Source organism: Rhodococcus sp. NPDC060084, assembly GCF_042730335.1.
Lineage (GTDB): Bacteria > Actinomycetota > Actinomycetes > Mycobacteriales > Mycobacteriaceae > Rhodococcus.
Genome location: NZ_JBHWWX010000002.1, coordinates 1 through 113,019 on the forward strand (window position 1 = coordinate 1; position 113,019 = coordinate 113,019).

At 67.5% G+C, this 113,019-nt stretch carries 104 protein-coding genes and 1 pseudogene (1 of these 105 only partly in view); 57 read left to right on the forward strand and 48 right to left on the reverse strand.

What is annotated here, in order from left to right; translation table 11 throughout:
• Positions 1-86 precede the first annotated feature (86 nt).
• The 4 genes from ACFWBU_RS01490 (at position 87) to ACFWBU_RS01505 (ending at position 6,160) form a co-directional block, all read left to right on the forward strand.
• Positions 87-1,472, forward strand: coding sequence for a cystathionine beta-synthase (locus tag ACFWBU_RS01490; protein WP_378527249.1), 1,386 nt, complete (start codon positions 87-89; stop codon positions 1,470-1,472).
• A gap of 14 nt (positions 1,473-1,486) precedes the next feature.
• Positions 1,487-2,638 carry a cystathionine gamma-synthase gene (locus ACFWBU_RS01495; RefSeq protein ID WP_169621534.1) on the forward strand — a complete coding sequence of 384 codons (1,152 nt, stop codon included), beginning with the start codon at positions 1,487-1,489 and terminating at the stop codon, positions 2,636-2,638.
• Positions 2,639-2,746: 108 nt separating this feature from the next.
• Positions 2,747-4,657 (forward strand): SEC-C domain-containing protein, encoded by a 1,911-nt coding sequence (locus ACFWBU_RS01500; RefSeq protein ID WP_378527250.1) that lies wholly within the window; start codon positions 2,747-2,749, stop codon positions 4,655-4,657.
• Positions 4,658-4,807: 150 nt separating this feature from the next.
• A complete protein-coding gene (locus tag ACFWBU_RS01505) occupies positions 4,808-6,160 on the forward strand; it encodes an NlpC/P60 family protein (protein WP_378527252.1) in 1,353 nt (450 codons plus the stop codon).
• Between the two features lie 75 nt (positions 6,161-6,235).
• On the opposite strand, the gene greA is transcribed toward ACFWBU_RS01505, so the two are convergent.
• Entirely contained in the window at positions 6,236-6,730 is a 495-nt protein-coding gene (greA, locus tag ACFWBU_RS01510; RefSeq protein WP_072700355.1) for a transcription elongation factor GreA, read from the reverse strand.
• Positions 6,731-6,956: 226 nt separating this feature from the next.
• Positions 6,957-7,385 (reverse strand): DUF4307 domain-containing protein, encoded by a 429-nt coding sequence (locus ACFWBU_RS01515; protein ID WP_169621536.1) that lies wholly within the window; start codon positions 7,383-7,385, stop codon positions 6,957-6,959.
• Positions 7,386-7,565: 180 nt separating this feature from the next.
• Here ACFWBU_RS01515 and mca point away from each other — a divergent pair, with 180 nt between their 5' ends.
• From mca to ACFWBU_RS01530, 3 genes are read left to right on the forward strand one after another with little or no spacing between them, the layout of a single operon-like run.
• The gene (gene mca / locus ACFWBU_RS01520; protein WP_169621707.1) at positions 7,566-8,426 is read left to right on the forward strand and encodes a mycothiol conjugate amidase Mca; all 861 of its coding nucleotides are present in this window, start codon (positions 7,566-7,568) and stop codon (positions 8,424-8,426) included.
• Positions 8,423-8,764: a hypothetical protein gene (locus tag ACFWBU_RS01525; protein WP_240955116.1), complete on the forward strand. Its 342-nt coding sequence runs from the start codon at positions 8,423-8,425 to the stop codon at positions 8,762-8,764. The genes mca and ACFWBU_RS01525 overlap by 4 nt, the downstream gene beginning before the upstream one ends.
• 34 nt (positions 8,765-8,798) lie before the next feature.
• Positions 8,799-10,793, forward strand: coding sequence for a thioredoxin domain-containing protein (locus ACFWBU_RS01530; RefSeq protein WP_378527254.1), 1,995 nt, complete (start codon positions 8,799-8,801; stop codon positions 10,791-10,793).
• A gap of 19 nt (positions 10,794-10,812) precedes the next feature.
• Here ACFWBU_RS01530 and ACFWBU_RS01535 read toward each other — a convergent pair whose 3' ends face one another.
• The gene (locus ACFWBU_RS01535; RefSeq protein WP_378527255.1) at positions 10,813-11,508 is read right to left on the reverse strand and encodes a TetR/AcrR family transcriptional regulator; all 696 of its coding nucleotides are present in this window, start codon (positions 11,506-11,508) and stop codon (positions 10,813-10,815) included.
• Between the two features lie 145 nt (positions 11,509-11,653).
• Between ACFWBU_RS01535 and ACFWBU_RS01540 the strand changes: the two genes are divergently transcribed.
• Positions 11,654-13,738 carry an ABC transporter permease gene (locus tag ACFWBU_RS01540; protein ID WP_378527256.1) on the forward strand — a complete coding sequence of 695 codons (2,085 nt, stop codon included), beginning with the start codon at positions 11,654-11,656 and terminating at the stop codon, positions 13,736-13,738.
• 48 nt (positions 13,739-13,786) lie between these two features.
• On the opposite strand, the gene ACFWBU_RS01545 is transcribed toward ACFWBU_RS01540, so the two are convergent.
• Together ACFWBU_RS01545 and ACFWBU_RS01550 are read right to left on the reverse strand one after the other, a co-directional pair.
• Complete coding sequence (locus tag ACFWBU_RS01545; protein WP_169652507.1) at positions 13,787-14,716, reverse strand: mechanosensitive ion channel family protein; 930 nt, start codon at positions 14,714-14,716, stop codon at positions 13,787-13,789.
• Positions 14,717-14,791: 75 nt separating this feature from the next.
• Complete coding sequence (locus ACFWBU_RS01550) at positions 14,792-15,463, reverse strand: hemolysin III family protein (protein WP_378527257.1); 672 nt, start codon at positions 15,461-15,463, stop codon at positions 14,792-14,794.
• A 159-nt stretch (positions 15,464-15,622) separates the two neighbouring features.
• Between ACFWBU_RS01550 and ACFWBU_RS01555 the strand changes: the two genes are divergently transcribed.
• On the forward strand, positions 15,623-16,390 hold the full coding sequence (locus ACFWBU_RS01555; protein WP_378527258.1) for an isoprenyl transferase: 768 nt from the start codon (positions 15,623-15,625) through the stop codon (positions 16,388-16,390).
• Between the two features lie 18 nt (positions 16,391-16,408).
• Here ACFWBU_RS01555 and coaA read toward each other — a convergent pair whose 3' ends face one another.
• On the reverse strand, positions 16,409-17,341 hold the full coding sequence (gene coaA / locus ACFWBU_RS01560; RefSeq protein WP_169621542.1) for a type I pantothenate kinase: 933 nt from the start codon (positions 17,339-17,341) through the stop codon (positions 16,409-16,411).
• A 174-nt stretch (positions 17,342-17,515) separates the two neighbouring features.
• Here coaA and ACFWBU_RS01565 point away from each other — a divergent pair, with 174 nt between their 5' ends.
• The 3 genes from ACFWBU_RS01565 (at position 17,516) to ACFWBU_RS01575 (ending at position 21,706) form a co-directional block, all read left to right on the forward strand.
• Complete coding sequence (locus tag ACFWBU_RS01565; protein ID WP_378527259.1) at positions 17,516-18,706, forward strand: DUF885 domain-containing protein; 1,191 nt, start codon at positions 17,516-17,518, stop codon at positions 18,704-18,706.
• 94 nt (positions 18,707-18,800) lie between these two features.
• Complete coding sequence (gene glyA / locus ACFWBU_RS01570; protein WP_378527260.1) at positions 18,801-20,096, forward strand: serine hydroxymethyltransferase; 1,296 nt, start codon at positions 18,801-18,803, stop codon at positions 20,094-20,096.
• A 248-nt stretch (positions 20,097-20,344) separates the two neighbouring features.
• Positions 20,345-21,706, forward strand: a complete 1,362-nt coding sequence (locus tag ACFWBU_RS01575) for a PhoH family protein (protein ID WP_378527261.1) — start codon at positions 20,345-20,347, stop codon at positions 21,704-21,706.
• 88 nt (positions 21,707-21,794) lie between these two features.
• On the opposite strand, the gene ACFWBU_RS01580 is transcribed toward ACFWBU_RS01575, so the two are convergent.
• Genes ACFWBU_RS01580 through ACFWBU_RS01590 form a run of 3 tightly spaced genes read right to left on the reverse strand, consistent with a single transcriptional unit; the run spans position 21,795 to position 24,356 of the window.
• Positions 21,795-22,232 (reverse strand): carboxymuconolactone decarboxylase family protein, encoded by a 438-nt coding sequence (locus ACFWBU_RS01580; RefSeq protein WP_378527262.1) that lies wholly within the window; start codon positions 22,230-22,232, stop codon positions 21,795-21,797.
• A gap of 52 nt (positions 22,233-22,284) precedes the next feature.
• A complete protein-coding gene (locus ACFWBU_RS01585) occupies positions 22,285-22,728 on the reverse strand; it encodes a limonene-1,2-epoxide hydrolase family protein (RefSeq protein ID WP_378527263.1) in 444 nt (147 codons plus the stop codon).
• Entirely contained in the window at positions 22,725-24,356 is a 1,632-nt protein-coding gene (locus ACFWBU_RS01590; protein WP_169652502.1) for a serine hydrolase, read from the reverse strand. Before ACFWBU_RS01590 ends, ACFWBU_RS01585 begins: the two co-directional genes overlap by 4 nt.
• A 188-nt stretch (positions 24,357-24,544) precedes the next feature.
• Here ACFWBU_RS01590 and ACFWBU_RS01595 point away from each other — a divergent pair, with 188 nt between their 5' ends.
• Positions 24,545-25,144 (forward strand): LGFP repeat-containing protein, encoded by a 600-nt coding sequence (locus ACFWBU_RS01595; RefSeq protein WP_169621547.1) that lies wholly within the window; start codon positions 24,545-24,547, stop codon positions 25,142-25,144.
• Positions 25,145-25,165: 21 nt separating this feature from the next.
• Here the strand turns inward: ACFWBU_RS01595 and ACFWBU_RS01600 are convergent, their stop codons facing one another.
• Positions 25,166-26,584, reverse strand: coding sequence for a class II fumarate hydratase (locus ACFWBU_RS01600; RefSeq protein WP_296549466.1), 1,419 nt, complete (start codon positions 26,582-26,584; stop codon positions 25,166-25,168).
• A gap of 84 nt (positions 26,585-26,668) precedes the next feature.
• Positions 26,669-27,706, reverse strand: coding sequence for a class II fructose-bisphosphatase (gene glpX, locus ACFWBU_RS01605; protein ID WP_169621549.1), 1,038 nt, complete (start codon positions 27,704-27,706; stop codon positions 26,669-26,671).
• Between the two features lie 183 nt (positions 27,707-27,889).
• Between glpX and ACFWBU_RS01610 the strand changes: the two genes are divergently transcribed.
• Positions 27,890-28,459, forward strand: coding sequence for a DUF4245 domain-containing protein (locus tag ACFWBU_RS01610; RefSeq protein WP_169621550.1), 570 nt, complete (start codon positions 27,890-27,892; stop codon positions 28,457-28,459).
• A gap of 6 nt (positions 28,460-28,465) precedes the next feature.
• Here the strand turns inward: ACFWBU_RS01610 and ACFWBU_RS01615 are convergent, their stop codons facing one another.
• Genes ACFWBU_RS01615 through ACFWBU_RS01625 form a run of 3 tightly spaced genes read right to left on the reverse strand, consistent with a single transcriptional unit; the run spans position 28,466 to position 30,674 of the window.
• Positions 28,466-28,750 (reverse strand): exodeoxyribonuclease VII small subunit, encoded by a 285-nt coding sequence (locus ACFWBU_RS01615; RefSeq protein ID WP_169621551.1) that lies wholly within the window; start codon positions 28,748-28,750, stop codon positions 28,466-28,468.
• Positions 28,747-29,994, reverse strand: a complete 1,248-nt coding sequence (xseA, locus tag ACFWBU_RS01620; protein WP_169621552.1) for an exodeoxyribonuclease VII large subunit — start codon at positions 29,992-29,994, stop codon at positions 28,747-28,749. Before xseA ends, ACFWBU_RS01615 begins: the two co-directional genes overlap by 4 nt.
• Positions 29,991-30,674 carry a lipid droplet-associated protein gene (locus ACFWBU_RS01625; RefSeq protein WP_169652499.1) on the reverse strand — a complete coding sequence of 228 codons (684 nt, stop codon included), beginning with the start codon at positions 30,672-30,674 and terminating at the stop codon, positions 29,991-29,993. The genes xseA and ACFWBU_RS01625 overlap by 4 nt, the downstream gene beginning before the upstream one ends.
• Before the next feature lie 78 nt (positions 30,675-30,752).
• On the opposite strand from ACFWBU_RS01625, the gene ACFWBU_RS01630 reads away from it, so the two are divergent.
• Positions 30,753-31,751 (forward strand): 4-hydroxy-3-methylbut-2-enyl diphosphate reductase, encoded by a 999-nt coding sequence (locus ACFWBU_RS01630; protein ID WP_169621554.1) that lies wholly within the window; start codon positions 30,753-30,755, stop codon positions 31,749-31,751.
• A 33-nt stretch (positions 31,752-31,784) separates the two neighbouring features.
• On the opposite strand, the gene ACFWBU_RS01635 is transcribed toward ACFWBU_RS01630, so the two are convergent.
• Positions 31,785-32,708: a DUF6542 domain-containing protein gene (locus ACFWBU_RS01635; protein ID WP_169652498.1), complete on the reverse strand. Its 924-nt coding sequence runs from the start codon at positions 32,706-32,708 to the stop codon at positions 31,785-31,787.
• Positions 32,709-32,732: 24 nt separating this feature from the next.
• Positions 32,733-33,896, reverse strand: coding sequence for a DNA recombination protein RmuC (locus tag ACFWBU_RS01640; protein ID WP_169652497.1), 1,164 nt, complete (start codon positions 33,894-33,896; stop codon positions 32,733-32,735).
• Between the two features lie 78 nt (positions 33,897-33,974).
• On the opposite strand from ACFWBU_RS01640, the gene ACFWBU_RS01645 reads away from it, so the two are divergent.
• Positions 33,975-35,159 (forward strand): exonuclease SbcCD subunit D, encoded by a 1,185-nt coding sequence (locus ACFWBU_RS01645; protein ID WP_378527264.1) that lies wholly within the window; start codon positions 33,975-33,977, stop codon positions 35,157-35,159.
• On the forward strand, positions 35,156-38,134 hold the full coding sequence (locus tag ACFWBU_RS01650; protein ID WP_378527265.1) for an AAA family ATPase: 2,979 nt from the start codon (positions 35,156-35,158) through the stop codon (positions 38,132-38,134). The genes ACFWBU_RS01645 and ACFWBU_RS01650 overlap by 4 nt, the downstream gene beginning before the upstream one ends.
• A 16-nt stretch (positions 38,135-38,150) precedes the next feature.
• Here the strand turns inward: ACFWBU_RS01650 and ACFWBU_RS01655 are convergent, their stop codons facing one another.
• Positions 38,151-39,395, reverse strand: coding sequence for an AI-2E family transporter (locus ACFWBU_RS01655; RefSeq protein WP_169621559.1), 1,245 nt, complete (start codon positions 39,393-39,395; stop codon positions 38,151-38,153).
• Positions 39,396-39,534: 139 nt separating this feature from the next.
• Here ACFWBU_RS01655 and ACFWBU_RS01660 point away from each other — a divergent pair, with 139 nt between their 5' ends.
• Positions 39,535-39,990: a hypothetical protein gene (locus tag ACFWBU_RS01660; RefSeq protein ID WP_378527266.1), complete on the forward strand. Its 456-nt coding sequence runs from the start codon at positions 39,535-39,537 to the stop codon at positions 39,988-39,990.
• A 36-nt stretch (positions 39,991-40,026) separates the two neighbouring features.
• Positions 40,027-41,106, forward strand: a complete 1,080-nt coding sequence (gene ychF, locus ACFWBU_RS01665; RefSeq protein WP_296549473.1) for a redox-regulated ATPase YchF — start codon at positions 40,027-40,029, stop codon at positions 41,104-41,106.
• Between the two features lie 6 nt (positions 41,107-41,112).
• On the opposite strand, the gene ACFWBU_RS01670 is transcribed toward ychF, so the two are convergent.
• The 3 genes from ACFWBU_RS01670 to ACFWBU_RS01680 form a co-directional block, all read right to left on the reverse strand.
• Positions 41,113-41,715, reverse strand: a complete 603-nt coding sequence (locus tag ACFWBU_RS01670; protein ID WP_378527267.1) for a YdhK family protein — start codon at positions 41,713-41,715, stop codon at positions 41,113-41,115.
• Between the two features lie 271 nt (positions 41,716-41,986).
• Positions 41,987-42,937, reverse strand: a complete 951-nt coding sequence (locus ACFWBU_RS01675) for a pseudouridine synthase (protein WP_378527268.1) — start codon at positions 42,935-42,937, stop codon at positions 41,987-41,989.
• A 62-nt stretch (positions 42,938-42,999) separates the two neighbouring features.
• The gene (locus ACFWBU_RS01680) at positions 43,000-43,788 is read right to left on the reverse strand and encodes an alpha/beta fold hydrolase (protein ID WP_378527269.1); all 789 of its coding nucleotides are present in this window, start codon (positions 43,786-43,788) and stop codon (positions 43,000-43,002) included.
• Between the two features lie 197 nt (positions 43,789-43,985).
• Between ACFWBU_RS01680 and ACFWBU_RS01685 the strand changes: the two genes are divergently transcribed.
• Positions 43,986-45,251, forward strand: a complete 1,266-nt coding sequence (locus ACFWBU_RS01685) for an alpha/beta fold hydrolase (protein ID WP_378527270.1) — start codon at positions 43,986-43,988, stop codon at positions 45,249-45,251.
• 137 nt (positions 45,252-45,388) lie between these two features.
• Here the strand turns inward: ACFWBU_RS01685 and ACFWBU_RS01690 are convergent, their stop codons facing one another.
• The 3 genes from ACFWBU_RS01690 to ACFWBU_RS01700 all read right to left on the reverse strand — a co-directional run bounded on the left by ACFWBU_RS01690 (position 45,389) and on the right by ACFWBU_RS01700 (position 47,654).
• Positions 45,389-45,661, reverse strand: coding sequence for a hypothetical protein (locus ACFWBU_RS01690; protein WP_169621565.1), 273 nt, complete (start codon positions 45,659-45,661; stop codon positions 45,389-45,391).
• 94 nt (positions 45,662-45,755) lie between these two features.
• Complete coding sequence (locus ACFWBU_RS01695; RefSeq protein WP_378527271.1) at positions 45,756-46,547, reverse strand: hypothetical protein; 792 nt, start codon at positions 46,545-46,547, stop codon at positions 45,756-45,758.
• A 201-nt stretch (positions 46,548-46,748) separates the two neighbouring features.
• Positions 46,749-47,654 carry a LysR substrate-binding domain-containing protein gene (locus ACFWBU_RS01700; protein WP_378527272.1) on the reverse strand — a complete coding sequence of 302 codons (906 nt, stop codon included), beginning with the start codon at positions 47,652-47,654 and terminating at the stop codon, positions 46,749-46,751.
• Positions 47,655-47,748: 94 nt separating this feature from the next.
• On the opposite strand from ACFWBU_RS01700, the gene mqo reads away from it, so the two are divergent.
• Positions 47,749-49,203, forward strand: coding sequence for a malate dehydrogenase (quinone) (gene mqo, locus ACFWBU_RS01705; RefSeq protein ID WP_378527274.1), 1,455 nt, complete (start codon positions 47,749-47,751; stop codon positions 49,201-49,203).
• Positions 49,204-49,256: 53 nt separating this feature from the next.
• Here mqo and ACFWBU_RS01710 read toward each other — a convergent pair whose 3' ends face one another.
• The gene (locus ACFWBU_RS01710; RefSeq protein WP_169621569.1) at positions 49,257-49,781 is read right to left on the reverse strand and encodes a CarD family transcriptional regulator; all 525 of its coding nucleotides are present in this window, start codon (positions 49,779-49,781) and stop codon (positions 49,257-49,259) included.
• 221 nt (positions 49,782-50,002) lie between these two features.
• Positions 50,003-50,557: a TetR/AcrR family transcriptional regulator gene (locus ACFWBU_RS01715; RefSeq protein WP_378527276.1), complete on the reverse strand. Its 555-nt coding sequence runs from the start codon at positions 50,555-50,557 to the stop codon at positions 50,003-50,005.
• A 150-nt stretch (positions 50,558-50,707) separates the two neighbouring features.
• Between ACFWBU_RS01715 and ACFWBU_RS01720 the strand changes: the two genes are divergently transcribed.
• From ACFWBU_RS01720 to ACFWBU_RS01730, 3 genes are all read left to right on the forward strand, one after another.
• Entirely contained in the window at positions 50,708-51,757 is a 1,050-nt protein-coding gene (locus tag ACFWBU_RS01720; RefSeq protein WP_378527278.1) for an ABC transporter permease, read from the forward strand.
• Positions 51,758-51,842: 85 nt separating this feature from the next.
• A complete protein-coding gene (locus ACFWBU_RS01725) occupies positions 51,843-52,331 on the forward strand; it encodes an FBP domain-containing protein (protein WP_169652484.1) in 489 nt (162 codons plus the stop codon).
• A gap of 174 nt (positions 52,332-52,505) precedes the next feature.
• On the forward strand, positions 52,506-53,477 hold the full coding sequence (locus ACFWBU_RS01730) for an alpha/beta hydrolase (protein WP_378527280.1): 972 nt from the start codon (positions 52,506-52,508) through the stop codon (positions 53,475-53,477).
• 27 nt (positions 53,478-53,504) lie between these two features.
• On the opposite strand, the gene ACFWBU_RS01735 is transcribed toward ACFWBU_RS01730, so the two are convergent.
• Together ACFWBU_RS01735 and ACFWBU_RS01740 are read right to left on the reverse strand one after the other, a co-directional pair.
• Complete coding sequence (locus ACFWBU_RS01735) at positions 53,505-54,209, reverse strand: type 1 glutamine amidotransferase domain-containing protein (RefSeq protein WP_169621572.1); 705 nt, start codon at positions 54,207-54,209, stop codon at positions 53,505-53,507.
• 141 nt (positions 54,210-54,350) lie between these two features.
• Positions 54,351-55,307: a ferritin-like domain-containing protein gene (locus ACFWBU_RS01740; RefSeq protein ID WP_378527282.1), complete on the reverse strand. Its 957-nt coding sequence runs from the start codon at positions 55,305-55,307 to the stop codon at positions 54,351-54,353.
• A 304-nt stretch (positions 55,308-55,611) separates the two neighbouring features.
• On the opposite strand from ACFWBU_RS01740, the gene ACFWBU_RS01745 reads away from it, so the two are divergent.
• The 6 genes from ACFWBU_RS01745 (at position 55,612) to ACFWBU_RS01770 (ending at position 66,394) form a co-directional block, all read left to right on the forward strand.
• Complete coding sequence (locus tag ACFWBU_RS01745) at positions 55,612-55,890, forward strand: hypothetical protein (RefSeq protein WP_169621574.1); 279 nt, start codon at positions 55,612-55,614, stop codon at positions 55,888-55,890.
• Positions 55,891-56,007: 117 nt separating this feature from the next.
• Positions 56,008-56,199 (forward strand): hypothetical protein, encoded by a 192-nt coding sequence (locus tag ACFWBU_RS01750; protein WP_169621575.1) that lies wholly within the window; start codon positions 56,008-56,010, stop codon positions 56,197-56,199.
• Positions 56,200-56,358: 159 nt separating this feature from the next.
• Complete coding sequence (gene recC / locus ACFWBU_RS01755) at positions 56,359-59,649, forward strand: exodeoxyribonuclease V subunit gamma (RefSeq protein ID WP_378527284.1); 3,291 nt, start codon at positions 56,359-56,361, stop codon at positions 59,647-59,649.
• Positions 59,650-59,663: 14 nt separating this feature from the next.
• Positions 59,664-62,993: a UvrD-helicase domain-containing protein gene (locus ACFWBU_RS01760; RefSeq protein WP_378527285.1), complete on the forward strand. Its 3,330-nt coding sequence runs from the start codon at positions 59,664-59,666 to the stop codon at positions 62,991-62,993.
• Positions 62,990-64,885, forward strand: a complete 1,896-nt coding sequence (gene recD / locus ACFWBU_RS01765) for an exodeoxyribonuclease V subunit alpha (RefSeq protein WP_378527286.1) — start codon at positions 62,990-62,992, stop codon at positions 64,883-64,885. The genes ACFWBU_RS01760 and recD overlap by 4 nt, the downstream gene beginning before the upstream one ends.
• 75 nt (positions 64,886-64,960) lie before the next feature.
• On the forward strand, positions 64,961-66,394 hold the full coding sequence (locus ACFWBU_RS01770) for a lipase maturation factor family protein (protein WP_378527366.1): 1,434 nt from the start codon (positions 64,961-64,963) through the stop codon (positions 66,392-66,394).
• A gap of 46 nt (positions 66,395-66,440) precedes the next feature.
• Here the strand turns inward: ACFWBU_RS01770 and ACFWBU_RS01775 are convergent, their stop codons facing one another.
• A complete protein-coding gene (locus ACFWBU_RS01775; RefSeq protein WP_378527287.1) occupies positions 66,441-66,941 on the reverse strand; it encodes a hemerythrin domain-containing protein in 501 nt (166 codons plus the stop codon).
• 129 nt (positions 66,942-67,070) lie between these two features.
• Positions 67,071-67,496 (reverse strand): ATP-binding protein, encoded by a 426-nt coding sequence (locus ACFWBU_RS01780; protein WP_169621580.1) that lies wholly within the window; start codon positions 67,494-67,496, stop codon positions 67,071-67,073.
• A 282-nt stretch (positions 67,497-67,778) separates the two neighbouring features.
• Here ACFWBU_RS01780 and ACFWBU_RS01785 point away from each other — a divergent pair, with 282 nt between their 5' ends.
• The 4 genes from ACFWBU_RS01785 (at position 67,779) to ACFWBU_RS01800 (ending at position 70,921) form a co-directional block, all read left to right on the forward strand.
• Positions 67,779-68,252, forward strand: a complete 474-nt coding sequence (locus ACFWBU_RS01785) for a VOC family protein (RefSeq protein ID WP_169621581.1) — start codon at positions 67,779-67,781, stop codon at positions 68,250-68,252.
• A gap of 58 nt (positions 68,253-68,310) precedes the next feature.
• Positions 68,311-69,642, forward strand: coding sequence for an MFS transporter (locus ACFWBU_RS01790; protein WP_378527288.1), 1,332 nt, complete (start codon positions 68,311-68,313; stop codon positions 69,640-69,642).
• 74 nt (positions 69,643-69,716) lie between these two features.
• On the forward strand, positions 69,717-70,328 hold the full coding sequence (locus ACFWBU_RS01795) for a ClpP family protease (protein ID WP_169621583.1): 612 nt from the start codon (positions 69,717-69,719) through the stop codon (positions 70,326-70,328).
• Positions 70,325-70,921: an ATP-dependent Clp protease proteolytic subunit gene (locus ACFWBU_RS01800; RefSeq protein ID WP_296549483.1), complete on the forward strand. Its 597-nt coding sequence runs from the start codon at positions 70,325-70,327 to the stop codon at positions 70,919-70,921. Before ACFWBU_RS01795 ends, ACFWBU_RS01800 begins: the two co-directional genes overlap by 4 nt.
• A gap of 1 nt (position 70,922) precedes the next feature.
• Here the strand turns inward: ACFWBU_RS01800 and ACFWBU_RS01805 are convergent, their stop codons facing one another.
• On the reverse strand, positions 70,923-71,297 hold the full coding sequence (locus ACFWBU_RS01805) for a helix-turn-helix domain-containing protein (RefSeq protein WP_169652475.1): 375 nt from the start codon (positions 71,295-71,297) through the stop codon (positions 70,923-70,925).
• Positions 71,298-71,521: 224 nt separating this feature from the next.
• On the opposite strand from ACFWBU_RS01805, the gene ACFWBU_RS01810 reads away from it, so the two are divergent.
• The 6 genes from ACFWBU_RS01810 to ACFWBU_RS01835 all read left to right on the forward strand — a co-directional run bounded on the left by ACFWBU_RS01810 (position 71,522) and on the right by ACFWBU_RS01835 (position 77,122).
• The gene (locus tag ACFWBU_RS01810) at positions 71,522-72,919 is read left to right on the forward strand and encodes a uracil-xanthine permease family protein (RefSeq protein WP_378527289.1); all 1,398 of its coding nucleotides are present in this window, start codon (positions 71,522-71,524) and stop codon (positions 72,917-72,919) included.
• Entirely contained in the window at positions 72,900-73,955 is a 1,056-nt protein-coding gene (locus ACFWBU_RS01815) for an isopenicillin N synthase family dioxygenase (protein ID WP_378527291.1), read from the forward strand. Before ACFWBU_RS01810 ends, ACFWBU_RS01815 begins: the two co-directional genes overlap by 20 nt.
• Positions 73,952-74,713: an alpha/beta fold hydrolase gene (locus ACFWBU_RS01820; RefSeq protein WP_169621588.1), complete on the forward strand. Its 762-nt coding sequence runs from the start codon at positions 73,952-73,954 to the stop codon at positions 74,711-74,713. Before ACFWBU_RS01815 ends, ACFWBU_RS01820 begins: the two co-directional genes overlap by 4 nt.
• A 73-nt stretch (positions 74,714-74,786) precedes the next feature.
• Positions 74,787-75,722, forward strand: coding sequence for an ABC transporter ATP-binding protein (locus ACFWBU_RS01825; protein ID WP_169621589.1), 936 nt, complete (start codon positions 74,787-74,789; stop codon positions 75,720-75,722).
• 30 nt (positions 75,723-75,752) lie between these two features.
• Positions 75,753-76,553 (forward strand): ABC transporter permease, encoded by an 801-nt coding sequence (locus tag ACFWBU_RS01830; RefSeq protein WP_169621590.1) that lies wholly within the window; start codon positions 75,753-75,755, stop codon positions 76,551-76,553.
• The gene (locus ACFWBU_RS01835) at positions 76,550-77,122 is read left to right on the forward strand and encodes a TetR/AcrR family transcriptional regulator (protein WP_169652583.1); all 573 of its coding nucleotides are present in this window, start codon (positions 76,550-76,552) and stop codon (positions 77,120-77,122) included. The genes ACFWBU_RS01830 and ACFWBU_RS01835 overlap by 4 nt, the downstream gene beginning before the upstream one ends.
• Here ACFWBU_RS01835 and add read toward each other — a convergent pair.
• Genes add through ACFWBU_RS01860 form a run of 5 tightly spaced genes read right to left on the reverse strand, consistent with a single transcriptional unit; the run spans position 77,119 to position 82,815 of the window.
• Positions 77,119-78,135 carry an adenosine deaminase gene (gene add, locus ACFWBU_RS01840; RefSeq protein ID WP_378527293.1) on the reverse strand — a complete coding sequence of 339 codons (1,017 nt, stop codon included), beginning with the start codon at positions 78,133-78,135 and terminating at the stop codon, positions 77,119-77,121. The genes ACFWBU_RS01835 and add overlap by 4 nt on opposite strands.
• A 4-nt stretch (positions 78,136-78,139) precedes the next feature.
• Positions 78,140-79,165 (reverse strand): BMP family protein, encoded by a 1,026-nt coding sequence (locus ACFWBU_RS01845; protein ID WP_296551742.1) that lies wholly within the window; start codon positions 79,163-79,165, stop codon positions 78,140-78,142.
• Positions 79,166-79,223: 58 nt separating this feature from the next.
• Positions 79,224-80,186 (reverse strand): ABC transporter permease, encoded by a 963-nt coding sequence (locus tag ACFWBU_RS01850; protein ID WP_169621593.1) that lies wholly within the window; start codon positions 80,184-80,186, stop codon positions 79,224-79,226.
• Complete coding sequence (locus ACFWBU_RS01855) at positions 80,183-81,262, reverse strand: ABC transporter permease (RefSeq protein ID WP_296551741.1); 1,080 nt, start codon at positions 81,260-81,262, stop codon at positions 80,183-80,185. Before ACFWBU_RS01855 ends, ACFWBU_RS01850 begins: the two co-directional genes overlap by 4 nt.
• On the reverse strand, positions 81,259-82,815 hold the full coding sequence (locus ACFWBU_RS01860) for an ABC transporter ATP-binding protein (protein ID WP_378527295.1): 1,557 nt from the start codon (positions 82,813-82,815) through the stop codon (positions 81,259-81,261). The genes ACFWBU_RS01855 and ACFWBU_RS01860 overlap by 4 nt, the downstream gene beginning before the upstream one ends.
• Positions 82,816-82,963: 148 nt before the next feature.
• Here ACFWBU_RS01860 and ACFWBU_RS01865 point away from each other — a divergent pair, with 148 nt between their 5' ends.
• The 5 genes and pseudogenes from ACFWBU_RS01865 (at position 82,964) to ACFWBU_RS01885 (ending at position 87,723) form a co-directional block, all read left to right on the forward strand.
• Positions 82,964-83,563 (forward strand): helix-turn-helix domain-containing protein, encoded by a 600-nt coding sequence (locus tag ACFWBU_RS01865; RefSeq protein ID WP_378527296.1) that lies wholly within the window; start codon positions 82,964-82,966, stop codon positions 83,561-83,563.
• A gap of 67 nt (positions 83,564-83,630) precedes the next feature.
• Positions 83,631-83,948 (forward strand): annotated as a pseudogene (locus ACFWBU_RS01870) (2-oxoglutarate and iron-dependent oxygenase domain-containing protein); the annotation flags it as partial.
• 319 nt (positions 83,949-84,267) lie between these two features.
• The gene (locus ACFWBU_RS01875) at positions 84,268-84,588 is read left to right on the forward strand and encodes a 2OG-Fe(II) oxygenase family protein (protein WP_378527297.1); all 321 of its coding nucleotides are present in this window, start codon (positions 84,268-84,270) and stop codon (positions 84,586-84,588) included.
• A 167-nt stretch (positions 84,589-84,755) separates the two neighbouring features.
• Positions 84,756-87,062, forward strand: a complete 2,307-nt coding sequence (gene ppsA / locus ACFWBU_RS01880) for a phosphoenolpyruvate synthase (RefSeq protein WP_378527298.1) — start codon at positions 84,756-84,758, stop codon at positions 87,060-87,062.
• A 49-nt stretch (positions 87,063-87,111) separates the two neighbouring features.
• Entirely contained in the window at positions 87,112-87,723 is a 612-nt protein-coding gene (locus ACFWBU_RS01885) for a GNAT family N-acetyltransferase (protein ID WP_378527300.1), read from the forward strand.
• On the opposite strand, the gene ACFWBU_RS01890 is transcribed toward ACFWBU_RS01885, so the two are convergent.
• Together ACFWBU_RS01890 and ACFWBU_RS01895 are read right to left on the reverse strand one after the other, a co-directional pair.
• Positions 87,706-90,480, reverse strand: coding sequence for a cation-translocating P-type ATPase (locus ACFWBU_RS01890; RefSeq protein WP_378527301.1), 2,775 nt, complete (start codon positions 90,478-90,480; stop codon positions 87,706-87,708). The two genes, ACFWBU_RS01885 and ACFWBU_RS01890, sit on opposite strands and share 18 nt — an antisense overlap.
• A 181-nt stretch (positions 90,481-90,661) precedes the next feature.
• On the reverse strand, positions 90,662-91,201 hold the full coding sequence (locus tag ACFWBU_RS01895; RefSeq protein WP_378527302.1) for a flavodoxin domain-containing protein: 540 nt from the start codon (positions 91,199-91,201) through the stop codon (positions 90,662-90,664).
• 189 nt (positions 91,202-91,390) lie between these two features.
• Here ACFWBU_RS01895 and ACFWBU_RS01900 point away from each other — a divergent pair, with 189 nt between their 5' ends.
• Positions 91,391-91,783: a hypothetical protein gene (locus ACFWBU_RS01900; protein WP_378527303.1), complete on the forward strand. Its 393-nt coding sequence runs from the start codon at positions 91,391-91,393 to the stop codon at positions 91,781-91,783.
• A gap of 72 nt (positions 91,784-91,855) precedes the next feature.
• Here the strand turns inward: ACFWBU_RS01900 and ACFWBU_RS01905 are convergent, their stop codons facing one another.
• On the reverse strand, positions 91,856-93,553 hold the full coding sequence (locus ACFWBU_RS01905) for a fumarate hydratase (RefSeq protein WP_378527304.1): 1,698 nt from the start codon (positions 93,551-93,553) through the stop codon (positions 91,856-91,858).
• 245 nt (positions 93,554-93,798) lie between these two features.
• Between ACFWBU_RS01905 and ACFWBU_RS01910 the strand changes: the two genes are divergently transcribed.
• Positions 93,799-94,545, forward strand: coding sequence for a type II CAAX prenyl endopeptidase Rce1 family protein (locus ACFWBU_RS01910; protein ID WP_378527305.1), 747 nt, complete (start codon positions 93,799-93,801; stop codon positions 94,543-94,545).
• A 10-nt stretch (positions 94,546-94,555) separates the two neighbouring features.
• Here ACFWBU_RS01910 and ACFWBU_RS01915 read toward each other — a convergent pair whose 3' ends face one another.
• Together ACFWBU_RS01915 and ACFWBU_RS01920 are read right to left on the reverse strand one after the other, a co-directional pair.
• Complete coding sequence (locus ACFWBU_RS01915; RefSeq protein WP_378527306.1) at positions 94,556-94,771, reverse strand: maltose regulon activator MalT; 216 nt, start codon at positions 94,769-94,771, stop codon at positions 94,556-94,558.
• 96 nt (positions 94,772-94,867) lie between these two features.
• Complete coding sequence (locus tag ACFWBU_RS01920) at positions 94,868-95,647, reverse strand: helix-turn-helix domain-containing protein (RefSeq protein WP_378527307.1); 780 nt, start codon at positions 95,645-95,647, stop codon at positions 94,868-94,870.
• An 86-nt stretch (positions 95,648-95,733) separates the two neighbouring features.
• Here ACFWBU_RS01920 and ACFWBU_RS01925 point away from each other — a divergent pair, with 86 nt between their 5' ends.
• On the forward strand, positions 95,734-96,084 hold the full coding sequence (locus tag ACFWBU_RS01925) for a DUF1330 domain-containing protein (protein WP_169652593.1): 351 nt from the start codon (positions 95,734-95,736) through the stop codon (positions 96,082-96,084).
• On the opposite strand, the gene ACFWBU_RS01930 is transcribed toward ACFWBU_RS01925, so the two are convergent.
• Together ACFWBU_RS01930 and ACFWBU_RS01935 are read right to left on the reverse strand one after the other, a co-directional pair.
• Positions 96,056-96,643, reverse strand: coding sequence for a mismatch-specific DNA-glycosylase (locus ACFWBU_RS01930; RefSeq protein WP_378527308.1), 588 nt, complete (start codon positions 96,641-96,643; stop codon positions 96,056-96,058). The two genes, ACFWBU_RS01925 and ACFWBU_RS01930, sit on opposite strands and share 29 nt — an antisense overlap.
• Positions 96,644-96,669: 26 nt before the next feature.
• Positions 96,670-98,058, reverse strand: coding sequence for a carotenoid oxygenase family protein (locus ACFWBU_RS01935; protein WP_378527309.1), 1,389 nt, complete (start codon positions 98,056-98,058; stop codon positions 96,670-96,672).
• Between the two features lie 188 nt (positions 98,059-98,246).
• On the opposite strand from ACFWBU_RS01935, the gene ACFWBU_RS01940 reads away from it, so the two are divergent.
• Together ACFWBU_RS01940 and ACFWBU_RS01945 are read left to right on the forward strand one after the other, a co-directional pair.
• Positions 98,247-99,179: a winged helix-turn-helix domain-containing protein gene (locus tag ACFWBU_RS01940; protein ID WP_169621616.1), complete on the forward strand. Its 933-nt coding sequence runs from the start codon at positions 98,247-98,249 to the stop codon at positions 99,177-99,179.
• A 112-nt stretch (positions 99,180-99,291) separates the two neighbouring features.
• Positions 99,292-100,014, forward strand: coding sequence for a DUF1906 domain-containing protein (locus tag ACFWBU_RS01945; RefSeq protein ID WP_378527310.1), 723 nt, complete (start codon positions 99,292-99,294; stop codon positions 100,012-100,014).
• Here ACFWBU_RS01945 and ACFWBU_RS01950 read toward each other — a convergent pair.
• Both ACFWBU_RS01950 and ACFWBU_RS01955 read right to left on the reverse strand, forming a co-directional pair.
• Complete coding sequence (locus ACFWBU_RS01950; protein ID WP_169652595.1) at positions 100,001-101,440, reverse strand: MFS transporter; 1,440 nt, start codon at positions 101,438-101,440, stop codon at positions 100,001-100,003. The genes ACFWBU_RS01945 and ACFWBU_RS01950 overlap by 14 nt on opposite strands.
• A 207-nt stretch (positions 101,441-101,647) precedes the next feature.
• Positions 101,648-102,484, reverse strand: coding sequence for a hypothetical protein (locus tag ACFWBU_RS01955; RefSeq protein WP_169621717.1), 837 nt, complete (start codon positions 102,482-102,484; stop codon positions 101,648-101,650).
• A gap of 351 nt (positions 102,485-102,835) precedes the next feature.
• On the opposite strand from ACFWBU_RS01955, the gene ACFWBU_RS01960 reads away from it, so the two are divergent.
• The gene (locus ACFWBU_RS01960; protein ID WP_296551731.1) at positions 102,836-104,146 is read left to right on the forward strand and encodes a mannosyltransferase; all 1,311 of its coding nucleotides are present in this window, start codon (positions 102,836-102,838) and stop codon (positions 104,144-104,146) included.
• Here ACFWBU_RS01960 and ACFWBU_RS01965 read toward each other — a convergent pair.
• On the reverse strand, positions 104,082-104,378 hold the full coding sequence (locus ACFWBU_RS01965; RefSeq protein ID WP_169652596.1) for a 4a-hydroxytetrahydrobiopterin dehydratase: 297 nt from the start codon (positions 104,376-104,378) through the stop codon (positions 104,082-104,084). The genes ACFWBU_RS01960 and ACFWBU_RS01965 overlap by 65 nt on opposite strands.
• A gap of 25 nt (positions 104,379-104,403) precedes the next feature.
• Between ACFWBU_RS01965 and ACFWBU_RS01970 the strand changes: the two genes are divergently transcribed.
• On the forward strand, positions 104,404-104,808 hold the full coding sequence (locus tag ACFWBU_RS01970; protein ID WP_169621620.1) for a (deoxy)nucleoside triphosphate pyrophosphohydrolase: 405 nt from the start codon (positions 104,404-104,406) through the stop codon (positions 104,806-104,808).
• 2 nt (positions 104,809-104,810) lie between these two features.
• Here the strand turns inward: ACFWBU_RS01970 and ACFWBU_RS01975 are convergent, their stop codons facing one another.
• Positions 104,811-104,990, reverse strand: a complete 180-nt coding sequence (locus tag ACFWBU_RS01975; RefSeq protein WP_169621621.1) for a hypothetical protein — start codon at positions 104,988-104,990, stop codon at positions 104,811-104,813.
• 354 nt (positions 104,991-105,344) lie between these two features.
• Between ACFWBU_RS01975 and typA the strand changes: the two genes are divergently transcribed.
• The 5 genes from typA (at position 105,345) to ACFWBU_RS02000 (ending at position 110,905) form a co-directional block, all read left to right on the forward strand.
• On the forward strand, positions 105,345-107,243 hold the full coding sequence (gene typA / locus ACFWBU_RS01980) for a translational GTPase TypA (RefSeq protein ID WP_169652597.1): 1,899 nt from the start codon (positions 105,345-105,347) through the stop codon (positions 107,241-107,243).
• A 79-nt stretch (positions 107,244-107,322) separates the two neighbouring features.
• Positions 107,323-109,266: an ABC transporter family substrate-binding protein gene (locus ACFWBU_RS01985; protein ID WP_169652687.1), complete on the forward strand. Its 1,944-nt coding sequence runs from the start codon at positions 107,323-107,325 to the stop codon at positions 109,264-109,266.
• A complete protein-coding gene (gene mshB / locus ACFWBU_RS01990; RefSeq protein ID WP_169652598.1) occupies positions 109,263-110,168 on the forward strand; it encodes an N-acetyl-1-D-myo-inositol-2-amino-2-deoxy-alpha-D-glucopyranoside deacetylase in 906 nt (301 codons plus the stop codon). The genes ACFWBU_RS01985 and mshB overlap by 4 nt, the downstream gene beginning before the upstream one ends.
• 85 nt (positions 110,169-110,253) lie before the next feature.
• The gene (locus tag ACFWBU_RS01995; protein WP_169621624.1) at positions 110,254-110,412 is read left to right on the forward strand and encodes a hypothetical protein; all 159 of its coding nucleotides are present in this window, start codon (positions 110,254-110,256) and stop codon (positions 110,410-110,412) included.
• A gap of 52 nt (positions 110,413-110,464) precedes the next feature.
• Positions 110,465-110,905 carry a hypothetical protein gene (locus ACFWBU_RS02000; protein ID WP_169621625.1) on the forward strand — a complete coding sequence of 147 codons (441 nt, stop codon included), beginning with the start codon at positions 110,465-110,467 and terminating at the stop codon, positions 110,903-110,905.
• Here the strand turns inward: ACFWBU_RS02000 and ACFWBU_RS02005 are convergent.
• Positions 110,859-111,605 carry a uracil-DNA glycosylase gene (locus tag ACFWBU_RS02005; protein ID WP_296551730.1) on the reverse strand — a complete coding sequence of 249 codons (747 nt, stop codon included), beginning with the start codon at positions 111,603-111,605 and terminating at the stop codon, positions 110,859-110,861. The genes ACFWBU_RS02000 and ACFWBU_RS02005 overlap by 47 nt on opposite strands.
• Positions 111,602-113,019 carry the 3' portion of a PH domain-containing protein gene (locus ACFWBU_RS02010; RefSeq protein WP_378527367.1) on the reverse strand. The gene runs 49 nt beyond the window's last position, so the window shows 1,418 of its 1,467 coding nt (coding positions 50-1,467); the start codon falls outside the window, past its right edge — the gene reads right to left on this strand; it ends in the stop codon at positions 111,602-111,604. Before ACFWBU_RS02010 ends, ACFWBU_RS02005 begins: the two co-directional genes overlap by 4 nt.

The following is a 113,019-nucleotide window of genomic DNA, read 5'->3' on the forward strand; positions in this document are numbered from 1 at the left end:
GGCGATGCGCCCGGGGCCTTCGTTCGTATCGAGCATCCCCGCGACCGTCCCCGCAGCGCCGGAGGCGGTCGTGGGATCATGGGGACATGCGCATTGCGGATTCGGTCGTCGACCTCATCGGAAACACCCCACTCGTCAAACTCAACTCCGTGGTGAAACCGGGGTCCGGCCTGGTGGCAGCGAAAGTCGAATACCTCAACCCCGGCGGTAGCTCCAAGGACCGCATCGCGGTGAAGATGATCGACGCTGCCGAAGCCTCGGGCGAACTGAAGCCGGGCGGCACCATCGTCGAGCCCACCTCCGGTAACACCGGCATCGGCCTTGCCCTCGTCGCCCAGCAGCGCGGATACAAATGCGTGTTCGTGTGCCCCGACAAGGTAGGCGAGGAGAAGCGCAACGTGCTCCGCGCGTACGGCGCAGAAGTGGTCGTGTGCCCGACCGCTGTGCCGCCGGAGCATCCCGACAGCTACTACAACGTCTCCGACCGGCTCGCCGCCGAACTGCCGGGAGGCTGGAAGCCCAACCAGTACTCCAACCCCGCCGGCCCGGAAAGCCACTACGAGAGCACCGGCCCCGAGATCTGGGCCGACACCGCCGGCAAGATCACGCACTTCGTCGCGGGCGTCGGTACCGGTGGCACCATCTCCGGTGCGGGCCGCTACCTCAAAGAGGTCTCGGACGGCAAGGTCAAGGTCGTCGGCGTCGACCCCGAGGGCTCGGTGTACTCGGGCGGAACCGGCCGCCCCTACCTCGTCGAGGGCGTGGGCGAAGACTTCTGGCCCAGCGCGTACGACGCGTCCATCCCCGACGAGATCATCGCCGTCTCCGACGCGGACTCGTTCGAGATGACTCGCCGGCTCGCCCGGGAAGAGGGTCTGCTCGTCGGTGGCTCGTGCGGCATGGCCATGGTCGCCGCGCTGCAGGTCGCCGAGCGGGAAGGCCCCGACGCGGTGGTGGTCGTGCTGCTGCCCGACGGCGGTCGCGGTTACCTGGCGAAGATCTTCAACGACAAGTGGATGGCCAGCTACGGCTTCCTGCGCGCGCCGCTCGACGGCAAGCCCGACGCCTCCACCGTCGGCGACGTGCTGCGGGGCAAGTCCGGTGACCTGCCCGATCTCGTGCACACCCATCCCTCCGAGACGGTCCGCGACGCGATCGAGATCCTCCGTGAGTACGGCGTGTCCCAGATGCCCGTCGTCGGCGCGGAGCCGCCCGTCACCGCCGGTGAGGTCGCCGGGTCCGTCAGCGAGCGGGAATTGCTCAGCGCCGTCTTCGAAGGTCGTGCGAACCTCGCCGACCCGGTCGCGAAGCACATGAGTGCGCCGCTGCCCAACATCGGCGTCGGCGAGTCCGTTGCCGACGCGACGAAGGCGTTCGGCGACACCGATGCGCTCATGGTCATCGACGACGGCAAGCCCGTCGGCGTCATCACGCGGCACGACCTCCTCGGATTCATCTCCCAAGGCCGATAGGACACAGATACTTCATGACCGATCAGAATCAGCACGGTTTCGCCACCCGCGCCATCCATGCGGGCTTCGAACCCGACCCGCAGACCGGTGCCGTCAACGTCCCCATCTACGCGTCGTCGACCTTCGCGCAGGACGGCGTCGGCGAGATGCGGAACGGTTTCGAGTACGCGCGCACCGGTAACCCCACCCGCCGTCCCCTCGAAGCCAATCTGGCGGCGCTCGAAAGCGGCACGTACGGGCGGGCTTTCGGCTCGGGTATGGCCGCCACCGACTGCCTCCTGCGGTCGGTGCTGCGCCCCGGCGACCACCTCGTGATCCCGAACGACGCCTACGGTGGCACGTTCCGGCTCATCGACAAGGTGTTCACGCAGTGGGGCATCGAGTACACGCCGGTCTCCGTCAACGACGCGGACGGCGTCCGGGCCGCACTCCGTCCCGAGACGAAGCTGGTGTGGCTCGAGACCCCGACCAACCCGTTGCTCAACATCGGTGACATCGAGGCTCTCGCCGGCGTCGCACACGAGGGCGGCGCCAAGCTCGTCGTGGACAACACCTTCGCCTCGCCGTACCTGCAGCAGCCGCTCACGCTCGGTGCCGACGTCGTGCTCCACTCGACCACCAAGTACATCGGCGGTCACTCCGATGTGGTCGGCGGCGCCCTGGTCACGAACGACGAGGAACTCGACACCGCGTTCGCATTCCTGCAGAACGGTGCGGGCGCGGTGCCCGGTCCGTTCGACGCCTTCCTGACCCTGCGGGGCATCAAGACCCTTGCCGTCCGCATGGAGCGGCACTGCGACAACGCGGAGAAGATCGTCGAACTGCTGTCGGGTCACAAGTCCGTCACCAAGGTGCTCTACCCCGGTCTCGACGACCATCCGGGTCACGAGTACGCGGCCGCTCAGATGCGCCGTTTCGGCGGCATGATCTCCGTACGACTCGCCGGCGGCCGACAGGCGGCCCTGGACTTCTGCAAGCGCACCGAGATCTTCACGCTCGCCGAGTCGCTCGGCGGGGTGGAATCGCTCATCGAGCACCCGGGTGCGATGACGCATGCGTCGACCGCCGGTTCCGCGCTCGAGGTTCCGGACGATCTCGTCCGTCTCTCGGTCGGTATCGAAGACGCCGCCGACCTGCTGGCCGACGTCGAGCAGGCTCTCGGCTGATCCTGCTTCTCCCGGCATCACCACGACGAAAGGCGCCCTTCGGGGCGCCTTTCGCCGTCGATACCGACGTGGCGCCGACCAGGTGGCCGACCCCGTACGATCACGAACGTGACGGACAGTGCAGCCCCCGAAGACGCCCTGATGCACGCCGCTCTCGAGGTACTGAGGATGAACGGTCCCCTCGCTACCGAAGAGCTGGCCGAGCACCTCGAGGATGCGGGTCTGGGCCAGGCCGACGCCCTGGTTCAGGACCTCGAGGAGCTACCCCCGCATCCCCTCGTCCTGTCTCTGCCCGACGGCCGGTTCGCGGCTCTCGATGCGTTGTTCGAAGGACGTGTCTTCACTCATCGGCTCTCGGCCGACGAGATCACCCGTGACCTCATCGCTGTCGACGACGTCGAACCGTTGCTGCTGCTCGTCTCCGAGCACGACGACTTCGAACTCGTCGCGGTGGACGAGCAACGCGACCGCCTCGCCGAGCGCGGCGTGACCTACGACGATCCGCTGCCGCCGGAAGTCCTGCTGTTTCCGCGTGGGACGTTCGCGGGCCGGTCCCCGGGTGATCTCGTGGCGCTCACCGCCGGTGGTGGCAGGCTCTCGCTGGTGCCGGTTGTCGCCGATCCCACTCCCGTGCCCGCTCTGCTCGCCGTCCTCGGACGCCGGAGCGCCGACGGCGCCGCCGCGAGTCTCGACGACGAGCTTCTCCAGATACTGGCCGACACCCCGTCGGCGTTCACCGAACCGGCCCCGCCGTTGACCGAGGCGATCGAAGCGGCCGGTCTGGAGCGGTCGGGTGACCTCGTTGCTCCCGAAGGGTTCGATTTCGAGGGGTACATCAGCAGGACGATGTTCGACGAGTACGCCGACCAGCTCGGTATCCCCGTCGACGCGGTCCCGGGTGTCGCTCTGTTCGCATCGCTCGTCGACGCGATCGACTCCGGTGACGATGCCGATCTCGAAGAACGTTTCGCAGAGGGCAAATCCGGTTTGTTCGCGGTCCTGGCAGACCCCGAGATCGCCGAGACCGTACTGGACGAGTTGATCGGCGAGGAGTTCGCTCCCGCGTCCATCGAACAAGCCGCGTTGTGGCTGCTCGATCATGCGCCCCGCCGATCGGCCGCTGCCGCGTACTGGTTCGCCGCGCGTGCGGCCGAGGCCGACGGCCGGATCACGGACGCCGAGCGACTGTACGAGAAGTCCGCCGACGAGGGTGGCGAGTTCGACCTCGCGTTGTTCGATCTGGCTCGCTATGCGTCGGATCGGGGGGACGCGGTACGCGGCCTGTCGCTGCTCTCCCGGATTCCGGGCGGGGACGAGCATCCGCTCTACGACGTGCTCCAGCACTTTCAGCCTGTCGAGCGACCAGGCCTGGGGCGCAACGACCGGTGCTGGTGCGGGTCGGGCCGGAAGTACAAGGTGTGCCATCTCGGCAAGGCGGATCATCCGCTCTCGGAGCGGGCGGAATGGCTGTACGTCAAGGCGACCATGCACGCGCTCGATCCGTCGTGGGCCGACGAGCGGGTCGCGCTGGCGGAGGCGCGCGCCGGATACGGAGACGACGACGCGGTCGCCGATGCCGTCCACGACCCGTTGGTCGACGACGTACTCCTCCACGAGGCGGGAGCTTTCGCGGACTTCGTCGAGCGCCGGGGTGTGCTTCTTCCCGAGGACGAGGCGGAGCTGGCGCGGCGATGGACCGGTGTCGCGCGGTCGGTGTTCGAGGTGCTCGACGTCCGTCCAGGCGAGGGCATGGCCTTGCGAGATGCCCGGAGCGACACCGTAACCGAGGTCCACGTGCCGACGATCACGGGCGAACTCCCGGCCGGGACGCTGCTGTGCGCGCGGGTCCTTCCTGCCGGCGAGTTGCACGTGATGCCGGGCGGCGCGGAGGTGGTCACGGAAGAGCAGCGCGAGGTGCTGCTCGAGATGCTCGGCGACGATCCGGTGGACGCGGTGGACCTCGTCGAGGCCCTCACCGGGGCCGACGCGGCCGACTTTTTCGCCTCCGTGGACGAGTAACTTTCAGCGCTCCCGTCCCAGTGATCTCACCAGCCCCAAAACTGAAACCTGTTCTCGAATATATGTGATATGAAGTAGCAGTATTCGTACCGGTGACGGGCGTCACAAGTACGGTGAGGGTGTTCGGTCATCGGGATGTGGGGGTTGTGGATGTCAGTCGACCCGTCTGCGGTCATCGTGGCGGTGGCCACGGCAGCAAGCGCACTCGTGCAGGGAGCCGACATACCAGCGGAAGTAAAGGACCAGGCCACACAGGTAATCGAGTCTTTCGAAGCTGCGGCTCCGGCAACGGATACAGGTGTTCAGGACTTGGTGGCCGCGCTGCCCGAGCCGGTGCAGGAGAGTGCGCAACAGGCCGTCGCAGACGCAACGCAGTCGGTCGCGGAGGCCATCGAGCCGCACCTTCCCGCCGAGGCGGCAGCCGCACTGGAACCCGCGCCGCCACTCGTACCGGCACCGCCTGCCGCTCGGCCGACGCCGTTCGGAGTGACACCGTCCCTTCCGCCTCCGCCTCTCGCGCCGAATCCCGGTCCGGGCACGGGATCCGCGGCTCCCGGAGGTGGCGGCGGGGTCACCCTCCCGTCGATGCCGGCGACCCTCCCCGGCACGACGCTCGCCCCGATCGGCGCGGTCGCGGTATTCGCTCCGTGGCTGAAGAAGGCCGGGGCGCTCTGTGACGGTGTCACCGCACCGGTGCTGGCCGCGCTCTACTCTGCGGAGAACGGATTCCGGTACGGGTCCACCGCACCCGTCTCACCGGTGGGCGCCAAGGGGCCCGGGCAGTTCATGCCCGGAACCTGGGATCAATACGGCAAAGATGTCGACGGCGACGGCAGAGCCGACATTCTCGGCATCGCCGATCCCGTGATGGCCTCGGGCAACCTGCTCTGCGACAACTACAAGCTCATCGACGACTGGAAGCGGCGCGGACTCGTCCAGGGCGACACCCTCGACTTGACGCTCGCCGCCTACAACGCGGGAGTCGGCGCCGTGCGCCGATCCGGGGGTATGCCGTCCGGGCATCCCGACTACGAGAATCAGACCAAGCCCTACGTCGCGAAGATCCGCGCGTCGGAACCGGTCTTCGCGCGCATGCTCTCGCCGTTCCTGGGGCTGGGGATCGGTGGCTCGACCGACACCGGCAATCGCATCGTCGACCTCGCGTTCAAGTTCCTCGGCCTTCCGTACGTCTGGGGCGGCGGCAACATCCACGGCCCGTCGGGCGGCGGGTTCGACTGCTCGGGACTGACGTCGCACGCGGTGTTCGCGGCGACCGGAATGACGCTCCCGCGTACATCCGAGACGCAGTGGCGCGTCGGCACCGAGATTCCGCTCCAACTCGCGCAGCCGGGCGACCTGCTGTTCGGAAACTGGCAGGCAGGCGGTCCGGGACACGTGGCGATCTACATCGGTGGAGGACAGATGGTGCACGCACCCACCACCGGAGACGTCGTCCGCGTCGGCGCGGTCTTCCCGGATATGAAGGCACGCCGCATCATCTGAGAGTCGGCAGTTCGCCGGAAACGACAAGGACCAGGCCGGAAAATCCGGCCTGGTCCTTTTTGTGCGACTCAGGGATCAGCCCTGGTACGGCTCCGCGCTGACGAGCGTCACCTTCATGGTGTTGCCGTTGGGCAGCGTGTACTCGCGGGTCTCGCCGACCTTGGCCGAGATCAGCGCGCCACCGATGGGCGAACCGGGGGAGTAGGTCTCGAGGTCGCCGTTGCGGGCGCCTTCTTCGCGCGTCGCGATCAGGAACGTTTCCGTGTCGGTCTCGTCCCCGTCGTAGTAGACGGTGACGACCGAACCGGGGAGTGCGACACCGGACTGAGTCGGTGCCACTCCCACCTTGGCGGCGCTGAGCAACTCCTGGAGCTGACGGATGCGGGCTTCCTGCTGGCCTTGCTCTTCGCGCGCCGCGTGGTAGCCGCCGTTCTCCTTGAGGTCACCCTCTTCGCGACGCTCGTTGATCTCGGCCGCGATGACGGGACGATTGGCGATGAGCTGGTCAAGTTCGGCCTTGAGTCGGTCGTACGACTCCTGGGTCAGCCAGGTCACCTGGGTCTCGGTCATCTCGATCACTTCCTTCGGGTTGGAGCCCCCGGCTCCGTGGACAAGTCGTGCACGTGCAACGACTACGAGCACGACCCCCGCAATCCCCCCTGGTATGCAGGTGAGCAGGGCCGCACTGTGCTTCTATGCAGCAATACACGGCCCCAATGGGTGGAACCGTGTATCCCGATATTCTAGCACCATCGCGGTGAGGTGCCGGGAAAACCGCTGCTGAGAGCGATGAAACTCAGGGCGCGCGCAGGTAGTCCGGGGCGTCCGTGCTGCAGCCGTACTCGTCGGCCATTCCGGGGCGTTGCGTGGTGGTGATCCGCGACGTGAGGACGACGGTGGGGGAATCGGATGCGGGGATCAGAACCTCGCGCCGGCCCGTCTCGCTGCCGTCTTTCGACCGCGCGCGGATGACGCACACCGCGTCTTGCGTGGGATCGTCGCGGGTGACCTTGAGTTGCACGTCGATGGCGTGATCGTCGACGACATCGAACGCCACGATCTCCGACTCGATCGGCGCCGAGTTGTTCTGGAACAACACGAACGCGAGCAGCAGGCCCGCGACGAGACCCGCCGCGGTGAAGCCCCAGCGTCTGCCCCGCATCGACCCCTTCTTCGAGGGGTAGCGATCGGAGGGGTAACGGTCGGTCGTGGTGGTGTTGCTCATCACTTTGCCTTCGAGCCCGTGCAGGCGGGCGGGCGGTGCCGCGGGGTCACGGCTGACGGAGGGATTATCAGGTGGAACTATAGGGGAAGGACCCGAACGGCCCGCGAGGCGGTCGCCGGTGCGGTCACGACCATGCACAAGACGTGAGGTGGAGGAAAACACGTGAGCGGACTACGGCTCATGGCCGTGCATGCCCATCCCGATGACGAGTCGAGCAAGGGTGCGGCCACGATGGCGCGTTATGCGGCAGAGGGTCACGATGTTCTCGTCGTCACGCTCACTGGCGGCGAACGCGGTGACATCCTCAATCCGGCGATGGACGTCGCGGGCGTCCGCGACCGGATGAGCGAAGTGCGACGCGAGGAGATGGCCGAAGCCGCCCGCATCCTGGGCGTTCAGCAACTCTGGCTCGGCTTCGTCGACTCCGGGCTGCCCGAGGGAGACCCCAAGCCCCCGGTGCCCGAAGGCAGCTTCGCGGCGATCCCGCTCGACGAACCGGTACGCAGGCTCGTCAAGGTAATCCGCGAGTTCCGGCCCCACGTGATGACCACCTACGACGAGAACGGCGGCTACCCGCACCCGGACCACATCCGGTGCCACGAGGTGTCGGTCGCCGCGTTCGACGCCGCAGCGGACCCCGAGTTCCATCCCGAACTCGGTGAGCCGTGGGAAGTGGCCAAGCTCTACTACTCGCACGGCTTCATCCGCAAGCGGATCGAGCTCTTCCGCGACGAGTACGTGCGTCGCGGCGAGAAGTTCCCGATGGACGAATGGCTCAGCCGGTGGAAGACCGAGCAGGGCGACCTCATGGCCCGGGTGACAACCCAGATAACCTGTGGTGACTACTTCCCGCAGCGTGACGATGCGCTGCGGGCACACGCCACGCAGATCGATCCCAACGGCTCCTTCTTCGCGGTGCCGTTGGACATCCAGCAGAAGGTCTGGCCGACGGAGGAGTTCGAGTTGGCCAAGACCCGCGTGGTCACGCAGATTCCCGAGACGGATCTGTTCGCGGGCATCGAGGACGGACGGGTGAAATGACGGTAGACACGCTGGCGGTCGCGGTCCTGGCACAGGACCCGACCGGTCCCGAGTTCGGCAAGGCGTCGCCTTTCGGTCTCGCGCTGGTCGTGGTGCTGCTGATCGCGACGGCCCTACTGATCTGGAACATGAACAAGCGTCTCGGCAAGCTGCCCGAGACCTTCGAGCCGGAGAATCCCGAGCCCGACCAGCTGGTGGACGACGGCACCCTGCCGGGCGTCGTGCAGGCCGGCGATGCGGCATCTCCGTCCACCACGACGGGAGCCACCGCCGTCGAGCTCGGAAAGACGGAGTCGCCGGCGGATCCGGAGCGCACGCCTCCCACCGCGTCGAACTGACGTCGTCGCCCGCGCTTCGACGTAACGTGGGGGAATGGCGAATCTCCTTGCGGATTCACTGAGTCCCTACCTGCGGCAGCACGCCGGTAACCCGGTCGACTGGCACGAGTGGGGCGAGGCAGCACTCGCGGAGGCGCGTGAGCGCGACGTGCCGATACTCCTGTCCATCGGCTACGCCGCGTGCCACTGGTGTCACGTCATGGCGCACGAGTCCTTCGAGGACGAGGCGACCGCTGCGGTCATGAACGAGCACTTCGTGTGCATCAAGGTCGACCGGGAGGAACGCCCCGACCTCGACGCGATCTACATGAACGCGACCGTCGCGACCACCGGGCAGGGCGGATGGCCGATGACGTGCTTTCTCACTCCCGACGGTGCGCCGTTCTATTGCGGCACCTACTACCCGAGCACGCCGCGCGGGGGGATGCCGTCCTTCCAGCAGCTGCTCCACGCGATCACCGACACGTGGCACCAGCGACGCGACGACGTCGGAAAGGCCGCGGCCGCGATCGTCGGGGAGTTGCAGCGCAGCAGCGGTGGACTGCCGCCCGGCGCGGGCAGAGTCGACGCCGCACTGCTCGACGCCGCCGTGTCGGCGGTCGCGCGTGACGAGGACCGCGAACACGGCGGATTCGGGGGAGCGCCGAAGTTTCCGCCGTCGAATCTGCTCGAAGGTCTCCTGCGCGGGTACGAGCGCACGCGCCGCACCGACACGCTCGATCTCGTCTCCCGTACCGCGGAGGCGATGGCGCGCGGCGGTATCTACGACCAGCTCGGGGGCGGATTCGCGCGCTACAGCGTCGACGCCGGCTGGGTGGTGCCGCACTTCGAGAAGATGCTCTACGACAACGCGCTGCTGCTGCGGTTCTACGCCCATCTCGCCCGGGTTACCGGTGCGGTGCTCTTCCGGCGGGTAGCGGAGGAGACCGCCACCTTTCTCCTGCGCGACCTGCTGACCGCCGAAGGCGGCTTCGCCTCGGCGCTCGACGCCGACACCGACGGCATCGAAGGCCTCACCTACGCGTGGGCACCCGCGCAGCTCGCCGAGGTGCTCGGGCCGGACGACGGCGCCTGGGCGGCGCACGTCTTCTCCGTGACTCGGGAGGGAACCTTCGAAGCCGGCACCTCCGTGCTGCAGTTGCGCGACGATCCCGACGACGCGGAGCGGTTCGCGCGGGTGCGCGAACGGCTGTTCCTGTCGAGGCAGACCAGGCCGCAACCAGCCCGCGACGACAAGGTCGTCACCGTCTGGAACGGTTTCGCCGTCACCGCGCTCGCCGAGGCGGGAGTGGCCTTCGGCGTCACCGAGTGGATCGAGGCCGCCGCGACGTGCGCCCGGACGCTGCTGGACCGGCACCTGGTGGACGGCCGTCTGCGACGGGCATCGCTCGGTGGGGTGGTGGGTGAGCCTGCCGGGGTGCTCGAGGATTACGGAGCATTCGTCACCGCGCTCGTCGCGCTGCACCAGGCAACCGGCGATGCGAGCTGGCTCGCTCCCGCCCGCGGGCTCGCCGATACTGCTCTGGCCGCCTTCGCCGACCAGGAGAAATCGGGTAGCTGGTTCGACACCGCACACGACGCCACGACACTCGTCGCGCGGCCGCGAGATCCGATGGACGGCGCGACTCCGGCGGGCGCGTCGCTGATCGCCGAGGCGTTGCTGTCGATGTCGGCACTCGAGGACGGTGACGGCCGGTACGCCACCGCTGCCCATGCGTCCCTGGCCGCCGCGTCGATACTGCTCGAGCGTGCCCCCCGGTCGGCGGGCCATTGGCTGACCGTGGCGGAGGCGGCCGTTCGAGGGCCTCTCCAGATCGCCGTCGCCGGCGGCGGCGACCTCCTGCAGGCCGCACGGCACGCCGCACCCGGTGGCGCGATCGTCGTGGGCGGTGATCCGGGCTCGTCACCGCTGCTCGTGGACAGGCCGCTCGTCGACGGCGTACCCACCGCCTACGTGTGCCGGGGGTTCGTGTGCGACCGTCCGGTGACGTCGGTGCCCGATCTCCTGGACGTACTCGCGGCCTCGTGAACGACGCGCGACGCGCTCGTCATGCCCAGGTGGACTCGGCTCGGGAGCCGAGGAAGTCGCCTTCGCTGGTCACGGGTGCCTCGAGCATGCCCGCGCACGCGTCGACGAGGAAGTAGGCGAAGCCGGTCCAGTTCGGCTCGAGGGATTCGCGCTCGAGACGTTCTTCGTACTCGGCGCACGCGTCGATCACCATGTGCCCGAGAAGCCACGACCGGCCGGTGATGACCGACGCGGGAAGATCCGACACGGTCGCGCGCGCCCGGCCGATGAGGTGGACGATGTCCGGGTCCGCCGTGGTGTTCGCGGCCACGGTCGCGACCATGGAGGGCACCGTACGCAGTTGCCGGAGAAATCGCGCTCGCCAACTCGGGGCGGGAAGCGAAGCCAGCTGGTCCGTCAACGGAACGATGAGGCAGCTCAACAGGTCTCGTAGTCCCGGCTCCGGACCGAGCAACTCGACGAGTTCCCGCCGCCGACGTCGCGCGTCCTCCGAATACCGCATCATCGTCGCGCGCACGAGAGCATCGCGACTGCCGAAGTGGTAGCTGACGGCGGAATGGTTCGCGTTGCCGGCGTGCTCGGCGATGCGCCGGTTCGACACCGCGTCCACTCCGAACGTGGCGAAGAGTTCCTCGGCCGAATCGAGGAGCGCCTGTCGTGCCTGGTCGCCGTATGTGCCCACGGTCGTTGCCGCCGCCTTTCTGTGTCGGGTCACCAGTGTGCCCAGTGCCGATGGGACGAAGGTCACCAACGTTCGGCTTGTCGAGTTTAAGACATGCCGCGTAACTTTTTAAGTCGGGCAGCGTATTTCTGGAGCACACCGGGAGCCGCGTCAGCCCGGACACCCGAGGAGATACGAATTGACCGACACACTCGCGCCCGAGAAGAACGGCCCGCCGGGAGGTGACGCCGACGAGGCCGACCTCGCACGTGCTCGCAAGGAACACATCGGCCGCTACGTCGCGATGATCCTGCTGCCGTTCGTGATGGTCTCGATGATGATCACGGGCTACCTGGCCGCGATGCACTCGCCTGCCCCCAACAACATGCCGATCGCGGTGGCCGGGCCGGCCCAGCAAGCGGAGCAGTTCGCTCGCGCCCTCGAGGACGCCGACCCCGACGCTGTGGACGTCCGTGTCGTCTCCGGCGCCGACGCCGCTCGCGATCTCGTTCTGGCCCGCGAGGTGTCGGGCGCGGTGGCACTCGCCGAGAACGGCACCGCGACGGTGTACACGGCCGGTGCCGCCGGTGCCTCGCAGTCCTCCATGGTCAGCGGCCTGCTCGCACCGCCGGTGCTGGGACAGGGCCTCGATCTCGTGGTGGAGGATCTCGCCCCGCTGCCTGCGCACGACACCGCCGGACTGGCGGCGATGTTCATGGCCACCGCACTCATGCTCGCGGGCTACATGCCGTTGAGCGTCATGCTGTCGAACTCTCCGGAACTCCTGCGGATCCGACGTGTGGTCCCGTTGCTGGCGGGATGGTCCGCCCTCATCGCCTTCCTCGTGTGGCTCGTGGCCGGCCCGGTCCTCGGCGCGGTCGAGGGCAACACCGCCGCAGTCCTGGGCATCTCGTGGCTGTCCGTCTTCGCGGTCGGTGCGGTGCAGTTGTTCCTCACCCGCATCCTCGGACCGATGGCCGTCATCGCCGGCATGTTGTTCCTGATGGTCCTCGGCGTTCCGGCATCCAACATGGGCATGTCGGTGCATGCGCTGCCGGGGCTGTACGCGACGCTGCACGGTTTCCTGCCGACCGCGGCCACCGGTGAAGCGCTGCGTTCGGTCCTGTACTTCGGAGGTGACGGCCTCGGCGGTCACTTGCTGGTACTCGCCGTCGGAGCCCTACTCGCGCTCGTCGCGACCGTGGGCGTCGACGCGCTGAAGCGTCGTCGCAACCCTGACGCGGGCGACCCCGAGATCACGCTGCCGTCGCTGACCGCCGGACCGCGTCCGGCCAGCAACCGCGTCCGCTATGTGACGCTGGCGTTCTTCCCGCTGGGCATGGTCGTGATGATGCTCTCGTTCATGCTGGGTGCGATGTACCAGCCGGCTCCGCGCGACATGCCCGTCACGGTGGTGGCCGCGACCACCGAGCAGGCCGAGCAGGTGGTTGCGGGTCTGGAAGAGAACATGACCGGCCTGTTCGCCCTGGAGGCATCCGACTCGGTGGACGCGGCACGCGCCGCCGTCCAGGACCGGACGGCCGTCGCCGCCTACGTCCTCCCGTCCGCGACGTCGCCCACCGCGACCCTCGTCACCAACGAAGCCGCGGGTGTGAGTCAGCAGCAGGTCGTGACGACGGTCTTCGGTCAGGTGGCCGCCGGTTCCCAGATGCCGCTCACCGTCGAAAACCTCGCGCCGCTGCCGGGTGCCGACTCCATGGGGACGGTGACGCTCTACGTCGCGATGGGCTGGATCATGTCCGGGTTCATGCTCGTCGTGGTGGCGAGCAGCGCGCAGCCCGCCGCGATGCGCCTGCGTCGGCTTCTGCCCATCGCCGCCGGGTGGTCGGTGTTCATGTCGACTGTCATCTGGGTCATTGCCGACCCGATCGTGGGAGCCGTCGACGGCCACTTCTGGCAGCTGTTCGCCACGGGTATCGTCGCGATCTTCTCGACGGCGCTGTTCACCGCGGTTCCGGCTCGACTGTTCGGGCTGCTGGCGGTGCTCCCGGCGGTAGCCATCCTCATGTTCCTGGGTGTCCCCGCGTCCAACGGTGCGCTGTCGGTGTACATGACGCCGGAGATCTTCACGACGCTGCACGCGGTGCTGCCGATGCCGGCCGCCGTGGAGTCCGTCCGGTCGATTCTCTACTTCGGCGGCGACACGGTCGGAAGCCACCTCGTCACCTTCGCCATCTGGGGTGCGGCCTCGCTTGTGTGCGTCGTCGTGATCGACGCCGTGCGGGCGCGGTCGGCCGCACGGAAGCAGGCCGTCGACGCCTGACCCCGGTTGTCCCACCCCGGCCGGCGATGCGCACCCGCGCGTCGCCGGTCAGGTGTGTGCGGGCGTGAGCATCACCGACGCCGAGTCGATGTCCTCCTTATCGAACGCCTCGAGTACGGCACGGGTGAGCGAGCGACGTACGCCCCACTGCTTGCCGGCACGCACCCGCACCGTCAGCCGCAGCGTCACGACACCGGCGCTCACAGAGTTGACCCCGAGCAATTCGGGCTTGTCGAGCACGTCGGCCACGATGTCGTCGCCCTCGACCCGGTCGAGCACCGCACGCAGCGCCACCTGACAGGCCCGGTGCACGTTGGCCGTCGGCGCGATCGGGATGTCGACCACGGCGACCGCGTGTCCCTGGCTCATGTTGCCGACCCTGAGGATTTCGCCGTTGCGGCAGAACCACAGGGTGCCGTCGATGTCGCGGATCGTGGTCACACGCAGACCCACCGATTCCACCGTGCCCACGGCGTCGCCCACGTCCACCACGTCGCCCACGCCGTACTGGTCCTCGAGAAGCATGAACATTCCGGAGATGAAGTCGCGGACCAGGTTCTGTGCACCGAAACCGAGCGCAACGCCCGCGATGCCGGCGGAGGCGATGAACGGTGCGACGTTGAAGCCGAGACTGTCGAGCGTCTGCAACACTGCCCAGACCAGCACGATGATCGACACACCCGATTTGAAGACCGAGCCGATGGTCTGCGCGCGCTGCGTCCGGCGTTCGCGCGCGTGCGGGTCGCCGACGGCCTTGCCTGCGCGTTGCTGCAGCGGCTTGAGGATCGAGAGCCGTGGCCCCTTCGAGGGGTCGCGAGGCTTGGTCATCCGGTCGATCAGGCGGTGCAACACGAATCGGAGCACGATCGCCGCGACGATATAGCTTGCGATCGCCAACGGGCGTTCGATGAGCCACTCACGGTTGGTCTCGGTCAGTTCGAAGGCCAGGCTCCAGCCGGGCAGGTTCGGCATAGACATCGTTCGCGAGTGTACAAATCTGTGACTTGTGGGGCGCCTGCTGTGAGATGTGACACGTGAGCCCAGCGAGAGCGCTCAGCCGAACACGACGAGCCACACCGCGACGGCATGACAGAGCGCGGCGAGCACCGTCGCGGCATGGAAGAACTCGTGATACCCGAACGTCGAGGGCCAGGGATCCGGCCATTTCGTCGCATAGAGAACGGCTCCTGCGCTGTAGAGCAGACCGCCTGCCAGCAGGAGCAGCATCGGCACCAGTCCCGCCTCGTCGACCAGGTCGCCCGCGACCGGCACGATGGCCCAGCCGAGCAGCAGGTAGAGGGGAACGCCGACCCATCGGGGCGCGGTGGGCCAGAGCATCTTCAGTGCCACGCCCGCGAGCGCTCCCGCCCACACCACGACGAGGAGGGTCCGGCCGGTCTCGGCGGGCAACGCCAGCACGGCGAACGGCGTGTAACTCCCGGCGATGAAGACGAAGATCATCGAGTGGTCGGCTCGCTTCATCCACATGCGCGCGCCGGGATCGGTCCAATGGACCCGGTGATAGAGCGCGCTCACTCCGAAGACGCCGCAGACCGTCGCGCTGTAGATCGCGGTCGGCCACACCGCGTCCGGCCGATCGGCGAGGAAGACCGACGCGAGGGCGAGGGTGATCCCTGCGACCACGGCGATCGTGAAAGCCCACAGGTGAATCCATCCCCGCATACGGGGTTTGACCGGCAGTTCTTCGATGCCGAAAGCCGTCATGAGGACGCCCCACCTTCTCGACTCGCAGGTAACCTACGGTGCCGTAGGTCGAGTTCGAGGTCACGATACCGCCTGTGGAAGCGTCGCGACCGGCAGTGTGACCACCGCCGCGACCCGTCACTCGGGTGGGCGTAATGTGACCCACGTGGTGATGACGGGGTGAGCGCTCGAGGCGTGTTGTACCGACTCTACGAGCGCCGGTTGCTCAGGCAACTGGAGGGCGCACAGCGCCCGTGTCATGTCGCGGTGATGTGCGACGGGAACCGCCGGTGGGCACGGGAGAACGGGTTCACCGATGTCAGCCACGGTCATCGCGAGGGCGCGAAGAAGATCGCCGAACTACTCGGCTGGTGTGACGCGGCCGGGATCGACACGGCGACGATCTACCTGCTCTCGACCGAGAACCTGCGCCGCGACCCGGAAGAGCTCGACGTCCTTCTGGAAATCATCGCCGACGTCGTCGAGGAGATCTCGGCGCCGGGCCAGAACTGGAGCGTGAAGATCGTCGGCGCGCCCGATCTGCTGCCGGAGGACCACGCGAAGAGGCTTCGCGACGCGGCCGCCGGTACCGCCGGGCGTACCGGGACGCATGTCAACGTGGCCGTCGGATACGGCGGCCGGCAGGAGATCGTGGACGCAGTGCAGTCTCTGCTGCGCACGAAGAATGCAGAGGGTCTCACCGGCACCGACCTCATCGAATCGGTGACCGTCGAAGCTGTCGACGACCACCTCTACACCTCCGGGCAACCCGATCCCGATCTCGTCATCCGCACCTCGGGGGAGCAGCGCCTCTCGGGCTTCCTGCTGTGGCAGAGCGCCTATTCCGAGATCTGGTTCACCGAGGCGTACTGGCCGGAGTTCCGGCGCGTCGATTTCCTTCGCGCACTGCGCGACTACGCGGCCCGGCACAGGCGTTTCGGCATCTGAGTCCGCGGCCCGCGGCCGTCACAGCTTGCGCAGTCGCAGCCTGTTGATCGAGTGGTCGGAATCCTTGCGCAGCACCAGTGTCGCGCGGGGACGGGTCGGCAGAATGTTCTCCACCAGGTTCGGCAGATTGATCGAGTGCCAGATCTCTTTCGCGGCGCTGATCGCATCGCGATCGGAGAAGTTCGCGTAGTGGTGGAAGTGCGCCTGGGGATCGGCGAACGACGTCTTCCGGAGCGCGAGAAACCGCTCTACGTACCACTGTTCGATGTCTTCGAGGCGGGCGTCGACATAGATCGAGAAGTCGAAGAGGTCGGAGACCATCAGCCGGGGCCCGGTCTGCAGCACGTTGAGGCCCTCGATGATGAGGATGTCGGGCTGCCGGACGATGTGGTACTGGCCGGGAATGATGTCGTACGAGATGTGTGAGTAGATCGGCGCCGTGACTTCCTCGGCACCGGATTTGACCTCGGTGACGAACCGAAGGAGTTTGCGCCGGTCGTAGCTCTCGGGAAAGCCCTTGCGGTGCATGATGTTGCGCCGCATCAGTTCTTTCGACGAATACAGGAATCCGTCGGTGGTCACCAGGTCCACCCGCGGATGGTGTTCCCAGCGCGCGAGCAGCGCCTGCAGCACGCGCGCGGTGGTGGACTTGCCCACCGCGACCGATCCCGCAACACCGATCACGAAGGGCACCTGCTGGTCCGGGTGCTTCTCTCCGAGGAAGGTGGCGGTCGCGGCGAACAGCCGCTGACGCGCGGCCACCTGCAGATGGATCAGGCGGGCGAGGGGCAGATACACCTCCGCGACCTCGGCGAGGTCGATCTGCTCGCCGAGTCCCCGGAGCCCGATCAATTCGTCCTCGGTGAGGACGAGCGGCGTCGACTTCCGCAGTGTGCGCCACTGCTTCCGATCGAACTCGATGTAGGGGCTGGGTTCGCTCAGGCGAGCCATCGGCACCGTCCCTCGACGACGGGTGACTCGTCGGCACCTCCCACAGAGCAGGAGCGGCGATGCATGTCCATGGAACGAATTGTGCTCGCAGACACAGCGCGATGCCTCGTCGGGGTCCCGTCGTGCGCCCCGGACCGCCTCCGGAGGACGAGTGGGGGACTAGGGTTGCACGTTATGCGAACGGACGACGTCGTTACCGAATACCTGCTGCTCGGGCTGTCTTTCGACCGCCTCGAGGAGGGATTCGTCGATGCGTATACCGGGAATCCGGAACTGCGCCGGCGGATCGAGAACGCCCCCCAGCCCGATCCTCGTGACCTATCCCACACGGCACGTCGTCTGCGCGAGGAACTTCCGTCGGCATCGTTGCCGGAGGAGCGCACCCGATTTCTCGAGGTGCACCTGCGCGCGATGGAGTGTTCCGCCCGCAAGTTCGCAGGTGAGGACATCGGATTCGTCGACGAAGTCGAGGCGTACTTCGACGTGCGGATCGCCCCCGGCAACGAGGACGACTATCGCGACGCGCACCGGCGCCTCGACGCCCTTCTCCCCGGCCCGGGGCCGCTGGCCGAACGTCTCCAGGCACACCGCGCATCCGAGGTGGTGCCCGCCGATCGCCTCGCAGAGTGTGTGGAGGCTTTCTCCGGTGCGCTGCGCGAGAAGGTGCGCGCGGTGTATCCCCTGCCCGACACCGAACGAGTCGAGTACGAGGTCGTCGGTGACAAGCCGTGGTCGGGATTCAACTACTACCTCGGCGACTACCGATCGCGGGTGGCGATCAACTCCGACCTCGAGCAACATATGCCGCACCTGCCGCACCTGATCGCCCACGAGTCGTACCCGGGGCACCACACCGAGCACTGCCGCAAGGAGGCCGGACTCGTCGCGGCCGGCCAGGCCGAGCAGACGCTGTTCCTCGTCAACACCCCTCAGTGCCTGATGGCCGAAGGTCTCGCCGACCTCGCGCTCGACGCGATCGTCGGACCGGGCTGGGGCAAGTGGGCGCAGGACATCTACGCCGATCTCGGACTCCGGTTCGACGGCGAACTCGCGGAACAGCTGCACGACGCGTCGGCGGGCCTGCTGTCGGTGCGGCAGGACGCGGCGCTTCTCCTGCACGACCGTGGACGCGACGCCGACGAGGTCGCCGGATTCCTCGAGCGCTGGTCGCTGTCGAGCCCGCAACGTGCCCGGCAGGCGCTGCGATTCCTGTCTTCTCCGTTGTGGCGTGCCTACATCAGTACGTATGTCGAGGGATACCGCCTGCTCGGCGGGTGGCTCGACCGGGCACCTGCCGGAGCGGACCGTGCCGAGCGGTTCCGCCGGCTTCTCGACGAACCTCTCGTGCCCAGCAGCCTGCGGTGACCTGCGTCTCGACCGGGGTCCGCCGTCCGGCGGGGTCGACGGGGTTCGTAGACTGGAATACGTATCCTGCCGCCCTTCGCTTGGAGAATTCTCGATGACCGCTGTGCCCGGCAACGACATGAACACCGCCGCACTCGCCGACCTCGATCCCGAGGTCGCCGAGGCCATGGCAGGGGAGTTGTCGCGCCAGCGCGACACCCTCGAGATGATCGCGTCGGAGAACTTCGTGCCGCGCGCCGTCCTGCAGGCTCAGGGCAGCGTCCTGACCAACAAGTACGCCGAGGGCTACCCCGGCCGGCGCTATTACGGTGGCTGCGAGAACGTCGACATCATCGAAGACCTCGCCCGCAACCGCGCCAAGGAACTCTTCGGTGCGGAATTCGCCAACGTGCAGCCCCACTCGGGCGCCCAGGCCAACGCCGCGGTGCTCATGGCCCTGATGACCCCCGGAGAGAAGCTGCTCGGGCTCGACCTCGCGCACGGCGGTCACCTCACGCACGGCATGAAGCTGAACTTCTCCGGCAAGCTGTACGACGTCGCGTCCTACGGGGTCAGCAAGGAAGACCACCGCATCGACATGGACGAGGTGCGCGACATCGCCCTGCGCGAAAAGCCGAAGGTCATCGTCGCCGGCTGGTCCGCCTACCCCCGCCACGAAGACTTCGCCGCGTTCCGCGCGATCGCCGACGAAGTCGGTGCCTACCTGTGGGTGGACATGGCGCACTTCGCGGGACTGGTCGCCGCAGGCCTGCACCCGTCGCCCGTGCCCTACGCGGACGTCGTCTCCACGACCGTGCACAAGACGCTCGGCGGTCCGCGCTCGGGCCTGATCCTCGCAAAGAAGGAGTGGGCCAAGAAGCTCAACTCCGCGGTGTTCCCCGGCCAGCAGGGCGGACCGCTCATGCACGCCATCGCCGCGAAGGCCGTCTCCTTGAAGATCGCCGCGAGCGACGAGTTCAAGGACCGCCAGCAGCGCACCCTGTCCGGCGCGCGGATCCTGGCCGACCGCCTGTCGCAGCCCGACGTCGCCGACAAGGGCATCTCCGTGCTCACCGGAGGCACCGACGTGCATCTGGTGCTCGTGGACCTGCGGAACTCGCAGCTCGACGGCCAGCAGGGTGAGGACCTCCTCCACGAGGTCGGCATCACCGTCAACCGGAACGCCGTGCCGTTCGACCCGCGGCCCCCGATGGTCACGTCCGGCCTGCGCATCGGAACCCCCGCGCTCGCGACCCGGGGCTTCGGCGACGCGCAGTTCACCGAGGTTGCCGACATCATCGCGCAGACGCTCGTCGGCGACGCGGACAAGGATGCGCTGCGGGCTCGCGTGAGCAAGCTCGCGCAGGATCTGCCGCTGTACCAGGGACTCGAAGACTGGAAGCTCGTCTGACCGGTTCCGCGTTAACGTAATTTTCATCGACACGCCCCCTCCGCTACCCGGCGGAGGGGGCGTGTCGGGTTTAGCGTCGGGGGTGTAGTCGGCGCAGGTGCCGGGTACGCGGGAGGTCCCTGATCGTGTGGCTGACACAGTCCGAGCGAGGGGGCCGGCACCAGGCTCTCGTGGTCGTGACGACACCAGGGACTACCGGCCCACCGAACGACGTCTGCCGCGGTGCCGTGCAGACCGAGGAGCCTCACGTGAACGCAACACGCTCCGTCTCCCCCCGCTCCGAACGCCCGAGTGCGTCCCCAGCGACGAAACCCCTCGTTCGTACCTACGTGCTGGACACATCGGTGTTGCTTTCCGATCCCTGGGCGGTCACCCGGTTCGCCGAGCACGAGGTGGTGCTTCCACTCGTCGTGATCGGCGAACTCGAGGGGAAACGTCACCATCACGAACTGGGATGGTTCGCCCGCGAATCGCTCCGACTGCTCGACGACCTGCGACAGCGATACGGCCGGCTCGACCAGCCGATTCCCATCGGGGAGTCCGGCGGAACCCTGCACGTCGAGCTCAACCACACCGATCAGGCGGTCCTGCCCGCGGGCTTCCGCACCGACACCAACGATTCGCGGATCCTGGCGTGCGCGCTCAATCTGGCGGGTGACGGCCGGGAGGTGACGCTGGTCAGCAAGGACATCCCGCTCCGCGTCAAGGCCGGTGCCGTGGGGCTGACGGCCGACGAGTACCGCGCGCAGGACGTCGTCCCGTCGGGGTGGACCGGTATGACCGAACTCGACGTGGATCGGACGGTGATCGACGAGTTGTTCGCCGAGGGCGTCGTCGATCTCGATGAGGCTCGGGACGTGCCGTGCCACACGGGAATTCGTCTTCTGGGAGGTTCGTCGAGTGCGCTGGGCAGGGTGACGGCGGACAAGCGGGTCCAGTTGGTGCGCGGCGACCGGGAGGCATTCGGGTTGCACGGGCGTTCCGCGGAACAGCGGGTCGCGCTGGACCTGCTGTTGGACGAGTCCATCGGCATCGTCTCGCTCGGCGGCAAGGCGGGCACCGGGAAGTCCGCGCTCGCGCTGACCGCAGGCCTCGACGCGGTGCTCGAGCGTCGCTCGCACCGCAAGGTGGTGGTGTTCCGGCCGCTGTACGCCGTGGGCGGCCAGGAGTTGGGGTACCTGCCGGGATCGGAAGCGGAGAAGATGAACCCGTGGGGTCAGGCGGTGTTCGACACCCTCGAAGGTCTCGCGAGCCCTGCGGTGATGGACGAGGTCATCAGCCGCGGCATGCTGGAAGTGCTTCCCCTGACGCACATCCGCGGCAGGTCGCTGCACGACTCGTTCGTGATCGTGGACGAGGCCCAGTCCCTCGAACGCAACGTTCTGCTGACGGTGCTGTCGCGGCTGGGGGCGGGATCACGCGTCGTGCTCACCCACGACGTCGCGCAGCGCGACAACCTGCGGGTGGGACGGCACGACGGTGTCGCCGCGGTCATCGAAAAGCTCAAGGGTCACCCGCTGTTCGCGCACGTCACCTTGACGCGCAGCGAGCGGTCGCCGATTGCGGCCCTCGTGACCGACATGCTCGAGGAGTTCGCGCCGGGAGTGTGAAGACGGCGTGCGGTGGCCCTGCGGCGCGCCGCACAGCGTGACCGGCCCGATGCCCCGTTTCCTCCTGCCGAGGGAACGGGGCATCCGGCTATCGGGTCTCGCCGGTGTCGGTGTCGGTGTCGGTGCCGGTCAGCGGGCCCAATTCGGCTTCGAGGACTTCCTGGACCACGCGCATCGCGGCCAATCCCGCGGGAGCGCCGCAGTACGCGCTGCAGTGGATGACCGATTCGACGATCTCGGTGCGGGACAGACCGTTGCGCAGGGCGCCGCGAACGTGCCCGCGCAACTCGTTCTCCGCGCGCAGGGCGATGAGCATGCCGAGGTTGAGCAGGCTGCGGCTACGTCGATCCAGACCGGGCCGCGACCACACCGCGCCCCACGCGTGTTCTGTGACGAACTCCTGCATCTCCTCCGAGTCCGTGCCGCGAGCGCGGTCGAAGGCCCGTTCGACGAAGTCGTCTCCCATCACTTCGCGCCGGATCTCGAGTCCCGCTGCGAACCCCGGGGTGTACTCGGCGTCGGTCATGCCACTGCTCCTTGTCGGCCTGTCACCGACCGGTTCGATGACCGCAGAAATTCTATGCCGCGACCGCCCGGCGACCGGTCGCAGCACGGACGAGCCCGCGGAGTGCTCCCAGCGCCATGTTGCCGGGGGAGAAGTGGTCGTCCCACACGGCGATCCGTCCGTCGCGCAGATGGAAGGTGCCGCACACCCAGAAACCGATCTCGACCGGCCCCAATCGGAAGATGTCGGTCCGTTCGGTGAGGACGACGTCCCCGTCCGTCGCGATGTGGTGGGTCACGACCTCGAACCCGACCCACGGACGTGCCATTCCGTGGAGCATTCCGCGTACCCGGCTGCGGCCGCGCACGGTCGGGAGGGATGTGTTGTGCCATGCGATGTCGTCGGTGAGCAGATCCGTCGCGGTGTCGAGTTCCCCCGACGCCAGCGCGTCGAGGAAACTCTGGACCGTGACGATGGAGCTACCCGAAGTCGGGATGGTGGTGCTGTCCTCGCTCATGCGTCTCCTTTGCGGAATGTGCCCAGGCCGTTGGTGTCCCAGTACTCGAATGTGACGTCGTCCGGTGTGAACACAGCTTTCGACATCGTGCCGTCGGGAGCGTTCTCGTTGCTGAGCGGGAAAGTGAACACGTCGCCGTCCCAGTGCGTCAACGGGTACGTCCGGTCGTCGGGGCCGATCACCAATGCCAGCTCACCGTCGTTTTCCTCGATCCGTGCCGGGCCGAAGTACTCGTTGTCGTAGACGCCGGTGTAGTCGGCGAGCGGCTTGGGCGGCTCCGGATCGGCCGGTGGCGACTGACCGACGAGTGACCCGACCGGATCCGCGAAGGACGACAGCGCGTCGGTATACAGGCCGGACCAGTCCTCGCGGACCTCCCCGAACTGCACCAGGTCGGCGAACTCCGCCGCGAGAATCTCCGGCACCCCGATGGGGGCGGCGTTCGTCAGGACGACGATCGCGACGTCGGCGGACGGAATCGCGGTGAACACGGTCGCGGCACCGGATGCGAATGCTCCCGAATGGCTCAGCGTCACCCGACCGGAGGAGCTCGTGCCGACATCGAATCCGTAACCGTAGGATCCCGTCCGGCTGTCCGGGGTCTCGGGTGGCGACGACGTCGACTGGGGTGTGAACGCTGCTTGCAGCGCCGCGGGCGATGCGATGCGTCCACCCTCGTACTCGCCGTTCGCGAGAAGCATGGTCAGCCACTTCGCGACGTCCTCGACCGACGAGCTGATTCCGCCGGCGGGGGACTGCTCGTCGGGCACCCGCACGTCGCGGGCCACATATTCCCCGTCGACGAGGATGTGCCCGGTGGCGCGATTCTCCCGCGCCGCGAAGTCTGCGAACCGGGAACTCGTCGACGTCATGCCGAGGGGTTCGTAGAGAACTTGCTCCGACAGGTCGGCCCAGCCCTCCCCGGAGGCCACCGCGACGGATTCGGCAGCGGCGGTGAGTCCGAAGTTGGTGTAGTCGTAGGTGATTCGATACGGCGCCAGCGGCAGATAGCGGAGACGTTCGATCACGTCGGCGCGGTCGTAGCCGATGTCTTCGAGGTCGTCACCCGCGTGCTCGGGAAGGCCGGAGCGGTGCGAATACAGGTCCCCGACGGTGACATGGGAACCGACGTACGGGTCGGCGAGGGTGAATGTCGGGAGGTGCTCGACAACCGGAGTGTCCCAGGCGACCACGCCTTCGGCGACCTGGTGCGCCACGACGGTCGAACCGATCGGTTTGGACATCGAGGCGAGTTGGAAGACGGTCTCCGCGTCCACCCGTTCGTCGGACCCGGCTCGGCGTACTCCGAAACCCTCTGCGAAGACGGTCTCGCCGCCGTGCACGACCGCGACGGCCATACCCGGGATGCCGGAACTGTCCATGAGCCCTCGGGCCAGATCTCCGAGCTGGGAGACCGCGTCGTCGATCTGTCCGTCCGGGATGTCGACGCCGGCGACCTGGGGTGGTGACAGGTTGCGGGTGGGATCTGCCGTCGCCGAGGCTTGCGCGCCGGGTGACGGCGATTCGCTGCTCTCGGTGTTGTCGGTGCTCGTGGATGCGCAGCCGGCGGCGACGAGCACCACGACGGTGACAGCCATGGTCGAACGATGACGGCGTGAAACTCGCATGTCGGCCTCTTTCGCTGCCGCGAATCCTATCGGCAGGCGAGACGCAGTGAGTCCTGATCCGGGTTCGCGTGGCGAAACAGCAGAAATGCCAATTTCGTCGTCGGGATCGGGCACCCTGGAACTCGGTGTGAGTCCGAACTTCCGGCAGTGCCGAGTATCGGGGCTGCGAGCCTTCGAGGAGCGACGCCATGAGAATTCCACGACGAAGTGCGTCCATCGCTGCGGCAGTTGCTGCCGTCGGACTGGTAGCCGTCGGTTGCGGGGACGACAACTCCGCATCGGACGTGGTCGGGAGCGCGACCAGTGCCGTCGGATCCGCAGCCGAAAGCGTCGGGTCGCAGGCGCAAAGCGCGGTCGAGTCGATCACCGCCGGCGAGGATGCCGAGAGCACCGGTTCCGGCGAACCGTCCGAACCGGCCGCCGACCAGTCGAGCGCCGTGCCCGGACCGAACGGCGAGGAGGTCGAACTCAGCGGACCGATCCTCGCGAAGTACATGGAGGTCGGAGGCGCGGAGAGTCCGCTCGGCAATGCGACCGGTAACCAGGAGGAGGTCGGTGACGGCTACGTCGCCGAGTTCGACGGCGGCATCATCGCCTGGAGCCCGGACACCGATGCCCACATCGTGTGGGGCGAGATCCGTGTCGCGTGGGAGGCAGACGGCGGCGCGGGCGGCGTACTCGGCTTCCCCATCAGCGACGAGGAAGTCGTTCCCGGAGGGTTCCGCAGCAATTTCCAGTTCGGCTACATCACCTACATCGACGGTGCCACCGAAGTCGTCCAGGAATGACGCGCGCCCGCGCCGGCGGGGTCAGTTCTCGCGTTCGACGCGCGCCATCGCGAGGACGTCGAGGCGGCGGTCGAGTTCTTCCTCGCTGAGGCTCTCACCGATCAGGCCGCGGTCCACCACGGCTTGGCGGATGGTTTTGCCTTCCTTCAGTGCCTCCTTCGCCACGGCCGCGGCCTCCTCGTACCCGATCGCGGAGTTGAGCGGCGTCACGATCGACGGTGACGACTCGGCGAGGGTGCGCAGACGCTCGACGTTGGCGGTGAGTCCTTCGATGCAGCGGTCGGCGAACAACCGGGAGACGTTGGCGAGCAGGCGGATCGACTCGAGCAGGTTGCGGGCCATCACCGGGATGTAGACGTTGAGTTCGAACGCGCCACCCGCACCGCCCCACGCGATTGCGGCATCGTTGCCGACCACCTGCGCGGCCACCTGCGTAACCGCTTCCGGGAGAACCGGATTGACCTTCCCCGGCATGATGGAACTGCCCGGCTGCAGATCGGGAAGGCGGATTTCTCCCAGACCGGTCAGCGGGCCGGACCCCATCCAGCGCACATCGTTCGCGATCTTGGTAAGTGACACCGCGACCGTGCGAAGCGCGCCCGACGCCTCCACGAGTCCGTCGCGTGCCGCCTGCGCCTCGAAACTGTCGAGTGCGGGCCGGAGCGCCTCGACGCCCGTGGCCTTCACGAGTTCCGCGACCACACGTACACCGAAGTCCTCGGGTGCGTTGAGGCCGGTGCCCACCGCGGTACCGCCGATGGGCAGTTCACCGAGCCGCGGCAACGTCGCTCCGAGTCGCTCGATTCCCGCTTCGATCTGGCGGGCGTAGCCGCCGAATTCCTGCCCGAGTGTCACGGGCACGGCATCCATCAGGTGCGTGCGACCGGACTTGACGACGGTGCGCCACTCCTCGGATTTCGCGGCCAGTGCAGCGCGGAGGTGTTCGAGTGCGGGAATCAGATCCTTCACGACCGCTTCGGTCGCCGCGACATGCGTCGCAGTGGGAAAGGTGTCGTTCGAGGACTGCGACATGTTGACGTCGTCGTTGGCGTGCACGTCCACCCCGGCCCGGTTCGCCAGGGACGCGATGACCTCGTTGGTGTTCATGTTCGAACTGGTGCCGGACCCCGTCTGGAACACGTCGATCGGGAACTGGTCGTCGTGCTTGCCCGCGGCGATCTCGTTCGCGGCGGCGATGATCGCGTCGGCCTTCGCGGGATCGAGCAACCCCAGATCCTTGTTGACCTGGGCGCACGCGCCCTTGAGCAGGCCCAGTGCATGGATCTGCGCCGGTTCGAGTGCGCGACCCGAAATCGGGAAGTTCTCGACGGCACGCTGAGTCTGGGCCCGCCACAGGGCATCCACCGGAACCCGGACTTCACCCATCGTGTCGTGCTCGATGCGGAACTGCTGGGAAGACTGTTCGGATGTGTCGGTCATGAATCCACCGTATGCCCGGCACAGTCGCGATGCGGGGCGGCACGACGACACACTCCGTCGAACCGCCCCGCACCACAGACGAGATCAGGGCATCGGAGGCGCAGCGCCCTCGACTCCGTGGAAGTCGATGGACGAGAACTCACCGAGCTTCTCGAGACGGTGGTACGCCTCGACCATCCGGACCGTGCCGGACTTGCTTCGCATGACGATGGACTGCGTGGTCGCGCCGCCACCGTAGTAGCGCACGCCCTTGAGCAGGTCGCCGTCGGTCACGCCGGTCGCGCAGAAGAAGATGTTCTCGCCCGTGACGAGTTCGCGGGTCGTGAGGACCCGGTCGAGATCGTGGCCGGCATCGAGGGCCTTCTGGCGCTCGTCGTCGTCGGTCGGAGCAAGCTGCCCGTGCAGTTCGCCGCCCATGCAGCGGAGCGCCGCCGCGGCGATGATGCCCTCGGGGGTACCGCCGATCCCGAGCAGCATGTCGACGCCGGAGTCCGGCCGTGCCGTCGCGATCGCGCCGGCGACGTCGCCGTCGGAGATGAGCCGGATACGCGCGCCGGTTTCCCGGGTCTGACGAATGATCTCGGCGTGCCGCGGGCGGTCGAGGATGATGACGGTGGTGTCGGAGACCGCGCGGTTCTTCGCCTTCGCGACCCGGCGGATGTTCTCCGCGACGCCGGCGGACAGATCGATCACATCGGCAGCCTCGGGGCCCACGGCGATCTTGTTCATGTAGAACACCGCGGACGGATCGAACATCGAGCCGCGCTCGGCGACCGCGAGTACCGCGATCGAGCCCGGCGCGCCCTTCGCCATCAGCGTGGTGCCGTCGATCGGGTCGACCGCGACATCGCAGTCCGGGCCGTCGCCGTTGCCGACCTCTTCGCCGTTGTAGAGCATGGGCGCTTCGTCCTTCTCGCCCTCGCCGATCACGACGACGCCCTGCATGGACACCGAACTCACCATGTGGCGCATCGCGTCGACGGCGGCTCCGTCGCCGCCTTCCTTGTCGCCGCGTCCCACCCAGCGACCCGCAGCCATCGCCGCTGCTTCTGTCACACGCACCAACTCGAGTGCGAGGTTGCGGTCCGGAGCTTCGCGACGAGATGGGGTGCTGGCCGTCATGGGCTACTGCCTCCTGAAGATTTTCGGTCGACGCGGGGCGCCGGCACGTGGGCGGCCGCCGTTCGGCGCCCGCACGATCCGATACGTGTATCGCGTCCTGATTGTCTCACCACCGCCGGTCGCGCAGGCTGCCGGACCCGGGCGGCGTCGGCACGCCCGGCATCGGGCTGTCAGACTGGATGCGTGGCATCCGACAAACCCCGCATCCTGAACGACTCCCGCGACATGGCCTGGTCGCTGATTCCGTTGGTCGCGCTGTGTCTTCTCATCGCTGCGATCGCCAGCCAGTGCTCGTTCAGTCCGGGTGGGCCGACCGCCGGTCCGGTGCCGTCGTTCGACGTCGATGCAGGTCTGCAGTACGACGCGCAGGAACTCGGCTTCCCGATCCGTCAGCCGGAGGTCCCGGACGACTGGCAGGCCAACTCGGGTAGCCGCAGCATCATCTCCGGCGCCGAAGGCGGCGACTCGAGCACCGTCGGGTACATCACGCCGGCAGGCCGGTACGTCAGGTTCACCCAGTCGAACGCGGGCCAGACCGAACTCGTGTCGTTCGTCGCCGGAGGCTCGCGCGCCGTCACCGACCTCCGCGAGGTCGACGGACGCGAATGGGTCGTCTACGGCGGCGAAGGCGTCGAACCGTTGTGGGTGTCCGACTTCGGAGATGTCCGCATCCTGATCGGCGGATCAGGCGACGAGGCCGAGTTGACTGCCCTGGCCACCGCCGCGGGTCAGGCCGAGCCGATCGTGCCCTGAGCGGGCCTACTCCTCGTCGTACTCGTCGGCGTCCTCGTCCGAGTCGAGATCGTCCGCGTGGGCGAGCGCGCTCTCGACACGTTCACGGGCACCGGCAAGATGCTCCTCGCAGCGCTTGGCGAGCGCTTCGCCGCGCTCCCACAGCTGAAGGGATTCGTCGAGATCGAGTCCGCCCTGCTCGAGCATCTTCACGACGCCGACCAGTTCGTCTCGCGCCCGCTCGTAGCCGAATTCCCGCACGTCGGCGTTGGCGTCGTCCACAGTTCTTGCCTCAGTTCTCGTATTCGTCATTTTTCGTGTCCCATGACCGCAGCCCGGGCGGCGCCGTCGGCCACCCGCACCCGGAGCTGGGTGCCGATGGGCATCTCGCCCAGCGAACGCACCACCTCGGGGGTTCCGCCGGGCACGACCCGCTGCACGACGGCGTACCCGCGTGCCAGGGTCGCAGCCGGTCCCAGCGTGCTCAAGCGGGCGCGCATGTGTTCGAGCGTCGACGACGCCATCGCGATCGTCCGCCCGATGTCGCGCCGCCCGGCCTCCCGCAGCCTGTCGATCTCCTCGTGCCGGCGATCGAGGGCGCGGAACGGGTCGGCCAGCACCGGTCTGTCACGCAGTTGCGCGATCACGTGTTCTTCCCGCCGCACCCAGCTGCGCAGCGCCGACGCCGAGCGGGCCCGCAGTTCGTCGACCAGCATCTGCTCCGCGACGGCATCGGGGACCACACGCTTGGCCGCGTCGGTGGGTGTCGCGGCTCGCAGATCGGCGACGTGATCGGACAGCGGGCTGTCGGGCTCGTGTCCGATGGCACTGACCACGGGGGTCGTGCAGGCCACGATGGCCCGGCACAGCGCCTCGTCGGAGAAGGGCAGCAGATCTTCCACGCTGCCTCCGCCGCGGGCGAGGATGATCACGTCGACGGCAGGGTCCGCGTCCAGCGCCTCGAGTGCGTCCAGGATCTGCGGTACAGCGGTCGGGCCTTGCACAGTGGTGTGCCGTACGTCGATCTGTACCGCGGGCCAGCGTCGCTGAGCCACCGACACCACGTCGCGTTCGGCGGCGCTGGCCCTGCCCGTGATCAGACCGATGCGCCGGGGGAGGAACGGCAGCGGCCGTTTGAGCCGCGGATCGAACAGTCCCTCGGCTGCCAGCAGACTCCGCAGCCGTTCGATGCGGGCGAGCAGTTCACCGATTCCGACGGCGCGGATCTCCGTGACCCGAAGCGACAGGGTGCCGCGGCCCGCCCAGTAGGTGAGCTTGCCGAACATGATGACGCGGCTGCCCTCGGTGACCGGCACCGGTGAGTCCTGCAGCAACTGAGGGGAGCACGTCACCGGCAACGACATGTCGACGGAGGCATCGCGCAGGGTCAGGAACGCTGTCCGGGTGCCCGGGCGCGCATTGATCTGGGTGACCTGGCCTTCGACCCAGATGGTGCCGAGCCGATCGATCCACCCGGCGACCTTCTGCGAGACGGTGCGGACCGGCCACGGATTCTCCGGAGAATTGGGCCGCGCCGCGGATTGCGCCGCCGTCACTTGTCACGCACGGTCGTGACCCGGTTCGACAGCATCGTCATGAACGGGGCGCGCGCCGCGTGTGCGGTCTCGTAGTCGAGCAGAGCGGTGAGATCCTCGGCCGAGAGGGTACGAAGACGCGCGCGCAACTGCGCGAGCGTCAGCGAGTCGTAGTCGAGATACTCGACGATCTCGGGAACGTCGGCGGTCTTGGTGGCGGCGGTCTTCGTGGCGGTGGATTTCGCAGCGGCAGACTTGCCGGCGGCCTTCTTCGCCGCACGCTTCCTCGGCGCCGGTGCCGCCGCCTCGGACGCGGGCTTCTCGGCGGCGGAGGGGGCTGGTTCGTCGTCGGCAACCGGTGGAGGTGTCGAATACAGGGCGAAGCGGCCGGGGGTGGCCGACCCCTCACCGTTCGTGCCGGTACCTGCGCCGGTGCCGGTGTTCGTGTCCGATGGAGCGGACTCGTCGAACACCGCCCACTCCGGGTTCTCCTCGGGGCGTGCGCCGAGAGATTCGAAAAGATGATCGCCCTTGATCGCCAGCGACGTCAGCACCTGCTGAAACCGCATCGTCGTCTGAAGGATCTGGCTCACCGTCGTCATCGGAAGCGAGACAGCGGTACTCGGCAGTTTGAGGGTCTCTTCGTAGGCGGTGACGGCCATGCCGGCGGCCACCCGTGCCATGAACGGTGGACGGATCATCCCTCAAGCCTGCCCGATGAACCGCATGATTGGTAGCCGAGCCGGGCCCGGGGATCACCCGGCCCGTACTCTGGTGGTATGTCTGCGTCTGTTCCACTCGAAGTCGGGATCACTCGATCGGCCCATAGCGCGGCCTCGGGCAAACGAGTGCTCCTCGCCGAACCGCGCGGTTACTGCGCCGGTGTCGACAGGGCTGTCGAAACGGTCGAGAAGGCCCTCGACAAGTACGGAGCACCCCTGTACGTCCGCAAGGAAATCGTGCACAACCGGCACGTCGTCGAGACTCTCGCCGATCGTGGTGTGGTCTTCGTCGACGAAACCGACGAGGTTCCGCCGGGATCGGTGCTGGTGTTCTCGGCACACGGTGTGTCACCGGCAGTGCACCAGTCCGCCGCAGAACGTGAACTCCGCACCATCGACGCGACCTGCCCCTTGGTGACCAAGGTCCACCAGGAAGCCAAGCGGTTCGCGCGCGACGACTACGACATCCTGCTCATCGGCCACGAGGGCCACGAAGAGGTCGAAGGCACCGCCGGCGAGGCCCCCGAGCATGTCCAGCTCGTCGACGGACCCGACGCCGTGGATTCTGTGACGATCCGTGACCCGGAGAAGGTCATCTGGCTCTCCCAGACCACGCTCAGCGTGGACGAGACGATGCAGACCGTGCAGCGACTCCGGGAGAAGTTCCCGCAGCTGCAGGATCCGCCGAGCGACGACATCTGCTACGCCACCCAGAACCGGCAGGTCGCGGTGAAGGCCATGGCCCCCGAGTGCGACCTCGTCATCGTCGTCGGGTCACGCAACTCCTCGAACTCGGTGCGTCTCGTCGAAGTGGCGCTCAATGCCGGTGCGCGTGCGGCCTACCTGGTCGACTACGCCCGCGAAGTCGACCCGGCATGGCTCGAGGGCGTCGAGACGGTGGGCATCACCTCGGGTGCGTCGGTGCCCGAGATCCTGGTCCAGGGCGTCGTCGATCTGCTCGACGAGCACGGTTTCCACGACGTGCGGTCGGTGACCACGGCCAACGAGACATTGGTGTTCGCCCTGCCGCGCGAGCTGCGCGCGGCGCGCCACTGACCGTCGGCCGATCCGCGTAGCGGTCCGCCCGGATCAGTCTTCGTAGCGGTCGCGGTACCGCACCTGCGGCGGGTCGTACGCCGGCGCGGGATGCGGTGCGACGGCCGGACGCGGCTCCCTGCGGACCGGCTCGGCTGCCGGCGGACGGCGGCGCGGGGCGCGCTCGTCGGCCGGCGGCACGAAATCTGTGCGAGGCGGACGCGGGCGCCGTGGCGTGCGTGCGACGGGCGGCGCGGGGTCGACGGCGCGCGCACCGTCGCCGACCGGGGCAGGGCGGCGTCTGGGCGCGGGTTCGGCCCGGCTGTCGGTGACGTCGCGTACCGATGCGGTCGGCGGCGGTGCCTTGCGCACGGGCGCGGCGCCCGCCGCAGCCGACGGCTTGGCGGACCTGGGAGTCGTACGCGGAGCGCTGCGTGTCCGTCTCGGCTCGCTGTCGCGATCTGCCGTCCGGCGACCTGCGGCACGTGTCCTCGATGCCGAACGTGCGCGCTGCCGCGGGGCACGCGAACGTGCTCCTCCCGCGCTCTGCTGAGCGGCGTAGATCCGGAAACCGCCGATCAGGAGCGCGACGACCGTGGCGAGAAGCATGGCCGGGAACCTGTTCACCAGCGGGTACGCGACGTTGAGCAGGAGGTCTTTGAGGCCCGACGAGCTTCCCGTCGAAATGATCTCCTGGCCCAGCGGGACCGCCACCATGAGAAGCAGCGGCGGTTGTGCCATGGCGGTGAACAGCCCACGATGGCGCACCGCGACGACTGCCGCGATGCATCCGAGCACGTAGAAGGCGGTGAACGCGGAAGTGAGTTCGTTGCCACGCGCGGCGTCGATCAGAATCCCGACGGCGGTGGACCCCGCCGCGATGGTGAGCGCACCCCACCACGGCACGCCCGGCACCGTCGAAATCAACGACCGCGTGTCGAGCGGCACCGCCGAGCGGGCACGTTGGGTTGCAGACACGAGTTAAACACTAGCGCGGCGGCGTCAGCTTGCTTCGTCGACAGGACCGTCGGATTCCGTTCTGCCCTGCTGCGTGCTCCGGCGCGGCCAGGCGTCGACCCGTCGTATCTCGGGTACGTCGCCGTCGAAGATCTCCAAGTCGTGGAGCTTGCGGGCTGTGACTCCCACTCTCGTCTCCATCGACGACACCGTGACATTGAAGGTCTCGACTGCCTTGCCCAGCTGTGACCCGAGGCGGTCGAGATGGGAACCGACCGCACCGAGACGCTGATACAACTCGCGGCCCAGCCGGTGGATCGTCGCGGCGTCGCGGGACAGCGCCTCCTGCCTCCAGGTATGCGCGATGGTGCGCAACAGCGCCACGAGCGTCGTGGGGGTCGAGAGGATGACATTGCGCGCGAAGGCGTACTCGAGCAGATCGGGATCGGCGCCCAGCGCGGCATCGAGAAACGGATCGCCCGGGACGAACAGCACGACGAACTCGGGGCTGGGGTCGAACGACTCCCAGTAGGCCTTGGCGGACAACTGGTCGACGTGGGTGCGCAACTGCCGCGCGTGGCGGGTCAGGTGCTTGGTGCGCTCGGCGGGATCATCGGCTTCGGCGGCATCGAGGTAGGCGGCGAACGGCACCTTCGCATCGACCACGATCTGTTTGCCGCCCGCCAGGTAGACGACGAGGTCGGGGCGCACACCGTCCTTGCCGACCTGCGTGTCGAAATCGCAGTGGCGGACCATCCCGGCGAGTTCGACGACGCGCTCGAGCTGGATCTCACCCCAGCGTCCGCGAACCTGCGGTGCCCGGAGCGCGGTGACGAGCTGTTGCGTCCGGGTGGAGAGCAGCTGCGACACCCGGTGCATCCCTTCGACCTGCTCGGAGAGCCCGGCATACGCGTGCACGCGGCTCCGCTCGACCTGCTCGACCTGCCGGGCCAGGGCGCCCACCGCGTCGTGCAGCGGATCCACCAGACGCGACACCTGCTCGCCGATCGCACCGGACTGGCGCCGTGCGGCGTCCTCGCTCACCGCGGCCAGCGACTGCCTCAGCTGTGCTTCGTTCCCGCGCAACGCGGCGAGCTCGGACTCGGCCCGCGCCGCACGTTCACCGTCGCGCGAAGCGCGGGCGAGCCACCCGAGAACGGCGCCGAGAACGAGGGCCACGAGCAGTCCGAGTGCCGTGAGTGCGGTCATGTGGCGCATGATGCCGCATCCGTCCGACACCCGCCCGGAACCCGGCGGTGTCGGAACGCTGCTCTACCGTCGGTGTCCATGCGCATCCTGCACACCTCCGACTGGCACATCGGGCGCACCTTCCACGGTGTCGACCTTCTCGCCGACCAGCGTCGTGCCCTCGACGCGATCGCAGGCCTCGTCGCCGAGCAGGACATCGATGTGGTCGTCGTGCCCGGCGACGTCTACGACCGTTCGATCCCGAGTTCCGACGCGGTCGCGGTGTGCAATGCGGGCTTCGAGGCCATCCGCGCGGCCGGTGCGGTCATCGTCGCCACCTCGGGCAACCACGATTCGCCGGTGCGGCTCGGAGCCGGAGCAGCGTTCGCCGCGCACGGCGGTCTGCACCTGATCACCCGGGTGTCGCAGATCGAGCACCCCGTCGTCCTGGAGGACCGGCACGGTCCGGTCGCGTTCTACGGCCTTCCGTATCTCGAGCCCGAGATCACCCGCGCCGAACTCGGTGTGCCCACAGCGCGTTCGCACCAGGAGATCCTGGATGCCGCGATGCGCCGCGTGCGGGAGGACGCCGCTCGGCGCGGGGGCCGCACCGTGGTGCTCGCGCACGCGTTCGTGGTCGGTGCCGAGCCGACCGGGTCCGAACGATCGATCTCCGTCGGCGGTGTCGAGACGGTTTCTGCCGCGTCGTTCGCCGGCGCCGACTACGTGGCACTCGGGCATCTGCATTCGCCGCAGACCGTCGCGGAGCACGTGCGGTACTCCGGATCGCCGCTGCCCTATTCCTTCGGTGAACGCACCCACCGCAAAGCGGTGTGGATCGCCGACCTCGACGAGACCGGTCTCCGGTCCGTCGAACGCATCGACCTGCCGGTGGTCCGGCCGCTGACCAAGTTGACAGGCACGCTCGACACGCTGCTCGGCGATCCCGCCTACGCCGAAGCGACCGAGCACTACGTCTCGGCCACACTCACCGACCCGGTCCGTCCCCTCGACGCGATGCGCAAACTGCAGGAACGGTTCCCGCACGCCGTACACGTCGAGTGGCAGCGTCCCGCCTCCTTCTCCGAAGGCACCTACCGAGACAAGGTGCGCGGTCGCAGCGACGTGCAGATCGCCGAGGCGTTCCTCGGCGACGTGCGCTCCGCACCGTCGGCTCGTGAGCTCGGGTGGATCGGCCAGGCGTTGCGCGACGCCGACCGCAAGCAGGGCGTCGGCGACGCACTGCCCGGCGCCGACCGCGCCCGGACGGATGTGCCCGCGTGAGACTCCACACGCTCGAGGTCACGGCGTTCGGCCCGTTCGCCGGCACCGTCGAGATCGACTTCGACGAACTCGGCTCCGACGGCTTGTTTCTCCTCCACGGACAGACGGGCGCGGGCAAGACATCGATCCTCGACGCCGTGGCCTTCGCCTTGTACGGCACCGTTCCCGGGGCCCGCGCCGACGGCCGGCGCCTCCTCTCCGACCACGCTCCGGCCGGTGTCGCACCGCGGGTGCGGCTCGAAGCCACCATCTCGGGTCGGCGGATCGTCCTCGAACGCAGTCCCGAATACGAACGTCCCAAGATGCGGGGCACCGGCACTGTCAAGCAGCAGGCCAAGGCGACACTGACCTGGCTCGACGGGCAGGGCGAGAACCTGTCCCGGATCCCCGACATCGGTGACGCCGTCAAGGGCTTGCTGGGGATGAGCGCCGAACAGTTCTTCCAGGTGGTGCTTCTGCCGCAGGGTGAGTTCGCGAAGTTCCTGCGCGCGGGCAGCGACGAGCGCGGCAAGCTGCTCGAGCGACTGTTCGACACGACTCGCTTCGGGGATGTCGAGCAATGGTTTCGCGACCGCCGTGGCACGGGCGGCAAACTCCTTGCCGAACAACAGAAAACGGTCGACCTTCTGGCCGCGAAGGTGGCCGCCGCCGCGGGTATCGAGGCGGGAGCCGACGCGGACCCGGTCGAGTGGGCACACCGGTTGTCCGCCGAAGCCGCCGACACCCGCGATGCCGCCGCCGCGGTCCTCGAACGCGCCCGCGAAGTCGACGCGGAGAACCGCCGCTCGCTCGACACCGCCGTCGCGCTGGAACAGAATCTGCATCGCCGGGCCAGCGCCCTCACAGTGCTCGACACGCTGACGGCCTCCGAACCCGACCGGCAGCGGTTGCGCAGCGAGCGCGATGCCGCGCGCCGCGCGGTTCCGGTCTCGGTCGTCGATCTCGATGCGGCGCGGGCCGTCGCGGACGCGGAGGCTGCTGCCCGGGCCGCGCGCGCAGCCCGCGCTCCGCTCGAGGAACACGACGAAGGCCGGGCACTGCTGGCAGAGGTCGGTGACGTTCCCGCAGACACCGACCGCGCCGTGATCCGGCCCCGGTGCGAACAATGGTCGGCGGAGGTTGCGCGGCTCGACGATCTGCTCGAGCAGCATCGGCACGTGGCAACGATCGAGGCGGACCTGGGCCGAGTGGCCCAGCGCCGCCGCGCCCTCGGCGACGACCACACGACACGGGTCGCCGAGCGCGCTGCACTGCCCGACCGGCTCGCTGCCGCGGTCGCCGCGGTGAGCGAGTCGGAGCAGGCCGCCGCGTCCCTCCCGGGACTTGTCGCCGCCCGCGACCGCGCCGCGGATTCTCTCGGTGCCGCAGTCGAACTCGCCGCGCTCGGCACCGACCTCGAACGAGCACAACAACGGGTGCTGACGTTGCACTCGGCATTCAACGACGCCCGCGACAGGCATCTCGACATCCGGCGTCGCCGTATCGAGGGGATGGCCGCCGAACTGGCGGCCCGGCTCACCGCCGGCGAGCCGTGCGAAGTCTGCGGTGCCACAGAGCATCCCGCTCCCGCCGTCCCGGCGCCGGACACGGTCACGAAGAACGACGAGGCCGCCGCACAGGCTGCGGAACAGCGCGCGGAGCGAGCGCTCGCCGACGCGCGGACCGCGGCAACCGAGATCTCCGGGGCCGTTGCGGTGCTGCGTCAGCGTTGCGGCGACGTTCCGGTCGAGGACCTCACCGTCCGTCACGCCGACGCGGTTTACGCACACGACGCGGCGAAAGCGCTCGCCGAACATCTGGTGCGGCGTCGCGCCGCGGTCGACGAACTGCACCGTCTCGCCACCGACCTCGACGAACGAATCCGCCGCGTCGAGGCCGAACTCGCAGACCTGGACCGCCGCACCGCGGTGCTCTCCGCCGAGGCCGCGGAGGTCCGCAACCGCATCACCGCTGCGGTCGGTGATGCCGACTCCCTCGCGCCGAGGCGTCGCCGGGCGGCTGAGCTCGCCGCCGCCGCGACCGCGCTGCTCGATGCGCGCTCGACGGCCTCCCATGCCAGGCACGTCGCCGAGCAGCGGTCCGCCGAGGCGCTCACCGCCGCGACCGAGGCTGGTTTCGCCGACCTCGACGCCGCACGTGCGGCACTCCGGCCGGGCGATCGGATCGACGAGATCGATCGTGTACTCCGAGCGGCCGACAACGAACGGGCGGTCGCGCAGGCCACGCTCGCCGAGCCTGCGATAGCCGTTCTCACCGGAGACGAGACGGCTGATGTGCCCGGGGCGCGGGCAGCGGTCGCCGCGGGCGCTGCCGCGCTCGACCGGGCACACGCTGCCGCCACCGAGGCGGCCCGCCGGTACCTCGACATCGACGCCTACACGGCGCGTCTCGAGCAGGCGTACGCGAAACTCGTCCCTCTCCGCGACGAGCAGGCCGAACTCGCCGACCTCGCGGACGTCGTGGCCGGTGGCGGCTCCAATGCCAAGAAGATGTCGCTGCGCTCGTATGTGCTCGCGGCGCGTCTCGAGGAGGTTGCGGACGCCGCGTCGGAGAGACTGCGCAGGATGTCGGGCGGCCGGTACGAGTTCGTGCACTCCGACGCGGCCGACACCCGTGGTCGACGTGGTGGCCTGGGGCTCGACATCCACGACGAATACACCGGCGTGGTCAGGTCGACGAAAACCCTGTCCGGCGGCGAGTCGTTTCAGGCGTCGCTGGCGCTGGCGCTCGGGCTCGCGGACGTCGTCGCAGCGGAAGCCGGCGGAGTGGTTCTCGACACGATGTTCATCGACGAAGGGTTCGGCACCCTCGACGCGGACTCTCTGGATGCGGTGATGGGGGTGCTCGACGAATTGCGCGCCGGCGGCCGGGTCGTCGGGGTGGTGAGCCACGTCGACGAGATGCGGCAGCGGATCCCGAGCCGGCTGCACGTCATCCGCGGCCGGTCGGGATCCACTGTTCAGGTCGCGAGCTGACCCGCAGGAGCGTCCGTCACTTCTGATCCGGCTCGGGCTCCGGCCCGGTGGAGGCGTTCGGATCGGGCGCCGAGGCGTCGCCGGGAGCGGGCAGAGCTTTCGTCGCGTCGTCCGGATCGACTTCGGCCGAGCGACTGTCGATCTGCTCGCCGATGTAGCGGATCACGACGGCGGCGACCGCAGCCACCGGCACCGCCAGGAACGCACCGACGATGCCGAACAGCGACGATCCGGCAGTGACCGCGAGCAGCACCACGGCCGCGTGCAGATTCATGCTCCGCGACTGGAGAACGGGCTGCAGGACGTTCCCCTCGATCTGCTGCACCGCAATGATGAGTGCCAGCACGATGAGAGCCGTGGTGAAGCCGTTGGCGACGAGCGCGACCAGCACGGCCAGGGCACCGGCAACGAAGGCACCCACAATCGGGACGAATCCACCGATGAACGTGAGGATCGCCAGCACCGGCGCGAGCGGTACACCGAGGATCACCAGGCCGATGCCGATGAACACCGCGTCGATGAGGCTCACTACTGCCTGGGTGCGAATGAACCCGCCGAGCGTGATCCACATCCGGGTCAGGACCTCTTCGAGGTGCCGCCCGGCAGTCCTGCCGCTGACCCGATGCAGCCAGGGGAGGAAACGCGGTCCGTCCTTGATGAAGAAGAACGACAGCACCAGGACGAGTGCGAACGTGATGAGCAGCGACCCGGCGGTGGTGACCCCGGAGAACACGCCCCCGGCGATGGAGGCAGCACTGCCCTGGACACGTTCGACCACCGCGTCCACGGCGTTGTCGAGTTGCTCGTCCTGCAGGTTGATGGGCGGGCCCTTCACCCAGTCCTGGACCGTGTTGATGCCTTCGGTGGCCTTGTTGGCCAGATCGGGCACCTGGTTGACCACCGACGGCACGATGCCGGCGATGATGCCGCCCACGATCGCGAAGAACAGCACGAGCGTGATCGACGCGGCCGGTGCGGGTGGGAGCCCGCGTTTGGTCATCGCCCGGGTCGGCGGCCACAGAATCGTCGAGACCACGATCGCGAGGGCGACCGGCAGCACGATCACCCACATTTTCTGGATGATCCAGCCGAGCACGAGGGCACCCGCAGCGATCACGACAAGGATCGCGGACCACTTCGCGAGCCACATTCCGCCGGCACCGATGAGGGTGGCCCGATCAGGAGTCTTCGACGATGTCGAGGCGGGGTTCGTACCCCATGGGCTGGATTTCGATTCGGTCAACGCTGGTCCTTCCGACATGTCTGTGCGAGTCGACGTGCCCGACGTCCGTAAATCTACGGTCACCACGCCCGGAATCCGAGCATGAGCGGGTTGTCGGATTTGCCCGACCGAGAGTCCCCGTTCGTGGCACTCTCGAAACGTGACGAATGGAACGGGCATGTCCCGGAGAACTCGGGCATCGATCATGCTGGTCGCGGTGGCTGTCGCCGGTGCTCTCGCCGCGTGCAGCTCGGACGACGCGCCGACGGCGGACGGGGCGCGGACCTCGGCGAGCGACGCCGCGACGAATGTGCAGGAACAAGCCGGCGGGGTCCTGTCCTCGGTTCAGCAGGCAGCCTCCGATGCCGCCGACAAAGCCGGAGAAGCGTTCGACGATGCCAAGATGAGTGCGTTCGTAGCGGCGTTCCGTGCCGGCTACCCGCAGTTGTCCGCCGACCGGGAAACCTCGTCGATCGAGTCGATCGTCAGCGAGACGTGCCCGTTGATCGAGGACGGCGCCGGCGATCAGGACGTCAACGACAAGGTCGGCGAACTCGCCGCCGACGGGACGTCCGTGCCCGACGACGAGCAGGCCGCGCGGATCGCGCAGTTGGTGCGGGTAGCGTGCGGATGAGGCGACCGCGCGGGGTCTGCGTAGAATATTGAACCCGTGAGCCTTACCCTCGGAATCGTCGGTCTTCCCAACGTCGGCAAGTCGACGCTTTTCAACGCGCTGACCAAGAACGATGTGCTGGCTGCGAACTATCCGTTCGCCACCATCGAGCCCAATGTCGGCGTGGTCGAACTGCCCGATCCGCGGCTGAATCGCCTGGCGGAGATCTTCGGTTCGCAGCGCATCCTGCCTGCCACCGTGTCGTTCGTCGACATCGCCGGCATCGTCAAGGGAGCGTCCGAGGGCGCAGGCCTGGGCAACAAGTTCCTCGCCAACATTCGCGAAGCGGATGCGATCTGCCAGGTTGTGCGCGTGTTCGCCGACGACGACGTGATCCACGTCGACGGTCGCGTCGACCCGCTCGCCGACATCGAGATCATCGAGACCGAGCTGATCCTCGCCGACATCCAGACCCTCGAGAAGGCGCTGCCGCGTCTCGAGAAGGAAGCGAAGAAGAACAAGGACCTCAAGCCGCAGTACGAGGAGGCCGTCAAGGCGCAGGCCGTCCTCAACGAGGGCGCGACCCTGTTCTCGAAGAAGGACACCCTCGACTACGCGCTGCTGCGCGAGCTCAACCTCATGACCACCAAGCCGTTCCTCTACGTCTTCAACGCCGACGAGACGGTGCTGACCGACGACGCGAAGAAGCAGGAACTGCGTGAGGCCGTCGCTCCCGCAGACTGCGTGTTCCTCGACGCCAAGGTCGAGTCCGAGTTGATCGAACTCGAGCCGGAAGAAGCTCAGGAACTGCTCGACTCGATCGGTCAGGACGAGCCCGGCCTCGCCTCCCTCGCGCGCGTCGGCTTCCACACCCTCGGCCTCCAGACCTACCTCACGGCGGGTCCGAAGGAGGCGCGTGCGTGGACCATCCACCAGGGCGACACCGCACCGCAGGCCGCCGGCGTCATCCACTCCGACTTCGAGCGTGGCTTCATCAAGGCCGAGATCGTCTCGTTCGACGACCTCGACGCCGCCGGTTCGATGGCTGAGGCCAAGGCCCGGGGCAAGGTCCGGATGGAAGGCAAGGACTACGTCATGGCCGACGGCGATGTCGTGGAGTTCCGCTTCAACGTGTAGCGGCTGTTACCGCGCGGGCGTGATCTCGCTTTCGACGACCCACTTGTGGTTTGTCATCTCCATGCCATCGGCTTCGAGATCGACCATGTAGACGGTTTCGTCGGTGGAACTGTCGATCGTCGCCCGGGCGCCGTTCATTCCTCCCATGTGCTCGGCTTGCAGTCCCACTTCGGTCCCATCGGCGAGCGGCGCCGGGCCGGGGTTGTCGAGTTCTTCGTGGACGACCCATCGGTGGTCGACCACAGGTTCGCCGCCGGTTGTCGGGGTGTAGCTCACGGAGTAGGTCGTGGTGTCGAACGCTCCGGAGATGGTGGCTTGCGCGCCGTTCATGCCGGGCATGTGATCCGCGATCAGTAGCACCGTCGTGCCGACCGGGTACCTCGGGTCGATCGCCGTTCGTATACCCGGCGGTGGTGCGCCGCCGTCCGCCGCGTGGTCGTGACCGGTCGCACCGCCGTCATGTTCTCCGTGGTGCTCGTGCATATCGCTGATGTTCGTGCCCGACCCTGCCACGTTGTCGGAACCGACGACCCTGGCAAGTCCGAGGACCGCACCGAAAGCCACCACCAGTCCGGCCCCGAAGAGCGCGAGCTTGATTGGGGTCTTCATCAGAGCCTCCTCGGTGTGTAGCCGGCTTCTCGACAGCGGCGAGGACCTTCTCGTCGTCCCTCTGCCTATACCCGCCGGGGGTATGTGGCGCAATCCAACGTATACCCCCTACCGGTATCACTGCAAGGGTGCACATCGGCTCGCTCGGGCGCGACGACCGTCCGCGCCCGACGCAGAAACAGATGACTTCCACGAAGTCGGTCCGCAGCCGAAGGGGGTCGCCGGCCCGAGGCAGTGCGTCAACCGGTCCGGTCGGACCGTCCACGACCTTCTATCGAGGCGCTTCGCTCAGCGTGCGGCGCGTAACGAATCGGCGCGGGGCGCCCGTCAGCGGATCGGTGAATTCGACTTCCCGCGCGAGTAATTGGAGAGGCTGCGAATAGTCGTCCGGTGCCTCGGGCAATAGTTCGGGATACCAGCGATCGCCCAGGATGCCGGCCCCGAGCGCCGCGAGATGCACTCGCAACTGATGCATCCGTCCGGTGCGTGGACGCAGAATCGTGTGCAGCACAGCACGTCCCGAGTTACTCATGCCGGTCCCACACACATCGATCAACGTCTCGGCATTGGGCTCACGAACGTCGTCGACGACGGCCCGAAGCTCTCCGCGATGTACCGCGATGTGGTTGCGGTAGAGGACGGGAAGCGAGCGCCCGCCGAGCGCCGGTGCGTCGGGGTCCCATTCCAGCGGCTGAGCCGACACCGCTTCGTAGACCTTCGTGACCTGGCGGTTCTCGAACAGCGTTTGGTACGCACCGCGGGTTTCGGGCCGCGCGGAGAACATCACCACACCGGCGGTGGCGCGGTCGAGACGATGGATGGGCGTCAGGTCCGGGTTGTCGAGTCGCACCCGCAGTCGGACGAGTGCGGACTCACGCAGGTACCGACCACCCGGAGTGGTCGGAAGAAAGTGCGGCTTGTCGATCACGACGAGGTGGTCGTCGATGTGCAGGATCTCCTCGCGAAAGGGAATCGGCTCCTCAGCCGGAAGGTCGCGGTAGTACCAGACGAAAGGATGTGCACCCAGCGCGGTGTGGCGACCGATCGGGTTCCCGTCGCGGTCCACGATTTCGCCGGCGTCGAACCGTCGGTGCAGCTCGTCGGGGTCGAGATGATCGAATCTCGCGAGGGTGTACTCGGCGATCGTCTTCCACGGCCCTGAGGTCGGTACCTGCAGCCGCGTCGGTCCCACGCCGTCTCTGACGGGAAGCGGTGAGGGCATCGGCACCCGGTAATGATCCCACCGTCGGCCGGGTTCACTGTGCTGCGGGTCGAGACCTGAGGTCAGATGTTCCCGTGGGTGGGCTCGCCTGCCGCTTTCCAGTCCCCGGTGTCGGCGAACGTGCGGAGGACCGTGGTGAACAGGTCGGGATCTTCGATGTTCCACGGATGATGCATCCCGGGTGCGACCCAGGTCTGTAGTTGCGGTAGTGCTTGTCCCAGCGCGCCGAAGGAATCGCGTACGGAGCGCTGTTCCTTCTCGCCCGCGACAGCCAATATCGGGCCGGAATACGCGAAAGGCTCCGGAGGGATGGAGCTTTCGGCGACCTCACGGAATATGCGACGGTTGGTGTCCGGCGCAACACGGACGGCAGAGTCGACGTACAGGTCCCTCCCGTCGGCCGGAACGCCGAACGCCGCAGCCTGTGCTCGCCAGTACCAACGTTTGCGCCACAACGGGATCTGAGGCGGGATGAGGAAGCGTTCGAGCGACGTCAGCCCGGTGAACGCAACGCCTGTGATCATGCAACTGCGAACGAGCTGGGGGTGACGATGCACGAGATGAACGGCGACGAACCCACCGAGTGACAGGCCGACGACGTGCGCGGTTCCGCCGATTGCGTGTTTGCGGATGATCTCGGCGATGTCGTCGGCGGCAGCGCGCATCCCCGGCCACCGCAGCCCGTAGCGCTCGCCGAGCGCCGGTAGATCCGGGGTCAGCAGATGACGCTCGGGGAGGCGTTCGATCTGCGGGCCCCACATCCAGCCCCCGGCATTGTTGCCGTGGAGCAGGACGATCGTTTCGCCCGTTCGAGGGCCGTGTTCCAGACCCCAGTGGCCGGAGCCCGTCATCGGACGAGATCCGTCCCGATGCAGCGCAGTCCCAGAGTCGAACAAGAGGTACGCGACTTCGTCGAAACGTCGGCGCAGGGGAGAAGTCTCGGGCGCGGCTTCACGGGCGCCACTGTATTGGTCGCACAACGGACATGTCGAGTATTGATTCGGAGCACTTCTGTTCGCACGGCGGTCCGTCGTGGTTGAGTGGGCACATGGCTTCACTCCAGGCGACCGTGCTGAAGAGGGCGGCCCGCAAGATCGCCGGTAGCCACGGGCACGAAGTGATGCGACCGGTCGGAGACGGCACCGAGACACAATTTCCGCTGGCCTACGTCCGGACCGGCCCACGCGGGAAAGTTCCTGTGCTCATGGTGCCCGGCGGACCGGGACTTGCTTCCGTCCTGCCCTATCGCAGTTTGCGCCGTCGAGCAGAGCATGCAGGACTCGACGTCCTGATGATGGAGCATCGCGGTGTCGGGTTGTCGCGCCGCGATCTGCACGGCAACGAGCTGCCGAGCGAAGCGGTCACGGTCGACCACGTGGTCGAGGATCTCGCCGCGGTCCTCGATGATGCGGGGGTCGAGCGTGTGATCGTCTACGGCTCGTCCTACGGCACGTACCTTGCACAGGGCTTCGGGGTTCGGTATCCGGATCGGGTGGTGGGAATGGTCCTCGATTCGCCGATGCTGTCCGTTGCGGATGACATCGAGGGTGCACGCTCGTACCGGCGCGGACTGTTTCTCGAAGCGACCGATCCGGATCTGGCGCCGGTAGTCGAAGCCTTGCGTACCGCGCTCGCGCGTGGGGTGCCGGAGCCGGAGATCAACGTGGTCGTGCAGATCGCATACGAGTACGGAGGTCCGGACCTTCTCCGGGAGTTACTCGTCCAGCGGAGCAACGGACGGTTACGGCGCATCTGGAATCGGATGGCAAACGCCGGCTCGGCCGAGATAGACGGGGGAGGAGCACCGTTCTTCTTCGAACCCGATCTTGTTTCGCGGATTGCTTTCCGCGAGCTCGGATATGGGCTACCGCCCGACGGTGAACTGCTCGACCAGCAGGAGATTTTCGCGGCTGCCGCGGCGCGGCATCCGGAGTTCGTAGGGGAACCCTTCGACTTTCCCGCGCAGATCCCGGCATTCTCGTGGCCGACCGCGGTGATCTCCGGAGGCCGCGACCTGCGGACACCACCTCCGATCGCAGAAAAGATCGTAGATCTGGTACCCCGCGCGGTGCTGGTGTCGATACCGATCCTGGGTCACAGTGCCATGGATTCACACCAGCTCGCGGCTGTGTATGTGACAAAGATGCTGGCGGACAACAGGTCCGAGTCTCCGGCGACGATGGAGCATCATATCGCCGGGATGCCCCGGCGTGGGGCGGCGAATCTGATGCGGCGAGCGATCATCGGCGCGGTCGTCGTCGGTCGGTGGACGGCCACGGTCGCGTCCCGGCTTCCGTTTCGCGCTGGATCCTAGCGGCGTCGGGAGGCTTCGGAGAGATCGCCGGTGGCGGCGGACGAACCATCGGGCTCACGGTGTCCGTTCGCTCCCGTTGCGGCACGGCCCCGGGTCGGCCGTTCAGGGACCTTCCGGGACCGTGCGCTCGGCCGGGCTCAGGTGTTGCCGAACAACTCTTTCAGACTGTCCGCGATCCGCACGGGGCAGTCGTCACGCAGTGCGAAGTCCACGTCGGTACCGGCGAGTTCGACGGTGATCCGGGTGATCGGCGCGTTGTCTTCTTCGATGCTCAGGTGATGGGTGATGCGCGTGAGAACACCTGCCGCCAGGGTCTCGTGCTCGGTGACCGTGTTCTTCAGGTCCACGCGCACGTACTTGCCGATGTGGGAAAGGTTGAGATCTTGGTGCGGTATTTCGTTCTTCGCCATGATGAGAAATCTACTTGACCCACCGGCGCCGTTTGTCGGTTACTACCGACCACTACCGGTTCCGGAGATGTGAGAACGAATACGTGGCACAGCGCTACCGGGTCCAGTATTGGAGCATCGGTTCCTCGCCGAGCAGCGACGAGCCCTCGGTGATGACAAGTGCGTCGGGTGAGATGCGGTACTGCACACCGTCGTTGGTCGCGGTGAAACCGTTCCCCGACGCCACGGGATCGTCGATCTCCAGGGCAGCTCCGTCGCTGAGTCGGACCCCTTTGTAGTACAAGCGTCCCACTCCGGTCTCGCAGACCACAACAAGCGACTCGGTGGTCTGTCCGGCGAAGACGGCGGCGTTGGTGTGATTGCAGCGTGCCTGCGGCACGCCGACGAAACCTTGGCCGTCCGTGTTGTCGAGCGGGGGACTCGACGGTGCGGGTCCCGCGGCCGGGGGTGCCGTGCCGGGGGCGGGATTGCCCGTCGGAACGAGTTCGAGGCCGTCGATCCGCAGTGCGACATCTCCCGGAAGGACGACCACGTAGCTGTTGCCCTCCACGTTGTCGTTGGCCAGCAGGCAGGTGAAGTCCCCCGTCAAGCACGACAGGCGCTCCCAGTAACCGCCGTAGGACCGGGTGGGACGTACTGCGTATTCGCCCGGTGCGATGTCCACCCCGACTTTCAAGATCCCATCGGTCGGCAGTGTCTGTGGCTCCGCAGTCGCAGACTCGGTCGCTGCCGACGGTGGCGCGGACGTGGTGGGCGAGCCGGCGGTGACGGTGACCGTGCGTGCCGGCGAACCGGCAGCCGCCGTCTCCTCGGCCTCGGAGGCCGAGTTGCGAACGAGCACGACGGCGAGTCCGGCGAGAGTCGCGATGAGTGCAACGACGATCACTCCGCCCACAACCCATGGCCACTTCGGCCGCCGGGGTGGCTGTTCGAACGGGGGCGGTCCGTACCCGTACCCATACCCATCGGGGGGAGGTTGCGTCGACATCCGTATTCCTTCGGTCGGGCGGGTGCTGTCCTTTCCGGGATATCGGTGTTCGGGTGGGGCTGTTACGGCCGCGCACGACGCAGTTCGGTTCCGGTCGGGCTACGGTTCCGGCGGCCACTGTGCCCGTGTCGTGACATGTGTGTGCAGCCGAAGGGCCGCGGGGGAGGGATGGCGTGTGCCCATCGCCAGTCCGATCGGGCGGTCGGCGATCCCGCTGACCTGCACGGTCGCGACACCGGGCTGTGGGATCTCCGCTCGCGGCAGGAGCGCAATGCCGAGTCCTTCTGCGACGAGTGCGCGGATCGTGTCGAACTCGCTGATCTCGAACGCGATGTAGGGATCGAATCCGGCTGCGCGGCAGTAATTGTCGAGTTCGGTGCGGACGTGGTAGGTGGGTGGGCCGGCGATGAAGTGTTCGTCGGCGAGTTCGCCCAGGTCGACGCGGTCTCGCTCCGCGAGCGGGTGGGTGTCGGCGACATGCAGCAACAACGGTTGACTGCCGAGGACGGTGACGACGAGATCCTCCGGTGGCGGGATCATCACGGCCAGATCGAGTCGGCCGTCTCGGACCATCGCCGCCAGTGCTTCACCGTGTGCCTGAACGAGGTGGAGGCGAATGCGCGGGGCGTCGCGATGGAATTCGGCGAGGAGCGACGGGACGCTGACCGGACCGAGTGTCAGGGGGAAGCCGAACCGGACGATCCCACTGTCGGGATCGGCGTGGCTGCGGACGGTGTTGATCGCGTCGTCGAGTTCCCGGATCGTCTCCCGGGTGCGCGCGTGCAGTTCACGCCCGGCCGTTGTCAGCGCCACCCCGCGTCCTATCTGCTGGAACAGCGATACGCCCATCGTGTGTTCCAAGGCTTTGATGCGGCGACTGACCGACGACTGCGGGACGCCCAGCCTGTCCGCGGCGTGCGTGATGTGCCCCTCTCTCGCTGCCGCGTCGAACGCAGCGAGCAATGGCACTACCGAGGCCGTCTCGTCCGAGAGAAACCGATCCATATCCGGATCATATTCCAGCGACGATGTCATTGGACGGAATGGTCACCTGGCGCGCACTCTGGAAGGACCTCGATACGGAAGCAGGTGTGCAGACGTGCAGGAGATTCGCGCCACCGGTGGGCCGACACAACCGGAGATCTACGACGCCGTACTGATCGGCGGCGGCATCATGTCCGCGACGCTGGGGGCGTTGCTCACCCGGCTTCAGCCCGACTGGTCGATCCTCGTTCTCGAACGTCTCGACGACACGGCGTCCGAAAGCAGCGCCCCGTGGAACAACGCCGGAACAGGCCACGCGGGATTCTGCGAACTCAACTACATGCCCGATCCCGGCGATCCGTCGCGCGCCGCAGAAATCGGGCGGCAGTTCCGGATCTCTCGTCAGTTCTGGGGGGCACTCGTCGAATCCGGTGATCTCGCAGCGTCGTTCACGAATACGACACCCCACATGAACGTGGTGTTCGGGGAGCAGGACGTGCGCTATCTGCGACAACGATACGAAACACTGCGCCGGTCGCCGCTGTTCTCGGACATGGAGTACACCGAGGATCCCGACATCATCGCGCGATGGGCACCGCTGCTGATGGACGGTCGAACCGGGTCCGGAGTTGTCGCGGCCACCCGCGACGAGCGCGGCACCGACGTCGACTTCGGCGCCCTGACACAGGGTTTGCTCCAAGGAATGCGCGAGTCCGGCGCGGAAGTTCGGACCGGCCACGAGGTGACGCGGCTACGCCGCGATAGAGACGGACGATGGACCGTGTCGGGGCGAGGCAACACCGGGGACCACCGATTCACGGTGCGGTCCCGGTTCGTCTTCGTCGGGGCAGGAGGGTACGCACTCAAACTCCTCCAGAAGGCACGCATCCCGGAGGTTCGCGGTTACGCGGTCTTCCCGATAGGAGCGCAGTTCCTCCGCACCGACAACCCCGATCTGGTGGCCCGTCACGACGCGAAGGTCTACAGCCAGGCGGACTCGGGCGCCCCGCCGATGTCGGTGCCGCACCTCGACAAGCGGGTGGTCGATGGCCACGGCGCGTTGATGTTCGGCCCGTACGCCACCTTCAGCACGCGTCTGCTCAAACACGGGCGGCTTACCGACCTGCTCACGACGATTCGACTGCACAGCATCTGTTCGCTTCTCGCGGTGGGCCTCCAGAACGTGTCGCTGGTTCGCTACCTCGTCGGACAGCTTCTGGCGACACCGGAACGGAAGTTCGGCCAGTTGCAACGGTTTCATCCGGCAGCGTCGCCCGGCGATTGGTACTCGATCGACGCGGGTCAGCGCGCACAACTGATCAAGCCGGATCGGCGCAAGGTGGGAGTGCTGACGTTCGGAACCGAGATCGTCACCGGCGCGGACGGTTCCATCGCGGGTCTGCTGGGGGCGTCACCCGGCGCGTCCGTCGCGCCTGCCGCCATGGTCGACGTGCTCACGGCGTGTTTCCCGGACCGGGCTCGCCACTGGGAGGCGACGCTGCAGCAGCTGATGCCGGGACTCGCGCTGCCCGGGAGCGCCGGCGACGAACCGTCGGAGAGCCGAGTATGAACGGACGGCGGTCGGGAGGGCGCGCGCAGGACGCGTAAGGGTTGTCCGCCTGTTCAGCCGGCGGCAGCGAGAGCTTGCTGTTCCAGGGCAGGCCGGGGCGCGAGGATGGCGGAGTCCAGCAGCGTCTCGGCCTGTTCGTCCGGAATGGACAGCGCCAGGCAGAGCTCGGTGAGCACGCCGTTGCGGGCAGACCGGAGCATCTTCTTCTCACCCAATGAGAGGCCACACCGGTGCTCACGGCGAGTCAGGTCCCGGACGACGCCTGCGGTGACGAGGAGGTCGCCGAGCCTCAGCTTGTCCTGGTGGTCTTTGAACCTGCGCGACCAGCCGTTGTCTTCGGGGGGTGTGGGTGCGTGGAGAACCTCGAAGAGATCTTTGAGTTCCGTCGTGTCGTAGATTTCCCGGAGCCCGAGTTCCTCCGCCTTGGCGACGGGTACGTCGATCGTGAGATCGGACCGGTGGATGGCGAGCCGGAGATAGGACAGCCGAGTGGTCTTGATCGTCCGGTCGAAGATCTCGGTGACGGTTGCTGGGCCGTGGTGGGGATGGACAACGATTTGACCGGTCGAGAACTGCATGGGGACTGCTTTCTTGTGCACGCGGGTGTCGGAATCGACCGTCCGGTGGGCGTTATCGCGGCACCGAGACGATTGTCGTGCCATCTGCGGGGGAACGCAGTGACGCAGACACGGGGCGCCGCACCCATACGGATGGACGTGCCGGAGCCCGCGAGCCGACTCTTCTATTGTCCCACTTGTCCGACGTGTCGTGGCGGGTGAGATCTCTCACGCGGTGTGTGTCACGGCCGCATCCCCGCCAGAAATATCGAAACGAGTTGCGGCACAAGGCTGGGCGTCGCCCGGCGAATCGCGTCGGGCTGGGGGCGGGTGATCATACCGATCGCGAGGACGAGTTCGAGTGCGCCGAGATCCGGACGGACGAGTCCTTCGGATCGCGCGGCGGCGAGCAGCTTCTCGACCCCGGCGAGCGTTCGCGCCTGTGAATCCCGGACGGGCCCGGAGATCTCGTCTGCGACGAAATCGGCCAGTGCCGCGGCGAGGGCCCCCAGATCCAAATCCACGAGCCGGTGGACGAAGTCGACCCATGCGGTGTCCGGAGCGCTGCCGATCAGATCGAGTGCCTCGTCGGCGGCGTCCTGGATCTCGCCGAGGATGGACAGCGAGACCTCGTCGGCCAGTGCGGCCCGCGAGTCGAAGTTGCGGTACAGAGTGGCGATCCCCACTCCCGCGGCCTCGGCGATGTGCTCGAGCGCGACGTCGCTTCCTTCTGCCGCGAACAGGCGCCGTGCTTCCCGGATTATCGCCTGGCGACGCTTGGCGGCATCGGAACGCATGAGTTCTCTTTCGTCGGGTGCCGGTGATGGCTGCACGAGGGACGGGTCGTGTTCCATTTGACACCAGATCTCCAACCGGAGGGTTATCTTCCGCTATAATCGGAGGAATGTCATCCGGTTATAGCCGGGTTCGTTGTGAAAGAAGAGTCGATGTCCCACCTCACCGCCGATACGCCCGCTCGTGACGCGGACCCGTCCACCGTCGTGAACAAGCGCACACCTCACTCGGCGTTCATGCTGCTGGGTATGACCGCCGGCCTCGGCGTGATCCTTGTTCTCCTGCTGATGGTCTTCATCATGCCGTCGTTGAAGAGCGGGGCGCACGACCTGAGCGTGGGCCTGGCCGGGACGTCGGGGGTCGTCGACGACTTCGAGCAGGCCCTCGTGACCGCCGCTCCCGACGCTTACACACCCCGGCGGTACGACTCGGAACAGGATCTGCGCGACGCCATCCTCGACCGAGAGATCGTCGGAGGGTTCGTCGTCGAAGAGTCGGGTGTGCACGCGCTGGTCGCCAGTGCCGGTTCGGCCACGATCTCCGGCACACTCGCCGGTACGGCCAACGCTGTCGGCCAGGTGACGGCCTCGCCGGTCACGGTGGAGGACGTGGTCCCGCTGCCTGCATCCGACCCCACCGGTGTCGGAATCGGCGGACTGGCCTTCCCTCTCGTGTTCGGCGGCATCGTCCCGGTCGTCGCGTTCCGCAAAATTCTCCCGCGCAGCAACGGCTGGTATCTGGCGGGGCTGTTCACCTTCGCCGCCGTCGGTGGGACCATCGTCGCCGCCGTTCTCACCTACGCGTTCGGCAGCGTGGACACGGGATTCTGGGCAGTGGCAGGTTCTATCGCCATGGGGATTGCGGCACTGGCGTTCCCGCTGGCCGGGCTCCAGAAACTGTTCGGGGCCAAAGGTTTCACCATCGGTGCGATGGCGATGATGTTCCTCGGAAATCCCCTCGCCGGAATCTCCACGACCTCTGCATGGCTCCCGAGCGGGCTCGGCACGTTCGGCCAGATCCTTCCCCCCGGCGCAGCCGGGACCCTCGTGCGCTCCGCGGCCTACTTCCAGGGAACGGGCGGGCTCGTGGCGGCGTGCACTCTCGCGGCATGGATCGTCGTCGGACTTGCGCTGTACGTGATCGGCATGCGTCGCACCCGGGTGGACGCTCCTGTGGCCGCCTCCGCCGTTCCGGCAGCCTGAGGACCGAAAAACGTTTGTCCCCGCTCGGCCTCCGCGCGTACCGTCCCTTCGGTTAGCCGTGCAAACGATTGAGGAGACACACCGCATGGACGCGATCACCGAGCGGGACATCAGAGCCTCGTTCGTCAACTGCTCCAAAGGGGAGGCCAAGCGGCTGCCGGCGCCCCGCGACCTCGCCGACCGGCCCTGGGAGGATCTGGATTTCCTGGGATGGACCGACCCCGCGTATCCAGGCCGCGGATACATCGTCGTACCCCGCGAGACCGGTCTCGTCGGGATCGCGATGCGATTCGAACCGAACGGTTCCGGTAAGTCGCAGATGTGCACGGTGTGCCTGACCACCCACACGCGAGGCGGGATCGCCTTGATGAGTGCCGGGAAGGTCGGTGACGCGGGTCGCGCAGGCAACACCCTCGGCACCTACATGTGCATCGACCTGGCATGTTCGCTGTATGCGCGGGGCAAGAAGAAGCCCGCACTCGGAAGCCGGTACCGCGAGGATCTCGGCCCCGAAGAAAAGATCGCGCGCGTTCGCGAGAATCTCCACGCCTTCGTGGACAGGCTTTTTCACTGACGGTGGCGTGCAGCCTCGCCGACCGCCGTGTTCCGGGACGCCGCCGCATTGTTTGGCATGATCGGTGGGGTCCCGGACGGTGCGGGTTTCCACGGTAACGACGAGTAGGAGCCACGGGTGTCGCAAGCAAAAACGGATACGGCCCCTACTCGGCGTCGCGGCGCCGGACCACGCATGGTCGGGGCCATTGCCGACGCGGTCGCCCGGGGTTACTCCGCGCTGGCCCTGACGCCGGTTCCCGGCGCACTCGTGGTCCGGGCCGTGTTCGAGCGCGACGCGAAGCGGCTCACGGCGAAACTCGACGAGGGAGCCCCCGAGACGCAGTTCGTCGGCGGTCTCCGGTATCGGGACGGGGACGTGGACGCCTGCCTTGATGTCTACAGTCCCACCGGGACCACCTCGGCGCTCCCGACGATCGTGTGGGTGCACGGCGGAGCGTGGATCGCCGGTAGCCGCGCCGACTACGCCGGCTACTACCGGCGCCTGGCGGACGCCGGGTTCACCGTCGTCTCCGTCGGCTATTCACTCGCGCCGCGACACCGTTATCCCGCTGCGGTCGAACAACTGGCGGACGCGCAGCGCTACCTGCTCGACCACGCCGAAGAACTCCACATCGACACCGAGCGCATCGTTCTGGCGGGAGATTCGGCCGGCGCTCAGCTGACGGCCCAGCTCGCCCTGGCTGTGACGGACCCGTCCTATGCCGCCAGGCTCGGTATCAGTCCCCACTTCGCGTCCGGCCAGGTCAGAGGGGTGGTTCTCAATTGCGGAATCTACAACGTGGCTGCCCTGGGCGGCGGCAGTGACCTGATCCGCTGTGGCGTCGAGCAAGCGATGTGGGCCTACCTCGGGGAACGAAAGTTCGCGGAGTCGGAGGCCGCGCGGCAGATGTCGACTCTCGATCTCGTCACCGCGAACTTCCCACCCACCTACATCACCGGCGGCGATGGCGACCCGCTCACCGCGACGCAGTCCCGGCCGTTCGCGGAGAGGCTGACCGGCCTCGGCGTCGAGGTGGATTCGCTGTTCTACCCGGACGGCCACGAGCCGGAACTGGAACACGAGTACCAGTTCGACCTCTCCACCCTCGACGCTCGGGACGCGCTCGCGCGCACGATCGCCTTCGCCCGGAAGGTGACCGCCTGAGCGGTCACCGCCCGAACGGCGCGGCGCTCACCGGGCAGCGAGGTCGCTCACCACACGTTCTGCGAGCGGCCGCGACGAGGCCGGATTCTGGCCCGTGTACAACGTGCGGTCGACCACCAGGTGCGGCTGCCATGCGTCTCCCGAGGAGAACAGGGCGCCGGCTTCCTGAAGCCGGTCCTGCAGCAGCCACGGTGCCTTGCCGGCCAGTCCGGCCTGTACTTCCTCGATGTTGGTGAACCCGGTCAGCTTGTAGCCCTCGAACAACCAGCGGCCACCGGAGGCGAACGCGGGCAAGAGTGCGGCGGGGGCGTGGCACACCATCGCGACGACCTTCCCCGATTCCGTGAAGTGACGTACGAGTTCACCGAACCGCTCGTCGACGGCGAGGTCCTGCATGGGTCCGTGACCGCCGGGGACGAACAGCAGGTCGTAGTCGGCGGCGTCGACGTCCTCGAGGACTGCGGCGCCGGCCAGCGTCGGCTGAAGCTCCTCCAAGGCCTTCTTCAGTTCCGCGGCGCGGTCCTCGCCGCCCGCCGCATCGGGCTCGAGACTGGCCTGGTCGACGACCGGCGTACGTCCGCCCGGCGTGGCGACCGTGATGTCGTAACCTGCCTGGTCGAACACGTTGTACGGCTCGACCAGCTCTTCGGCCCAGAACCCTGTGGGATGCTGCGTGCCGTCGCTCAGCGTCCAGTGGTCGGCCGCGGAGACCGCGAAAAGCAACTTGGTCATGATGGTCCTCTCCGGTTGATTCCTCGTCCTGCCGCGTACCCATTCGGGGTGCGGTGGACACGAGGTACTGCACGAACGGAAATCGCCGGGCCCGGAGACTCCGGACCCGGCGACTCGCTCGGGTGTGCGCCCTGGTGCGGGCTAGCTGAGCACCTCTTGGGCGATGGCCGCGAGGCGCGTCTGGGCGGCGGATACGACGCCGTGACGATTCTTGTGTGCTTCCTCGTACGCAACGATTGCGCGGATATCGGACGCTTCGGTGAGTTCCTTCACCGCTGCGACGGCGCTGCTGACGTTGAGCTTGTCGTAATCCTCGATCGGCAACTCGTCCGCGGCGAGGACACCCGATGCGGTGCGCACCCGGTGCAGGGCTTCCGCCGTGCCGTCCGCACCCTCGCGTCGGCTGACCCGTTCCGCAGTCTCGAGAGCCGAATCGCGGCTGGCTCCGAGGGTCTTGGCCGCGACGTCACCGGCATGTGCGCCGCGTGTCAGGATCGACTCGATCCGCGGGCGGGTCGAGCGGGCTGCGTCGATGGCACGGTCGAGGCCGCGGGTGGACCAGTTGACCGGGGTATTCACCAAGCGCACGGCCGCGCCGGCTGCCGCCTGGAGCGGTGTGCGCCGCAAGGCTGCGGGCCCACCGAGTGCCTCTTCGGCGATCACGGTGGTCAGCCACTCGACAGTCGCGCTGTGAGCCTTGACGAGCTTGTTCGCGAGCGACACGATCGACGAGTTGCCGTCCGCCGTCGCCAGCGCCTTGACGTAGCGGGCGCGGTCGAGCAGCTGGTGTTCGAGAGCGAGGTCACCGAGCAGTGCCTCGTCGAACGGCTGCGCCTGTTCGGTCAGTGTCTTGACGGCGGTGGTCGCGCGGCCGAGGACCGGGCCGATCACGTCGGGCAGCCCGCCGAGCTCGCGGATGGCTTCCTCGATCGCAACGGCGCGGACGCGGCAGTTCTGAGCGTTCTCGGTCAGCTCCCGCCGCACCGCTTCGGTACGGGCCTGTGCGACACGGGTCTCTGCCACCTGGGTTTCGGCGTGGGTGAGCTGGTGCAAGGTGCGGAGCTGGGTGAGCAGCGCCGCGGTGTTGGTCTGGGTCATCGTGTGTTGCTCCTTCGCACTTGGGGTCGATGGGCTCCAGCGATGTCACTTGTAACGGCTACCCGACGAGATGGATCCCGAACATCGCGTGACGCAGGACACAATCGAGTATTCTTGATCCAGCAGAAATTTCCTTTCACGGTCCGGTCTCCCGGGCCAGGGGCGTGCGCGCGTTGTTTAGGGGTGCGACGTCCGGGGCATAGCTCCCAGCACGTCGGTGAGCCAGAGAATCTACGAGATCGAGCCGCAAGGCCTCTCCGGGTTCTGCTCGGCACTCGAGTGAGACGAAAGTTGGAGACAGCGAATGACGACCGTAGTACCCCCTAACCCATTGGCAGGCCCGAAAAGTCCCAATAGTCCGGGTTCTTGGGCGCAGCCGAGTGTCGCCGGTACGCGTCGCAGCGCGTCGGACCTGTCGGAGACCGCGTTCGTCGAGCACTCCTGGGCCGGCCCCGCACTGTTCGCGTGCCTGGTACTGCTGGGGGGTATCGCCGGAGGTGTCCTCATGGGATCCCTCGGTGCGGGCATGGCATTCGCCGCCATGATCGGCGGTCTCGCAGCAATCCTCGTCGCCTGCCTCTGACCCGCGTCGTCGTCGCCGCACGACGGGGAGGTCCCGGTTCACGGGCCCCGGACATGCACGACACTTTCGTTCGGAATTTCCGCTGCGGTCCGGCGTGCGCACGTGCAGTATCTGTTCATGTCGGCGCCGTGGGACGAGGACGGCGGCTTCGCGTGGGAGCGCCGCGAAGCCGGTCACAGCTGGGAAGAGATCGGTAGCGAGCTGGGATGCCCGCCGCATGTCGCCGAGGAACTCGGCGAGAGATACCGGGCGGAGATCGATCGCCTGACGATGCGCGACCAGATTCCGCTGTTCGACCTTCCCGAGTGACCTCTTCCACACTGCACCCCGTCCTGCGAGCCAGGTCCCGCCTCGGGTCTCGTATGTGCGCTCAGGCGGTCCTCGCGTTCGACCTGCACAATCGTTGCGGTGTCCGTCGCGTGTGGTAAGCCGTAGCGACGACCGAGTCGACCACGAGGGGGCCCACGCGTGCTCACGCTGCACCGTGCCGAACGCACCGACATCCTTGCCGACGCGCTCGGCGAGTTGCTGACGGCGCCGCTCGACGACCCGTTCGCACGCGACATCGTCGCCGTGCCCGCTCGCGGCATCGAACGCTGGCTCACACAGCGTCTGTCCACGGTGCTGGGCGCAACACACGGCGACGGCGTCGCCGCCAACATCGATTTCCCGTCCCCGTCCCGGTTGGTCGCGGAGGTGCTCGCCGCCGCGTCGGACACCACCGCCGAAGACGACCCCTGGCTCCACTCCCGAGTGTTGTGGACCGTGCTCGACGTCATCGACGACTCCGTCGGAGAGCCGTGGTGCGCCGCGCTGGCCCGGCACCTCGGCCACGGCGCCGACGACCATCGGGCGGGGCGCCGGTATGCGACCGCCGCACATCTCGCCGACCTCCTGCGCAGTTACGGACTGCAACGTCCGGACATGATCGCCGAGTGGGCGGCCGGACGGGACACCGACGGAACGGGCGCCCCGCTCGCCGACCACCTCCGCTGGCAGGCCGAACTGTGGCGTCGCGTGCGCGACCGCATCGGCACCGACAGTCCGTCCCAGCAACTCGGCACCCTGTGCGCGCGGTTGCGTGCCGAACCGGAGATCGTCGGCCTGCCCGGCCGCGTGTCGCTGTTCGGCCCCACCCGTCTCGACGCGGTGCAACTCGCGGTGGTCTCGGCGCTCGGTGCCCACCGCGACGTGCACCTGTGGGTTCCGCACCCGAGTCCTGCCATGTGGACTGCGCTCGCGGACGGAAAGACCCCGCTGTGTCGCGCCGAGGACGACAGCGCGCTCCGTGTCCGTCACCCGCTGCTCGCAGCGCTCGGACGTGACGTGCGCGAGTTCGAAAGGCGGTTGTCGGGCCTCGAGGCCACCGAGATCACCCACGCGGCCCCCGAGCCGCCCGCCACGTTGCTCGGCCGAGTGCAGTCGGACATCCGGGCGGACCGCGCCCCGGAGCCGGGCTCCGCGCAGGCGGACGGCACCGTCGTGATCCACGCATGTCACGGACCGACCCGCCAGGTCGAGGTCCTTCGTGAATGTCTGCTGCACCTGTTCCAGGACGATCCCACCCTCGAGCCGCGCGATGTGGTCGTGATGTGCCCGGACGTCGAGACCTATGCCCCTCTCGTGCACGCCGCGTTCGGGCGGGGAGTGGGCGAGCACCCGGGGCACACGCTGCGGGTGCGACTCGCCGATCGTGGGCTGCGCCAGACCAATCCGGTCCTGTCGGTGCTCGACACCCTCCTCGGCCTCGCCGACGCCCGCGTCACGGCCAGCGAAGTGCTCGATCTCGCGGCCGCGGCCCCGGTTCGGCGCCGGTTCGGGTTCGACGACGACGATCTCGAACGGCTCCAGGAATGGGCTGCCGAGACCGGAGCACGCTGGGGACTCGGCACGTGGCAACGCCGCCCGTTCGGTCTTGCCGACTTCCCGCAGAACACCTTCGGGACAGCCCTCGACCGGATTCTCCTCGGCGTCGCCGCCGACGAGTCCGGCGGTGAATGGCTCTCCCTCGCACTGCCCCTCGACGACGTCGACAGCAACGACATCGATCTGGCCGGCAGGTTCGCCGAGTACATCGACAGGCTCACGGTGTCGCTGCTGGGGATCCGCGGTCCGCACCCGGCCGAGAAGTGGTCGGCCGCGCTCATGCAGGCGCTCGATCTGCTCACCGATGCCGCGCCCGCCGACGCATGGCAGCTCGCGCAGGCCCACCGTGAGATCGGTGCCGCTGTCGAGCACGCGGGCGGCGCGGAACTGCGGCTGGCCGATGTGCGCGCCATGCTCGCGAGCCGCCTCGCAGGACGCCCGACCCGAGCCAATTTCCGCACGGGTGAACTCACGGTGTGCACGATGGTGCCGATGCGGTCGGTACCTCATCGCGTGGTGGTGCTGCTCGGGCTCGACGACGACGTCTTCCCCCGCAATGCGCACATCGACGGCGACGATGTGCTTGCGCAGAATCCCTGTGTCGGAGAACGGGATTCCCGCAGCGAGGACCGTCAGCTGCTTCTCGATGCCATGATGTCCGCGACCGAGCGGGTTCTCTTGTTCTACACCGGCGCGGACGCGGTCACCGGTGCCGCACGGCCACCGGCTATTCCGCTCACGGAGATTCGCGACGTGATCACGACGATGGCCGGCACGACCGCCGACGACGAGGCGATCGTGCGCCGTCATCCGTTGCAGCCCTTCGATCCCCGCAACTTCCGGGCCGACGCCCCGTTCGGTTTCGATGCTGCCGAACTCGCGGGAGCCCGAGCAACACAACGGCATTCGCGCGATCCTGTAGCGCCGTCCGGTTTGGCGGTGGAGACGCTCGCTCCTCCGGTGCTCACGGACGTCGACCTCGACGACCTCGTCGCGTTCCTGGTTCACCCGAGCCAGGGCTTTCTGCGGCAACGCCTCGGCGTACGAATCCCCGAGCTGGACGAAGGCATCGTGGATGCTCTCGATGTCGAACTCGACCCGCTGGCAAAGTGGAACCTCGGCGACCGCATGCTCGAAGCGCGGCTGGCGGGAATGTCGGCCGCGGATTTCCGGGCAGCGGAGTGGCGCCGCGGCACGCTGCCACCGTATGCGCTCGGCGAGAAGGTGCTCGACGATGTGACGTACGAGGTCGAAGGCCTCGTCGCGGCATGTGCGCCGGTCCATGCCGGACGCGCACAGACCGTCGACGTCGTCTTCGATCTCGGGGACGGGCGCAGATTCACCGGCACAGTGAGCGGCGTGCACGGGACGGTCGTCGCCCGGAGTACGTACTCCAAGCTCGGTCCCAAACATCGACTCACCGCGTGGGTGCAGTTGCTTGCCGTTGCGGCGTCCGGCCGGCCGGGGCAGTGGCAGGCCGTCACCACCGGGCGAAGCCGCTCGCGGCTGCCGGCGTGGCGGTCCACCTTGCTCGCCCCCGCCGACGCCGCGGAACAACTGAGGCGCCTCGTAGACCTGCGCGACCGGGGACTGCGGACACCGTTGCCGATGGTGACCGGAGCGTCTTCCGAATACGCCGAGCGGCGGCACCGGGGCGACTCGGTCGAGATGGCGATCACCGCGGCGAGCCGGGCTTTCGGCGGTGCATTCGGCGACGGGCAGGATCGGCACGTGAGCTACCTGCACGGATCGGGAGTGACGCTCGGTGCTCTCACGGACCCGAAGCCACTCGACGACGAACGTTCCTGGTTCGACGATCCCAGTCGTTTCGGTGTCCTCGCGCGCCGGTTGTGGGAGCCGTTGCTCGCGTCGGAGAATCAGGCCAGGCCGTGACGGAAGGAAATCTCGTGTCCGTATCGTCGTCGGCGACATCGAGCGTGTCCACCGCGAGTTTCGATCTGCTCGCCCCCCTGCCCGAGGGCACCACCGTCCTCGAAGCCAGTGCCGGTACGGGCAAGACCTACGCCATCGTCGGACTCGCGACGCGTTTCGTGGCCGAGGGTGTGGTCGACCTGTCCCAGCTTCTGCTGGTGACCTTCAGCCGTGCCGCAACCCAGGAACTGCGCGAACGTACCCGTAACCGGTTTGCGGAGGTGGCGACTGCTCTCGCGGACCCGGACACGGCCCGGGGGAGCGCCGATCCGCTGATCCGCTACCTCGCCGCCGACGACGTCCACGACCGCCGCGCGCGACTGCGTCAGGCGTTGTCGGATTTCGACGCGGGCACCATCTCCACCACGCACGGATTCTGTCAGAGGATGCTCGGTGAACTGGGTATCGCCGGTGAACGCGAGCCGGACGTCACGGTGGTCGAGAACGTCGACGACCTCACCGCCGAGGTGGTCACCGATCTGTACCTGCGCCGCTACGGGCGGAGCGAGGCACCGATCCGTTTTGCGGAGGCGAAGACCGCAGCACGCGCCGCGATCTTCGATCCCCAATCCGAACTGGCTCCCGAGGGCGCCGACGGCACTCCCGCGGGCGAGCGGGTGGACTTCGCGCGCGAGGTGCGGAGCGAGGTCGAGCACCGTAAACGGCGTATGGGGTTGCGTGACTTCGACGACCAACTCGCTCTCCTGCACCGCGTTCTGCTCGACCCCGACCACGGCGAGGACGCGTGTCGCCGTGTGCGCGACCGGTTCGGTGTCGTGTTGATCGACGAGTTCCAGGACACCGACCCCAAGCAATGGGAGATCCTGCGGCGGGCGTTCCACGGGCACTGCCGGCTCGTGCTCGTGGGCGACCCCAAGCAGGCGATCTATGCCTTCCGCGGCGCGGAAGTACTGAGTTACCTCGACGCAGTGTCCTCGTCGGACGCGCATTGCGAGCTGACCACCAACTGGCGCAGCGACGCCGACCTGGTGGCAGCGTGCGAGTACGTGTACGGCGGTGCCGCGCTGGGAGATCCGCGAATCGTCGCGAACCGCGTCGATGCCGCACAACCCAGATCCCGGATGACCGGTCTCGCCCCGATACGGCTGAGGCATCTGCCGCGTGCCGGCGCGGGCCCCCTCAACGACTGGGGATTCCCCAGGAACCTGGACGGGCTCCGGGCGCGTGTCGCCCAGGATGTCGCGGCAGATATCGTCAAGATCCTCGACAACGACGACGTCACAGTCGATCTCGGCCGTGGTCCGGAGCGTGTCGAGCCGGCTCACATCGCGGTGTTGCTGCGCAAGCACAAGCAGGTGTCCCTCGTCCACGACGCACTCGTGGCCGCCGGCGTGCCGTGCGTACTGGCCGGGGGGACGAGTGTGTTCTCCGCCTCGGCGGCCAGGGAGTGGTTGTGGGTGCTCTACGCGCTGGAGCAGCCGCACCGGGCCGATCGCGTCCGGCTCGCGGCACTGACCCCGCTGCTCGGGCGCACCGTGTCCGACGTCGACGAACGCGGCGACGAACTGGTCGCCGAAATCGGCGGCTTGTTGCGCGAGTTGTCCGCGGTGTACATCCGATCGGGTTTCTCCGCGGTATTCGAACGCATCGGAGCGTACGGTGCGCTCGAGGCGCGACTGCTCGAGGAGCCGTCGGGCGAACGCCGGCTCACCGACCTACGGCACGTCGCACAGTTGCTCGAACATGCGGCGGCCGGTCAATCACTCGGTCTCGCGGCACTGACGCGGTGGCTCGAAGACAGGATCAACGACCCCGACGGCGGGTCGGCCGACCGCATCCGGCGTCTCGACAGCGACGCCGCGGCCGTGCAGATCCTGACCGTGCACGGCAGCAAGGGCCTGGAGTTCCCGGTCGTCTACGTTCCGTACGGCTGGGACGCCGCGAAGAATCCCGAGCCCGACAGACTCCTGCTCCACGAGAACGGACGTCGCATCCTCGACGTGGGCGGCAAAGGCAGTCCCGGCTACGCGGAACGCAAGCGCACGCACGACGAGGAAGAGGCCGGTGAAGAACTGCGACTGCTGTATGTCGCGGTCACCCGGGCGAAATGTCAGCTCACGCTCTCCTGGGCGCCGTCGACTCCCACGTCGCGCTCACCGCTGCACCGGTTGCTGTTCGCCCGCGAACCGGGCTCGCCGGAGTTGGCCGCGGAGGGTCGAGTGCCCCACGACGACGCGATGGCGGAGGAGTTCCACAGGTGGGCTGCCCCCGCGGGCGGACTGATCGCCGTCGAACCCGTGGGACAGTTCCCGATTCCCCATCTCACCTGGTCGGCGCCCCGGGAAGAATACGGCCGCCTGGCCGCGGCGAAGTTCGACCGGGTGATCGACGAAACATGGCGTCGTACATCCTATTCGGCGCTCACCGCCGCCGCGCACGACGAGCCGGGTGTGGGCAGCGAGGTGGAACAGCCGGAGAAGGACGACGAGCCGGAAGAGGCTCCGCTCGTCGCCGCGGACACGGCCACCGGGGCAACGGCCGCGGGTATTCCGTCCCCGATGAACCATCTCCCCGGCGGCACGGTGTTCGGCACCCTGGTGCACGCGGTGCTCGAAGTCGTCGATACCTCGGCTGCCGACCTGGAAGCCGAACTTCGTGCCTGCTGCCGGGAGGTCGTCGCGCAACGGTTGTCGCAGATCGACGCCGACGAACTGGCCGGCGCGTTGCTCCCGGTGCTGCGCACCCCGCTCGGCCCGCTCGGCCGGACCCTTGCCGACTTCCGTCCCGCCGACAGGCTCGCGGAACTGGATTTCGAATTGCCGTTGACCGGCGGTGACACCCCGGCGCCGATCACGGTCACGCTCGAGGGCGTGGCGAGCCTGATGCGCCGGCACCTCGCCCCCGGTGATCCGATGCTGCCGTATGCCGATGCGGTGCGACACCTCGAGCCGGTGCCGCTGCGGGGCTACCTCACCGGCAGTATCGACGCGGTATTGCGCACCCCCGAATCCCGTTTCGTCATAGTGGATTACAAGACCAACCGTCTCGCGCGGGTCGACGAACTGACCACCGCGCACTACACCCGTGAGGCGATGGCCGCCGAGATGATCCGTGCGCACTACCCGATGCAAGCCCTGCTGTACGCGGTGGCACTGCATCGATACCTGCGCTGGCGTCTGCCGGGATACGACCCCGAGGTGCATCTCGGCGGGGTGCAGTACCTGTTCGTCCGGGGGATGGCCGGCCCGGAAAGCCCACCCGGCAGCGGTGTCTTCGACTGGCGGCCTCCGGCCGCCCTCGTCGCCGATCTGTCGGACCTGCTCGCCGGAAAGGCCGTGTCGTGACAGATGCGCGAATAGCCCAGCGCGGCAAAGGCGCCCTCCGGACGTTCAACGAGGCGGGCGCCCTCGCTGCCGCGGACGTGCACGTCGCCGTGCGTCTCGCCACCCTCGGCGGGGAAACGGACACAGACGTGCATCTCGCTACCGCACTCGCGGTCCGCGCGGTGCGTGCCGGTTCCGTATGCCTCGACCTGACCCGCCTGCGTGATGTCACCGTGGAGGAGGACGAAAACGGGAACCCCCTGGTCGCTCCCGAAGACCTCCCGTGGCCGCGAGACGAGGACGTCCTCGCCGCCCTGCGCCGCAGCCCGCTCGTCGTGGGCGGCGGCCCGGGCGCACTGCGTCCACTGCGTCTGGTCGAGACCGCCGACGGGCCGCTGCTGTACCTCGACCGCTACTTCCGGCAGGAGCAAACGATCCGGCGGGTTCTGGCCGAGGGTGAAGGCCGCTTCCCCGAGGTCGACGAGGAGCAACTCCGTTCGGCTCTCACGAACCTGTTCCGTGACCAGGCGGACCCGTCGCTTCCCGCTCCTGCCCCCGATCGGCAGCGCATCGCCGCCGCGCTCGCGGCCACCCATCTGACGACGGTGATCGCGGGTGGCCCGGGCACAGGCAAGACCCACACGGTCGCACGCATCCTCGCGTTGCTCACCACACTCCACGGGCGCGACCTGCGAATCGGCCTCGCCGCTCCCACCGGAAAGGCCGCGGCCCGCCTGCAGGAATCGGTGCGCGAGCAGGAAACCGAGCTGAAACTTCCTCCGGACCTCACGGCGATGACCCTGCACCGGATGCTCGGATGGCAACGCGGCCGCACCCGCTTCCGCTATCACGGCGGCAACCACCTGCCGTACGACGTGATCGTGGTCGACGAGACGTCGATGGTGTCGCTGACGATGATGTGCCGCCTGCTCGAAGCGGTACGTCCGGATACGCGGCTGGTGCTGGTGGGCGATCCCGATCAGCTCGCGTCCGTCGATGCCGGTGCGGTGCTCGCCGACCTGGTCGGCCGGCCCATCACCGGCACGCTCAACCCGGTGTTCGAGCGTGCGGTCCCGCACGACCTCGCCGTCCCGCGCGATCTTGCCGCCCCCGGAGATCTGGCGGAGCGCGGGCTGAGCGTCAGGGAACACGCACGGTTGCGCGGCGGTGTGGTGCGTCTGAGCCGGGGACGACGCTTCGGCGGCGCAATCGCAGAGTTGGCGACAGCGGTCCGGCAGGGCGACGGCGACAAGGTCATGCAGATCCTCGGGAGCGGCAGCCCCGAGGTGTCGTTCGTGAGCCCGTCGGATCTCACCGCACTCCGGGCCGATGTGGTCCGGTCGGCCGAGGAGGTGACGGCGGCAGCAGAGCGCGGCGACGTCGCCGCAGCACTCGAGCGGTTCGAGAGCCATCGGTTGCTGTGTGCGCACCGCGACGGCCCGGCGGGCGTGAAACGGTGGGCACGCCAGGCCACCGAATGGATCGGGGCCGCCACCGGACGCTATCTCGATCCGGAACGCTGGTATCCCGGACAGCCGTTGCTCGTCACGGCGAACGACCACGACATGCGCATCTACAACGGTGACACCGGCGTGGTCGTCCGGCGCGGAGACGAACTCGTCGCGGCTTTCGCGCGGGGGGAGGAGCCCTATCTGCTGCACCCCAGCCAGTTGTCCGCCGTGAACACGGTCTATGCGATGACGATTCACCGCAGCCAGGGCAGTCAGTACGGCACGGTGTCGGTGGTGTTGCCCGAAGCGAAGTCCGCGCTCCTCACCCGGGAACTGCTCTATACCGCGATCACCCGGGCTCGCGTCCACGTCCGGGTCATCGGTACCGAGGAATCGGTACGCGCCGGCGTGGCACGGCAGGTGCTGCGAGCGAGCGGTCTACGTCGGGAAATCCCGGCGTAGTCGTCCCGCCCGGCTCCGGCGGTGCCATGCTCGTACAGGTGGACGGGGACACCGGAGCGGACACGGGCTGACGTGATGGAGTGGGCGGCGGCGGACGGTTACACGATCGGGCGGCTTCTGGTCACCCGCGGGCTCGCCGCGCTGTACCTGGTCGCATTCCTTGCCGCACTTCTGCAGTTCCGGGCGCTGATCGGTACGCGAGGACTGCTTCCGGTGCCCGACTACCTGGCCGCACGCAGTTTCAGGAGTTCGCCGAGTCTGTTCCATTTCCGGTACTCCGACCGTCTTTTCGCGACCCTCGCCACGGTCGGCGCGATCCTGGCGGCGCTCACGCTCGTCGGGTTCACCGAGCGGATGCCGTTGGTCGTGTGCATGGGCGTCTGGTTCGTGATGTGGGCGTTCTATCTGTCCATCGTCAACGTCGGCCAGGCGTGGTATTCGTTCGGCTGGGAGTCGCTGCTGCTCGAGGCGGGTGTGCTGGCGATCTTTCTCGGCAACGCCGACGTCGCACCGCCGTTTCTCGTGCTGATCCTCATGCGCTGGGTGCTGTTCCGGGTGGAGTTCGGGGCCGGGCTGATCAAGATGCGCGGCGATCCCTGCTGGCGCGATCTGACCTGCCTGTACTACCACCACGAGACACAGCCGATGCCCGGACCGCTGAGCCGCTGGTTCCATCTGCTGCCCCGGCCCGTGCACAAGGTCGAGGTGGCCGGAAATCACGTCACGCAACTGGTGGTTCCGTTCGCGCTGTTCCTCCCGCAGCCTGTGGCCGGAATCGCGGCCGCGGTGATGATCCTGACCCAGTTGTGGCTGGTGGCCAGCGGCAACTTCGCCTGGCTCAACTGGATCACCATCGTCCTGGCGTTCTCCGTACTGCCGGACGAGTTCTACGCCCGGTTCATCCCCGTGGAAACGGATTACCGGCCGACCCCGCTCCCGTTCACGGTGGCGGTGGTGGCCCTGACGGTGGTGACGGTGGTGCTCAGTTACCGCCCGGCCCGGAACCTCGCGTCGAAGCGGCAAGCGATGAACGCATCGTTCAATCAATGGCATTTCGTCAACGCCTACGGGGCCTTCGGGAGTATCACCCGGACCCGCCGTGAGGTGATCGTGGAGGGGACGGCGGACCGACTGGACACGCCCGCTACCGAATGGCGGGAGTACGAGTTCAAGGGAAAACCGGGGGATGTGCGGCGGCGGCCCCGCCAATACGCTCCGTACCACCTCCGCCTCGACTGGCTGATGTGGTTCGCCGCGATCTCGCGGGACTACGCCGCCGTCTGGTTTCCCCGCTTCGTGCGCAAGCTACTCGAAAACGATCGGGATACTCTGAAGCTGCTGCGGCACAACCCGTTCCCTGATGAACCGCCGGTTCGTGTCCGGGCGCGGATATTCCGGTACCGCTACGCCACTCGAACGGAGCGCAGGGCGACCGGAGCGTGGTGGGTGCGCGAGCCCGTCGCAGACTTCATGATGCCGATGGCGTTGTCGGACATGCAGATGCCGTGACGGGACGGGATACGGTCCGCGCGCCGCGTGCCAGGAGACGACTGCGCTAGGAGGCGACCGCGTCCACGGCTTTCTTCAGTGCCGACGGCTGCGCGGGTGATATGGGCGCCTTCTCCTTGCATTCGAGAAGTTCCGCCCCGATCTCCTGCAACGTCTTACGGCCGAGGCTCTCGCGTACCTGCGGGAACCACTCGTCCTCTTCTTCCTCGATGTGGTGCTCGACGTTCTCGATCAGCACGGTGGTCTTGGCATCGAAACGTTCGTCGTCGGGCGACATCGCAGCGAGTTCGGAGATGAGCACATCGGCGACGTGGTGTTCTTCGTACGACTCGAGGACGTCGTCCCCGAGGTCGGGGACGAGGTCACGAACCCGCGGATACAGCACCTCGTTCTCGATGTAGGTGTGGACCGTCAACGCTGTGATGATCTTGTCGACGATCGCGGATTTGGTCTTGACCGCGTTGTCGCCGGCGCTACGGAAATCGCGGAACAACTTCCGGATCTCCTTGTGGTCGTTCTTCAGGATGACGAGCGCATCGGTGGACATGGACACCTCGTAGGATCGGGCCCGCCGGTGGGTCGGCAGTGGCGCAGTACCGGCCGATATACCCGAGCTCGACTGGGCGCAAACACTTCCACCGAGGCCGACCGGACGTCGCGGTGACGAAGACCCGCGCTACAGCGACCAGTGGATGGTGACGTGCGTGCCCTGCGGGCTCGGGGTGATGACCACGTCGGTCGCAAGACCGCGTATCAAGGCAAGACCGTGGCCTCGCGAGCTGGGGGACCCGTCGGCGTCGTGCCAGCAACCGTGGTCTGCAACCCGGACCTCGAGAACATGATCGAGGGGCAGATATGTCGCCTCGAAGTCGAGGGAAGCGGACGCGTCACCGGGGTCGTATGCGTGTTCCACCGCGTTGGCCAAGGCTTCGTAGCTTGCCAGCACGACATCGTGCTTGCGGTCGTCGTCGACATCGAGCTGCTCGAGCCATTGCCGCACGGCACGACGGAGATCCGAGATGTAGGCGGGATCGGCGCGGACACCCCGGAAGAAGATCCCCCCGGACGCGAAGGATGCAGTGCCGTTGCTGTCCGTCAGCATCGGAGACCCACTCGGGCGGCGGACAGCGGTCCGGCTGCCGGCACACCGGGTTTCCCCTGCGTACACACTGCGAAGCCGGCTGATTCGGAGGCACTCTTGGGCAACTGCACGCAGCAGGCATACCCCACCGGATGCATGAATCCACATCCTGATGATCACGAAAGAAACATTGTTGTGACTCCGGTGATGATTTCCGTCGCCGTTCCGGGTCGTACTCCATGAATGGTGGCCACAGCGGACCACCGTCGACACCGAAGACAGACCGTCCGGGAAGGAAACACCATGCCCAAGATCACGCCGTGGTTGTGGTTCGACATGAATGCCGAGGACGCCGCACAGTTCTATACGACGGTGTTCCCCAACTCGCGGGTCGGAGAGATCACGTACTACGGGGAAGGGGCTCCGGTGCCCGAGGGCACGGTGATGTCCGTGGAGTTCGTCCTCGACGGCCAGGTGTTCTACGGGCTCAACGGCGGCCCACAGTTCCCCTTCAACGAGGGGGTGTCCTTCCAGATCGACTGTGCTTCCCAAGACGAAGTGGACCACTATTGGACCGCCCTGACCGCCGACGGCGGAAAAGAGTCGCAGTGTGGCTGGCTCTCGGACAAGTACGGATTGTCCTGGCAGGTCGTGCCGCAGCGGCTCGACGAACTGCTCGGCTCCTCCGACCGGGCCGCGGCCCAACGCGTGACCGACGCGTTGCTGACGATGCGGAAGATCGACGTGCCGACGCTCGAGGCCGCAGCGCGGGGATGAGACCCCATAGGTGCCCGACCGCGCCTGCCCGGCGCGGTGCCGTGTAATTTTCGCGGTTATGCCCACACGCACGCAGCGCCTGGATGATTTGCCGTTCACCGGCAGGCACGGCCGTCTCCTCGCCGGTTCCGGCACCGGCTGGGCGCTCGACGCGATGGACGTCGGCCTGATCTCGTTCGTCATGGCCGCGCTCGCGGTGCAGTGGGATCTGTCGTCGACGCAGTTGTCCTGGATCGGGTCCATCGGCTTCGCCGGGATGGCCATCGGTGCGTCGGTGGGTGGTCTGCTCGCCGACCGGATCGGCCGTCGTCAGGTGTTCGCGACGACTCTGCTGGTGTACGGGCTCGCGACCGGCGCGGCCGCGCTGTCGACCTCGGTAGCGATGCTCATCGCCCTGCGATTCATCGTGGGGCTGGGGCTGGGCGCCGAACTTCCGGTCGCCTCCACACTCGTCAGCGAATTCGCGCCCCGCAAGATCCGCGGCCGGGTGGTCGTCGCGCTCGAAGCGTTCTGGGCCGTGGGCTGGCTTCTCGCGGCGCTGATCGGGTACTTCGTCGTGCCGCTGAACGACGACGGGTGGAGGTGGGCGCTCGCTGTCGGCCTCGTGCCCGCAGCGTATGCGCTCGTCGTCCGGTTCGGGATGCCCGAATCGGTGCGGTTTCTCGAGAGCAAGGGCCGATACGACGAAGCCGAAGCGATCGTCCGTGACTACGAAGAGTCGGCCGGCCGCGCCACCACCGCCCGGGATCCCGGAGTCTCGCCCCCGCCGGACTCCGGCGAACCCACCGCACCGACGGATACCGGCCGGGTCTCGATCTGGGCTCCGAACCTCCGCGCGCGCACCGGCGCGCTGTGGATCGTCTGGTTCGGCATCAATCTGTCGTACTACGGTGCGTTCATCTGGTTGCCGAGCCTGCTGGTCGCCCAAGGGTTCGACCTCGTGACCTCGTTCGGCTACACACTGATCATCACGCTGGCGCAGTTGCCCGGCTACGCCGTGGCCGCATGGCTGATCGAGGTGTGGGGACGGCGCGCAACCCTCGCGACCTTCCTCGCCGGTTCCGCAGTGGCGGCGGCACTGTTCGGTCTCGCCGAGACGCCGGGGACCGTCATCGCGGCAGGGATGGCGCTGTCATTCTTCAACCTCGGTGCGTGGGGCGCACTGTATGCGATCGGCCCGGAGCTGTATCCGACATCGGTCCGCGGCTCGGGCACGGGTTCGGCGGCCGCATTCGGGCGACTCGCATCGATCGTCGCGCCGCTGCTCGTGCCCCTGTTGCTCGATTCCGGCGGCAACGCATTGGTGTTCGGTGTGTTCGCGGCGTCGTTCGTCGTGGCGGCATGTGCGGCGATCACACTTCCCGAAAAGGCCGGAACCGTTCTCGAATAGGGTTGCCCCGGTGCTCGTCTGCCGTGAGCGGACAAAGGCGCTGCCGCGGTGCCCGATCCGGCGAAGGTGGATCCATGACCATTCCACCGCCCCCACCGACCAACTACCGCGACCAGCTCGCCGACAGGCTCCTCCGTCAGCGCATCGTGCAGATCACCGGCGAAGTGAACGACGAGACGACCGAGCGTGTCTGCTCGGAGCTGGTCCTCCTCGCCTCCGCCGACGACCGCCGGGACATCGTCCTGCACATCAACTCACCCGGCGGGTCCGTGCACGCCGGGCTGGCGATCTACGACACGATGATGCTCGTGCCCAACGACGTGGCAACCGTCGCCGTGGGCTTCGCCGCCAGCATGGGCCAGGTCCTGCTGGCTGCCGGAACCAAGGGCAAACGGAGTGCGTTGGCGCACAGCCGCATCATGATGCACCAGCCGTCGGCCGGATTTGCGGGCACTGCCGTCGATATCGAGATCCAGGCCGAGAACCTCGAATACATGAAGCGCCAGTCGCAGCAGATTCTCGCCGAGGCCACCGGCCGATCCGTGGAGGAGATCGAGCGGGACAGCGACCGGGACCGCTGGTTCACCCCGGATCAGGCACGTGAGTACGGGATCATCGACGCCGTCGCCGCGTCGTTCGCCGAACTCGCGCCGTTCGGCGCGGGCCGACCGATCGGACTGTCATGAGCACCTACACGATCCCCAGCGTCATCGAACGCACGCCGGCGGGGGAACGCTCGTTCGATGTCTTCAGCCGGCTCCTCAACGAGCGAATCGTTTTTCTGGGAACCGAAATCGACGACGGCGTCGCGAACGTCGTGATGGCACAGCTGCTGCATCTCGAAGCCGAGACCCCCGATCTCGAGATCGGCCTCTACATCAATTCTCCGGGCGGATCGTCGACCGCGATGCTCGCGATCTACGACACCATGAAGTTCGTGCGGGCACGCGTCGCCACGTACTGCATGGGCCAGGCGGCTTCGGCGGCGGCGGTGCTTCTCGCGGCCGGCGCACCGGGACGACGGCACGTGCTCGCCCACTCCCGGGTGCTGCTGCACCAACCGTCGGCGCAAGGGCAGGGCACCATCTCCGATCTCGCGCTGCAAGCCGCAGAAGTGATGCGCGTGCGGGCGCAGACCGAGAACATTCTCGCCGCGCATACCGGACGCGACGTGGAGCAACTGCGCCGAGACACCGACCGCGACCGCATCTTCTCGCCCGAGGAGGCCGTGTCGTACGGGCTGGCCGATCACGTCCTGCTCGAGCGGGACGGGTTCTAGCTCACGCCGCGCACAGTTCGATGCCGCCGCTCCGGGGCGCCCGGAGCGTGCGGTGTGCGGTCATCCGGCGGATCCCACGGCCGAGCAACTGCTCTATCGGCAGTTCCAGCGCGTCACACACCGACCGAAGGATCTCCGATGACGCTTCTTTGCGGCCGCGCTCGACCTCCGACAGGTACTGCTTCGACATTCCGACGGCACGGGCGACATCGTCGAGGCTGCGATCCTGGTCGCGGCGCTCGTCACGCAGGATCTCGCCGTAGATCTGCCGGAGCAGTGCAGGTTGCGGCGCCTTGGCGCGCGGCTCGGGCCGCCGGGACGTGCGCGTGGCGCGGGCGGCGGCCAGATCGACGACCGAGTCCTGCTTCGGATCCATGGCGTCATTCTGCTCCCACGACCGCCCGTGCGTTCCGGGTTCAGCTGTCGATGAACACTCTCCGCGGCCGGACACTGTTCGTCGTGCCCGAGCGTCGGGCCGGTATTTCCGCGGTGAGATTGTCCTTACCTACGCGAAACATGAGGACTCGAGCCGGAAAACTTCGGGCCCCAGGATGTATCCGGCAGCGTATACAGCCCCGCATACGAATTGGGAGCGAGCAGATGACCTCACCGCACCCCGTAGACACGAGACTTCCGTTCTTCCGGCAACTTGCCTTCGGTATCCAGCACGTCCTCATCATGTACACCGGTTGCATCACCGTCCCGCTCGTGTTCGGCGCGGCGGTCGGACTCGACAGCGACACCATCGCGATGCTCATCAGCGCTGATCTACTCATCGCCGGTCTCATCACCATCGTGCAGAGCCTCGGGGTGGGGAAACTCGCCGGCGTGCGGCTTCCGATCGTCTGTGGCGCCACCTTTGCGGGTCTCACTCCGATGATCCTGATCGCCGAGGAATACGGGCTTCAGGCGGTCTACGGTTCCATGCTGGTCGGCGGCATCATCGGTCTCGCACTGGCCTGGCCGTTCGCCACGATCATCCGGTTCTTCCCGCCTCTCGTGACCGGTGCCGTGCTCACTGTCGTCGGGATCTCACTGATCGGTGTCGCCGGTGGGCTGATCGTCGGCAGCGATCCCTCTGCTCCGTCCTACGGCTCACCCGCCGGCATCCTGCTCGCCGTCCTGGTCATAGCTGTTGCCATCGGATTCCTCTGCCTCGGGCGGGGCATCTGGGCGCAACTCGGTGTGCTGATCGCACTCGTCGTCGGTACTGCGGCCGCCGTCCCGCTGGGCATGATCGACCTCAGCGGTGTCGCCGGTTCGTCGTGGGTGGGTCTGCCGTCGCCGTTCCACTTCGGAGCGCCCGAGTTCCCGATCACCGCAGTCGTCGCGATGAGCATCGTCATGGCGGTCGTGTTCGCCGAGTCCACCGCGAGCATGCTCGCCGTCAGCGAGATCACCGGCAAACGAGTGTCGAAGGGGGACATCGCACGCGGCCTCGCCGGCGACGGTGCGTCGGCCGTACTCGGTGGCATCTTCAACGCGTTCGTCGATACCGTCTTCACCCAGAACGTCGGGGCCGTTGCCACCACGCGGGTCTACAGTCGCTACGTCACCGCGACGTCCGGAGCGATCCTGGTGGTGCTCGGAGCACTCCCGAAGGTGAGTGCCGTGGTCGCGGGACTGCCGAAGCCCGTGGTCGGCGGTGTGGGCCTGATCCTGTTCGCGACGGTCGCGCTCGTCGGCATCAACACGTTGCGGTCGGTGGACCTGTCGGACCGCATCAACTCCACCATCGCGGCCGTCGCAGTCGGTGTGGGTCTGCTGCCCGAACTCTCCGAAGGACTGTTCGCCAAGTTCCCGTCGTCGGCGCAGATCCTTCTCGGCAGCGGAATCACGTTGGCCGCCATCACCGCTTTCTCGCTGAACCTTCTCTTCAACCACACTCGGCTCGGGACCATGGCGCGCGCCTCGTCCCGGCCCGGCACTCCGGGCCCCGATACCTCGGTCGACCTTCCATCCCCCGTAGGAGTTGTACGTGAGCCCGCAAGCCTCTGAACCGTTCGAAGTTCCCGCCGTCGACATCGGCCCGTATGTACGCGGCGGCAGCGCAGACGAACGTGCCGCGGTGGCCCGAGCCGTCGACGACGCATGCTCGCGGGTCGGTTTCATCCAGATCCTCGGGCACGGCATTCCGGATGCGGTCATCGCCGGACTCACCTCCGCCGTCGACGGCTTCTTCGGCCTGCCGATGGAGGTGAAGCGGGAGTATCGCGTCGTGGGCGCGAACCGCGGCTACAGTCCGCCGAAGAGCGAATCCCTCAGCCTGAGTCTCGGTGTCGAGTCCGCGAGTCGCATGAACGACTTCTTCGAGGCCTACAACGTGGGAACCGAGGCCCGGTCCTTCCCGGATCTGGATCTGTCCGAAGACGACTACGGACACAACCTCTGGCCCGACGTGCCCGGCTTCGAAGACCGGGTGCAGGCGTACTACGCCGAGGCCGGCCGGGTCGCCCGCACCCTCACGCGCATCTTCGCCGACGCGCTCGGCCAATCACCGGACTTCTTCGCCGACCTGACCGATCACTCGATCGACGTGCTGCGGATGAACAACTACGCCCTGCCCGAAGGCACCGTGAACCTCGACGGCGACCTCACGGGCATGGGGGAGCACACCGACTTCGGGATCGTCACCGTGCTGTGGGCCGATCGGGTTGCGGGTTTGCAGGTGCTGGGCAGCGACGGCATCTGGCACGACGTGTCCCCGTCGCCGGGAGCGCTGCTCGTCAATCTCGGCGACCTCACCGCCCGCATCACCGACGATCACTGGATGTCCACGTTGCATCGGGTCAAGCCTCCCGTCGTGGACGGTCGCATTCAGCGTCGTCGTTCGGTGGCCTACTTCCACGACGGCAACGTCGACGCGGTCGTCTCCACCTTGCCGGAGTATGCGGGTCCCGATCCGTACGAACCCGTCGTCGTGCGGGACCACATCAAGGCGAAGCTTGCCGGCTCCCGGCACGGCACGAAGAACACCGCGGCAGAGCGGGAAGCGGCGCGGGTGCTCGCCGCAGCGGGGGAGAACCGATCGTGAGCCATGTCGTCCTCGTTCACGGGGCGTGGGCGGGTAGCTGGGTCTGGGACACGGTGACGGAACCACTGACCGCGGCAGGGCATACACCGCACGCGTTGTCGCTGCCCGGGGTGGGCCGGTGGGCCGACCGCGATGTCACGCTCGACGACGTTGCCGGACACGTCGCCGAGTACGTGGCCGGACTCGAAGGCACCGTGTTCGTCGTCGGGCACTCCGGTGGTGGCATCGTTGCGACACAGGTCGCGGAGATGATGCCCGACCGTGTCGCCGGAGTCGCGTACGTGGCGGGAATGATGCTGCCGTCCGGCGTCGACTTCGGGCAGTTGTGCGACGGTCTGGGACTCGAACCGCCGGTGGGGATTTCGAAGTGGTTGCAGGTCACGGCCGACGGTCGCGGAACCGTGGTGCCGCCCGAAGCCGCTGCCGCAGTCTTCTTTCACGAGGCCGACGCCGTCGATGCGATGGAGGCGGCGCGCAGACTGCGTCCGCAACTCGAGGCTGCGCGGCTCATGGCGCCCATCTGGACGGCGGATCGATTCGGATCGCTGCCGAGGCTGTACATCGAGGCGCTACGCGACCGTTCGGTCCCACTCGCCGCGCAGAGGGAGATGCAGCGGCTCGTTCCGGGAGCGACGGTCGTGAGCCTGGACACCGACCATGCCCCCCAGTTGTCCGCGCGCACCGAGCTTGCGCGGGCACTCGTGGAGTGGTGTTCGGCCGTGCTACCTGCAGCAACCGTGTCAGTGGGGTCGCGGTAGGACGGCACTGCCCGGTTTCGGTTGCAGGGGCCGCTTGTTTGCTGCCCTACCTTCCGGTAGGTAGCCTGGTTTCGTGCCTACTTCACCCGCGATCGAAATCCACGCCCTGACCAAGTCCTACGGTGACCGCGTCGTCCTCGACGACGTGTCGGTCGATGTTGCCCGCGGTAGTCGCACGATCGTCCTCGGCCCCAACGGCGCAGGAAAGTCCACCCTGCTGGAGATCATCGCGACTATCCGTACCCCGACCTCGGGAAGTGTTCGCATCGAAGGCCACGACTCCCGCGAACACCTGCGGGACGCACGACGTTCGATCGGACTCACACCCCAGTCGAATGCGCTCGATCCCCTTGCCACCCCGACGGAGATCTTCGAGTTCCAGGGCTTCGCGCTCGGAATGGGCCGGCGAGGCGCACGCGAACGCGCGCGCGAACTCGTCGAACTGTTCGGCCTCGGAGAACACAGCCGCAAACGAATCGCGCAGCTGTCGGGCGGCACCCGGCGCAAGGTCGATCTGGCGGTCGCGCTGATAGGCGAACCGCCCGTCATCGTTCTCGACGAACCGACAACCGGACTGGACCCACTCGCCCGTCTGGATTTCTGGAACGAGTTGACGCGACTGAACGACAGCGACCCGAACCGCACTCTTCTGATCTCGACGCAGGACCTGCACGAAGCGGAGGTCCTCGCCACGGACATCGTGGTGCTCCGGGAGGGCCGTGTCGTCGCGCACGACACGCCCGACACTCTCAAACGACGGGTCGGTGAGCGCACTCTCACTCTCGGATTGGCGAACCGGGCCGCCGCGCAGCACCTGATCACTAAGTCTCGTACGGCATTTCAGGCGGAGCCTCGAGCGGAAGACCTCGTTCGCCTCGCTTTGCCGGAGGATTCGAACGTGCTCGAGACCGCCCTGGAAGACATCGGTGCCATGGCGGGAGCGGTACGTGAAATCAGGCTGTCGGAACCATCTCTCGACGATGTGTTCGTTGCACTCGCATCTCGCTGACACGTCGGCTTCTCTGCTCGAAGGACACGAATGATCTCCACTGCAACATCTCCCGTTCACACCCCGGCCGCCATCCCGATCACGGTCGTCACGGCAGCGACGATCCGCTCGCTCCGGACGCTGCTGCGTTCCCCGGCGTTGTTGGTCAGCCCCCTTGCACAATCGCTGTTCTTCCTGCTCGTCTACACCGGTCAGTTGAGCACCGTCGGAGAGACCTATCTGCCCGGCGGTAGCTTCATCGCCTTTCTCCTGCCACTGATTCTCGTCACCGGAGTCGCGACCGGTGCCGGAGCGGCGGGCACCCTGGTCCATCAGGACGTGTCGAGCGGATATCTCGACCGGCTCCGCATGGCGCACGGAACGTCCGCGCCTTTTCTCGCGGGGACACTCGTCGCGACCCTCATCGTTGTCGCATTCCAGCAGGTCGTGACCGTCGCAGGCGCCGTACTGGTCGGTTACCGCCCGGGGGCGCTGCCGGGAGTGGTTGCCATGCTCGGTCTCATGCTCGTTCTCGGCCTCGCGGTGGCATTGTTCACGGTGGCACTCGCCGTGCGCGGAGCCTCGACATCGAGCATCAACCTGGTCACCCTCGTAGTGTTCGGCATGTCGTTCTTCACGGGATTCTTCGCTCCCGTCGAACAGCTTTCCGGGTGGATGCGTGCGGTCGCCACCATCAACCCGATCACCTACCTCGTGGAGACCGCGCGCCATCTGGAAAGCGGAGCCGCCCTCGAGGCGGCGCCCCTCGCGACCGCCGTGCTCGTTACGCTCCTGGTAGCGGGTGCACTTGCCTGTGTCCTGTCGTCGAACCATGCCCGGAGGAACCGATGATCGACGGAACCGATACCCGGACGCAGATCATGAGGGCGTTCGCCGACCAACTCGCCGCGACCGGTTACTCCGGCATCTCGCTCGTGGGGGTGGCCGACGACGTCGGGATCCGCAAACCCTCGATCTACCACCACTTTCCCGGTGGGAAGGAAGACCTCTACCGGGCAGTGGCGCAAGAGTTCATCGAAGGTCTCCACGTGCACATCCTGGAGGCGCTCGGAAGCGACGGACCGTTGGACGATCGTCTGACCGCGCTCGCCGTTGTCTCCTCCGAGCACCACCGGTCCACGATCACGTTCGAGCAACGGATCTACGACGCCCTCGACCAGGTGGGCGAGACGACCCGCGAGGAGATTTCCGGACTCTATGTCCGCAAAGTCCTCGACCCGGTGGTCGCCCTGTTTGCCGACGCCGTCGACAGGAACGAACTCACCGGGGAACCCGAGTTCTTGATGAACGCCTTCCTTCACCTCGCACGCGCGACGGAGTCCGGCGGAGCTGCCGTTGCACGCCGGATCACGGAGTTGTTCCTGAACGGCGCACGGCCACGCCCCGACGGGGTCGGCTAGAACGCGGTGCCCCAGGCGGCACCGAGTCGTGCGCGGAGCGCGGCCTTGTCGTCGTCCGGTAGCCAGCAGGCGTCGACGGAGCCGATCGCGATGTCGCACAACTGTTCCGGCGTCACCAGTCCTTCTTCGACGACCGTGACGTACTCGTCGCTGATATCGCGGCCCAGCATCGCGGGGTCGTCGCTGTTGACGGTGACGTGCAGCCCGGCCTCGAGCATGCGCGGGAGGGAGTGGTCACGCACCGACGGGTAGACCTGGGATATCAGGACGTCCGAACTGGGGCACAGCGTGAACACGATCCCGCGATCGGCTGCTTCTGCGGCCAGCGCAGGATCCTCGACGACGAGTGGACCGTGGTCGATCCGTTCGCAGCCGAGCACGCGGATCGCGTCGGCGACGCTCTGTACCCCGAACTCGCCGGCGTGGTAGGTCCGGCGAAGCCCGCGTCGGCCGGCCTCCGCGAACACGGGGGCCAACGCGGCGTCGTCGACGCCGGCTTCGATGCCGTCACCCCCGATCCCGACGAGGAACCCGTCGGGATCGGGCAGTGAGGTCAGAAGGTCGAGTTCCAGCAGCGCGAGGTGGGGACCGAGAAACTTGGTGCAGTCCATGATCATTCGGACGCCGATCCCGGTCTCTGCGATTCCGTCTCGCAGCCCCGCGGTGATCCCGTCCCACAGGTGCGCGGCGGGCACACCTCGGGAGAGATGCACGTGCGGAGTGAAGAACATCTCGGTGTAGACGATGCCTGTGGCGGCTGCGTCGAGCACCGATTCGTACGCGACGCGGTGGAAGTCCGCGGGGGAGACGATCGTGCTGCACACCGTGTCGTACACGTCGAGGAAGTGCCGCAGGTCGCGGTACGTGTAGAGCGTGCGCATGTCGTCCACGGGCAGCGGCGTGCCGTTGGCTGCGGCGAGTGCGTGCACCGTGTCGGGGCGGACGGTGCCCTCGAGGTGGCGGTGCAGTTCGATCTTGGGCAGCGCCCGCACTGCCTCGAGGGTCACCGTCATCGGGTTACGCTCCGCCCTTGTATTCGACCTCGAACTCGCCGGACTTGATCTTCTCCCGGTACTCCTCGAAGAGCGCCATCGCCTCGGGGGAGATCTTGTCGGCGAACGCAGGGTTCACCGCGACGTCGACGCCGCCCTCCGCGAAGTCCACGTCGTAGTACTTGGCGGGATCGATGTTGCCCGACTCGACGTCTGCCACCATCGCGCGGAGGACCTCGTCGAGATTCCACACGATCGAGGACACGACGTTCTCGGGGGCGAGCGGCGTCTGGTCCATCGCGTAACCGGCGACACCCACGCCGCGCTGCTTGGCACCTTCGATCGTGGCCGCGTCCACGCCGCACGTGGTGAACTGATCGGCGCCCTGGTCGACGAGCGCGTTGACAGCCTCGAGGGTCTGGGCCGCAGCGTCGGACCATCCGCCGATGTAGGACGGCCGGAGCTGGATTTCGCCCGGTCCCTTGTAGCTCAGGCGGGCACCGTCGGCGAACGACTCGATCTGCGCCTTGCACACCGGGATCTCGAAACCGGCTGTGCCGGCCAGAATTCCGGACTTCGTCAGGTCACCGGCGAGAATGCCCGACAGGAAGGAGCCCTCGTAGAACGGTTGGCTGTAGTCGGCGAGGTTGGCAGTGATGTCACCGAACCCGCCGGCGTAGGCGAACAACACGTCTGGGTAGTCCGCGATGACACCCTTGATCGGCTCGCCGTAGTTGAACGAGTGTCCCACGACGAGGTCGTGGCCGTCCTCGGCGAGGTCGGTCACGATCTGGGCGATCTGTTCGGAGGTGGCGCCCGAATCCTGCTGCACCACGGTCAGATCGATGAGTCCCTCGGCTTCGAGTTTCTCGGCGCCTTCCACCATGCCCTGGTTCCACCCGAGGTCGTTGACCGGGCCTGAGGTGATGATGGCGGCTTTGACGACGCCGTCGGACGACGACGATGCTCCGGACTCCGAACTCGACGAGCATCCGGAAACGGCGACTCCGGCCGCGGCGATCACCGCAACAGCGGTACCCAGTTTCTTCACGTGTTTCTCCTAGGGGAACGGAGACTCGTGTACACGAGCCTGTCTCGGGGGGGGGTAGTTATCTGGCAGGAACGAAGGGAACGCCGAGTGCCTTGGGTGCGTTGTTGCGGGCGAAACCCACGGTGGTCACGACAACGGCGACGAGGGTTACCGCGTACGGCATCGCCTGGAAGAGTTCGTACGGCACCGAGGTCGCTTGACCACCGGACGCTGCTTGCACGCGCAACTGGAAGGCATCGACGAGGCCGAACATGAAGCCGCCGGCGATGGCGCCGAGCGGGTTCCACCTGGCCAGGATCACCACACCGAGGGCGATCCAGCCTCGGCCGCCGGTGATGCCGTCCTGGAAGAAGCCGAGTCCGTCGATCACGAGAGCGCCGGCCATGCCCGCTGTTGCGCCGGAGATCAGAAGGGTGATCCAGCGGGTGCGGGGAACCGAGACGCCGACCGAATCGGCAGCCTCGGGACTCTCTCCCGCCGCGCGCACGGACAGTCCGAACGCGGTGCGCGAGAGCACCCACCACAGCGCCACCACCAGCAGCAGTGCCGCGTAGACGAGGGGCGACTGGGAGAAGACGATCTGGCCGATCGCGGGAATGTCCGAGAGCACGGGCAGGTCGACGGGCGTGCTGCCCTGAATGCGCGGGGGTGTGCCGGTCATCCCGAAGACCTGGAGGTAGAGGAACGACGCGAGTCCGGTCCCGAGGATGACCACCGAGATTCCAGTGATGATCTGGTCGACTGCCATCGTGATCGTCAGGTAGCCGACGATCGCAGCGGTCAGGAGGCCGGCGACAGCGCCGGTGACGGCCCCGAACAGAGGGTTTCCGGTGTAGTAGACGGTCACGAATGCCGTGATGGCACCGACCATCATCTGGCCTTCGATACCCAGGTTCATGAGGCCGGAACGTTCGGCCAGGCAGGCTCCCGCAGCAGCGAGGATGATGGGCACCGCGAGGCGCAGCGCGGCCGTGAGCAGGGGGACGAGCGCTCCGGCGCCCAGGACGTCGGACCAGTTCATCGGGCACGCTCCACGATTCGATTGGCGAGCAGCACCGTCAGGATCATCACGGCCTGCACGACGGTGCCGATCGAGGCCGGGATCTCCTGGGTGCGCTGCACGGCCTGGCTACCGAGGGTCAGCCCCGAGACCAGGGCCGCCGCAAGGACGATGCCGAACGGGTTCCGCCGTCCGAGCAGGGCCACCACGATCGCGGTGAATCCGATGCCAGAGGAGACGGCGAGCGACAGGCGGAACTCGCTGCCGAGCAACATGATCGCTCCGGCGATACCACCGAGCGCACCGCTGATCAGCGCCGAGGTGACGATGGTCCGGGCAACCGAGATGCCGTTTGCCGCAGCCACGCTGGGGCTCTCACCGACGATCTGAGACGAGAATCCGAACCGGGTCGAGCGCATCAGCCACCAGACCAGCGGGACCGCTGCGACAGCGACGAACACGCCGATGTGGATCCGCGTGCCCGGAATGGTCGCCAGGGCCGCCCAGTCCGGGATGCGTTCGGACTCGGGAGTGAAGCCGTTGGGGTTGGCGAGAGGTTTGCGGACAGTCCAGGCCAGAGCATAGAAGACGAGGTAGTTGAGCATGAGCGAGGAGATGATCTCGTTCACGCCCAGTCGCGCCTTCAGGACGCCGGCGATACCGCCGACGCAGGCGCCGGCAACGGCGGCGGTCACGGCGACGACGGGGATCGCAACCCAGGAGGTGCCGAGCGGAAGGCTGAGAACCACTGCGGCAGCGGTGATGGCTCCCACGTCGTAATGGCCCTGGGCGCCGATCGTGATGAACCCGGTGCGGTAGGCGATCGCGTAGCCGAGGCCTATGAGCACCAGCGGTGTCATGCCGGTGAGCAAGCGTCCAAGTTGGGTGTCGCCGCCGAGTGCGGCGTTCAGCATCGTGGCGTAGGCCTCACCGGGGTTGCCGCCGGCGAGAACGATGAGCACCGCACCGACGGCGAGTCCCACGGCCACTGCCAGGAAGGGGATCCCCACCGTGGTCAGGAGGCTGCGCAGTCGCGAGCGTGTCGCCGGGTCCGGGGGCGGTGCCGCCACCGGCGGACTCAGCATGCCGGTGCTCATGCCGCCACTTCCTGGAATCCGCCCATCGCGGAACCGAGAGCCTCGCGGTCGAACGGGCCCTCGTCGAATTCCGCGACGATGCGGCCGCGATACAGGACGACGACACGGTCTGCGAGACTGCAGATCTCGTCGAGGTCGGAGGAGATCAGCAGGATCGCGGCACCACGCGCCCGGTGTTCGACGAGGGTGTCCCACACGAATTCCGTTGCGCCGACGTCGAGACCGCGTGTCGGCTGGGCCACGACCAGCACGGCGGGAGCGCCGTCGAGAACCCGGCCGAGCACCACACGCTGGGCGTGGCCGCCGGAGAGCGTGCCCGCGAGCGTGCGGGGGCTCGAGGCCTTCACCGACAGGGCAGCGATGATGCGTTCGGCGCGTTCACGGATGGCGCTGCGGGACAGTCGGCCCCCGCGCCGCGCGAGGGGAGGGGTGGTGTAACTGTCGACCGCGAGATTCGTGTCGATGCCGAGCGATTTCACCAGGCCGCGGGTGTAGCGGTCGGAGGGAACGATGCCGACCCCGGCATCGCGGAGAAAGCGCGGACTCGAGATGTCGACCTCCCGGTCGGCGATGCGCACCGCACCGGACGCATCGGCAGCGAGGCCGGAGAGGACGTCCTCGAGCGAGGACTGCCCGTTGCCCTCGACACCGGCCACCGCGACGAGTTGCCCGGCCCCGACCCGCAGGGTCACCTCGTCCAGCTTTCCGGGCACCGAGACCCCGACGAGTTCGAGCATGCGTCCTCCGGACGGTTCCGCAGCGGCGCGGCGAATGCCGAGACCGACGTCGCGTCCGACCATGTCGCGGGCGAGTTCGGCGGTGGTGACCTCTGCGACCGGTTTCTCCGCGACCAGCCGTCCGCCGCGGAGCACACCCACCCGGTCTGCCGCTTCGAGCACTTCTTCGAGGTGATGCGTGATGAGCACGATTCCGACACCCCGCTCGACCGCCAGATCGCGAATCTGTGCCAGCAGTGAATGTACCTCCGCGGGAGCGAGATTCGCGGTCGGTTCGTCGAGTAGGAGATAGCGGGCGCCGAGGTGCAGGGCGCGCAGGATCTCGACGCGCTGTTGCTCGCCCACCGACAGAGTGTCGACGCGTGCCGACGGGTCGCAGGCAAGCCCGGTTTCGGCTGCCAGCGCCGAGATCTCGTCACACGTGCGGCGCAGCCGTCCTCGGCCGACAACTCCCCGCGAGCGCCCCAGGAGGAAGTTCTCGGCAACCGTCATCGACGGGACCAGCATGAAATGCTGGTGCACCATAGCGATTCGGTCGCTGCCTCCGGCGTCGAGCGTGAGGTCGTCGACGGTGATGGTGCCCGCATCCGGAGGCAGCAGGCCGGTGAGAATCCGCATCAGCGTGGACTTGCCGGCACCGTTCTCGCCGAGGAGTGCGTAGACCTCACCGGGCCGAATGTGCAGCGAGACGTCGCGGAGGACGATGTTGTCCCCGAACGACCGCGCGATGCCGTCCATCACCACGCCGTCGGTGAGGCTGGGCTGTTCGGCCGCCGGTGCGGTGGTGATGCGGGATGGAGAAGCTGGTGTCACCATTCGGTGTGACCTTCCGAGTAATTCGCTATTTGTTAAGGCGAGACGATCCAGGGTCCGGGTTGAGAGACCATGTCCGATCCGTGACGTTTGTGTTTCGGGGTCTGCAAAGCAGTTTCTTGGGGTGCGGAATCGGGGAGGGAGGAGAGATATGACACCTGAGGAACACGATCGGGTCGCTCGTGTCGGACGTGCTGTTCGTGTGGCCCGCAGGGAGGCAGGACTCAGTGCTCGTACGCTGGCGGCGCGCGCCGGGATCAGCCAGGCGTTCCTGAGTCAGGTGGAGCGCGGTCTCAACGTGCCGTCGCTCGCGTCGCTGTACAAGATCGCCGACGCGCTGGAGTGCTCTCCGTCGTATTTTCTCGACGCTCCACCGGACGGGGAGGTGCTGGTGGTGCGGGCGGAGCGTCGACGTGCCCGGCCGGTGACCGGATCGCCCGGTGCGCCGATCATGTGGATGGCGCAGGGAAACGGCACGATCCCCGAGGTGTACCAGTACGTCATCGGACCCGGCGACGACATCAGCGGTTGGTTTCGGCGCGCCGACGATCTCGTCCTCGTACTGGTGAGCGGTTGTCTCGGAGTGCAGGTGCGTGGGCGCGATCCGCTCGTACTCGACGTGGGTGACTGCCTGTTCGCGTCGGCCGGCACCGAGATGCAGTGGGAGCACCGGGGAGTGGACGACGTGCGCGTGGTGCTGTGTGTCGGGACACCGGGAGTGCAGGCCGTAACACGGTCCTCACCCGCCTGAGACGAAACCGCAGTATCGCGAGAATTAACTGATAGCGATCATCTCGCGACCGCTCCAGGAGAACCCCATGGACACACTTCCCGTCATCGACCTGCGGCCCCTACGCGACGGGAGTGATCCCCGCAGCGTCGCCGACGCGCTCGATGCCGCCTGCACCGACCTCGGGTTCTTCGTCGTCACCGGCCACGGACTCGACTCCGACCTGCGCGCCGCGACGATGGAACAGGCACGCCGCTTCTTCGCCCTGCCGTTCGAGGAGAAGATGGAGATCTCCATCGCGAAGTCGCCGTGCCACAGCGGATACGTACCGCCGAAGGCCGAAACCCTCGACGACGTGCTCGGCGCCGACGCCAAAGAAGGACTCGACATCACGTACGACCGTGGACCCGATCATCCCGAGGTCGTTGCCGGAACGCCGCTGCACGGTCCGGCGCAGTGGCCGTCCGCACTGATGCCAGTCTTCAAGGGAGTGGCCGACGAGTACGCGCACGCCTGCCTCGAGATCAACACCCATCTGATGCGTGGTCTCGCACTCGCGCTCGGCTTGGCGCCCGATTCGTTCGAGCCGATGTTCACCGATCCGATCGCATCCCTGCGGATGCTGCACTACGCACCGGCAGGGGCGGGGGAGACCGCACCGGGCGCAGGTGCGCACACCGACTACGGTTCGCTGACCCTGCTCGCGCAGGGACGACATCGGCGGATTGCAGGTTGCGGCGCGCGGAGGCGGGTGGATCGACGTCGCCACGCCGCCCGACGCGCTCATCGTCAACCTCGGCGACATGATTGCCCGGTGGACCAACCACCGTTATGTCTCCACCCGTCACCGGGTGCTGAATCCTGTGGGACGACACCGTTATTCGCTGCCGTACTTCGTCGCACCCGATTTTCGTGCGGTGATCGAGGCGATCCCGACGTGTGTCGAACCCGGCGCGGAGCCGATCTACCCGCCCGTCACCGCCGGCGAGTACATGCTTTCGCGGTTCGCCGCGACACACGCTTATCTCGGGAAGAAGGCGTCGTGAGGTTCAGGTTCTGCCCGATGCTGTGTGACCCAGGTGCAAGGCAGTAGTGCTCCGAACGTGCGATTTCGCCCGAAGATCGTCCGCGCCACCTACCGTGAGACACATTCCGCCGAGCGCGCGGCTGGGCGGCCTTCGCTAGGGAGCACCACGATCCGGGGGAGTCAGCAATGGCCGAACATCATTTGTGGGTACGTCCCATCGAGACGGTGGGTGCCGAGGACGCGCCGACGGTGGGTGGCAAGTCCGCCAATCTGGGTGAGCTCACGCGGGCGGGTTTTCCGGTTCCACCTGCGTTCGCGGTCACGGCGGACGCGTACATCGATGCGATGCAGGCCGCGGGAGTCCGTGCCCGGCTGGCTGCCGAGGCGGTACCGGCTCCCGATATCAACGAGGCAGAACTCATCCGTACCTCGGCCGAACTCGCCGAGTTGGTGACGGGCACGTCTGTTCCGGACGAGATGCGGGCGGACATCGTCGCGGCGTACGAGACTCTCGGGGCGCGTGTTGCGGTGGCAGTTCGGTCGTCGGCGCCGGCGGAGGACGCGGCGGACACCTCGTTCGCGGGAATTCACGAGTCGTACACCAACATCGTCGGTGCCGACGAGGTGGTTCGTGCGGTGCAGGCGTGCTGGGCGTCGTTGTGGTCCGAGCGTGCCCGCACCTATCGGGGGCTCCGAGGGATCGCGGAGGAACCGTCCATTGCGGTCGCCGTGCAGGTGATGGTCAGGTCGGAGTCGTCCGGTGTGGCGTTCACCGCCGATCCGCGCACGGGCGAGTTGGACCGCATCGTGATCGAGGCAGCGCTCGGGCTGGGGGAAGTCGTCGTCGGCGGGCAGGTCGAGCCTGATACCTACGTCGTCGCCAAGGACGGACTGCAGGTGCTCGACGTGCACCTCGGGCATCAGGAGTTCGAGATCGCCTCGACCGAGAAGGGCGACAGCCGTGTTGCGGTGGATCCGTCACGCGGTGTCCAGGTCCTCGACGACGACCAGATCGGCAAGGTTGCACGGCTGGCCGTCGGTGTGGAGCAGCACTACGGCAGCCCGCAGGATCTCGAGTTCGCCTTCGCCGAGGGCCACCTGTGGATCGTGCAGGCGAGGCCGATCACAACGCTGAGCGGGCAGGGCACGGGGAGACCGAGTAGCTCGACAGCGGGTCCGTCCGGTGACGGGGACACGGCACCTTTGCTGATCGGACTGGGCGCGGGACCCGGTTCGGCGACCGGGCGGGTACGCGTACTGCGTGACCTCGCGGACGGGAAGAGACTCACCGACGGTGAGATCATCGTGGCACCGATGACCCGGCCGGACTGGCTGCCCATTCTGCGGAGAGCCGGCGGGATCGTCACCGACGGCGGTGGAATCACCTGTCACGCCGCGATCGTCGGTCGTGAACTCGGTAAGCCGGTGGTCGTCGGTGCGCGTACCGCAACGACCACGCTCAGAGACGGGCAGGTGATCACCGTCGACGGCGACGCGGGCGTGGTGTTCGAGGGGGCAGTGACCACCGCGGGCAGTCGGGCGAGGGCGGACGAGGCGGGTCCGGCGGCCGCGGGTAGTGCTCCGACGGTCACCGCGACCTCGGTGTACGTCAACCTTGCCACTCCGGACGCAGCCGAGGCCGTCGCCGCGACCGACGTCGACGGGGTCGGCCTGCTGCGGGCGGAATTCATGATTACCGAGGCGCTGGCCGGGGAGCATCCGGCGCACATGATCGCGGAGGGCCGCCGCGACGAGTATGTCGAGAAGATGGCGGGTGGTGTCTCGAAGATCGCCGCGGCGTTCGCGCCCCGGCCGGTGGTCTACCGGGCGATCGACCTGCGCAGTAACGAATTCGCCGATCTGGAAGGTGGTGAGATCGAACCCGACGAGGCGAATCCGATGATCGGCTATCGGGGTTGTTTCCGGTACGTCCGTGATCCGCAGTTGTTCTCCCTGGACCTCGACGTGATACACCGCGTGCGGAGCGCGTATCCGAACGTGCACTTGATGATTCCCTTCGTGCGCACACGGTGGGAATTGAAGGAGTGCCTGGCACAGCTCGACGCCCATCCGCTGGGCGCAGATCGTCGGATGTGGCGATGGATCATGGCCGAGGTGCCCTCCGTCGTCTATTGGTTGCCCGAATACGCGGCACTCGGTATCGACGGTGTGTCGATCGGCAGTAACGACCTGACCCAGTTGATGCTGGGGGTCGACCGGGATTCCGAGATGTGCAAGGAACTGTTCGACACCTTGGACCCGGCAGTTCTCGACGCGATCGACCACATCATCGACCGTGCATCTGCAGCCGGACTGACGACGTCGCTGTGTGGTCAGGCCGTGTCGACGAGCCCCGCCCTCGCCGAGCACCTCGTGCGCCGCGGCATCACGTCGGTTTCCGTCACTCCCGATGCCGCAGTACGCACCAGACGAACGGTCGCACAAGCGGAACAGCGAATCGTGCTCGGCAAGGCCCGCCGGAAGGAAGAATGACGCGGCGGCCCATGCGGTGTCCCGATTCCGTGGAAGGACGTATGAGCCGGTGTTCGCAGAACAGCACACGGTCAGCCCCGACCTGGTGATCCGCCCGCTGGGTCCGCAGGACGAGGACTCGGTCCGGGCTTTGCACGAGCATCTCACCCAGCGCGACACGTACCTGCGATTCTTCACTGTGGCCCCACGGCGCGTGGACGAGCTTGCGGAAATGCTGTGTCGCCAGGACGACGGACATGTGAGCTTGGGGGCGTTCGACGATGCCGAGGTGGTCGCAGTAGCGAACTACACCGTCCTCGATGACGACGTCGCATCGGCGGAATGCGCGGTCGCCGTGAGCCACCCCATGCAGCACCACGGCATCGGAACCGCCTTGCTGCAACGCCTGGTCGAAATTGCACGAGCACGCGGAATTCGGCGTCTGTCGGCGTACGTGTTGTCGGTGAACACCACGATGCTGCAGGTCCTCGGAGAACTGGGATGGTCCCGGAACGGGAGCGAGCCGGGATCTGTCGTTCAAGTCGATATCACGCTCGGCGATCCCCTGGGAAACGGAGGTTCCCGCGTCGCGGCGGACTCGTCCCTCCGGGTACCACCGGATCGGCCGGAGGGTGGTCCGTCCGGTCCGTCGGCGAACGGTCCTTCAGTCGTGGGTCCGTAACCACCAGCGGAAGATTTCGTCGCAACCCCACACGATGACCGGCAGCGGGATGAGCAGAGTCAGCAACCACAGATCCGGGACCTCGGTGCCGAAGACGGCCTGAAACGGTGGGATGGTCACGACCGCTGCGGCGAAAAGGACCTCGAAGGCGATTCCCCACAACAGCATTCGATTCGTCGTGAGTCCGATCTGTGCAAGGGAGGAGCGACTTGCGCGAGCGGCCATCGCGGTGCCGATCTGGCAGGCGACGATACCGAGGAATGTCATGGTCGTGGCCTGCCGCCAGGTGTCGTGCAACTCCCCGCTGGAGACGTCGGCTCCGAAGGTCCAGCCACCGTCGAGGAGGGTGAGCAGGAACAGTGCCATCACCAGGACTGCGGAGACTCCGCCGAGGACGCCCCAGGCACGGGCCAGCATGACTCCCTCGATCACCGACTGCGAACGCGGCCGGGGCCGGCGTCGCATCAGGTCCGGTTCGGCTTTCTCCCGTCCGAGCGCCAGCGCCGGGAGGGTCTCGGTGCCGAGATCGATGGCGAGGATCTGCATGATGGTCAGCGGCAGGGGAATACCGCCGCTGGTGAGCGCGTAGGCAAGGAAGGGCACGACCTCGGGGGTCGCGTGCGCGAAGATGTAGACGATGAACTTGCGGACGTTGTCGTAGACCCGCCGGCCCGCTTCGATGGCGCCGACGATCGTGGCGAAGTTGTCGTCGACGAGGACCATCACCGCCGCCTCACGCGCGACGTCCGTGCCCGATCGGCCCATTGCCACGCCGATATCGGCCTGGCGCAGGGCGGGTGCGTCGTTGGCGCCGTCGCCGGTCATCGCGACGATCCGGCCGGACTCCTGAAGCGCGTCGGCGATGCGCAGCTTCGTCTCCGGTGAGCTGCGGGCGAAGACGATTTCGTCGTCACCGGCGAGCGCCTCATCGAGTTCGCGGTCGGACATCGCGTCTGCTTCGTCTCCGCCGATCACGCGCAGGCCGTTCTTCCCGATGTGCACGCTCTCGGCGATTCCGCGGGCAGTGAGCGCGTGGTCGCCGGTGACGACGATCAGCCGGATGCCGGCCGTATGGCAGCGGTCAACGGCGCCGGGAACTTCGGGGCGGGGCGGATCGATCATCGCGATGATGCCGAGCAACGTCGAGCCCTGCTCTGCCTGCTCTCGGCTGAGGTTCCTTGCCACTTCGGAGGGTGTCAGGGTGCGTTCGGCCAACGCCAGCAACCGTCGGCCGCGAGCCGCCCAGTCGTCGACGACGGTTTCGATCGTGGCGCGGTCCTCCTCCGTCAACGGTCTGGGTGCGGTCCCGTCGGAGATGTGTGTGCAGCGGGCGACGACCTCCTCGGGTGCGCCTTTGGTGTGCACGACGACCGTGGTGCCGACGCGGTCGACCGTCGACATCCGCCGCAGGGCCGGATCGAAGTGGAATTGTGCGAGTCTGTCCTCCTTGCTGCGGTGGGGGTCGAGACCGAGTTTTCCCGCGCCCCGGAGCAGAGCGAGTTCGGTCGGGTCGCCGATCCCGGCGTCTTCCGGTTTCGCACCGTCTTCCGGTTCGGCACCGTCGGGCGGTGTCGCACCGGGCGGTTGTGCGAGTTCGGCGTTACTGCACCACACTGCAGCCGTCATGAGTTGTCCCGCCGCCGAGTCTGCCGCGGGATGTGTCGAAAGATCTTGGAAGTCCAGCACGCCTTCGTGCGTCCATGCCTGGGTGACGGTCATTCGGTTCAGCGTGAGTGTCCCGGTCTTGTCGGTGCAGATGACGCTCGTCGACCCGAGCGTCTCGACGGCAGAGATCCGTTTGACGAAGGCGCCCTGCCGGGCCAGGAGCCGCACACCCACGGCGAGCGCGAGGGTGATGGTCGGGAGCAGGCCCTCGGGAACGTTGGCGACGATGAGTCCGATCGCGAAGTTCAGCGAATCGGCCAGCGACAACCCGGCCAGCAGGGTGCCCAGGGGAATGAACGCGAGACCCAGCCCCACTGCCACGATGGCGATCAGGCGGGCGACCCTCCTCACCTGTTTCTCGAGCGGGCTCTCTTCAGGCCCACTGCGTTGGGACAACGCAGCAATCCGGCCGAGTTCGGTGTTCATTCCGGTGGCGAAAACGACCGCGGTGACTTCCCCTGTGACGCACGTGGTGCCGCTGAAGACGAGATCGCGGGCGAGGATCAACGGAACACGACTGTCTCCGCTGTCGACGCTCACCGGTACCGGTGTCGATTCCCCGGTCAGCGCGGACGCGTCGATCTGCGCCGAGCCGTCGAGCAGGCGCGCGTCGGCGGAAACACGGTCCCCTTCGGAGACGACGATGACATCGCCGGGCACGAGTTCCCGCGCGTCGACCTCTGTTTCGACCTCGTCGCGGACGACGCGGGCACGTTGGGGGAGGTAGGCGGCAAGTGCTTCGACGGCCTGTTCGGCGTGGCGTTCCTGAACGAACGCGAACGCGGCGTTGAGGCCGATGACCACTACGATCGCGATCGCCAGCGGCACCGAACCCGACAACGCTGCAAGCGCGGCAGCGACCCACAGGAGCAGTGCAAGTGGGTGGAGGAGTTGCCGGCTCAGGGCACGCACCCATCCTTCGCCGGCGCGGCGAACCAGTTCGTTGGGGCCGGACAGGCCGAGGCGCCGTTGCGCGTCGCGAGTGGACAGACCGGTCCGGGACGATCGCAGGTCACGTAGCAGGCGGTCGAGTTCTTCGAGTGGATCGACCGGTGCGACGTGATCGGTTTCGCCGCTCGCTGTCTCGCTCATATGGTCTCATCCCTGCGGTGACGCACGATCGCGTTGCCATGGGCGGTAGTGCATTTCGGAACAGGGCTCTGCTCGAAGTGTCCTCCTGCGGCGGTTCGGGCGGCGTCGAACTCGATGGATTCGTACATGCCGGGAGGCAGATACGAGATGCCTGACGGACGGGAGAGAAGCGCGGGCGGCGTCAGCGAAGACCTGGAGTGACGTCGCGACCGATGCCTTCGCTCCAGGCGTCGATGTCGCGCCAATCCCTGGCATCGCCGTATCTCCCTCCCATCAGGCGAAAGACGAACCGCCCGAATCCGGGCCAGTCGCCGGGGGTGATCGAACCGGCGAAGAACCGGTGATCACGGACCTCTGTGACCGCCCGCAACTCCTGTACCGCATCCGGTTCGGGCATCGCCCGCCGCAGATATCGTGCCACCCGCGGGGACAGCGTCGAACTGGTGGCGCCTACCGAACACACCGAATATGCCCAGGTCGCCCGGCCTGTTTGGGTGGTGCCGAACCGGGTGATCGCATCGACGGCCTCGGGGAGCCATTGGCCGTTGTGAACGGCGCTCCCGAGCACGAGCGTGTCGTACGCCTGTACCGAGTCCACCTCGCTCAACGCCCTCAGATCGACCTCGACGCCGCGTGCGGTGAGCGAAGCAGCAATCCGTTCGGCGATCCCGCGGGTGGATCCATTCGCGGTGGCGTATCCGACCAGGGTTGTCGTCGTCATGGTGGTCCTCTGCGGGTGTCGGCGGAGGTCGTGAGGGGATCGGGTCAGAACCTGCGTATCCACGGTATCGAGCGGTGCCTGTCACTGCCCGAGGGTTGCACCGGTCCGGCGTTTCTGGGATAGTTCCAATATTGGTGTTTCTACAATTAAGACCGGCTGTTTTGCGGCCGTGGGTATCGAGAGATTCGCATGTTCAGCGCCGAGCGATCCCGCACGGTCGCGCTTCCACCGCTGGTTCTAGGCGGGCTGCGGCCGCTCTACCGGCAGATGGCACACAACCGTGTGCATTCCGCGTCGTTCGAGTACCTCGCCGCGGGGGCCGCGGTGGACGTCTGCGTGATTGTGGGCGCGCACGGCCCGGAGTTGAAACTGCGGATCCCCGAGCGTGACCTCGACGTCACGTTCACGATGTCGACGCACTTCCGCGTCGCACCTGTGATGGCGCTCGAGACATATCGAGCGCTCTGCGGCGTGGCTGCTCCGGGCGCGGAACCGTCGCCCGAGATCGTCGTCGGGTTTCTGCGCAGGGTCGTCGCGCAGTCGCCGGCAGTGCTCTCGCGCACGCACGCCTGCGCGGCCTGACCAACGGTATCGACGATCCGGCCCCGGTGGACCAGAGTCCTCCGGGGCCGGATTGTGCTGTGCGCCTGTCTGTTACAGACCGGGACGCTTGCCGATGGTGAGTGTCACCTCGCCGGTGTGGGCGAAGAAATCGTTGCCCTTGTCGTCGACGACGATGAACGCCGGGAAGTCCTCGACGTCGATCTTCCAGACCGCTTCCATGCCGAGTTCTTCGTATTCGACGATCTCGACATTCTTGATGCAATCCAGCGCAAGGCGCGCCGCAGGGCCGCCGATGGAACCGAGATAGAAACCTCCGTGCCGGTGGCACGCGTCGGTCACCTGCTTGGACCGGTTGCCCTTGGCGAGCATGATCATCGAACCGCCGGCTGCCTGGAACTGCTCGACGTACGAGTCCATGCGCCCGGCCGTGGTCGGGCCGAAGGACCCGGACGCGAGACCCTCGGGGGTCTTGGCGGGACCGGCGTAGTAGACCGGGTGGTCCTTGAGGTACTGCGGCATCTCCTCGCCGGCGTCGAGACGCTCCTTGATCTTGGCGTGGGCGATGTCGCGGGCCACCACGAGCGGCCCGGTCAGCGACAGGCGGGTCTTCACCGGATGCTTGGACAGTTCGGCCAGGATCTCGGGCATGGGACGGGTCAAGTCGATCTTGACGGCGGCACCCTTGCCGGTACCCGAGACACCCGCCGTCTCGGCGTCGAGCCGGCTGTCGGTGATCTCGGGCAGGAAGCGGCCGGGATCGAACTCGAGCTGCTCGAGGAACACGCCCTCCGGGGTGATCTTCGCCTTCGCCTGACGGTCCGCCGAGCACGACACCGCGATCGCGACGGGCAGCGACGCTCCGTGGCGAGGCAGGCGGACCACGCGCACGTCGTGGCAGAAGTACTTGCCCCCGAACTGCGCGCCGATCCCGATCTTCTGGGTCAGCTCGAAGACCTTCTCCTCGAGCTCGTGATCGCGGAACCCGCGACCGGTCATCGCGCCCTCGGTGGGCAGTTCGTCCAGGTAGTGCGCGGACGCGTACTTGGCCGTCTTGAGTGCGAACTCGGCAGAGGTGCCGCCGACGACGATCGCGAGGTGGTACGGAGGGCAGGCGGCCGTGCCGAGCGACCGGATCTTGGCCTCGAGGAACTGCATCATCGAGTCCGGGTTCAGGATCGCCTTGGTTTCCTGGTACAGGTACGACTTGTTCGCCGACCCGCCACCTTTCGCCATGAACAGGAACTTGTAGGAGTTCTCGTGGCCCTTCGCGGTATCTGCGTAGAGCTCGATCTGGGCCGGCAGGTTGCTGCCCGTGTTCTTCTCGTCCCACATGGTGAGGGGCGCGTTCTGTGAGTAGCGCAGATTGAGTCTTGTGTACGCGTCGTACACGCCGCGCGCGATCGACTCTTCGTCGTCACCGGGGGTGAGTACCTGCTGGCCGCGCTTGCCCATGACGATGGCGGTGCCGGTGTCCTGGCACATCGGCAACACCCCTGCTGCGGCGATATTCGCGTTCTTCAGCAGGTCGAGGGCTACGAACTTGTCGTTGTCCGACGCTTCGGGGTCGTCGAGGATGCTCGCGAGCTGCTTCAGGTGATCCGTGCGCAGATAATGCGAAATGTCGTGCAGCGCGGTTTCGGTCAGCAGGCGCAGGGCCTCGGGCTCGACCTTCAGAAAGGTGCGGCCGTCGGGGCCTTCGACGGTGGACACCCCCTCGCTGGTCAGCAGCCGATACTCGGTGGGGTCTTCCCCGATCGGCAGCAGGTCCTCGTAGAGGAAGTCGGCCATTGTTTCTCCTGGAAGAGGGGGCGATGTTCCGCAGACAGATTAGTCGTGCAGAATCGGCGCCCCGACAACGGGGCGTGTGACGCAGAAGTCCCTCACGATCCGTGTGATCCACATCTCCGCAGTCCGGGGGCGGTTTCGGAATGCGAGTCCGGACGGTCCCAGGGGGTGTGATGCGCGTCATGCAGGTGGCCGGGCAGATTCCTTACAATGGTATGGATGCACGGAAAACCCGGAAAGAAGACTGCGTGAGCACCCAAACCCGACAATTACCCTCTCTGGCCTGGTTGCTCAGATTTCACGCGTGGGTCGACGTCGCAATCGTTGTCGCCGTCCTGATCTCCACGAACGTGGTGGCGCACTTCACCACCGTATGGGCGTCGATCGCCACGGTTCCCATTTCTGCCGCGATCCTCGTCGTCCTGATGCGGCGTCGGGGAATGCGGTGGTCCGAACTCGGATTGTCGCCGCGGCACTGGAAACGAGGCACGGTCTACTCGCTCGCCGCCGTCGGCTTGGTCCTCACCGTCGTCGCGATCGGCGTCGCCCTTCCGTTCACCCGGCAGTTCTTTCTCTCCGAACGCTACGCAACCATCTCGGGCGCGCTCGTCGCTTCGATGATCATCATCCCGCTGCAGACCGTGATCCCCGAGGAACTCGCGTTCCGCGGCGTCCTTCACGGCACTCTCGAACGCGTGTGGGGTGCGCGCGGAGTCTTCGCAGCGGGCTCGCTGCTGTTCGGCCTGTGGCACGTCGCGTCGTCCCTCGGCCTCACCTCGGGTAACGCCGGTCTGGCTGCCGTCTTCGGCAACGGGCTGTGGGGGCAGATCGTCGGTGTCGCGGGAGCAGTGGTCGCGACCGCGGCTGCCGGCTTCGTGTTCACCTGGCTCCGCCGGCGCAGCGGCAGCATCCTCGCGCCGATCGCGCTGCACTGGTCGCTCAACGGCGCCGGCGCTCTTGCCGCCGCCCTCGTCTGGCAGATTTCCCTCGGTTGACGCGCCGAACTCAGTCTTCCGGGTTCTCGATCCACGAACCGTAGGGCGGAGGCCCGTCGCTCTGAATCTGCAAGCCGAAACTCGGGGAGTGCTTCCACACGTATCCCGGCAGCACATGCTCTTCCGACGTCGTGTTGTTCATGATCACGATGTCCCCGGTGGCACGCTGCTCGAGAGCGAAACCGTCGTCGCGTCCGTCGACGACCCACCATTTCGTAGCGCTCATGACTACAGCCTTTCGGATCTGCTCGAACACAGTTTCCGTCACAACGGTAGCGCGCACGACACCGCCACGACACCGCTTCGGCAACCTCTCCGGTGCCTACCCGGCGCGCAGCGCCGAAGCCGTCCAGGCGTCCGCGGGATAGAACGCTTCGATGGCCAATTCCGACACCGTGACGTCCAGGGGGGTCCCGAACAGCGTGGTCGTGCTCAGGAACGACAACACGCCGGTGTCGACCCGTAACTGCAGCGGCACGACCAGCGCGTGGGGATCCGTGGCCGAGACCGGGTCGTCGCACGGATACTGCTCGAGTTCCCGGTGCAGGCGCGCGAGCACGGGATCGCCGGTCGCCGCGATCTGATGGCGCAACCGTGCCAGCAGGTGCGCGCGCCACTGGCCGAGATTGGCGATACGCGGCGCAAGTCCCCGCGGGTGGAGTGTCAGCCGCAGCACGTTGACGGGCGGTTCGAGCAGCTCCGCCGCACAGTCCGAGACCAGCGCCGTGATGGCGTCGTTCGCGTCGACCATCGTCCAGTGCCGGTCGACGACCAGCGCGGGAAACGGCCGGTGCAGTTCCAGGATCCGGGTGATGGCATCGGCGACCGCACTCAACGGCACGTCGTCGAGCCGGTGCTCCGGATAGGCGGGCGCGAGTCCCGCGGCGAGCAGAATCGAGTTTCGTTCCCGCAAGGGAATATCGAGATGCTCGCTCAGTCTCACCACGATGTCCCGGGACGGCTGCGACCGCCCTGTCTCGACAAAGCTGATGTGCCGCGACGAGATGCCTGCCCGATGTGCAAGGTCGAGTTGGCTCATTCCTCGGCGTTCCCGCCACGCGCGCAGCAACGCCCCGGACCGGACCCTCTCGACGACCGTCATGTTGTCGAGAATAGAGCCGCCGGGAACGGCCGCCATTACCTCCGAGGTAATCGACCGGCGCTGCCCGGGCGCGGCACGCTCGTGCAATGACCGCATACGCAGTAGCCCACCTCCGCAGCGTCGACTTCGGAGACGCCATCGCCGAATACCTGACGAAGATCGACGACACCGTTCGTGCATTCGACGGCCGGTTCCTCGTCCACGGAACAGACCCCCACGTCCTCGAAGGGGAATGGCCCGGCCACCTGGTGCTCATCGAGTTCCCCGACCTCGAACGGGCACGCGGGTGGTACGACTCGCCCGAGTATCAGGAAATCCTTCCGTTGAGGACCGAGAACTCGGACGGTTCGGCGATTCTCGTGGAGGGGACCGCGCCCGGTTATCGCGCGGCGGGCTACCTCGACAAGATCAGCGGGCGGGTGAACTCGGAGCGCTGAGGATCCCCGCGGCCCGAGCAGGTTCCGCGTAGGCCACCGCCAGCGACTCGACGGTCTCGTGGGCATTGAGTCCGCTCGGGTTGGGTACCACCCACAGCGGCGTGCCCCCGATGGTGTCGTCCTGAAGACCCGTCCGCGCCGTGCGCTTGCCGAACGCCGCCCGGTACGCGGTGATCCCCGCAACCGCGACGACCCGCGGGCGGAACTCGGCCACCTCCGACGCCAATCGTTCGGCGCCCGCACGTAATTCGTCCGACGTCAGCTCGTCGGCGCGGGCGGTCGCCCGCGGAGCCAGGTTGGTGATGCCCACGCCGCGTTCGATCAGGTGGTTGCGATCGGCCGCACTCATTCCTTCCGACGGGGTGATCGGGTGTGTGATGATCCCGGCCCGAAAAAGCGCGGGGTAGAACCGATTTCCGGGTCGCGCGAAGTGGGCACCCGTCGCCGCAGTCCACAGCCCGGGATTGATCCCGACGAACAGCAAGCGGCATCCCGGCCCGACGAGGTCGGGAACCACGGCGTCGCGGAAAGATTCGAGTTCGGCACGTGTGAAACCCATCGGTCCACAGTAAGCGGTGGCTGCCCCTACCCCGAGGGCACCCACGTGCCGTGCAATCCCGCCGGCACCCGGATCGGTAACCGCACCCGTGCACGCGGTCCGGTGCCGGGATCATCGGCGGAGAACACCAGGAACCAGCTCGTCAGATCGGTGAAGTCGGTCGCGATCGAACCCCAGTAACCGGCGCCGGACGTGCTCGTGAGGTACACCGGCTCGCCGGGGGAGAGCGTGCCCCCGGACCACACCGTGTCGGCGCCGGAATCCACGTCGAACCAGAACAATGCGTCGGCGGAGCCGGACGGCAATCGTTGCGACCCGCTGCGGCCCAGCGTGGCGACGATGCGGTGTCGGTCCGTCGACAGACGCTCGTCGATGCGGGGGAACTCGATGTCGCGGTCGTGGAGTGTCGTGCGGGCGACGCCGTGCCGCCCGATGACGGCGCGGCGCAACAGCGACGGGTTGGGTCCGTCGTGCTGGGTCAACGCGCCGGGATACCGCCACTCGACGTAGTCGACCGCGACGTCTCCTCCGGGGAGGTCGAAGGCATTGGCGGTGTGCCACATCCAGAAGGAGTCGGTGGAGAACCAGCGCACTGCGCCACCGTCGCGGGGGACGAGGGCGACCCGGACCCCGAGTTCGGGTTGCCAGTCGAGGGGCGAGGCGCCCGTGAAGATCTTTTCCAGGTCGAAGACCATCGGCGCCAGGATCAGCACGATATAGGTCTCGGTGAGAGCCATGTCGTGCACCATCAGAGGGCGGTCGGCACCGTCGACGGGTGTGGCCGCGCGTACGACCGCGCCGTCCGGGCCGAACACCGACCATGTCAGGAACGGCGCGTCGAGCATGTAGCAGAACGCGACCATCTCGCCGGTGCGCGGATCGATCTTGGGATGGGCGGTAAGGCCGACAGGTAACGCCCCGCCGAATGTCTCCCGGCCCAGCGTTTCGAGTTCCGAACCGAGCGCGTACGGCGGCGCGGCCTCGGCCAGCGCGAGCAACCGCCCGCCGTGACGGACCACGTTGATGTCGGGAAGTTCGCGCATGGTGTTCGCGAGATCGGGCCCCACCTCGTCGGCGGGCGGAAAATACGGGTCGGTGATGCCGGCCCACAGGGCTCGTCCCGCCTTCTCCTCGGCCACGACCTGCGGGGTCCGCACGAACCGGTTCGTGTAGCGCGCGGTACCGCCGGACAGTTCGACGCGGTGCACCATTCCGTCCCCGTCGATCGGGTAGACGTACTGCCCGATCGGATCGAATCGAGGATTCGGGCCGTTGCGCAGGTAGCTGCCTTCCAGGTCGTCGGGCAGATGTCCCTCGACCACGAGGTCTCGTACGTCCACCTCGTCGCGTTGCGGCGCGAACATGCCGCTCAGGTGCGCGTGGTGGGCCATGTCGACGGGTGCGGGTCGGTTCATGAGGTCACCTCATGCGAAGCGGAGAAAGGGGTGGAGTCCCCGTCTCGCATGGTAGGTCGCCGGCCGGGTGCGAGCGGACGGTTTCGGAGCGGAGCGCGACGGCCGGGGTCCGTGACCAATCGGCTAGGGTATTTTCCGACGTCCAGGACCGAAGCCGCGGCCGCGTGGCCGCAACGTTAGGGGAAGGTGTGCAGCGCCGGAACGCGATCGGTAATTCCGTCCGGAACACCGGAGGCGACGAATCCGCGTTGCCGCCGTACACGGATCTCCTGTGGCCGACGCTGCAGGCCGTGATCGAAATCGGCGGATCCGGGGTCATCGAGGAGATCGACGGGGCCGTGATCGCCCGGGTCGGTTTGTCCGAGGCGGACCGGGCCGTACTGCACGGTGACGGGCCCGGCACCGAAATCGAGTACCGGATCGCCTGGGCGCGCACCTACCTCAAGGGCATGGGCCTGCTGTCGAACACCCGTCGAGGCGTGTGGAGCGTGACCGACGACGGTCGCGCGGTCCGCGAATCCGAGATCAAGCCCATGCAGGTCGCGTACACCGCGGAGAAGCGACGCCGACGCCTGGTCCGCAACTCGTCCCAAGGCGCGCAGGTCGTGCCGCTCGCCGCTGCACCCGAGGATCCCGAGCTGTGGCGAGAACCGGTACTCGGGGCGGTCGCCGACCTTCCCGCGGAGGGTTTCGAGCGCCTCGTCACCGCTGTGCTGCGGTCCGCGGGCTTCACGACTCTGACAGTCCCCGCTCCGGGTGGGGGCACCGACTCCGACGCGCAGGTGGAGGGCACCGGCATCCTGCGTGTCTCGCTGCTCAGCTTCTCGGTGTTCTTCCGGTTCGTCCGCGGACAGGAGCGCGCGGGCGCCGACGTCGTTCGCGAATTCCGTGCGGCGATGGTCGGTCGCGGGGAGAAGGGTCTGCTGGTGTCCACCGGATCCTTCACCGACGATGCGCGCGCGGAGGCACACCGGCACGGCGCTCCGCCCATCGATCTCGTCGACGGCGAGGGTCTGTGCGACCTCCTCAAGGAGCACGGACTCGGCATACGCACCACGGTGCGCACCGTCGAAGATGTCGCGCTCGTGCCCGCGTTCTTCGCCGAGTTGGCGGGCCGCTGAGGACCGTTCGCAGCGTAGGTCCGACCAGCACCTTTACCGATGTGCTGCGTGTGGCAGGTGTGAATGTGGTGCAATCCGAAGGCACGATCACACATTCCGGAACGGGGGCGCCATGACGTTTTCTCGTCGAGACATGTTGCGGTACGCGGCGATCGGCTCGGGCGCCGTGGTGGCCTCCGCGGTCATGGCCCCGGGGGCGGCGCAGGCCCGGGACGTCCTCGGCACCATCGTCGACTATTCGGCGGGTGTGCCGTCGGCGGCGTCGATCAGGGCCGCAGGACACATCGGGGCGATCCGGTATGTATCCGACCGTCGGCCCGGCGCCGACTGGATGCTCGGTAAGCCGTTGAACCGGGGAGAAGCCGGCGCCCTGCTCGACAACGGACTGGAAGTGGTGTCGTGCTACCAGTTCGGCAAGGCGGAGACCGCCGACTGGCTCGGCGGCTACGACGCAGGACTGAGGCACGCGCGACGCGGTCTGGAATTGCACCGCGCGGCGGGCGGACCCGCCGACCGGCCGATCTACGCGTCGATCGACGACAACCCGAACTTCGAGCAGTTCACCACCCGGATCGTGCCCTACCTTCTCGCGTGGCAGGAGGTAGTCGGCCCCGCGAACACCGGCGTGTACGCGAACTCTCCGACCATCGACTGGGCGTCCGCGGTAGGCCTCGGCGCGTTCTACTGGCAGCACGACTGGGGCACGCCGGCCGGTTACGTCCATCCGCGCGCACACCTGCACCAGAAGGGCGGCGGGACCATCGACGGAATCGGTATCGACGTCAACCGCGTCTTCAGCGCGGATTACGGACAGTGGTCGCTTACACGCCTCTAGCCGGTCCGACCTCGCGTACTCGCGGAGGTGGCGGCGGGATGAACGCGGTGAACACCAGGGCCACGACGGACGCGAGCGCCGCGATGAGGAAGGTGGTGCGGAACCCGCTGAGTTCCGGCACGACTGCATCGCCGACCTGCACGGTCATCGCTGCGAGCACGACACCGATCACCGCTGCCGCCGTCGAGGTACCGATGGACCGCATCAGCGTGTTCAGACTGTTCGCCGCCGCGGACTCGTGGAGCGGGACGGAACTCATGATGAGCGCGGGCATGGCGGCGTAGGCGAGACCCACACCGGCTCCGATGACCATCGATGCCGCGATGATGTGCCACAACTCCCGGTGCAGCAGATACGCCGTGAGATAACCGGCGCCCACGAAGACCACGCCGCAGGCGAGGGTGACACGCGGGCCGAACGTGGTGGTGATCCGTGCCGACACGGGAGACAACGCCATCATGACGAGTCCGCTCGGCGCGAGGGCCATACCGGCAGCGACCATCGTCTGCCCGAGTCCGTAGCCGGTTTCGGGTGGCGCCATGAGCAATTGGGGGAACGCGAGGACGTTCGCGTACATCGCGAAGCCCAGCGCGATCGACGCCAGGTTCGTCATCAGAATGGGACGGCGGGCGGACAGTCGCAGATCGACCAGCGGCCGGTCGACGCGCAACTCGTACCAGCCGAATCCCAGGAAGACCAGCAGCGCTCCGCCGAGCATGGCGAGGGTGGCCGGCTCAGCCCAACCCCACGAATTTCCCTTCGTCACCGGAACGAGAAGGAGAATCAGGGCGGACGAGAGCAGACCCGCTCCAAGGAAATCGAACCGGCCCGGGTTGCGTCGCGGTGATTCCGGGACGAACTTCCATACCGCGGCGATGCCGACCGCGCCGAGCACCAGCGAGGCCACGAACAACATGTGCCAGTCGGTGAGCTGGGCGACCAGTGCCGCGAGGGGCAAGCCGATTGCTCCGCCCACGCCCATGGTCGCGCTGATCGTGGCCATCGCGCCGGGAACCCGTTTGGCCGGTAGCTCGTCGCGCAGGATGGCGATGCCGAGGGGGATCGCGCCTACGGCGGCGCCCTGGAGAGTCCGACCGATCACGAGGGGCAGGAGTGTGTTCGCCATCGCGCACACCGCGGAACCGAGCACCATCATGCCGAGGCTGACGAGCAGCATCCGGCGTTTGCCGAACATGTCACCGAGCCGGCCGCTGATCGGGGTGACGACCGCACCGGCCAGAAGTGTCGCGGTCACTGCCCAGGACGTGTTCTCCGGAGATGCGTTCACGAGGAGCGGCAGCCGGGGCAGGATCGGCACGATCAGGGTCTGCATGAGGGCGACGCTGATCCCGCACATGGCCAGGACCGCGACGATCCCGGAAGGAGCGGGTTGCTCCCGCGTCGGGATCGGAGTTTCGACGGCCATGCCTCTCCTCGCTCAGGGGCCGGCGAGATCGCGGCCGAAAACTTTAGTGCGCCATATCAACTAGTTGGTCCACCGTGTCTAGCACGGGGATACCGCCGATGTACAACCGGTTTCGGTCCAGCGCACCGGACCGAAGCTCTGTACAGACACGCGAAGACCGCCGGGAAGAATCCCGGCGGCCTTCGGTTGTTCTGTTATCGGTGTCCGTCAGGGCACGGACACCAGGCCCAGGGTGGGGAGGAAGGTGCACGAACGCGGGTCCGCGCCTTCCTTCTGGGTGGTGATGCCACCCGAGACGACCGCTACGACCTGGCCGGCGCCGGTGTCGGCGATGGCGGTCAACGTTGCGGGACCGTCCGGGTTGATACGTGCCTCGTTGGTGAGCGGCTGGGTGCCGCTGCGGCCGTTGGAGACGTTGATCCAGCTCAGGGTCAGGTCCTGTTCGCCAGCGGTAGGCGCGGTGCCGAGCGCGGTGAAGACGAATCCGACCTGACCGGCGGCCGGGCCCGGGGGCGGCAGCTGAGCAGGACCGGCCACTGCGAGCGCGCTGCCCACGGAGTCCTGTCCGTCACCGATGCAATCCTGGCCGAGCGTGGGGTACAGGAACTGCGAGATCACGACCGTGCCCGGTGCCGGAATGTCGGGGCCACCACCGCCGCTGCCGTCCAGGAAGGTGATGACGCGCTGAAGGGTGCCCTTCAGGGACTCCGGAAGCTCGGAATTCGCGAGCAGTTCCTTCGCCTGTGCGAGCAGGTCGTTGCTGCCGTCCGCGACGTCGGCAACATCCGACGGCCCTGCCGCAGCTCCGACGATGGCGGGAGCGAGCGATGCGAGTGCTTCTACCTGCTCGGGGTTCGCCTGGATTTCGGGGATCAGACGTGTCAACGACTCGATGGACAGGTCGGCCGGGACCTCGAACTGCGGGAGTTCGACGAACTGGGTCAGGTCGGGCAGCGCCGGGGGCGCCGGTTGCGCGAAGGCGTGCGACGGCACCGCCAGTCCCGCAGTGGCGGCAAGTGCGCACGCTGTGAGCGCACGCCGCATTCCTCGAGTACGAAGCACTGTTCCCCATCCTTGTCGTTGAAGCACCTGGTAGGCCTGGAAGACCAGCCGGTACTGACGGCTCGAGGCGACACTCTATGGAGTCCCCTCCCGCAGGACAACCCACCGTGCCGAACCCGGGTTGGCGGTTGCCTTCGGGGGAGTGTAGCCACAGTTTGTTCCGAATGGCGGTACCCGGTAGACGGTAACGTGTTTCCTTTGTGACTGTTGTGAGTAGAGATGAGATTGTTACCAGAGTGAATCAGGGTTTCGGAGGGCTGGGTGTTCGCCGGTAGTCTCTAGAGCCGAAGGTCCGGACATCCGGGCCAGGGAACGACGGGAGGCTGCACCGCGGTGCCACGACGAGTTCCTTCGTATCCGGTGCGGTGGTGCGCGGCACTGCTGGTGGTGTCCGTCGCGGCACGACTCGCCTGGACGTTGTTCACGCCCAACGGGATGAACCTCGTCGACCTGCATGTGTATGTGGACGGCTCCGCCGCTCTCCTCGACGGCGACCTCTACAACTTCACCTACAGTCGCTACACCCCGGACTTCCCGCTGCCCTTCACGTATCCGCCGTTCGCAGCGCTGGTATTCCTCCCGCTGCACGTAGTGCCGTTCGCGGTGCTCGGCGTGGCGTGGCAACTGCTCACGGTCGCGGCCCTGTTCTTCGTTGTGCGTATCGCTTTCGAACTTGTGATCGGGCCCGAAGCGCGCACGCGGCGGTGGACCGGGGTCGCCCTCGCGTGGACGGCCGTCGGCATCTGGACCGAACCCCTGCGCACCACCCTCGACTACGGGCAGATCAACGTCTTCCTGGTCCTCGGCGTCATGGTCGCGGTGCGCAGTTCCCGGTGGTGGCTTTCCGGCGGCCTCGTAGGAATTCTCGCCGGAATCAAGCTGACGCCCGCCATCACGGGCCTCTACTTCCTTGCACGGCGTCGATGGCGGGAAGCCGTGTTCTCTGCCGTCGCGTTCGCGGTGACCGTCCTGGTCAGCGTGCTCACGCTCGGCGAGCAAGGACTGACCTACTTCACCACCCTGTTCGGCGACGCCGACCGGATCGGTCCGGTCGGATCGGTGTGGAACCAGTCGCTCCGCGGCGCGCTGAGCCGCATCGTGGGGGAGGACGTCGAGACCGGACCGCTGTGGCTCGTCGCTGTCGTCGTGTGCGCCGCACTCGCGTTCGCCGCGTGGCGTTCGCTCGGAAAGGACGATCTGCTCGGGACCCTGCTCGTGGTGCAACTCCTCGGTCTGCTGGTTTCGCCGATCTCGTGGGCCCATCACTGGGTGTGGGTCGTTCCGATGCTGATCTGGCTCCTGTACGGCCCGCTGGCCGGGCTCACCGGCACTCGTATCCTCGCCGCGTTCTGGGCCGTCGTGACGCTCGTCGGCGTGCCGTGGGTGCTCAGCAGTGCGCAGGACTCGATCTGGACGGTGGGGCGGCCCGCGCCCCTGGCGTGGCTGGGCACGGTCTACGTCGCCGGTGCGGTCCTCGTCTACGTCTGGATGATCGTGGGCGCGCGGAAGTTGCGGGCCTCGGAGACTGAGCACGCCGCGACGGTTACCGTCGCAGAAGAAGCCTCCGACGCCGCGACCCCTACAGACCGACCGTCTGAGCCAACTGATCGATCCGGCGCGCCATCTCCGCGTCCGATTCGGTGATCCCCCCCGAGGAGTGTGTGCACAGCGAATAGGTCACCTTCCGCCATCGGATGTCGATGTCGGGATGGTGGTCCGCCTCTTCGGCGGCCTCCGCGACCTTGTCGACCAGCGCGATCGCGTCGGGGAACGTCGGAGCCTCGATCGTTCGGATCAGGGACGCACCTGCTCGTCGCCAGTGCGGGAGTTCGGACAGTGCCGCGTCGATCTCGCCGTCCGTCAGTAACTGGGCCATGAACCATTCTGGGACGATGCACGGCATGACCGCAACGACACCGCCGACGGGACACGTCGTCGCCGGGGCTGTAGTCCGTGACGGGCGCGTACTCCTCGCTCAGCGGACCCGGCCGCCCGAACTCGCCGGCCAGTGGGAATTGCCCGGAGGGAAGGTCGAACCGGGGGAGAGTGCCGAGGAGGCGCTTCGCCGCGAACTGCGCGAAGAACTGGGTGTCGAGGTCCGCGGCGGAGAACGTTTCGGCGCCGAAGTTCACCTTCGCGGCGGTCTGGTGATGTGTGCGTACCGGGTGCACCTGCTCGACGGAGAACCCCGCGCGCTCGATCACGCCGCGGTGCGCTGGGTCGACGCCGGTGAACTCGACGACGTGGACCTCGTGGCAGCGGACCGGGTGTGGCTGCCGGACCTGCGGGCGCTGCTCGCCGGCTGAGTTCAGGCGGCGCGCGCCTTCTCCAGGTGCTTGCGGAGTTCTTTCTTGCTCAGGTCGTCGTTCGCGACCTTCTTCATGCGCATGATGACCACGGGGCACTTCACGCAGCGGGTCTTCTTGCGGCAGCACTTCTTCTTCGGCTTCAGGCCGGCGACCTTGCTCGGCTTGATCTTCTTGCCCATGAATCGTCCCGCCCTCGTCGCAGCATCCGGGTGTCAGGTTAGCGTGCCCTTACGGGAACGCAAGAGGCGGTTGTAGACCTCCTGGGAGGGCTGTAACGCTCGCATAACGGCGTCCTCGCGTGGTGAATCTCACGTTCCGGCGTCGTGACCTGGCATTACGGGGAGGGGCCGGAGCAGGCGCCCCCGGAAGAGCGGTAGGATGTTCGTGGCCGCAGTGCCTGCTCGGGCCGTCTCAGGCCGGGTGTGGGCGTATCGCAATCGCGTAGCGGCTTCGAACAATATGCGCCGTACGGGCGAGGTGCCGACCGGGTCCAGTGCCGTGTGGCCGCGGACAACAGCCAGGAGAGCCATCGCGTGAGCACCGCTGATTTTCGGAACGTCGCCATCGTGGCGCACGTCGACCATGGAAAGACCACCCTCGTCGACGCCATGCTGCGCCAGTCGGGCGCGTTCGCCGAACGTGCGGAACTCGTGGACCGGGTCATGGACTCCGGTGACCTCGAGCGTGAGAAGGGCATCACCATTCTCGCGAAGAACACCGCGGTGCACCGTCACCACCCCGACGGCAGCGTGACTGTCATCAACGTCATCGACACCCCCGGCCACGCCGACTTCGGTGGAGAGGTCGAGCGCGGCCTGTCCATGGTCGACGGCGTCGTGCTGCTCGTCGATTCCTCCGAGGGACCGCTGCCGCAGACCCGGTTCGTGCTGCGTAAGGCACTCGCCGCGTCGCTGCCGGTGATCCTCGTGGTCAACAAGACCGACCGTCCCGACGCCCGCATCGCCGAGGTCGTCGAGGAAAGCCAGACCCTGCTGCTCGACCTCGCGTCCGACCTCGACGACGAAGCCGCCCAGGCTGCCGAACTCGCGCTCGGACTTCCGGTGCTCTACGCATCGGGCCGTGAGGGCAAGGCGTCGCGGAAGCAGCCCGAGAACGGCCAAGCGCCCGACGCGGAGAACCTCGACGATCTGTTCGACGTCCTCATGGAGTACGTGCCGGCGCCGAAGGGCGACGTTGCGGCACCGCTGCAGGCACACGTCACCAACCTCGACGCGTCCGCGTTCCTCGGTCGTCTCGCGCTCGTCCGCATCCACAACGGTGAGCTCCGCAAGGGCCAGACCGTGAGCTGGATGCGCGAAGTCGACGGCGAGCCCGTCGTCACCCGCGCGAAGATCACCGAGTTGCTCGCGACCGTCGGTGTGGAGCGGCATCCCGCAGAGTCCGCCATCGCCGGTGACATCGTCGCCGTCGCAGGTTTCCCCGACATCATGATCGGCGACACCCTCGCGGACCTCGAGAACCCCGTGGCACTGCCCCGGATCACCGTCGATCAGCCCGCGATCTCGGTGACGATCGGTACCAACACGTCCCCGCTGGTCGGGCGCGTCAAGGGCCACAAGCTCACCGCTCGCATGGTCAAGTCCCGCCTCGACGCGGAACTGGTCGGCAACGTGTCGCTGAAGGTGCTCGACATCGGCCGTCCCGATGCCTGGGAGGTCCAGGGTCGTGGCGAGCTGGCGCTGGCCATCCTCGTGGAGCAGATGCGCCGCGAAGGCTTCGAGCTGACCGTCGGTAAGCCCCAGGTGGTTACCAAGCAGGTCGACGGCAAGCTGCACGAGCCCTTCGAAGAGCTCACCATCGACACCCCCGAGGAGTACCTCGGTGCCATCACGCAGTTGCTCGCCAACCGCAAGGGCAAGATGGTGCAGATGACCAACCACGGTGCGGGCTGGGTGCGGATGGAATTCCTCGTCCCGTCCCGCGGCCTGATCGGTTTCCGCACCGACTTCCTCACGGAAACGCGCGGCACCGGCATCGCCAACGCCGTGTTCCACGGCTACGCCCCGTGGGCCGGCGAGATTCGCGCACGCCATACCGGCTCGCTCGTCTCCGACCGGACCGGCACCGTCACGCCGTTCGCGATGATCCAGCTGGCCGACCGCGGCACGTTCTTCGTCGAGCCCGGTGCGGACACCTACGAGGGCATGGTCGTGGGCATCAACCCGCGTCAGGAAGACCTCGACATCAACGTCACCCGCGAGAAGAAGCTGACCAACATGCGTCAGTCTTCCGCCGACGTGATGGAGACGCTGGCCAAGCCCATCGAGCTGACCCTCGAGGCTGCTATGGAATTCTGTGCCGGCGACGAGTGCGTCGAGGTCACCCCCGAGATCGTGCGCGTGCGCAAGGTGCATCTCTCGGCGACCGACCGGCAGCGCGCGCGGTCGCGCGAGAAGGCCCGTAACAAGTAGTAAGGATGTGGCGGTCCCGGTGAGCAGTGTGCTGGCCGGGACCGCCACGTACCGTCTGGTCGACGGGAAGGAAGCCGGAGTGTTGCGTACGCGTGTCCGTCGCCGGTGGCGAGCCGGAGTCCCGGCGCTCCTCGCATCGGCGGTCCTGGTGCTGACGGCGTGTACCGCCGATCCGCCGCCGCCCATCGAACAGGCCGAGCCGACGACTCCTCCGGCTCCGACGCGACCCCGCAGCACCGTGGTCGTGGCGATCGACAGGGTCGATACCGGCTTCAATCCGCATCTGCTGTCCGACCAGTCGCCCGTCGCGAACGCCGTCGCGGGCCTGGTACTGCCCAGCGCGTTCCGGGCCGTGCCCGATCCGCAGAATCCGGCGGCGACGCTGTGGGTACCGGACGAGACCGTGCTGATCTCCGCCGAGGTCACCGAGCAGGATCCCTTCACCATCACGTACCAGGTGCGCGACGAGGCGCAGTGGTCCGACAGCGCCCCGATCGCGGCCGAGGACTTCCGGTACCTGTGGCAGCAGATGATCACGCAGCCGGGAGTCGTCGATCCCGCGGGCTATCGGCTCATCGACGACGTGCGTTCGTCGGGCGGAGGCAAGACTGTCACCGTCACGCTGCGCGAGCCGTATCCGGCCTGGCGCGAATTGTTCACCGACCTGCTGCCCGCACATCTCGTCAAGGACACCCCCGGCGGGTTCCTGAGCGGACTGTCCGAAACGATTCCGGTCTCGGGCGGCAGATTCCACGTCGACGCCGTCGACCGTGGCCGCGGCGAGGTGCTCCTCGAACGCAACGATCGGTTCTGGGGCACTCCCGCTGTGCCCGACGAGATCCTGATGCGCCGCGGGGGCACCGACTCCCAGTTCGCCGAGTCTCTGCGCAGCGGTGACGCTCAGGTGGCACAAGCGCGGGGCGGGGCGGCGTTGCTCGCCCAACTCGACGCGGTGCCCGGCGTCCGCACCGGCGTCCAGTTGCAGCCGCGCACGCTCGACTTCACCCTCAACACCCGTGCGGACGAACTTGCCGACCTGCGCGTGCGCCGGGGGATCCTCGGTCTGCTCGACCCGGAGCTACTCGCACTCGTCGGTGCGGGGACTCAGACCAGCGTCGTCCCGGCACGCGCCCAGGTGCTGGCGCCGTCCGATCCCGGATACGCGCCCACGATGCCGCCGCGACCCAGCAGGGAAGAGGCACTCGGTCTGCTCGCGGAAGCGGGATACATGCCCGTCGCTCCGGAACCCCTGCCCGAGGAACCGCCCGCCGACGCCGACGGTCCGTCTGCCGACCCGACGTCGTCACCTACCGGCGCACCGCCCGCCCCGGAAGCGGACGACACTCTCCTTCTCCGCAACGGCGAACCTCTGAACTTCGTGATCGGAGTGCCGGAAGACGCCGAGACCACCCTCGCGGTCGCGCGCACGGCGGCCGATGTCCTGCGCGACGCCGGTATCGCCGCGACCGTGACGGAGCTACCCCCGGACGAGTTGTACGGCGAGTCGCTGGTCGACGGCAGCGTGCATGCGGTCCTGGGATGGATGCGGGTGGGGGACGATCCCGCGACCGCAGCGCTGTCCCGGTTCGGGTGTCCGCCGGTGCTGCCCGTCGTCGAGGGCGCTGCCCGCGCCACCGATCCGCCGAAGGCAGAGGGCGGGGACTCCACGAACCCCGGTGACGAGGCCACGGAGGCCGCCCGCACTACCGGGTCGACCGGTGGAAGCTCGGACGACGAAGAAGACGAGATACGGGCAATGCTCGATGCGCCGAGCAACCTGTCCGGGGCGTGCGATCCCGAACTCGAGGAAAAATTGCTCGCTGCGGTGCGCGGCACCGCCGACCCCCGCGAGGTCATCACCGCCGCGCAGCCCGGCCTGTGGGCGCTCGCCGTGAACCTCCCGATCCTGCAGGATCGCACCGTGGTCGCGGCCGGGCCGGAGATCGACAACGTGTCGCTGGCCGGTTCGGTTCCCGCCGGCATCGTCGGAGACGCACATTTGTGGTGGAGGAGTACACCGTGACAACAGATTTCGTTCAGACGCCGAACGTTGCGGATCGTCGGCTGCTGCTGGTTCACGCCCATCCCGACGACGAATCGCTCACCACAGGCGGCGTCATCGCCCGCTACGCTGCAGAAGGCGCCGAGGTCACCGTCGTGACCTGCACGCTCGGCGAGGAAGGTGAGGTCATCGGGGACCGCTGGGCGCAATTGGCGGCCGATCAGGCCGACCAACTGGGCGGGTACCGCATCCTCGAACTCGGTCGCGCTCTTGCGGCGCTCGGGGTGGACGGCCCGCGTTTTCTCGGCGGTGCAGGCCATTGGCGAGACTCGGGAATGGCCGGGACACCCTCTGCCGAGAACCCGAGGGCGTGGGTGAACGCCGACGCCGACGAGGCGCTGGAGGCGCTCGTCGCGGTGATCCGGGAGACCCGCCCACATGTCGTCGTCACCTACGACCCGCGCGGTGGGTACGGGCATCCCGATCACATCGCGGTCCACGACCGCGTCACCGCTGCCGTCGAAGTGTCCGGCACCGAAGACTTTCCGGAGGCGGGTGCGCCCTGGACTCCCGCGAAGGTGTACTGGACCGTCACCGAACGCTCGGCTCTGGACGCGGGAATCGCCGCTTTGGACCACCTGCCCGAAGGCTGGCGCATGCCGGAAGCGGACGAGCTTCCGAGTGTGCCCGACGACCAGGTGACCACCGTCGTCGACGTCAGCGGTGTGCTCGACGCGAAACGTTCGGCGATGGCCGCCCATGCGACCCAGGTCGTCCTGGCTCCCGGTGGGGGCGCGTTCGCACTGTCGAACATGGTGGCGCAACCGGTGTTCGCCGAGGAGTACTTCGTGCTGGCCCGGGGGGAACGCGGTCGCGTCGACGACACCGGTCGTGAGGATGACCTGTTCGCCGGCATCGGCTAGTGTGACCTGGGTCATAGATACTGCGGTCCTGGCGCCGCGGTCATAGGTACTGCCGCGCGGGGGCGGCCTCACCGCAGGGGGTTCGATGTACAACTGGTCCGTGCAAAACCAGATCGTCGCGTTCGTGGACTCGCTGCGGCCCTACGCAGGCGAGATCCGCGCGGAGTACTACGACGCCCTCTACCACTTCGCCGATCAGCAGAGTGCCCTGCTGACGATGCTCGGCTACCCGCCCGTCCCGTGATCGCACAGGACCCGGTTGCGCCGCTCGTGGCCGTGTGGCGCACTATCGTGTCATGACGGTCGATCCCGCAACCGGGCTGTCCGGTGGTCCCGCGTCCGTATCCGAACCCGCACCGCGCAGGGGCGTAGTCGCCCTGCTCGTGATCAGCGGCGGGCTGTGCGCCGTACTGTCCGTGTTCTACCTGGGCCTCTATCTCGGCGGGGTGCCGTTCCCCATTGTCATCGTGCTGGCCGCCGTGCTGAATCTTCTCCTGGTGGCAGCGATGCGCACCGAGACGGGATCGCTGGGCCGCGCCGCGCTTCCGCTGGTGGCGTGGGGCGTCGTGTTCCTGCTGTGCCTGGCGGGCGGTCCCGGCGGCGACCAGGTGGTCGTCGCCGACTGGCGCATCCTGCTCCTGCCGGTCGCGGCCCTCGCGCCGGCGGGTGTGTACCTGTTCTCGGTTCGCATCAAGGAGATTTCACGGGCAGTCCGGCCGCCCGAGCAGCGTCCCTGAGCACCGTCGCCACCATGTCCTGCGTCAGCCGCCCGGTGAAGGTGTTCTGCTGGCTCACGTGATAGCACCCGAACAGGTGGAGGGGCTGCCGCGCGTCCGAGACCGGGTCCAGGACGACGTGCGCCCCGTGGGTGAACTTCGGCCGTGGCGTGGGCACCGTCCATCCCGCGGAGGCCAGTACCGGCAGCAGCGACTGCCACCCGAACCCGCCCAGTACGACCACCGACCGCAGGGTCGGTGACAGCAGATCGAGTTCTTGTTCGAGCCAGCGGCGGCACGTGTCCCGTTCGAGGACCGTCGGTTTGTTCGCCGGCGGAGCACAGTGCACCGGTGAGGTGATGCGCGTTCCGAACAGTTCGAGACCGTCGCCGCGGTGCGTCGCGACCGGCTGCGACGCCAAACCCGCCTCGTACAGCGCCGCGTACAGCACGTCACCCGAACGATCGCCCGTGAACATCCGCCCGGTGCGGTTTCCTCCGTGCGCCGCAGGCGCGAGCCCGACGATCAGCAGGGACGCGTCGTCCGGCCCGAAGCCGGGCACCGGCCGTCCCCAGTACTCCTCGTCGCGGAAGGCGGCACGCTTCTCCCGCGCGACCTGCTCGCGCCATGCCACCAGCCGCGGGCACGCCCGGCACTCGACGAGTTCGGCGTCCATCTGTTCGAGGTTGTCCGGTTCCGGGCCGGGCAGCGGGCCCCTCATCGCCGCGTCCAGGAGTCGGCGCAGCCGGGGGTGACCGCCTCGACCAGCGACCATGCGAGTTCCTCGGGAATGTCGATCACCTCGTAGTGTCCTGCCCCGGCCGGCGTCGCGGCGACGACCGTGGCCACGCCTGCCCGGCGCTGGAAGAAAGATTGCCGCACCGTCCAGCCGATGATCCCCTCGGCGTCCAGGCTCACGCGTTGCCGGTCCACCGATCCGCTCCGCGTCACGAGACGACCGGGCACGACGGCGTGGCCGAGTCCGCGATAACGGTCCCATGCGAGTGCGCATGCCCCCGCGAGGAGTCCTACGGCTACCGCGACCGTTGCCGGAAGCGGTAACGAGCGCCCGGTCACCGCCAGAGCGCCGATCACGGCGGCGGCGACAAGACCCGCAGGGACGAGTGCGCGCGTGTAACGACGGCGACGCGCCGCGGGACCGTGGGCGAGCAGCGGCACGTGTACGGGGAGTGGATCGGTGAGCACCTGTGCGGCGACGCGGTGCACGTCGCGTTCCGGCGCCGACGGCAGTACCAGCGACGATTCGCCGCTTTCCGCGGCCACGCCCGTCATGATCGCGTCGAGACGCGCGCCGCCGGCGAGCCGGAGAGCGAGCGGCTCACGCAGGTTGACGCCGCGCAAGCGCTCGCGATCGAGGGTCGAATGACGGACCTTCACGAGGCCGTGGCCGATGCGCAGCATGCGCCCGTCGTCGGTCACCCGCAGGTTTCCGTAGAGCAACACGTAACGCACGCAGGCGCCGATACTCGCGATCAGCAGCACGACCAGCGTGAGGACCACGACCGAGACCGCCACACCGGCAGCCTCGAATGCCGCGACACCGCGTTCGACGCTGCGGGGCTCGGCGAGACGCTCGCCCAGCCCGTACTGGAAGGCGATGCCCACCACGGCAGCGATACCGATCAGGCCGGTCGCGGAGAAAGGGGCGTACCGAACCCAGCGCGGATCGAACCGGGCGATCTCGATTTCGGGCGACGTTTCCGCCGAAGGTGCCGTCGCCGCTGCGTCGGCATCGCCGGAGTCGGTGCGCGCCGACCTGTCGCCGAGCAGGGCGTCGCGCAACGCCGGAACGGAGTCGGCGGCGAGTCCGTTGAGTTCGAACCGGTTGCGGTCGCGGCCGGCGCCGGCGGACTGGCCGGTCCCGATCTTCACGACGGCGAGACCGAGAAGCCGGTGCAGGACCCGTTGCTCGACGTCGACCGACCTGATCCGGCTCCGCGGGATCGACAGTTCCTGTCGCTGGAGCAGCCCGCGCCGGAGTTCGACGTGGACAGGTCCCACGCGGTACGTCGTCGTGAACCACCGGGACAAGCCGATCACCACGAGCACCGCGGCGGCTGCGAGTCCCCAGTACGGGTTGCCGCTGCTGCTGCCGAGCACGACCGTGCCGACCA

What these genes read in the sequence shown, in the direction of transcription:
- ACFWBU_RS01490 (WP_378527249.1), top strand. Translation starts at nt 87, where the DNA reads ATGCGCATTGCGGATTCGGTCGTCGACCTCATCGGAAACACCCCACTC.
- ACFWBU_RS01495 (WP_169621534.1), top strand. Translation starts at nt 1,487, where the DNA reads ATGACCGATCAGAATCAGCACGGTTTCGCCACCCGCGCCATCCATGCG.
- ACFWBU_RS01505 (WP_378527252.1), top strand. Translation starts at nt 4,808, where the DNA reads ATGTCAGTCGACCCGTCTGCGGTCATCGTGGCGGTGGCCACGGCAGCA.
- greA (WP_072700355.1), bottom strand. Translation starts at nt 6,730, where the DNA reads ATGACCGAGACCCAGGTGACCTGGCTGACCCAGGAGTCGTACGACCGA.
- ACFWBU_RS01515 (WP_169621536.1), bottom strand. Translation starts at nt 7,385, where the DNA reads ATGAGCAACACCACCACGACCGACCGTTACCCCTCCGATCGCTACCCC.
- mca (WP_169621707.1), top strand. Translation starts at nt 7,566, where the DNA reads ATGGCCGTGCATGCCCATCCCGATGACGAGTCGAGCAAGGGTGCGGCC.
- ACFWBU_RS01525 (WP_240955116.1), top strand. Translation starts at nt 8,423, where the DNA reads ATGACGGTAGACACGCTGGCGGTCGCGGTCCTGGCACAGGACCCGACC.
- ACFWBU_RS01530 (WP_378527254.1), top strand. Translation starts at nt 8,799, where the DNA reads ATGGCGAATCTCCTTGCGGATTCACTGAGTCCCTACCTGCGGCAGCAC.
- ACFWBU_RS01545 (WP_169652507.1), bottom strand. Translation starts at nt 14,716, where the DNA reads ATGTCTATGCCGAACCTGCCCGGCTGGAGCCTGGCCTTCGAACTGACC.
- ACFWBU_RS01550 (WP_378527257.1), bottom strand. Translation starts at nt 15,463, where the DNA reads ATGACGGCTTTCGGCATCGAAGAACTGCCGGTCAAACCCCGTATGCGG.
- coaA (WP_169621542.1), bottom strand. Translation starts at nt 17,341, where the DNA reads ATGGCTCGCCTGAGCGAACCCAGCCCCTACATCGAGTTCGATCGGAAG.
- ACFWBU_RS01565 (WP_378527259.1), top strand. Translation starts at nt 17,516, where the DNA reads ATGCGAACGGACGACGTCGTTACCGAATACCTGCTGCTCGGGCTGTCT.
- glyA (WP_378527260.1), top strand. Translation starts at nt 18,801, where the DNA reads ATGACCGCTGTGCCCGGCAACGACATGAACACCGCCGCACTCGCCGAC.
- ACFWBU_RS01580 (WP_378527262.1), bottom strand. Translation starts at nt 22,232, where the DNA reads ATGACCGACGCCGAGTACACCCCGGGGTTCGCAGCGGGACTCGAGATC.
- ACFWBU_RS01585 (WP_378527263.1), bottom strand. Translation starts at nt 22,728, where the DNA reads ATGAGCGAGGACAGCACCACCATCCCGACTTCGGGTAGCTCCATCGTC.
- ACFWBU_RS01590 (WP_169652502.1), bottom strand. Translation starts at nt 24,356, where the DNA reads ATGCGAGTTTCACGCCGTCATCGTTCGACCATGGCTGTCACCGTCGTG.
- ACFWBU_RS01595 (WP_169621547.1), top strand. Translation starts at nt 24,545, where the DNA reads ATGAGAATTCCACGACGAAGTGCGTCCATCGCTGCGGCAGTTGCTGCC.
- ACFWBU_RS01600 (WP_296549466.1), bottom strand. Translation starts at nt 26,584, where the DNA reads ATGACCGACACATCCGAACAGTCTTCCCAGCAGTTCCGCATCGAGCAC.
- glpX (WP_169621549.1), bottom strand. Translation starts at nt 27,706, where the DNA reads ATGACGGCCAGCACCCCATCTCGTCGCGAAGCTCCGGACCGCAACCTC.
- ACFWBU_RS01615 (WP_169621551.1), bottom strand. Translation starts at nt 28,750, where the DNA reads ATGACGAATACGAGAACTGAGGCAAGAACTGTGGACGACGCCAACGCC.
- ACFWBU_RS01625 (WP_169652499.1), bottom strand. Translation starts at nt 30,674, where the DNA reads ATGATCCGTCCACCGTTCATGGCACGGGTGGCCGCCGGCATGGCCGTC.
- ACFWBU_RS01630 (WP_169621554.1), top strand. Translation starts at nt 30,753, where the DNA reads ATGTCTGCGTCTGTTCCACTCGAAGTCGGGATCACTCGATCGGCCCAT.
- ACFWBU_RS01640 (WP_169652497.1), bottom strand. Translation starts at nt 33,896, where the DNA reads ATGACCGCACTCACGGCACTCGGACTGCTCGTGGCCCTCGTTCTCGGC.
- ACFWBU_RS01645 (WP_378527264.1), top strand. Translation starts at nt 33,975, where the DNA reads ATGCGCATCCTGCACACCTCCGACTGGCACATCGGGCGCACCTTCCAC.
- ACFWBU_RS01655 (WP_169621559.1), bottom strand. Translation starts at nt 39,395, where the DNA reads ATGTCGGAAGGACCAGCGTTGACCGAATCGAAATCCAGCCCATGGGGT.
- ACFWBU_RS01660 (WP_378527266.1), top strand. Translation starts at nt 39,535, where the DNA reads ATGTCCCGGAGAACTCGGGCATCGATCATGCTGGTCGCGGTGGCTGTC.
- ACFWBU_RS01670 (WP_378527267.1), bottom strand. Translation starts at nt 41,715, where the DNA reads ATGAAGACCCCAATCAAGCTCGCGCTCTTCGGGGCCGGACTGGTGGTG.
- ACFWBU_RS01675 (WP_378527268.1), bottom strand. Translation starts at nt 42,937, where the DNA reads ATGCCCTCACCGCTTCCCGTCAGAGACGGCGTGGGACCGACGCGGCTG.
- ACFWBU_RS01680 (WP_378527269.1), bottom strand. Translation starts at nt 43,788, where the DNA reads ATGACGGGCTCCGGCCACTGGGGTCTGGAACACGGCCCTCGAACGGGC.
- ACFWBU_RS01685 (WP_378527270.1), top strand. Translation starts at nt 43,986, where the DNA reads ATGGCTTCACTCCAGGCGACCGTGCTGAAGAGGGCGGCCCGCAAGATC.
- ACFWBU_RS01690 (WP_169621565.1), bottom strand. Translation starts at nt 45,661, where the DNA reads ATGGCGAAGAACGAAATACCGCACCAAGATCTCAACCTTTCCCACATC.
- ACFWBU_RS01700 (WP_378527272.1), bottom strand. Translation starts at nt 47,654, where the DNA reads ATGGATCGGTTTCTCTCGGACGAGACGGCCTCGGTAGTGCCATTGCTC.
- ACFWBU_RS01710 (WP_169621569.1), bottom strand. Translation starts at nt 49,781, where the DNA reads ATGCAGTTCTCGACCGGTCAAATCGTTGTCCATCCCCACCACGGCCCA.
- ACFWBU_RS01715 (WP_378527276.1), bottom strand. Translation starts at nt 50,557, where the DNA reads ATGCGTTCCGATGCCGCCAAGCGTCGCCAGGCGATAATCCGGGAAGCA.
- ACFWBU_RS01720 (WP_378527278.1), top strand. Translation starts at nt 50,708, where the DNA reads ATGTCCCACCTCACCGCCGATACGCCCGCTCGTGACGCGGACCCGTCC.
- ACFWBU_RS01725 (WP_169652484.1), top strand. Translation starts at nt 51,843, where the DNA reads ATGGACGCGATCACCGAGCGGGACATCAGAGCCTCGTTCGTCAACTGC.
- ACFWBU_RS01730 (WP_378527280.1), top strand. Translation starts at nt 52,506, where the DNA reads ATGGTCGGGGCCATTGCCGACGCGGTCGCCCGGGGTTACTCCGCGCTG.
- ACFWBU_RS01735 (WP_169621572.1), bottom strand. Translation starts at nt 54,209, where the DNA reads ATGACCAAGTTGCTTTTCGCGGTCTCCGCGGCCGACCACTGGACGCTG.
- ACFWBU_RS01740 (WP_378527282.1), bottom strand. Translation starts at nt 55,307, where the DNA reads ATGACCCAGACCAACACCGCGGCGCTGCTCACCCAGCTCCGCACCTTG.
- ACFWBU_RS01745 (WP_169621574.1), top strand. Translation starts at nt 55,612, where the DNA reads ATGACGACCGTAGTACCCCCTAACCCATTGGCAGGCCCGAAAAGTCCC.
- ACFWBU_RS01750 (WP_169621575.1), top strand. Translation starts at nt 56,008, where the DNA reads ATGTCGGCGCCGTGGGACGAGGACGGCGGCTTCGCGTGGGAGCGCCGC.
- ACFWBU_RS01770 (WP_378527366.1), top strand. Translation starts at nt 64,961, where the DNA reads ATGGAGTGGGCGGCGGCGGACGGTTACACGATCGGGCGGCTTCTGGTC.
- ACFWBU_RS01775 (WP_378527287.1), bottom strand. Translation starts at nt 66,941, where the DNA reads ATGTCCACCGATGCGCTCGTCATCCTGAAGAACGACCACAAGGAGATC.
- ACFWBU_RS01780 (WP_169621580.1), bottom strand. Translation starts at nt 67,496, where the DNA reads ATGCTGACGGACAGCAACGGCACTGCATCCTTCGCGTCCGGGGGGATC.
- ACFWBU_RS01785 (WP_169621581.1), top strand. Translation starts at nt 67,779, where the DNA reads ATGCCCAAGATCACGCCGTGGTTGTGGTTCGACATGAATGCCGAGGAC.
- ACFWBU_RS01790 (WP_378527288.1), top strand. Translation starts at nt 68,311, where the DNA reads ATGCCCACACGCACGCAGCGCCTGGATGATTTGCCGTTCACCGGCAGG.
- ACFWBU_RS01795 (WP_169621583.1), top strand. Translation starts at nt 69,717, where the DNA reads ATGACCATTCCACCGCCCCCACCGACCAACTACCGCGACCAGCTCGCC.
- ACFWBU_RS01800 (WP_296549483.1), top strand. Translation starts at nt 70,325, where the DNA reads ATGAGCACCTACACGATCCCCAGCGTCATCGAACGCACGCCGGCGGGG.
- ACFWBU_RS01805 (WP_169652475.1), bottom strand. Translation starts at nt 71,297, where the DNA reads ATGGATCCGAAGCAGGACTCGGTCGTCGATCTGGCCGCCGCCCGCGCC.
- ACFWBU_RS01810 (WP_378527289.1), top strand. Translation starts at nt 71,522, where the DNA reads ATGACCTCACCGCACCCCGTAGACACGAGACTTCCGTTCTTCCGGCAA.
- ACFWBU_RS01830 (WP_169621590.1), top strand. Translation starts at nt 75,753, where the DNA reads ATGATCTCCACTGCAACATCTCCCGTTCACACCCCGGCCGCCATCCCG.
- ACFWBU_RS01835 (WP_169652583.1), top strand. Translation starts at nt 76,550, where the DNA reads ATGATCGACGGAACCGATACCCGGACGCAGATCATGAGGGCGTTCGCC.
- add (WP_378527293.1), bottom strand. Translation starts at nt 78,135, where the DNA reads ATGACGGTGACCCTCGAGGCAGTGCGGGCGCTGCCCAAGATCGAACTG.
- ACFWBU_RS01850 (WP_169621593.1), bottom strand. Translation starts at nt 80,186, where the DNA reads ATGAACTGGTCCGACGTCCTGGGCGCCGGAGCGCTCGTCCCCCTGCTC.
- ACFWBU_RS01855 (WP_296551741.1), bottom strand. Translation starts at nt 81,262, where the DNA reads ATGAGCACCGGCATGCTGAGTCCGCCGGTGGCGGCACCGCCCCCGGAC.
- ACFWBU_RS01860 (WP_378527295.1), bottom strand. Translation starts at nt 82,815, where the DNA reads ATGGTGACACCAGCTTCTCCATCCCGCATCACCACCGCACCGGCGGCC.
- ACFWBU_RS01865 (WP_378527296.1), top strand. Translation starts at nt 82,964, where the DNA reads ATGACACCTGAGGAACACGATCGGGTCGCTCGTGTCGGACGTGCTGTT.
- ppsA (WP_378527298.1), top strand. Translation starts at nt 84,756, where the DNA reads ATGGCCGAACATCATTTGTGGGTACGTCCCATCGAGACGGTGGGTGCC.
- ACFWBU_RS01890 (WP_378527301.1), bottom strand. Translation starts at nt 90,480, where the DNA reads ATGAGCGAGACAGCGAGCGGCGAAACCGATCACGTCGCACCGGTCGAT.
- ACFWBU_RS01895 (WP_378527302.1), bottom strand. Translation starts at nt 91,201, where the DNA reads ATGACGACGACAACCCTGGTCGGATACGCCACCGCGAATGGATCCACC.
- ACFWBU_RS01900 (WP_378527303.1), top strand. Translation starts at nt 91,391, where the DNA reads ATGTTCAGCGCCGAGCGATCCCGCACGGTCGCGCTTCCACCGCTGGTT.
- ACFWBU_RS01905 (WP_378527304.1), bottom strand. Translation starts at nt 93,553, where the DNA reads ATGGCCGACTTCCTCTACGAGGACCTGCTGCCGATCGGGGAAGACCCC.
- ACFWBU_RS01915 (WP_378527306.1), bottom strand. Translation starts at nt 94,771, where the DNA reads ATGAGCGCTACGAAATGGTGGGTCGTCGACGGACGCGACGACGGTTTC.
- ACFWBU_RS01920 (WP_378527307.1), bottom strand. Translation starts at nt 95,647, where the DNA reads ATGACGGTCGTCGAGAGGGTCCGGTCCGGGGCGTTGCTGCGCGCGTGG.
- ACFWBU_RS01925 (WP_169652593.1), top strand. Translation starts at nt 95,734, where the DNA reads ATGACCGCATACGCAGTAGCCCACCTCCGCAGCGTCGACTTCGGAGAC.
- ACFWBU_RS01930 (WP_378527308.1), bottom strand. Translation starts at nt 96,643, where the DNA reads ATGGGTTTCACACGTGCCGAACTCGAATCTTTCCGCGACGCCGTGGTT.
- ACFWBU_RS01935 (WP_378527309.1), bottom strand. Translation starts at nt 98,058, where the DNA reads ATGAACCGACCCGCACCCGTCGACATGGCCCACCACGCGCACCTGAGC.
- ACFWBU_RS01945 (WP_378527310.1), top strand. Translation starts at nt 99,292, where the DNA reads ATGACGTTTTCTCGTCGAGACATGTTGCGGTACGCGGCGATCGGCTCG.
- ACFWBU_RS01950 (WP_169652595.1), bottom strand. Translation starts at nt 101,440, where the DNA reads ATGGCCGTCGAAACTCCGATCCCGACGCGGGAGCAACCCGCTCCTTCC.
- ACFWBU_RS01955 (WP_169621717.1), bottom strand. Translation starts at nt 102,484, where the DNA reads ATGCGGCGTGCGCTCACAGCGTGCGCACTTGCCGCCACTGCGGGACTG.
- ACFWBU_RS01965 (WP_169652596.1), bottom strand. Translation starts at nt 104,378, where the DNA reads ATGGCCCAGTTACTGACGGACGGCGAGATCGACGCGGCACTGTCCGAA.
- ACFWBU_RS01970 (WP_169621620.1), top strand. Translation starts at nt 104,404, where the DNA reads ATGACCGCAACGACACCGCCGACGGGACACGTCGTCGCCGGGGCTGTA.
- ACFWBU_RS01975 (WP_169621621.1), bottom strand. Translation starts at nt 104,990, where the DNA reads ATGGGCAAGAAGATCAAGCCGAGCAAGGTCGCCGGCCTGAAGCCGAAG.
- ACFWBU_RS01995 (WP_169621624.1), top strand. Translation starts at nt 110,254, where the DNA reads ATGTACAACTGGTCCGTGCAAAACCAGATCGTCGCGTTCGTGGACTCG.
- ACFWBU_RS02000 (WP_169621625.1), top strand. Translation starts at nt 110,465, where the DNA reads ATGACGGTCGATCCCGCAACCGGGCTGTCCGGTGGTCCCGCGTCCGTA.
- ACFWBU_RS02005 (WP_296551730.1), bottom strand. Translation starts at nt 111,605, where the DNA reads ATGAGGGGCCCGCTGCCCGGCCCGGAACCGGACAACCTCGAACAGATG.